This window comes from Marinobacter daepoensis DSM 16072 (assembly GCF_000421165.1).
Lineage (GTDB): Bacteria > Pseudomonadota > Gammaproteobacteria > Pseudomonadales > Oleiphilaceae > Marinobacter > Marinobacter daepoensis.
This window is the reverse complement of record NZ_ATWI01000011.1, coordinates 115,343-230,685: the sequence shown is the minus strand read 5'-3', so window position 1 is coordinate 230,685 and position 115,343 is coordinate 115,343. Positions and strand designations below refer to the sequence as shown.

Here is a 115,343-nt window from a genome sequence, read left to right as displayed (position 1 = left end):
CCCGTCTCACGCTTCATCAGATAATACAGGTTGCGCTCGCTCACGCCCGAGTGGCTGGCAAGCTCCTGCAGGTTAAACTCCCAGGCAGGCTCGCTGTGAATTTTGTCAATCACCCGTGCCAGCCGCCGGTCGAGTTCTTCGGAGAACTCCTCTGCTTCACCGCGCCCGGTACAGGCCAGGCTATCCAGGGCGTCAAATAACGCATTGGCCGAACGGCAAGCGTCATCATGCCCCCGAAAGAAACTCGCGCGCCGCAGAAACTGAGTTACCCGGCTCGCCATGTTTGTCAGCGCCCCCTCCCCCGGCCGGACCTTGCAAGACCAGACATGAGGACGAAGCAGCATCAGCTGGGCGTTGCCTTCAGCGCGAACGGATACCGATCTGTGAGCACTTACCACGGCCATCGGAAGCACCGGTTGGCCACGCTCTCCTTCCAGAAGGAGTTCACAGTGACCAGCCAGAGGAACCATCAACAAGGCTCCGGGCATACCACAAAGATGAACTTCCGCGTCCTGCGCCAGTGTCAGGAGACATAACGCCCCCCGCTCGACCCTCAAAGAGGAGAGCGATCCAGCCACGGCTTGGGGGCTCTGAAGCGTGATATCGGCCTCATCACAGTGCAGTAACTCCCGGAGAGCCGCCTGCCATTCATCCGCAGCGGCCCGAATAAGTCGAAGGTAAGCATCCAGGTCCGGTTTCGCAGTCAGAGTGTGCATACAACGTATACGGGCAATGAGTGAGACTGCTGTTTTATGTCAGCTCCGCGCAATCCCCTAGCCAAATCTTGCAAAATGCGCGGAAAATGAGCGAAGTTTGCGGGTTAATTGATGTTCATCAATCCAGATGCATCTGCTCGAGGGGGGAAGGCCGAGCCATCAGGTACCCCTGCCCTCGGTGGCACTTCAGTTCCTGAAGCATACGCATCTGGGCTTCCGTTTCTATCCCTTCAGCAACCACTTCCAAATCCAGTGCCTCGGCAATGGCCAGAATAGCGGAGACGATTCGTGTATCCCGCCCGCTGGAGCCAATACGCTGGACAAACTGCCGGTCGATTTTAAGAACGTTAACAGGCAAAGCATGGAGATACGCCAGCGATGAATAGCCAGTGCCGAAGTCATCAATCGCCAGAGTCACGCCTTTACAACCATAATCCCGGAGCTTGTCCAGACAGCGTCGGGACAAGTTCATCAGATGGGTTTCCGTAATCTCGATTTCAGGGTTCCAGCCAATCTGCCTCACCTTCTCAAAAAATGGTTCTAGCAATTTTTCAAGCCGGCCATCCACGATCTGACGGGCCGAAATGTTGATCGACAACCTACGCCCCTGCCCTTTACCTGCAGCCAACAAGTGCATGTCCTGGATGATACAATCCACCAGGCATTCTGTTAGCTCGTGAATCTGCCCCCTCTGCTCTGCCAGCGGCACAAACTCCTCAGGTGACACCGATCCATACAATGGATGCTGCCAACGAAGCAGCGCTTCCATTCCAACCATGCTGCCATCAGAAAGGTCATACTGGGACTGGTAAACCACCGAGAACTCATCCCTTGCAACCTTGAGAGAAGCAAGCAGCGCCTCCGACAGCCGTTGCTGATGCTGGCTCCGGAGACTTTCAGCAGGGCTATAGATCCGATAACAGGCCCGCCCCGCCAATTTGGCGGCGCACATCGCCCTATCGGCATTCTGAAACAACTCAGCGGCAGTACCTCCATGATCAGGGTAGATCGCTGCACCAACCGATGCCGACAGAAAATGCTCCCGGTGCCCCACCATCATTGGGGCGTAGAAGATGCTCGCCATCCGTTCACATACAGCGTTTAGTTCCTCTTCGGAGTCCAGCTCAATGATCGCCGCAAACTCATCGCCCGCCAACCGGGAAACCACATCCCTTTTACTAACCACGGCCTGAATACAGGAGGCAGCCTGTTTCAGCATCTGGTCGCCACATTCGTGTCCATGAAGGTCATTTACAGATTTGAAAAAGTCCAGATCGATGCACAACACCGCAAATCGATCGGTCCCCTCTCTTCGCCGCTTCACTCTGGCCTGAAGAAACTCCTGAAACAGTGATCGGTTAGGTAGCTCCGTGAGTGGATCATAGTAGGCCAAGGTCGCCAACCGCTCGTTGCTGGCTGTCAGATCACCAACGTCCATGAACACACCCGCATAAAGACGCCTGTCTTCGTTCCCCACCGGGTAGATCGTCAGCCATTGAGGATAGTTTTCTCCGCTCTTTCTACGGTTCCAGATCAACCCCTCCCAACGCCCGCTCTCGTTCAGGCTCTCCCACATGGATTGATAGAACTCCGGGGAATGAAACCCGGAACTGAGCACCGACGGCGCCCTTCCCACCACTTCCTCCGGGCAATATCCGGTCACCACACGGAACATTTTGTTTACGTAGGTGATCACTGAGTCTTGCGTTGAGAGCATGATGGCCCTTGGATGACTATCCACCAGAGCCCTGAAGTCCTGTTCGGTCAACCCATTCATACGCGGCGTCCTTTCAACGTCCTGTATGCCCTCTGCAGACGCTCAACTCCCCAAGAGAATCAGAAATGCGGCAGCCTTGTCCTTATCGTGTATAAAAAATACCGACTCAAAATATAGGTATAAGAAACAGTTGGTGAATTTTCAACTTACCGCCCCTTAGATCAGGACCAGCCCGTCAATTTCCCGAACCGGTACAAAATAGGGTAGTCTTGCGGTTTAATCGGGCGAGCCCTCTTTGCGCCCGGGCAATTGCCACCAACAGGGTTACCCGTCCATTGACTCTTGGAACACTCTTCTGGCTGTTTGTCGCTGGCTTCGCTGTCTGGTATTGGTGGCGGGCCAAAGCCATCAAGGATTTTGTCCTGCAGGCCGCCCGCCAGTACTGCAAAACCTGCGACGTGCTGCTTCTGGACGACGCGGTTTACCTCAGGGGCCTCTGGTTCAAGCGTGACCCGCACGGCAAACTGCGGGTATGGCGCCGTTTTCTGTTTGATTTCACCACCACTGGTGAGGAACGCTACACCGGCCGCATCATCATGCTCGGGCAGAGCATCGTCCACAGCGAACTAGACCCCCACCGTTTCTGAATACTCCGTCACCTGAATTTCGTCATCAATTAGCACTCAGGACCCGTTCGGGAAGAACCAAGCCTCAAGCCAGAGCGAACCATGCTCTATCATCCTCCGGGAGCAATGCTCAACGGCTCCGACAGACCGACTTGTAACACTCCGTTACAAAAACAAAGCCCGCGCCAGCCCCTGCGAAACAAAACTGTCACATTTCTGTAGCATCCTTTCTTTACCACAACTGCATGATCTGAAAAGGCTTTCATCAAGATGCCGCACGCCAGAAAGAAGGCCGCCGGACACTGGTTCGGGCTGCTGACTGCCGCCGTTCTCTGTACCTCGGCCAATGCCCACGAGCTGGAGATCCACGGTTCCAACACCGTCGGGGCTACACTTGCCCCGATGCTGGTCTCCGGCTATCTCGAACAGCACGGGACAGGGCCGGTCAGCCGACGGCCCACCGGCACGGAGAATGAGCAGATTCTGATGACGGGGTCTGACAAGGGGCGGATCAGTGTTCTGGTCGCAGCCCATGGGTCCAGCACGGGGTTCCGCACACTCGCCAGTGGGAAGGCCCAGGTCTGGGCTTCATCCCGACCGGTCAAGTCCACTGAGGCCAGCCAGGTTCGGGAGAAAGCAGACCTTACCTCACTGGAAAGTGAACATGTCATCGCCATTGATGGTCTGGCCGTGCTGGTGCATCCGGGCAACCCCATCAACGCCATGAGTATCGAGACGCTCGCCAAGGTATTCTCGGGCCAGATCCGTAACTGGGAAGAACTCGGCGGCCCGGATCAGAGTATTCAGCTTTATGCCAGAGATGATCGTTCGGGTACCTGGGATACGTTCAAATCCCTGGTACTTGGCAAAACTTACACACTTGACGGTGCCGCAAAACGGTACGAGTCTAACGACCAGCTTTCTGACGATGTCTCGCGTGACCCGGGGGGAATTGGCTTCTCAGGCCTGGCTTCGGTCAGGAACAGCAAGTTGCTCGCCATTTCCGAAGGTGACGCGCCAGCCCTAAAGCCTGATCAGTTGACCGTTGCCAGCGAAGACTACCCGCTGTCCCGGCGCCTGTTTATGTACACCATGGGGAATCAGACCCCACGATTCGCCAAAGGCCTGATTGAGTTCGCCCTGGCAGAGGAAGGGCAGAACCTGGTCGCAGAATCCGGTTTTGTGTCCCAGAACCCCATTGCGGTCAAACCCGAGTTTGACGACTCTGTGCCCAAGAGTTTTCGCAGACTGACCGGAAACTATCAACGGCTGACGGTCAACTTCCGGTTTGCAGAGGGACGCACCCGTCTCGACAACAAAGCGCAGCGGGATCTGTTGCGGGTCAAACATTATCTCGAACAACAAAATCTCAGCGGCGACGACCTGCTGCTGATCGGTTTCGCAGATGCCCAGAGCCATGAGCTTCGTGCCCAGATGATCTCGGAACTGCGAGCCCTCTCCGTTCGCAAGGCGCTGAGCGAGGCCAATGTTGCCAATGCTGCATACACCGGCTATGGGCACTACATGCCCGTGGGCGGCAAAGGAAACCAGCGTAACGGACGGGTTGAAGTCTGGATCAAGAGCCACTAGCGCCCAGGGGATTGACCAAAGTCTACACAAAAACTTCGGCAATCCCTTATCCGCACCCACCTCACAGATATGTTTGGGTTTCCTATACTGCCGTTGTCACCACTCAACAAACAGACCGGGACAATGGACATCAAAAACGACCACCGTTACGCGATCAACCTGAATGTGCGGGGCATTCAGCCCTCAGCGACCCTCCGTATCAACGAACTCAGTAATCAGCTTCGTTCAGAGGGCAAAGACATCATCAAACTCGGGCTGGGGCAATCTCCGTTCCCGGTCCCTGATCGTGTCGTGGAGGCTCTCCAAGCACACGCTCACGAAAAAGACTATCTTCCGGTCAGAGGCCTGAAAGGCCTTCGTGAAGCCATTGCCGGTTACATAAACCGTAACGAGCGCATGCGCTGCAGCTGGGAAGACGTGCTCATCGGCCCAGGCTCCAAAGAGCTGTTGTTCATGCTGCAGCTGGCCTATTACGGAGACCTGCTGATTCCTCGCCCAAGCTGGGTCTCCTATGCCCCCCAGGCCCGGATCATTGGTCGCTCGGTTCACTGGCTGCCAACCCATGCCGAGAACAATTGGCAACTGACTGCTGAAGAGCTCGACATCATCTGCCGGGACGATCCTTCGCGGCCACGGATTCTGATTCTCAACTACCCGTCCAACCCGACCGGATGCACCTACACAGAAGATCAATTGCTGGCCATCGCCAACGTGGCCCGGAAATACAAACTGATTCTGCTGTCGGATGAGATCTACGGTGAAGTCCACTTTGAGGGCAAGCACAAGTCCATCGCCCGCTATTATCCCGAAGGTACGATCATCAGCACGGGGTTGTCCAAGTGGGCCGGCGCTGGCGGTTGGCGCCTGGGCACCTTTATCTTCCCGCCGGAGTTGCGACCACTCCAGGATGCCATGGCGATCATCGCCAGCGAAACCTACACCGCAACCAGTGCGCCTATTCAGCACGCCGCCATTGCAGCGTTTAACGGCGGAGATGACATTAATGAGTACCTCAGACAGTCACGCCGTGTTCTGAAGGTGGTGGGCGAATACCTGCATCGTCGCCTAAGCGACATGGGCGCCGTGGTTCAGAAACCCGAAGGCGCGTTCTACCTGTTTCCGGACTTCTCCGGTTTCCGCGAACCGCTGGCCCGCAAAGATATTAAAACGTCACAGGCGTTCTGCACCGCACTGCTGGAGAATACCGGCGTGGCAATACTGCCCTCCAGCGATTTCGGTTTTGTGCCAGATCACCTGGGCGCCCGCCTGGCATTTGTTGACTTCGACGGCGCACTGGCTTTGAGTCTCGCCGGAGGCGACTATGCCGAACAGGCCTTGGATGACGCTTTCGTCAAACAGGCCTGCCCTCGTCTGGTCCAGGCCATGGATAAAATGGAGGCATGGCTGGCCAGCCTCTGAGCACGTCGTGATAGACTGGCACCCTCATTCTCTATCGGGAAAACAAACGAGGGTGCCATGTCTGACTCCGTCTTTCTTCAGGAAATCACCGATTTTACCGAGGCTCTTGCCCGTGAAGCCGGGGAGCTGATTCGTCACGAGCGGGAAGAAAACACCCTTCGGACCGACTACAAACACCAGACCGAACTGGTTACCCACGCAGACGTCATGGCCGACGAATTCATCACCGGCACCATCCGCGAGCGCTTTCCCCACCACCGCATCCTCTCAGAGGAAACCATGCCGGATCTGTCTCAGGCAGAAGAACTGGAAACCCCGTTATGGATTGTTGACCCCATTGATGGCACCGTGAACTACGCCTACGGTCACCCTCAGGTGGCCGTTTCCATTGCCTACGCCGAAAAAGGCAATGTCCGCGCGGGGGTAGTGCACGCCCCGTTTGCAGGGGAAACCTTCCGGGCCACGGAGGGCTGCGGCGCCACCCTGAATGGTTTACCGGTTCGCCACAGCGGGGCCACCAACCCCAGACAATCCCTGTTTGCAACCGGGTTTCCGTATACCAAAGACAACCTGGAGCCATTGGTGCAAAGGCTCAACGCCATGATTCACCAATGCCGGGACCTTCGTCGGATTGGCTCAGCCGCCCTCGACATCTGCTGGGTGGCCTGTGGCCGGCTGGATATCTACTACGAAAACGTCAGCCCGTGGGACTTCGCAGCCGCCCGCCTGATTGCCAAAGAAGCCGGCGCCACCGTCGGCCACTTCGGCGAGGTTCCTGAGGGCTATCCCGCCGATCTGTATGGGCGGGATATCCTGATTTCTGCGCCGGCGATCTGGGAGGCGGTGCGGGCCATTCTACGGACGGCTTCGAATTACGACTGAGGGTTATCCCCAGACCGCTTCAGACACCAGACCCCAGGCTTCATCAAAATCGCTTGTCGGGAGACGAGCAAACGATGTCCGAACAAAGCGCTGAATCCGCCCTTCCATAAACACCATCACGAAATCCGAGCCGCGGGCGGCCGTTGTTCGCGGGCGAAGCCCCTCTCGGATTTCCCCTTCCTTCAGCGCCTGACGTATCTGCGTTTCCAGCCGTTCAAAAAACTGGGAAGCACGCTTTCTCAAGGCCGCATCCTCCCCCATGAGGGCATCACCTGTCAGCACACAGCACAGCCCCGGATTTCTCTCCGCAAACACCAGCACCAGGTGCGATAGCTGCTGCAAGCGGACCTTCACTTCCTCCTGCTCCTGCAGGATCACCTGACAACGACTGAAAACCGCGTCCTCGGCAAACTCGATCAATGCCTCAAACATCTTTCGCTTACTGGGAAAATGCCGGTACAGCGCAGCCTCAGTCACCCCGACGTTCTTGGCAAGGCCTGCCGTGGTAATACGGGCTCCGGGGTCATTTTGCAGTAACTCAACAAGCGCCCGCAGGATGGTTTCCCGCCGGCTGGGTTTCTGATTGGTCATGACAGGACTACAGCGCTCTGAAATTCTGGTTTTGGTTTTTTTAGAATGCCTTCCCCGGCGGGGAAGGACTTTTTAGAAAAAAGTACCGTCGATCGGCGATGATGCACTGGCATACAGCTTCTTTGGCATACGACCAGCCAGGTAGGCCTCCCGGCCGGACTCAATCGCCAGACGCATGGCATTGGCCATTCGGATCGGATCTTTGGCCTGGGCAATGGCGGTATTCATCAAGACGCCATCGCAGCCCAGCTCCATCGCAATGGTCGCATCAGACGCGGTGCCGACACCGGCATCCACCAGGACCGGAACCCGGGCGTTTTCAACGATCAGACGGATGTTGTAGCGATTCTGAATGCCCAGCCCGGAACCAATCGGCGCCCCCAGTGGCATGATGGCGACACAGCCCATTTCTTCCAGTCGCATGGCCAGCAACGGATCATCGGAGCAGTACACCATCACCTGAAAGCCATCCTTAATCAGCGCTTCGGCCGCAGCCAGCGTCTCGGGCATATTGGGATACAGAGTTTTGTGTTCCCCGAGCACTTCCAGTTTTACCAGGTCGTGCCCATCCAACAGCTCCCGGGCCAGTTTACAGGTGCGCACCGCATCTTTTGCGGTGTAGCAACCCGCCGTGTTGGGCAGGATGGTGTAGGTTTCCGGGGAAATGACATCCAGCAGGTTCGGTTCATCCGGGTTCTGCCCCAGGTTGGTGCGGCGCACCGCCACCGTCACGATTTCAGCACCGCTGGCCTCGATAGCGTGGCCGGTTTCCATCAGATCATGGTATTTGCCCGTCCCGACCAGCAAGCGCGACTGGTACACCTTGCCGGCGATTTCCAGGGGTTTGTCTTCGGGGAGCTGAATTTCCGCTGTCTCTGTCATAGCCTGCCTGAGTTAGTGAGAAAATTAGGAACTGATATCACCCGCCTGAAGGGTGGTCTTAACCGCCGCCGATGGCGTGGACAACCTCGACCCGATCACCCTCGCTCAGGGTGAATTGCTCGTGCTGGCTCCGAGGCACGATGTCTTCATTGACCTCGACGGCCAGGCGCTTCCCGGTCAGTGTGAGCCGATCAATCAGGACGGCTATGGTTGCTCCGCCAGGGAGTTCCATAGCTTCACCATTCACCTGCACAAACATGGATACGAATGCCTCCGTTATTTTTTCAGAGCTGAGGCCATCAGGAGCGCCCAGCCCACCATGAAACAAACGCCGCCAACGGGAGTCACCGGCCCAAGCCAATGGTTACCCGTCAGCACCAGCAAATACAGACTGCCGCTGAAAAGCAACACCCCGGTCAGCCAGAAGCCACTGGCAACCCCCAGCAAACGCCGAGACAACCCCAGCGCTGGCATAAGGCTGGCCGCAACCAGCGCCAGAGCGTGATACATCTGATAGCTGACGGCGGTCTGGAACACCTCAAGACCCCGCTCACTCACTACATGACGCAACCCATGAGCCCCGAAGGCCCCTGCCATTACGGCCAACAGGCCCAACGCGGCACCAGCAATGAGTGCCCAGCGAACAACCTGCGTTCTGGAATCAGCCACAGTCACAATGAATTTTCTCTCCGGTGTCCAGATTCATCATCGTCAAAGCGCCTCCCCAGACACACCCTGTGTCCAGCCCGATAAACCGGTCGCTGCCGGTGTTACCTTCCAGGGCGGCCCAATGACCAAATACCACACGAACGTCATCCTGACGGGGATAAGAGAACCAGGGGGCAAAGCCCGCCGGCGAATGATCGGCAGCTTCCTTGGTGGCCAGCTCCAGTCGTCCGTCACCGGCAATAAACCGCATGCGGGTAAAGTAATTGGTGATCACCCGCCATCGATCCATTCCTCTGAGCGTATCACACCAACGCTCCGGCTGGTTGCCATACATTTGGCTGAAGTAGTCGCCCGCCTCCTCGCTGCGAATGACCCGCTCCACCTCCCGGGCGCACGTCACCGCCTGCTCAACACTCCAGATATGCGGCAACCCGGCATGCGCCATAAGCAGGTTACGCTCGGCGTCAAAGACACACAGGCGTTGCTGGCGCAGCCAGTGGATCAGCCGGTCGTGGTCTGGCGCCTCAAGAATGTCATGCAGGGTGTCTTTACGTTTCGGGCGGTGACCGCCGAGCGCGACCGCCAGTAAGTGCAGGTCATGATTGCCCAGCACAACCACGGCGGAGTCCCCCAGACGCTCAATGTAGCGCAGAGTTTCCAGTGACGCCGGTCCCCGATTGATCAGATCACCGGCAACCCAGAGCCGGTCACGGGAGGGCGAAAAATCCACTTTCGCCAGAACATCCCGTAACCGGTCGTAACATCCCTGAATATCGCCAATGGCGTAGTCAGTCATGACTTACCTCATCGTTACCGGCAGATGAGGCTCCGCTCTCCACCAACAAATCCGCAATCCGGACGTAATCTGCCAGGGAAAGGTTCTCCGGCCGAAGACCATCGTTAATGCCCAGAGATTGCAACTGCGCGACACTGACCAGTGCCCCGAGAGCTTTGCGCAGGGTTTTCCGTCTGGCATTGAACGCCGTCCGCACCACGGCCTGCAGGGTTTTCAAATCTCTTGCCGGGTGCGGCAATGTCTGGTGAGGCACCAGTCGCACAATCGCCGAATCCACTTTTGGCGCAGGCCTGAAAGCCCCCGGCCCCACCTCAAACAGTGGCTGCACCCGGCAGAAATACTGAGCCATGATTCCCAGGCGGCCATAGTTGTTGTCCCCTGGCACGGCCGCCAACCTCTGCACGACCTCTTTCTGCAGCATGAAATGCATGTCTTGCACCACACCGCTCTGCTCCAGCAAGTGAAAGATCAGCGGGGTCGAGATGTTGTACGGCAGGTTGCCGACAATCCGCAGTGGCCGGTCATCCATCAACTGGCTGAAATCGAAACTGAGCGCGTCGGCTTCGTGAATACGGAATTCCGGATAGTTGAAGAACTTGGTCCTCAAGACTGGAATCAGATCCCGATCCAGTTCCACGACCTGCAATCGCGGGTTAACCGCCAGAATCTCTTCCGTCAGTGCCCCAAGGCCAGGCCCGATTTCGACGATGGCGTCGTCCGGTTTGGGGTTGATGGAACGCACAATGCGCTCAATCACACCCGGGTCGTGCAGAAAGTTCTGTCCGAAACGCTTCCGGGCCTGGTGACCGTGTTTGTTGCTCATAATGACTCTCCGGCCTGTGCCGCTTTACGGGAACGGGCCATCCGTTCGCCTACCCGAATGGCTGTGAGCAGGCTCCCGGCGTCCGCCCGCCCAGTGCCGGCCAGATCCAGAGCGGTCCCATGGTCTACTGAGGTGCGGACAATGGGAAGCCCGAGGGTAACATTGACGGCCCGGCCGAACCCCTGGAACTTCAGTACCGGCAGACCCTGATCGTGATACATGGCGAGCACGGCATCAGCTTCCTCCAGCCAGTGCGGCGTAAACAGGGTATCCGCCGGCAATGGCCCTGTCAGTTGCAAGCCTTCTGCCCGCAACGTTTCCAGCGTAGGTTCGATCACCTCAATTTCTTCCCGCCCCAGGTGCCCACCCTCGCCGGCATGAGGATTCAGGCCTGCAACCAGAATGCGCGGATGCTCAATCCCAAAGAATGTTTTCAGGTCCGCATTCAGAATCCGGCTCACCTGAGTCAGCCGCTGAGGAGTGATGGCTGCCGGCACCTCCTGCAGTGGCAGGTGGGTGGTGACCAGCGCCACCCGAAGTTCATCGGTGGCCAACATCATGACCACACGATCAACACCACAGAGCGCTTGCAGAAACTCTGTATGACCACTGAAACCGATGCCTGCGTCGTTAATCACCCCCTTGTGTACCGGGGCGGTCACCATGCCGTCAAAATCCCCCCTCAGGCATCCATTGGCCGCAAGGGTGAGGGTATCGAGCACGTACTGGCTGTTAGCCGTGTCCAACTGCCCGGCTATTGTTGAATCACAGCCAGCCACGTGTCGCACAGACAGGTGCCCTGCCCGGGTTTCCGGCACGGTGCCGGGAACCCACTCATGCAACTGAACCTGAATACCAAGCTCGTCTGCCCGGGCCTGTAACAACTCTCGGCTGGCGACCAGCACCACCCCGACCCCTCGGTCTTTCGCCGCCAACTGCAGGCAGAGCTCAGGGCCAATGCCGGCGGGTTCACCCGCCGTCAGCGCCAGAATCACCGGTGTGCTCATGACGGATCCGCATCCTCCGCTTCCGGATTCAGCTCCGCATACTGGCCCTTGAACTCCACAAAGGCCTCATCGCGAATCTCCCGGACCCAGTTCTGCAACTCCTGCTCAAACTTGCGCATATAGATGGCCTGGCGAGCCTGAGCTTCACGGTTTTCTTCAGTGACATCCTGCTGACGACGCTCCTCAACCTCAAGAATGTGCCAGCCGAACTGGGACCGGAACGGTCCAACGTATTCTCCGACCTGGGCCTGAAGCATCGCCTCTTCGAAGGCTGGAACCATCTGCCCCGGGCTTACCCAGCCCAGATTACCGCCATCGGAACCGGATACCGGATCATCGGAGCGCTCCCGGGCCAGATCCGCAAAGTCCGCTCCGTCTTGCAGCTCGCTATAGATGTCGCGGATACGCTGCTCTGCCTGAGCATCGGTGACGGCCTCAGAGGGGCGCACCAGAATGTGTCTTACCCGATGTTGCTGAACAAACAGCTGCTGGTCACCACCGCGCTTGTCCATCACCATAACGAGATGGAAGCCACTGTTGTTCTCAAGCACCTCGGAGGGCTGCCCTACCTCCAGGCTGGTCACCACCGGCGCCACCAGAGACGGCAACTGACTCTCGGTCCGCCAGCCCATGTCACCACCTTCCAGCGCGTTGCTGGCATCCGACTCGGCAACAGCAACCTCCCGGAAATCCCGGCCATCCACAATCTGCTGCCTGAGAGCGTGTGCGTCTTCTCTGGCCTGATCCACCGAGGCCTCACTGCCCGGGTCATCAACTTCAATAAAAATGTAAGCCAGACGGAATTCAGCATCGGTGCTGCCGTTTGCGGCCTGGGCTTGCAGGTAATTCTGCACTTCCCGGTCGGTAATCCGAACCCGGTTACCCACCCGGCGTTGCTGCACCCGGCTGGTCAGCATTTCATTACGTATCTGCTCTCTGGCCTGCTGATAGGTTACGCCCTCTTCCGCCAGCTGGCCCTCAAACTCCGCCAGCGTCATCCCGTTATTACGGGCGATGCTTGCCAGTGTTTCGTTGAGCTCATTGTCGCTGATCCGCATCCCCATCTGGTCTGCCAGCTGCAACTGCAGGGATTCCTGAATCAACTGTTCCAGGACCCGCTGCTCCAGCAACTGCCGTGGCGGCAGGCCGGTGCCCTGAGCACTCAGCCGGCCAATGATGGTGTTGATCCGGGCATCCAGCTCACTTTGCAGGATCACCTCGTCATCAACGATGGCTACCACGCGGTCCAGCAATTTACGTTCGGCCTGAACAGATACTGACATTGCCAGCATAGCCAGCGTCAGCAGGAGTGTCAGTCCTTGGCGGACAGTCGCCTTCATAGTCACCTCTTGGTTTTTAAATCGTGACCGCAGCCAGTCAGGCCTGCAGATTTGGGTTCAGTCAACGACGCGATGTTCCGAATCTCCGGCGCTCGCGTTCGTCGTAGCCGTAGATGGCGTCCGCGATGTTGTCAGATGCACCGCCACTGCCGCCAAGACCTTTCAGTTCAATCCGGAACAGCAAACGGGTATCCAGTTCTTCGTCATCGGTCAGGTAGTTCTGGTGCACCACCTGAAAACTCCAGCAGCAGTTGTTATATTCAAGGCCCGCAAGGGTACCAACGGTCCGGTCCAGCTCAGAATCCCAGACCCAGCGACCAATCGCACTGATTTTATCCGTCACCGGAAACACCGTACCAATATCCGTCTGCTCCAGGTCGTCAGGCCGGCTGTAGGTGTGCCCCAGTGTCGCGAGATAGCGATAGTCTTCCGAGTGGAAAATCAGTTGGCTCCGGCCTTCTTCCGTTTTCCGGGTATCGTGGTCCCAGAGCCCGGACGACCGGATCTCCAGATTATCAATCGGGTTCAGCACCAGCTCACCAGCGAACGGAGAACGGCTTCGGTCCGAACCACCTTCCCCAAACAGATTGACCTTCCGGTCGTCAAAGTACCGAACCTGTCCAACACTCAGCCGGGCACGTTCCGCCCCTGTCAGGAGGTCATTGAACCGGCTGGTCAGTGCCACCGTCAACTGGTTGGTATCGCCTATCCGGTCTCCCCCGGAAAACCGGTTCCGTTCAAACAACTGATCGAACCGGAAACTGCGGATCCCCGAATCGAAATCAGGAATGTGATTCTGGTCTTCGTCGGCATCAGCCCAAGCGTAGTAAAGCCGGGGCTCCAGTGTCTGATTGTAGGGAATGTCAAAAAGACTGGAACGACGATCGAAGTACAGACCGTTGTCCCACTCAAATACCGGCACCGTGCGATCAAAGCTGCCATTGCCCAACGTGTAGTCGTCCAGCTCGTAACGAGTGTAATCCACACTGACCGACGGCCGGCTGAAGCCCCACAGGCTGCGCATGGGCACCGCCAGCTCCGGAACGGCCCGTATCCGCTGACCATTGGCCTGATCCAGGCCGGTCAGGTCGTCATTGTCCCGATAAAACCAGGTGTACTGACTCTCCAGGTTGGCCTCCAGCAAACCCGCTTCAACGGTGCCGCCATAGATGACCTCTGGCAGCTGGGCGTAGGGCTTGTTAACGTCGGCAATGCGATCCCGGATGGTCTGGTACCCACTAAGGTACGCTTCAAAATACTGGTTTGGACTGTAATAACGCACACCGCCACGTCGCTGCAGGTGCGTGGCCTGATCAATTTCAAGACTGCGGTTCAGATCGCTCAGGTAATCCTCATCCGAAATGACGGAATAATCCCCGTAACCGGTCCAGCCATTCCCCAAACGTGCCCGGGTAGTGAAATCCAGAGCCCAACGCTGCCCATCCTCACCCGGGTTTTCGTCCCGATACGTCGAATCGTTGTCGATGTATCCCAACTGGAGCACCGATTCACCGTACTGGCTGAGGTAACGCCCTTCCACTTCGGTGAACAGGCCGCGCCCATGGATGTACTGAGGGGTCAGGGTAGCATCATAATGCGGCGCCAGATTCAGATAGTAAGGCAGCGCGAGGTAAGCACCGCTGCCGGCGCTGGATGACCCGAACTGCGGATAGAGGAAGCCGGTCTTTCGCCGATCATCTATCGGGAAGGTAATGTAGGGCCAATAAAAGACCGGCGCATCCAGAACCTCAAGACGGACATGCCGGGCCGAACCAAAGCCTTCGGCCTGATCCAGTTCAATATCGGAAGCAACAATCGCCCAGTCGTTCTGCCCCGGCCCGCAGGTGGTAATCATACCGTCGGAAATCACCACCTGGTTCTCGCCGACCCGGGCCAGTGACGATGCTTCTCCGCGCAGCTCCGGCCCATGCAGCAGAAACGTTGCCGTATTGAGATCGAGCTGGCCGGACGTCGTGGAATAAAGCGCATCCCGCCCGGTCAGCAGGAACCCTTCACCGCGGCTCACCAGCGGCCCCTGCAACCGCAACTGGCCGGACTGCTGATCATAGCGGGCCTCCGTGCCTGAGGCCTCGAACGGCCCCTGGCGCAACCGGACATCCCCTTTCAGGAAGAGCTCTGTGTCGAGTTCGTATCGGGCGCTCAGCGCGCTGGCCTCCAACGGCACGGAACCGTCACTCCCGACGCGGGGCACCCCGGCCTCGCTGCTCTGGACTGTCCCGGACAGATACCCTCCTTCGCAGAACACCGGAAGTTGTTCAGCCACCTCAGGTGGCAGCTCGCTGCGCGGCCGCCAGTCAATCTCAGCGGCCGTGGGCGCCGCCCCGACGGCCTGAGCCCTGACGCCACCCGCTGCGACCATCGTCGCCAAGGCAAGACTGGCAAGCCGGAACCTAGAACACGACAGGTAGGAGCATTGGCTGGGCACGTTAGTGAAATTCCTGTTCCATGTGATTGATGGCTGGGCGTCAGGTGGCCTAGTTTACACGCGCCCCTGAAGCTTGTTAACGGAAAGCCCGCTGCAATTCCGTTTTAGCCTCTTTATACTCCGTGACAGAGAGTCACCGGTTAGCCTACCGGCCACCATCAACCGATTCAGGAACGCTGACCTGACCATGGATAACCGACTGCAATTGCTGACCAACTGGGTCCGACAGATTCCCGGCTTTTCCGCTGCCACGCCTGAGCCGGTTTCCGGCGATGCCAGTTTTCGCCGGTACTTCCGGGTCTGGCAAAATGGCCCGGAGCAACAAGCCACGCCCTATATCGTAATGGACGCGCCGCCGGAACATGAAAACTGCGTGCCGTTTGTCACGCTGGCACGCCACTGGCGCCAGCACGGTATCTCCGTGCCTGAAATTGCCGCTGAAGACCTGACCCTGGGGTTCCTGTTACTGGAAGATCTGGGCGATCAGCTCATGCTTAAGGCTCTGGAACACGGGGAGCCAGACTCCCTTTACCGGGAAGCCCTGAATGAACTGGCACGCATCGCCGGCCTGAGCGCCCCCGACGAGCACCCCCTGCCACACTATGACCGGGCCCTACTGGACCGGGAAATGGCCCTGTTTCCAGACTGGCTTCTGGAGCAATACCTTGGGCTGACCCTCGACATTCAGGAACGGGCTCTGCTGGAAACCGCCTTCGGCTTGCTTCGGGAAAGCGCCCTGGCACAACCAGAAGTCACGGTGCACCGGGATTATCACTCGCGCAACCTCCTGTTCCGCGATGGACAGCCCGCCCCCGGAGTGATTGATTTTCAGGACGCCGTGTGCGGCCCCATCACTTACGACGCCGTCTCGCTGCTGAAAGATTGCTACATCCGCTGGCCGGAAGCCCGGATCGCGCACTGGCTGGAGTATTATCGATCCATCAGCCTGACAGCAGGCCTGCACCGTGCCGACCCCGACAGTTTCAGACAGTGGTTTGATCTTATGGGCATGCAACGCCACCTGAAGGCCGCAGGCATCTTTGCGCGGCTGGCCATCCGGGATGGTAAAACCGGCTATCTTGCGGATATTCCAAGAACGGTCAGCTACATCCGGGATGCCAGCGCCAAACAGCCCGCCTTCCGGCACTTTCACGAGTGGCTCTGCGGCAAGGTTATCCCCGCCATTGAAGAGCGCATTGGCCCACTGCCTGCACCTGAGGCCCGGGAATTGTGAGAGCGATAATTCTGGCTGCCGGCAAGGGCGAGCGCATGCGACCCCTGACCCTGACAACCCCCAAACCTCTCTTGCCTGCCGGCGGGCGGCCCCTGATCGCCTATCACCTGGAAACACTGCGCAAAGCAGGCCTTACCGATATTGTCATCAACCACGCCTGGCTAGGGGAGCAGATCGAAACCCAGTTGGGTAACGGCACAAGGTTCGGAGTCCGCATCCGTTACTCCCCGGAAGGCGAGCCCCTGGAAACCGCCGGTGGCATCGCCCGGGCACTCCCGTTACTGACCGAAGGCGGCAATGACTGGTTTCTGGTGATCAACGGGGATATCTGGACCGATTTCGACATCACCCGGCTGTCGCCCCCTGACGATGCCGATGCCCTTCTGGTTCTGGTCGACAATCCTGCCCACCACCCCGATGGTGATTTTTATCTGAACGACCACGGCCAACTGAGCCCGGACGGCCCCGATAAACTGACGTTTTCAGGTATAAGCCTGCTGCATCGAAGGCTTTTTGACGATCTCGATGACGCCGCCGGAAAACTTGGCCCGGTGTTGCGCCGAGCCATGGCCAGAGAACGGGTTCACGGCCTGCACCATACAGGACAGTGGATTGACGTCGGGACACCGGAGAGACTGCAGATGCTGGATCACTGGCTCCGCCAAAGGCCTGGGACACCATGACCCATTCGCCCTCTCTGCCAGCACGGCTGGAATCAACTTTTCAGGAACTTCTTAAGGAGCTATCCTGCTGCGGGCACCAGGCCAACACTCTGCTGGAGCGCGCACGCCTGCCACGCTGGTGCCGAAAACCGTTGTTCTTTTTCCTGGGTTACATTGCAAAAGCCGACGGGCAAGTGAAGGAGCCGGACATTCACTATGCCGAGGCTTTGATGAAGGCTCTGGCACTATCCACCCGACAACGACGAAACGCCATTGCACAGTTTCGCAAGGGTAAAGCCAGCGAACACCTGCCCATTGGGCTGGGGCTGATGATCCGGCTGACCTCTCTGCTGTGGCCAGCGCCAGCCCTCAAAACCGCCATCTGCCTCTGCCACGGGGCACAGGTGTTGGGTAGCCCAGGAAAAGCACGGCGTTACCGCTGCGAGGATGCCATCAGCCATATAGGGCTCCCCGTGCTGATCAGCGATGACATATTCGAGAGCTACGCCAGCAAAGTCTGGATTCGTAAAGCAACGCACCAGCAAAAACCAACTACCTACGAGCAGGCCTGCCAGATTCTGGGCGTGACCCGCCGAGAATCCCTGGAAGCCATTAAACGCGCCTATCGCAAACAGGTTTCAGCCTGCCACCCCGACAAGCTGTCACAACAGAATCTGACGGCCACCGAACTGACTGACGCAAAAGACAGGCTGTTGCGATATCAGCAAGCCTGGGAACTGATCCGACAACGCCACAGGCAGCTATAACCCCGGGGAGGACGAGACTGGTCACTGATTCCGGAACCAGGCGCTGATTCTGCTGGCAATCCGGGCCGCATCCTGAGCCTGGGGCGGCTGTCCAAGCACAATGCCCTGACGCTGGTATCCTGTTACCCCCGCCCTGCCGAGCGCCGACGCCCTGGCCCGGCCGGCCTCGCCTGCGCGCCCCTCCGAACCGTGCAGGTCAAGCACTGCCCAGCCTTCACCGCCCGCCACCCCTGAGGTCCGAAACGACGATAACGGGGCGCGATACTGCGCAGGAAACCGGGGTGCCAGCCAGATGACTGCCGCGACCGGAGATGCCGTCCCGGCCCACTCCGTTACATAATCGGCAGACCAGCCCAGCCCAATGACACCCGGGCGTTCATATCCCTCGTTCAAAAGTGCCTCGAACCCGGCATTCAGCCGGGCCCGGACGGAGTCACGAAAATCGGATACCGCGTTTTCCTGCGGTGAACCGGCCTCGACATCGATCATGACAGCATCCGCAGCCGGCACATCATCACGGCCCGCAACACCCGACGCCTTCCGCTCTTCCGCTCCATCGTGCACCAGACGAGAACGCTGGACCGACTCCGGAGGAAGCCGAAGACCAACCGTCATAACGGCAATGCCCCGTTCCGCAAGAGCCAGCCGGAGCGGCCCCAGCACCCCCGCATCAGCGGTTTGACCTTCATCGGCCAGCACCAGCAAGGCCCCCGCACCCGGGAAACGCTGCTCTGGCATCAACAATCCCAGAGCCCTGCCTTCGTCCCCAAGATCCAGCCATACCGCCTGCTCCGGGTAACGCTGTGCCAACGCCTGCTCGCCCAACCCGCTTAACACCGCCGCTCGCGGCATCCTCGCCGCCGACGTGACCGAAGACTCGCCAAGCGCCGGATCTGAGGGTTGAGCCTGAACAACCATCATCCAGCCGCTCAGGCCCCACAGACAAAATCGCCGCCCTATCTGAAACACTGTCACACTACATTCCCATCCCGCTGCGAAAATCCTCGGCAAACTGATAGACTAGCAGCAATGCAAGACAGCTGATAACTGACCCAACCGAGAGAGTTCCGATGAACCCATATCTGATTGCCCCATCCATCCTCTCCGCTGATTTTGCCCGTCTGGGTGAGGAAGTCGATACTGTCCTGGCGGCAGGCGCCGATGTTGTTCACTTCGACGTTATGGACAATCACTATGTGCCTAACCTGACCATCGGCCCCATGGTGTGCGAAGCATTGCGCAAACACGGTGTTACCGCGCCTATCGATGTGCACCTGATGGTTTCTCCGGTCGACGACCTGATTCGTATGTTCATCGACGCCGGGGCCAGCTACATCACCTTTCACCCGGAAGCAAGCAGCCACATCGACCGATCCCTCCAGTTGATCCGGGACGGAGGCTGCAAGGCAGGACTGGTATTCAACCCAGCCACGCCTCTGTCCTACATGGATTACGTCATGGACAAGCTCGATATGGTCCTGTTGATGTCCGTTAACCCCGGCTTCGGCGGCCAGAAGTTCATCCCCGGAACGCTGGACAAGCTCAAAGAAGCCCGCCGTAAAATTGATGCCAGCAATTTCAACATCCGGCTTGAAATCGACGGTGGCGTGAAAACCGACAACATCCGGGAAATCGCGGAAGCAGGTGCGGATACCTTCGTCGCCGGCTCGGCCATCTTCAACACCCCGGATTACAAAGCCACCATCGACACCATGCGCGAGGAACTTGATCGGGCCCGCAAGGTGATCGGCGGATGAGCCTGAAAGGGCTGTTCAACGCCCGCTGGCCGGGTGTTGCTCTGTTCGATCTGGACGGCACGCTGGTGGACAGCGCGCCAGACCTGGCCGCCGCTGTGGATCAGATGCTGGAACATCTGGGCCGGAGCCCGGCAGGGCTGGACAAGGTCCGTCACTGGGTAGGCAATGGCGCCGGGATTCTGGTTCGCAGAGCCCTGGCCGGAAAGACAGACTGGGAACCCGCCCGAGCAAAGGACGATGCGCTTTTCCACGATGCGCTGACCATTTTCTATCACGCCTACGGCCAGCTCAACGGCAGGCATTCCGTCGTTTTCGAGGGCGTAACCGAATGCCTCGGGCACCTGAAAGCACTCGGCTGTCGACTGGCTGTGGTGACCAACAAGCCCGACCAGTTCGTCCAGCCACTACTGAAACAGACCGGGCTCGACCACTGGTTTGAACTCGCAGTTGGCGGCGACACCCTGGCCGTTAAAAAACCGGACCCCGCTCCCCTCCTGCACGCCATGGAACAGCTGGGAGGGACTCGTGGCACAACAGTCATGATTGGCGACTCCGCAGCCGATGTGAACGCCTCTCTGGCAGCGGGTATTCCCTGTGTGGCGGTCCGCTACGGATACAACTTTGGTGGCTCGGTGGACAGCCTCGGCGCGGATGCCGTTGTTGATTCGCTGGCCGAGCTTTTGTAATCTCACAGGGACGTATTCAAGTGAACACATCTTTTCGGGAGATTCCTGCCGTGCAGGGACTGAATCTGATTGCAGCGCGAGGCATCCTCACAACCCGCGCAACTCGATGGTGGCGATGGCGCACTGGCTGAGCAGGCCAAGGGCCCATAGTGCATACCTGTGCGCCCACACCATTCGTCACAACGGTGAGATTCCGTTCTGACACAACGAACATCAGATTTCAGGAAACCGAACCATGACCCCCGAGCAATTCCGCGAGCTCGCTGCAGCTGGCTATAACCGTATCCCTGTCTACCGCGAAGTCCTTGCCGATCTGGACACGCCTCTCAGCACCTATCTGAAACTGGCCAGCGGGCCTTACTCCTATCTCTTTGAGTCGGTGCAAGGCGGCGAAAAATGGGGCCGCTACTCCATTATTGGCCTGCCCAGCCACGAAGTGCTGAAAGTCTTCGGTCACCAGATTGAGGTCAGCCGCAACGGCGAGGTTGTGGAACAGGCCCATGCCGAAGACCCTCTGGACTTTGTCGACGATTACCAAAAGCGCTTCAAGGCTCCGGACTTACCAGAACTGCCCCGTTTTAACGGTGGCCTGGTGGGTTACTTCGGTTACGACACCGTACGCTACATTGAGAAACGCCTGGGTGACAGCTGCCCACCAGACAAAATAGGCACGCCTGACATCCTGCTGATGGTCTCCAACGAAATTGTGGTGTTCGACAACCTGCGCGGAAAGCTCCATCTGATTGTCCACGTCGATCCGTCAGGTTGTGGTTCGTATGAGCAGGCGCAGACCCGCCTTGATGAGCTGGAACGCCAACTGCACCGCCAGACCGCCAACGCTCCCAGGACGCCAGCGCACCTGAGCGGAAAGGTCGTGGACGAGGGCGATTTTATTTCCGGATTCTCCCAGGAGAAGTTCGAAGCCGCTGTCGATAAGATCAAAGGCTACGTTCTGGATGGCGACGTCATGCAGACGGTAATATCCCAACGCATGTCGATCCCGTTTGAAGCCCCGCCCCTGAACCTGTACCGCTCACTGAGGGTGCTGAACCCCTCGCCCTACATGTACTTTCTGAATCTCGACGACTTTCACATTGTCGGCTCTTCTCCCGAAATTCTGGCCCGGGTGGAAGACAAAGAGGTCACCGTGCGCCCCATCGCCGGCACACGCAAACGCGGTGCCACCGACGCCGAAGACAGGGCGCTGGAAAAAGAACTGCTGGCAGACCCAAAGGAAATTGCAGAGCACCTCATGCTCATTGATCTGGGGCGCAATGATGCCGGCCGCGTTTCAGAAACCGGTACCGTGAAGCTGACCGATAAAATGATCGTGGAGCGTTACTCCCACGTCATGCACATCGTCTCCAACGTCACTGGTCGACTGAAAGACGGCACCAGTTGCCTGGACGTCCTGCGCGCCACGTTGCCCGCCGGGACTCTGAGCGGCGCCCCGAAAATCCGTGCCATGGAAATCATCGACGAACTGGAACCGGTCAAACGTGGCATCTATGGTGGCGCGGTCGGCTACCTGTCCTTTAACGGCAACATGGACACCGCCATTGCCATACGCACAGCGGTCATCAAAGACAAAACCCTTCACATTCAGGCAGGTGCCGGCGTAGTTGCAGACTCCATCCCCCGCCTTGAATGGAAAGAAACCATGAACAAAGGCCGGGCCATCTTCAAGGCCGTAGCCATGACCCACAACGACTACGACCACTGAGGCGGAGGAACGTTTATGTTGCTGATGATCGATAACTACGACTCCTTCACATACAACGTGGTGCAGTATCTGGCCGAACTGGGCGCCGAGGTTCAGGTTCACCGGAACGATGAGATCACCCTTGAACAGATTGAAGCGCTGAACCCGGAGCGCCTGGTAATCTCTCCCGGCCCATGCACACCCAACGAGGCCGGCGTTTCGATGGACGCGATCCGTCATTTTGCGGGCAAGCTGCCAATTCTGGGCATTTGCCTGGGCCACCAGTCGATCGGGCAAGTATTCGGGGGGAGCATTATCCGCGCCGGCAACGTCATGCACGGCAAAGTATCTGCGGTCTACCATAACGATGTCGGCGTCTTTCGGGGCCTGAACAATCCGTTACAGGCCACCCGTTATCACAGCTTGGTCATTGATAAAAACTCCCTGCCCGAATGCCTTGAAATCACCGCGTGGACCCGCAACGACGACGGTTCCATTGAGGAAATCATGGGAGTGCGTCATAAAACCCTTCCCATCGAAGGCGTGCAGTTTCACCCCGAGTCAATCATGACCGAACAAGGCCATGAACTGCTGCGTAACTTCCTGAGAACATAACAAGAGGCCGCCTCCATGGACATGAAACAAGCACTGAACCGCATCGCCTCCAATCTGGACCTGTCCCGAGACGAGATGAAAGACGTCATGCGCATCGTGATGAACGGTGAGGCCACCGATGCCCAGATTGGCGCCTTTCTGATGGGCCTGCGCCTGAAAAGCGAAACCATTGATGAGATCACCGGAGCCACCGAAGTCATGCGGGAGCTGGCCACCAACGTGACCATCCACGCCAGCCCCCTGGTGGACATTGTCGGCACCGGCGGAGACGGCGCCAACCTGTTCAACGTTTCCTCCGCAGCCTCCTTTGTGGTAGCTGCAGCCGGAGGGTTTGTCGCCAAACATGGCAACCGGGGAGTCTCGTCCAAAAGCGGAAGCGCAGATCTGATCGAAAAGGCCGGGATCAATCTGAACATGAAACCCGAAGAAGTCGCACGCTGCGTTGAGCAGATCGGCGTCGGCTTCATGTTTGCCCCAGGCCACCATGGTGCCATGAAGCATGCCATCGGCCCTCGCCGCGAGCTCGGATGTCGCACCATCTTCAACATCCTGGGGCCGATGACCAACCCTGCAGGCGTTACTCGGCAGCTGATCGGGGTATTTACCCCGGAACTGTGTCGCCCCATGGCCGAGGTGTTGCAACGACTGGGCGCCGAACACATTCTCGTGGTGCACTCGAAAGACGGCCTGGACGAAATCAGTCTCGCCTCGAATACGCTCGTCGCTGAACTGAAGGATGGCAATATTACCGAATACGAGCTGACACCCGAGGCACTGGGCATCAAGAGTCAGTCTCTGGTTGGCCTGACCGTTGCCTCCTCTGAGGAATCCCTGGCATTGATCAGGGCGGCCTTCGGCCGTGATCACGATGAAGTCACAGAGAAAGCCCGGGACATGATCGCCCTGAACGCGGGCGCAGCCATTTATGTGGCCGGATTGGCCAAGACTGCCAAAGAAGGCGTGGATATGGCGCTGGACGCCATGGGCTCCGGGCTGGCTGCGGGCAAGATGTCCGAGCTGGCTGATTTTTCTCAGTGTTTCTGACCACTGGGAATGCCGGAAGACACAAACCAGGATTGACGAGCCTGATATGACTGAACGACATCTGGACAAGACTCCCACTATCCTGCGAAAAATCGTTGATCGGAAATGGGAAGAAATTGACGAACGGAAACCCAGAGTTTCTATTGCGGACCTGAAAGCCATCGCGGGGGATCAAGCTCCTGCCCGAGGATTTGCCCAGGCCCTGCGCACTCGCATCGAAACGAAACAACCAGCGGTGATCGCCGAGATCAAAAAGGCCTCACCCAGCAAAGGCATCCTGCGAGATCCCTTCGAACCGGAGCGCATTGCCGAGAGCTACGAGAAAGGCGGCGCTGCCTGCTTGTCCGTACTGACCGACAGAGACTTTTTCCAGGGCCATGAAGACTACCTGAAAGCCGCCCGGGCCGCCTGCAGCCTGCCGGTGATCCGTAAGGACTTCATGGTGGCACCCTATCAGGTTTATGAAAGCCGGGCCCTGGGAGCCGATTGCATTCTGTTGATTGCCGCATGCCTGACCAAAGATCAGATGCAGGAGCTGGAAGGTATTGCCCATGAAATCGGGCTGGATGTTCTGGTGGAGGTGCATGACGGTGAAGAGCTGAACGACGCTCTGACGCTGAGCACGCCTCTGGTTGGCATCAACAACCGGAACTTGCACAACTTCGACGTGTCGCTCGACACCACCTTTGACCTGCATCAGCGCATCAGTGCAGACCGCCTGACCATCACCGAGAGCGGCATCATGACCCGCACCGATGTAGCGGCCATGACCGGTCGCGGCATCTACGGCTTTCTGGTCGGCGAATCCTTCATGCGGGCACCTGAGCCCGGTGAGAAACTACAGGAGTTGTTTGGCTGAGTTCCTCACCGGCCTGATCAGGCAGCCACAGGCTGCCATGCGACCTCCTCCACCTCATCACCCGAAAAACGAATGAGGTGAGAGGACACAATCTGCCCGACAGTCTCAAGCTCAGTCTCGTTCGAGGCCCGACACTCCAGCCGTAAGAGCCCACTTCCGGCGGCCAGGTAGCACTCCCCCGCCGGAAACTTCAACGTCGCCTCCACCTCGTTCCACTCCGCGTCAATCTTGTGACGAAAGTGCTTACAGAGCCGGTTAATCAGGCGGGCGGGGTTGGTTGTGGCGACTTGCGCATTCATGGATGGCACATCAAGCTCCCTGAGTTCGGATCAAATGGAAGAGACCGGTATCGGTATTCCGCTAAGACCATCAATGATAACGCATATCATCCTCAACAAGCAGCCCTTCGCCACAAGGGCTACGACTCGCCAGCCAACGCCTCCTGCAACAAGGCCTGCAGGTGAGCTGGCATGCCTCCCGCCAGTTTCAGAGCCGCACTGTGTCCCCGGGGCGTCATCTTTCCCCAGGTCCGACGTACGATGCGCAGCCATTTTTCTTTATCGTACTCCGGGTTATCGTCAAAAAACTGAGCGAAATAGCGCTCCAGAAATACCATGCAGGCAACGTCCTCCAGCAACTGGGTCTCTTCGTCGTCCCGCAGGTTACGCTTGGTCAGGATAGTCTCAACCCGTTCACACTCCTCCGGTGAATAGCCACACTCAGACATGATCCCGGCCGCCCGGCGGCCATGCATGAGGCCGCAGGCCTGACGCCACAGATAGTAGTTCTTGCGTCCCTCACCATAGTCACTCCTCGGCATGGTCCAGCGCTCAAGGTGCTGAGCGCGGCAAGCTATCTGCATCCGCGCTGAAGGTTTCGGCTCCAGCTCAAACAACCACCGGGTCATATGAAGGCTGTATGCGTACTCTCGAGGCAGGTATTCATGGTCAACCTGTTCCCGGTTCGGGTCGGCCTGATTCGCCCGGTCGATGGCGGCAATCGCGCATTCCAGATTGGCGCGGGAATTCATTCTAAGGTCCTTTATAACAAATGGCTGGCGCGACACGCCCCAGAGTAGTCTCCGGAGGCGTGTCAGTTACCTCATACTAACAGCCTGCCGGATTCAAGATCCCGGCAAATACTACGCCTGCGCCGAAGTCCGAGCCTTGACCCTATCGTACCAGGCCTGGAGATGCTCCTGTTCTGGCTTGATGCGGATATTGACCACCCGCGCGAACGCCACGGTAGTAAACGCATTGATATCCGCCGCCGTGAACTTGCCACAACACAGGTATTCCCGGTCTTCAAGCTGCTTATTGAGAAAATGCATGAACTTCTCGACCCCCAGACCACACTCCTCCCCCCATTCCCTGATGGGGTTCATCCTGTCCTTGAAGTAGCCTGTGGTGTGCTGAAAGCACATGCCCGTAGGCATCATGAAATAGAACTCGATCCAGCGCAGCCATTGTTCCACCAGCGCCTTTTCCAAAGGCGTTTCTCCGAGCAGCTTCGGCGTATCCGGGTAGCTTTCCTCAAAATACCGGCAAATCGCCATGGTTTCGGCGATGCAGGTCCCGTCGTCGAGTTCCAGCACAGGGACTTTCTTCATCGGATTTCGAGCAACATAGTCCGGGGACAGGTTCTCACCTTTCTGGATATCCACCTGAACCAGTTCAACCCGTTCCAGCAGCCCCTTTTCGGCCAGGAACATGCGCACTCGGCGGGGATTGGGGGCAGTCTGGGTTTCGAAGAGTTTCATCTTGTTATTGGCTCCGTTTGCAGAATGAATTCACGCTTTGGAGAGTGACGGCAAAAAACAGTTGCGTCAAGAAACCATTGGTCACTGAGGTAGCCAGGCCGCTATTTGCCGTACCACCCAGTCAGGCTCATCCAGCGGTAAATCGTGCCCGGCATCCGGATGTAAGCGTAGCGTCCAGCACCAACGTTGTTCCAGCTCGGCACTGCACCCCCAGTGCACAATCCGGTCCCCTTTGCTGGCAAGCAATAAAGCATCGGGCATCGGGCGACGCTCCTGCGGCCGGTACCTGGCCGCCGCCCGCAGCTGGCTCGCAGCAGTGCGATAGCTGACAGGCCGTTGACGCTGAATGCTGTACCAGGACTTGCTGAGCGCCAACGGCACTTCCCGGTTAGAGGTCAGGCGTAAAATGTCCCGCTCACGATGGAACAACTCCCGGCGAGCCAACAGGCGAACGAGGTTTGGCCAGGCCATGGGGCGCATGCGTTTCCAGAACGGACTGAATCCGGAGCTGGAATTGATCAGGACCAGATGCTGCAGCTCGCCCGGTGCAGCGTGCTGAGCCCAGTCCAGCGCGACCATGCCGCCCATGGATAAGGCCAGCAGGCTGAAGGGGCGGGGAATGTGTTTTACCTGATCACATACACGCCGACGAATCTCCGGGATTGAACCCGGCGAATCATCCCGAAACAGCGTGCCGGTTCCCGGAAGGTCTACGGTGTGGAACTGATGTTCAGGAAAAGCCGAACGAAGCAACTCCGGAAAATCACCCCAATGGGCCTGCTCCCGCGTCAGACCTCTTAGAAGAATCCAGTGCATGTTATCAGCGGTCCCGGTACCAATGCATGATGGCGGCCTCTTTCAGCATGGACTCTTCTTCTGGCCCCGGCAACCAGTTCTCGTGGCTGGCCGCCGCGTCGACCAGAAAGTCGATCCAGGGCAGATGACTGCGTAAAACCCGCTGGTGGCGATGAGGCACCAGCGGATTAAAAAAACCCTCCAGCCGCAACAATTGACGGGGACGCTTCCGAATCCAGCGCCAGGACCCCATCTCCAGGGTCAAAGGCAGAAACACACCCTCACTCGCCCGGTTTACCTGTTTGTAAAAGTAATCCCAAAGGTCGCCGTGGGTCAGATAGTGCGTCGACTGGGGCTCAAAACGGTAGGTGTGATTGGGGTACGCCTGTTCCCAAATGAGTTTCAGGGCCATGACAGATCCGATCCGGCGCATCGGTCGGCGCCGGTATGCATAGGGGAACCAAATCTGGTCCTGCCACCCGAATCCGGAATGGCAATCCAGCGCCAGACTGAACGGCCGGCCAGGCAACACATCGCGGATGACCGATTCTAGGGCCAGGTTTTCCGCTTCCATTCCCTGCTCAGGATCACCGGTATACCAAGGCAAACGGGATGACAATCTCTGGCCACCCAGTAAAAAAGCACTGCGATCCTGTGCGGTGATCGGAGCGTTCCGCATCAGGTCCACTCCATTGGGATTACTGCGTTGATTAAGGTACATACCTCCAGGGTTGAGAATAGGCAGGAGCGTGATACGTACCCGGGACAGCAGCGCTCTTACCCCATCGTCCCAGGCCAGCCGTGCCAGAAAGGAAGCCAGCCAGGCCATGACAACCTGGCTTCCTATCCGCTCCAGCCCATGCACGCCCCCGGTCAGTAAGATAACCGGCACATCTTTGCGCTCCGACCCCAGGTCCACACGATAGATCGGCAATTCCATATCCCGGACGGAGACCCTGGACACCACAGAACTGGTGACCGTCGCCGGCGCTTCCGCCAGGATTCTTTCCAGTTGTATCAACTCTGGCAGAAAGGTACGCAACAGCCGCTTTTGCCGACGATCCCGACTGGCCTGCTCAACCGGGATCACCGTGTGGGGGGTCAATGCTTTCAGTTCCGTCATGTCGGGCTCTCTGCTATAGGCTGCCCCCCAGTCTGCCCACAGAATGCTGCATTCCCTTGACAACAAAACCTGCCTTTGCAAAAGGTTTGCATAGGTATATTATGAATAATGCACTTATATGATAATAAGGGTGTGACCCCGCCCATGCTCAAGTACATGCTATTTGTCGCGGCTCTGTGCCTGACCGCCTGCTCCCCGGATGACTCGGCCAAACCGGAACACCCAGAAGCCAACGATCCCCCCCAGAGCCTCCTGCCGACACCAGGCGAACACAGGGTTATCCTCGCAGCTGACCCTTGGTGCCCTCACAACTGCGAGGCCGGTTCGGAAACAGAGGGTTACATGGTCGATATTGCCCGGGAGATTTTTGCGGAGGCAGGCTATCAGCTGGAGTACCGGAATTATGGCTGGGCCAGAACGCTGAACCTCGCCCGGGACAACCTGATTGACGGCATTATCGGGACTCTGAAAGGCGACGCGCTCGACTTCGTCTACCCCGAGCACGCCGTGGGGACCGCTCGTATCGCGTTGTACACTCACCCGGACAGCAAGTGGCACTATGAAGGCCTTGAGTCCCTGAGCGGCAAAACGTTACTGGTCATCAACGGCTATTCCTATTCGCCGGAATTGGACCGCTATATTGAGGACCACGCCGGGAACCCGGAACTGGTCTGGGTTATCTCTGGTGTGGCGCCATTGGGGAGAGCACTGAAACTGCTGGACCGGGAACGCACCGACGTGTTTGTCGAAGACCGCTCAGTCATGGACTGGTACCTCCGACACCATGCTGACGACAGCGCCCCCAGGTTAGCCGGAATGGCCTATACCGCACCGCTGTACATAGCATTTCCTGCAGTGAGCCCAAAATCAGAAGAGCTGACAGAACTCCTGGATGCCGGCCTGGCCAGATTAACAGACAATGGCCGGCTTGAAGCCATCATGGCGCCCTATGGGCTTTCTTTGTCGGATTGAATGGCTCTGATCACGTCCCCTGCGCTGGTTTCCAGCAACAATTCACCGCTACGCCCGATCCGGGCATCACGCACCTGTTCCAGCAACTCCAGAAAACGCCGTTCCTGGTTCATCAGTGGCGGTGCACAGGCCATCAGCGTCGTGGCCTGCTGGCTGAATGTCAGCCCCTCCCCCGTCAGGGTGTATCGCCCCGAATAATGATTACAGGATGCGCGACCAGCAACGCGGTTGTCGGCCAGGAATCTCAACGTCATTCTCGAACGATCAATAATCCCGAGACCAGCCAGGTCTTCAACAACCCACTCAGGCCCCCGGAACAACCGGTGACGGTCTCCCCCACAACCTTCAAAGGTCTCATTCCCCAGCGTCAGCCGCACCTGCGCCGGATATTGCGCGCCCACCATCAGGTCTTCACACAACTGATGGGCAACCCGCACCTCAATCGTCTCATCGCCCAGGGCCGCTTCGTAGACCCGGCCATGTCGATTAGCCACGGCTTGGCTCAGGCGTACGCCTTCAGACACCCGCTGGTCATAGGGACGGGTCAACGCCATCTCCCCGTTCTCAAGGAGAATTGACCAGAATGGCTCGGTTCCCATCGCTCGGAATGAGGATTCTATGGCTCCGGGTTCCAGGCACTCCGGCAGAGTTTCGCCTCTGAGCGTGAGCGTCGCTCGCTCACCCTTACTCCAGAACTGTGTTTCCGGATCGCCAGGTGCCACAAACAAAGCACCTGACGCACTTTTGGCTTCTTTGAGCAGAACCCGGCGGTTCAGGTATTCCAACCCGATCAGCCCATCGTCTTCTGAGCTTTTGACGGCCACATCTAACTGGCCACACTGGTAGCGACCAAAATCCGACAATCCGGTGTTCGCTGGGTCTGATGCACAAGCACTTACCAGGGCACCAGCCAGAGCCACGGCGGACACCGACAAAACACGTCGCAAAAACATGAACACATCCCCTGCTGTTCCACTCTACAGGCCGTCATTGTAGAGCTTCCAACCCGGATTCACCAAGGGCGTGACGGCGGCCAGACCATGAACAGGCCAGAGCACGCCGTCCACATACGACTACTGAGCCGGGTCCGAAGAGGGCGTTGCCAGAATGGTGATGCCGTCATCGGTTTCAAGCACCAGCTGGCCATCGGAAGTCACCTGATACCGGTGCACATCTCCCAACAGTTTCAGGAATCGGTCTTCCTGCTGCATCAGGGTACCCGGGCAGGCCATCCGTGTTGTGGCCATCTGGGAAAACGTCAGTTCCTCACCCTGCACATGCCAGCCGCCGTTATACCGGTTGCAGGAAGAAGACCCGAAAACTCGGCCTTCGTCTGTAAACCCGATCGTAACCTGACTTTCTGCCACCAGGGGTTCACCTGCAATCTCTTCTACCAGCCACTGGCTGCCGGCAAGGGACATTTGCCCATCCCCGCCCTGCTCCTGGCTGATAGAGCAGCCCCAGAGCGAGCCGGTAACCAGCAACATGGCAATAATATTCTTCGCGAGACTCATACAACCTCCTGAAAATTCGTGAGATGACCGTGATATTCTACGCTTACGGACCAATAATTTCGCTGACAGAAAAGTTATCTTGAGACACCAGGAGCGTCCCCCATGGCGATCACACTCTATCAGTTCTGCATCTCACACTACTGCGAAAAGGTCCGCTGGGCCCTGGACTACAAAGGCATTCAGTATCAAACGGTTAACCTGCTGCCCGGACAACACGTACAGCGAATCCGAAAACTGACAAGCGCGGAATCTTCCGTCCCGGTGCTGACGCACGATGGTGAGATTATCCAAGGTTCGTCGCTCATCCTTGATTACCTGGACAAAACGTTCCCAGAACGCCCCCTGATGCCAAAGGACCCAACCTTACAGTCAGAAATCGGGAACTGGGAGCAGAAACTCGATGAACAGGCCGGGCCTGCCCTACGTACCTGGATGTACCATTATTTTCTGCAGAGACCTAAAGTGGTCATACCTTTGCTTGCGGCAGGTACACCCTTCTACAACCGGATTCTGTTAAGCCTGGCCTTCAGCCGCGTCGATGAAATCATGCGCAAGTGGATGCAGATCAACCAGAAAACGGCGGATGCTTCGCAAACCACCCTCGAAGATTTGATATCAGAACTGTCAGCGCTCTATCAACAACGGCCGTTCCTTGTCGGCAACCAGTTTACCCGGGCCGACATCACTGCCTGCTCATTGCTTGCCCCACTCTTCCAGCCCTCGCAGTATCCGGTGCCATGGCCCAAACCGGCCAAAATTCCAAAACCGGTCCAATCCTGGCTCTCCCAACAACAGCCAACTCTTGAACCTTTAGCCACTGTGTACCAGCAAAACCGGTGACCCGCCCCGGTGTCGGAATAGGTCAGCACTGATGGCGCAATAGGACATCGTACCTGCGTTATTTCGTGCCATGATGCCCGGAACAATAAGAAAATCTGAGGGCGCCGATGATTCCTGCCGAAATGATACAGGCAATGCTGGAGGACAGTGGGCTCATCAGCCTGTGGCAAGCATTGCCACCCTGGCTGGCGCTTGATGAACGTCAGCTGATTTTTGTGATCGCCACGCCGATCTTTATTGCTGTAGCGCTCTGGGAGTACCTGAGAATACGGCATGATAACCGGCTGATGAATGTGCCTGAGGCTATGCGTAATTTTGCCCTTGGGGCAGGCTATCAGACAACGGAACTGCTGCTCGCAGGCCTGATCGCGTTCCCTGCCTACGCGCTCTGCTACCACTACCGGCTGCTGGATCTGGAGCTCAACTGGGCAACCGGATTTCTGACCTTTCTGGGGGTGGATTTCTGCTTTTACTGGATGCATCGGGTCAGCCATCGCATACGCTGGTTCTGGGCTGCACACGTCGTCCACCACTCGTCGGAACGCATGAATTTCTCAACCGCCATGCGCCAGAACGCCACGAACATTTTTAACGGCATGTGGATCTTTTACCTGCCCTTGGCCCTTATTGGCCTCAACCCGGTCTGGATTGGCGTCGCCTATGCGTTGTCACTGGTGTACCAGTTTTTCGTGCACACCACGCTGGTGGGTCGTCTCCCGGTGTTGGTGGAACTTGTTTTCAACACCCCAAGCCATCATCGCGTGCACCATGGGCGCAACCCGGAATATATTGATCGGAATTACGGGGGCACGCTGATTCTATGGGATCGCCTGTTCGGCACCTTCGCACCAGAGCTGGACAGTACCCCGGCCGAGTATGGAATTACCCGTCAGGTTCACTCCCGAAATCTGATCGTCCTCTGGACCCACGAATATGTGGATATGTTCCGCGACATGGCACACCCTGGCAGCTTATTGTCCCGCCTTCAGCACTTATGGAAGCCGCCGGAGTGGCAACGCCCGGCCCCCAAGACAAACCCAAAGGACACCGGCCAACATCATGACCGTACGCCCACTGACGCTGAACACACCTGACGGCCATACCATTAGCGGGCACGAGTTCCTGCCCGTTCAACCGAACGGCGCCCTGGTGATCAGCCATGGAATGGCCGAACATGAAGGCCGCTATCACCCTCTGGCCCGATGGCTGGCACAGGAACACCAGCTTCTGGTCATCACCTACAACCATCGGGGACATGGCTGTGCCGCCAGCCGCAAAGGCTGCTACGCCGACAAGGACGGCTGGAAGAAGGTTGTTTCCGACCTGTCCCAGGTCATTGAGCATGCCCGTGAACAAGCATCGGGGTTGCCCATCAACCTTCTCGGCCATAGCATGGGCTCTTTCATTGCACAGGGCTACGCTCAGCACCATGGTGATCGCCTTGACACGCTTATCCTGAGCGCCACCAACCGGATCAACCGCCTCCAACTCTGCTCCCTGAACCTTGTCAGTCGCATGCTCGCCCTGATTCAGGGCAAACACCGGCCCAGCCCCTTGCTCAACCAACTGACGTTTGCTCAGTTTAACCGGGCGTTTCGCCCCAATCGGACCCCTTGCGACTGGCTGAGCCGGGATCCGGAGCAGGTCGATCTCTATCTGTCCGATCCACTCTGCGGCTTCCCCTGTAGCGCAGGCTTATGGCAGGATTTCAGCGCAGGAATGCTTTCTCTGGCTCCCGAACTCTGGCGGCGCGACTTGCCGGTACATCTGTTTTCCGGCACTGAGGATGCTGTCGGGGAAATGGGCAAGGGGGTCCGGCAACATTTCCAGTCCATCCGAGAGGCTGGCGTGGAACAGGTGACCTTGAGATTGTTTCAGGGTGGACGACATGAGATGCTGAACGAAACCAATCGCAGCGATGTCTGGTCCTACCTTTCGGGATTATGCCGCATCCGATCCACTTCAGATTCAACCTGCAACGACATCCGCCATGACACACAATCCGCTTCCAGCTCCCCGGCTCAGGCTGAAGGCCGGTGATGACATCGCTTTCGGCCCGGGAAAAGCCCAACTGCTTGAACTGATTGATCAGCATCACTCAATTTCCGCCGCAGCCCGCGCCATGGGGCTCAGCTACCGCAGGGCCTGGCTTCTGGTAGAAACCATGAACCGGTGCGCCAGATCACCGCTGGTCGTCACCGCCACAGGCGGACGCAAGGGCGGGGGCGCCGAGCTATCGCCTTTGGGCCTGGAAGTTCTGACACAGTTCCGTCAACTGGAGCAGGAGATTCTTAACTCCCCCAGATTCCGTTCCCTGGCAGAACTGTTCCACCCAGCGTCTCCGGGAAACCAGTAACCACCTCAACAAACGAGGAAAAGGTTGCGTACCCTGCGGCGCAGCTCTAGTATTCGCCTATCGCTATATACCAATGGATATAAGGAAATACAGCATGACCTCAGGATTCACAACGTCAAAAGGCTGGCTGCTGGCAATACTGATCTCGCTGAGCCCAGCCCTGAGGGCCGGAGAGGTATCCGTGGCGGTTGCCGCAAACTTCACGGACACAACTCGCACGCTGGCCTCACACTTCGAACAGGAAACCGGCCACACGGTCTCCGCCAGCTTTGGCTCTACAGGAAAGCTCTACGCCCAGATCAAGAACGGGGCACCTTTTGACGTTTTCATGGCCGCCGACATTCGCCGGCCGGAACGCATCGAACAAGAAGGGGATGGGGTGGCTTCGTCCCGATTCACCTACGCCCGGGGGAAACTAGCGCTCTGGAGCCCCAAACCGGAAGCGTTCGATTCAGCACCTCACTATCTGACGGAACAAACGTTTGCACGACTGGCCATTGCCAACCCAAAAACTGCTCCGTACGGACTCGCCGCGCAACAAGCCCTTGAGCAGATGAATCTGTGGTCCTCACTTCAACCAAAGCTGGTGCGCGGAGACTCGATTGCACAGACCTTCCAGTTTGTTGCCAGCGGAAACGCTCAGGCCGGATTTGTTGCTCTGTCACAAGTCAAAGCCTGGCCGGAAGAGAAAGGTACCCTTTGGCCGGTCCCTCAAAATTACTATCAACCTATTGATCAGCAGGCCATTCTGCTTGACCGGGCAAGTAACAATGACGCAGCCAAAGCCTGGCTGGCGTTCCTGAAATCTCCGGCAGCCCTCAGTATTATTCAGGACTACGGGTACGATACGGTGGAGTGATGCTGGAAACATACTGGGACCCGGTCTGGCTGACCCTGAAACTGGCACTGCTGACGACCACCGTATTGCTGATGGTAGGGACGCCAATCGCGTGGTGGCTGGCGCGCTCCCGGCACTGGTCGCGTCAGCCCATTGCGGCGATGGTTGCATTGCCGCTGGTGCTGCCACCCACCGTACTAGGCTTCTATCTTTTGCTGGTACTCGGCCCGAACGGCTGGGTCGGTCAGTTGACCCAGTCGATGGGGCTGGGATTGCTGCCATTCACCTTCGAGGGACTCGTCGTGGCCTCGGTCCTCTACTCTTTGCCCTTCACCGTTCAGCCTCTGCAGAATGCCTTTGAGGCCATTAGCGAAGGGTTTCTGGAGGCCGCAGCAACCCTGAGGGCGGGTCCCGTGGACCGCTTTTTCTTCGTAGTGATCCCGCTGGCCCGTAACGGATTCATTACCGCCAGCGTGCTGACATTCGCTCACACCATTGGGGAGTTTGGCGTCATTCTGATGATCGGAGGCAATATTCCGGGCGAAACCAAGGTGCTGTCTGTCGCCATTTATGACCACGTGGAATCACTGGAATACACCCAGGCACACTGGCTATCCGCCGGAATGGTCGCGTTTTCCTTTATCGTCCTTGTGACCTTGTACGCTCTGAATGGACGAACCCGAATGGGGGCTTTCCGATGACCACTCCCAACATCCACGCCCGCTTTTCCTGCACATACCCCGACTTTAACCTGAATGTCGACGTGAGCATGCCAGGGTCAGGGATCACCGCGCTGTTTGGCGCGTCAGGATGCGGCAAAACCACGTTGCTGCGCTGCATGGCCGGGCTGCAGAAAACAGACGGACACCTGTCGGTTCTTGGTGACATCTGGCAGTCCGATACCCACTTCACGCCGGTCCACCAAAGACCCCTGGCCTACGTCTTTCAGGAAACCCACCTGTTCCCGCACTTATCCGTCCACAAAAACCTCACATTCGGGCAACGGCGGGTAGCCGACAGAGACCGTAAGATCACTATTGAGGAGGCGGTTTCCTGGCTGGGGTTAGAGTCTCTGATGGCTCGCATGCCTTCAGGGCTGTCCGGAGGAGAACGTCAACGGGTTGCCATCGCCAGAGCTCTCCTGACCAGCCCACGCCTGCTGCTGATGGATGAACCCCTGTCAGCGCTGGATCAGCCTTCAAAGCAGGACATTCTCCCCTATCTCGAGCGGCTTCGGGACCACCTTGCCATCCCCATCCTGTACGTCTCCCACTCTGTCAACGAAGTCGCCCGGCTGGCAAATCACATCGTAATGATGAAGCACGGCCGAATTGTTGCCCAGGGCCCACTTCAGGAGACTCTGGCACGGGTGGATCAACCGTTTCAGCTGGAAGATGAAGCCGGCATCATCGTTCAGGCAACTCTGGACGAAATTGACACCCGCTGGCACCTCGCACGCTTCAGGTTTGACGGAGGTGAGCTGTGGCTGCGGCAGGACGAGCGATTGAACGTCGGAGAAAAAGCACGCATTCAGGTTCTGGCACGAGATGTCAGCATTGCCCTGAGCCCGCACCGGGACCAGAGCATCCAGAACCTGCTTCAGGCTCAGGTGGATCAGGTTGAAACCGACGTGTCCCCTGGCACCACGCTGGTCCGCTTAATGGCTGGAAACACCCCGTTCCTGGCACGGCTTACCAGCCGGTCCGCGGCGCAGCTTGGCCTGGCTCCGGGGCAGTCTGTCTGGCTCCAGATCAAGTCAGTAGCTCTGGTCGACTGACCCTTTGGCCTGACTTCTGGCCCCTTTGGCCGCTGAGCCGGCCCAACGATATCGCTACTCTGACAACTTCCGCTAGCGACATGAAGGAAGTCATACTGTGAACACCAAGCGTGAGCACTGGGTAACCAGTGGAGACGTTACCCTCTATGCCGTGGCCGAGGGGCATCCAACGGCTACTCCCCTCGTCCTTGTGCATGGCTACCCAGACAATCATCACGTCTGGGATAAAGTCGCCGACAAGCTACGCAGGCAGTTCCTGGTGATTCGCTACGATGTCCGCGGCGCAGGCCAATCCGACAAACCACCCCGCACGAAAGACTACCTGCTCAACCTGCTGGCCAAGGATCTTGAGTCCGTGGTCAATGCCATCATCCCAGAGCAGGCTTTTCACCTGGCAGCCCATGACTGGGGCGCAGTCCAGAGCTGGGAGTCTGTGACCGACCCGCAATTACAAACGCGTATTCTGTCCTACACGTCGATTTCCGGCCCTTGCCTCGATCACGTCGGTTTCTGGATCCGCAATCAAATTCTCTCGCCAAACACGGGGGGAACCAACAAAGTTCTGCGTCAGCTGATCAGCTCCTGGTACATCGCCCTGTTCCAGGTTCCGGTACTGCCAGAACTCGCCTGGAAAGCGGGACTGGACAGGCTGTGGCCCAACTATCTGAAAACGAAAGAGCAGGTACGCGATGCCCGGTTCAGCACTTTTCAGAAGTCTGATGGCCTGCATGGCATCAAACTCTACCGCGCAAATTTTCTGCCTAGGTTGCTGCGCCCTCGAGCCCGGCGCACTCACTGCCCCGTTCAGGTCATCATCCCAACCCGGGATGCCTACGTTGGAGCTCAACTCACTGACGAGGCTGTGCGCTGGACAGGCAAGCTGACTTTACAGAAACTGGATGCTCCCCACTGGGCCGTACTCACCATGCCCGACGCCATCTGTCAGTTGGTGTCAACGTTCATTGCTGCAAACGACCGGCGTTCCTGACTCACAGAAAACACAAACAACAAGGGCGCCTCTCGGCGCCCTTGTTGTATCAAGCAGGATGCAAGTATCAGGCTTTCTTGCGACGGAAGGCCAGGCCGGTCAGACCCAGACCCAGCAATGCCAGTGTGCCAGGCTCCGGTACAGAAACCGGTGGCTGACCGGTGATTTCCTCAACCTTGGTATCGACAAACGATGCAGTAAAGGAATCCGCGTTGCTGCCTCCAGCCCGCAGGATATTCAGGTTCCAGGCAGCACCGCCCGAATCCAGAGCCAGATCCACGTAGTCGCTGGATGTGGTGCCATAGCCACTGCCAATGTTCCCCGCACCCTCACACTTGGTAAAGCTACCAGAGCCATCGGCCAAAAAGCCATTATCTTCACTGTCAACACCAATAGCATTGGTTGAAGAAGCACCACAGCCAAAGTTGTTGTTAACCACCACGTTCAGCAGCGCATTCACACTGCCCAAACCAGCCAACAGTCGGGATTTGCTCAAATCACCGTTAGTATTATCGCGATCCTCATCGGTAACCAGCACGAAGTTGACAGCCGCATCAGAACGGTAGCTCAGATTGTTCAGCGCCCAATCCAGCGCACTCCAGCCGTCTTCCGTGCCCCCATTCAGAACGAGCGAGGACGTTGCCGCTGCAAAATCCGTTGAACTGCCCCATTCCTGAGTACCCGCCGTCGCGCTGTCCATATCGTGGGCGTGGGGGTCCAGATGCCCTGAATAGGAAGCACCACCAAACCCGACCAGCGAATAACGGTTACTAACAGAGGCACCAACACCTTCTCCGACCAGACCATTTTCGAGACTGGCAATCATATTGCTCAGCCAGGAGTGCTCGCCTCCCATGGAGCCGGACTCATCCACCAGAAACACAACGTCTGCAGTAATTGGTGCCGCAACAGCAGCGGAACTCATCAAAGCGGCAGCAGCGAATCCTGCAGTACCGGCCATCCATTTTTTGTTCATGGCTAAAACTCCTTTTAGGGTCAATGTGTGTGACACCAACCTCCAAGCGCAATCCCTGCCAAGACCATGAAAAATATTAATTTTCAATAAATTACAAAAAACCCATCATGAGAAAAAAACGGAACCGTAAAACATCTCGACATACCGAAATGGAAGGCACAACCGAATGGAAGGTGATAACGACAAGCCTGTCGCACTTGGAAGGGCGAATGCCTGCGACAACTGAGGCAGGCACCAGAAGGGATTCGGGAACTTAAGGGAAAGGAATGTCAGCGTGTACCGTAAACCACCATGGTTTTTCCTTTAACCCTGACAAGACCTTGATCTTCAAGAGTTTTAAGGACTCTCCCCACCATTTCACGGGAGCAGCCCACAATCCGACCAATTTCCTGACGGGTGATCTTGATCTGCATACCATCCGGGTGCGTCATCGCATCCGGCTCTTTACACAGATCCAGCAAGGTACGGGCAACACGACCGGTAACGTCCAGAAAAGCCAGGTCACCCACCTTTCGGGTAGTCTGACGGAGGCGAGAGGCCATCTGCTCGCCGATAAAATACAGCACCCTCGGATCCTGCTGGGCAATTTCCCGGAACTTGGTGTAGCTGATCTCAGCCACCTCGCACTCGGTTTTGGCTTTGACCCAGGCACTCCGGGAATCCATGTTATCAAACAGGCCCATCTCACCGAAAAAATCACCGGCATTCAGGTAAGCCATGATCATCTCGCGACCGTCATCGTCTTCAATAATGACAGTGACCGACCCCTTGACGATGTAGAACAGCGAATCGCTTTTATCACCGGCATAGATGATAGTACTTTTGGCTGGGTAACGCCGACGATGGCATTGGGAAAGAAAATAATCCAGGTGTTTGGTCTTCTGCTCAACCGGCTTGACAATGGTAGCCATAATGCGAGACGTGCCTCCTCAAAGTCTGGCGTTTCCTAATCGTTTTTATATCCCCGCCTGTCCCTGCGGGTTAAGGGATTTGCTGATATGCCACGCAACTTATAACAAGAAGGTTACTTTTCAGCAACTCGAAACGGGATACAGGATGTATCCGAAGGGCAATACCGCTTTGGTCGCAGTTGCATCATGCCGCCCCTGAGCAACTGTGTTAGCATCCGCCAGACTTACGGTAAACACCATCACAAGAACGCACCACGAACCAGCCACAGGAAAACGCCCATGAAAGCAACCATTAACTGGACCGGCAACGCCAGCTTCAAAGCAACCAGCGGCAGCGGCCACAGCGTGCAGTTAGATGGTCCTCCGGATCGCGGCGGTGAAAATCTCGGCCCCCGCCCCATGGAAATGCTACTGATGGGCATTGGCGGCTGTTCCTCTTTTGATGTGGTGAGCATCCTCGAGAAAAGCCGACAAGAGGTGACCGACTGCCGTTGCCATCTTGAAGCAGAACGAGCCGACGAAGTGCCATCGGTGTTCACTCGCATTCACCTGCACTTCGTGGTGACAGGACACAACCTCAAAGAAAAGCAGGTGGCACGGGCGGTCAGCCTGTCGGCAGAGAAATATTGTTCGGCCTCAATCATGCTCGGCAAAGCCGGGGTCGAGATCACTCACAGCTTCGAAATTCAGGCCGCTGAATAGACGCTCTGGACTCTCCGACGGGGCGACCAGACCGACGATTATCTCAACGTTGAAAAATGTCATTGCAGATACTATTCAACGACACCTGCGGTATGCATAATACGCAACTTTCTCCGCCGGTCTGCGCAAAAGGTGAACAGTCAAGATCACCCGGTCAATTATCGGTGGCGGCCTCGGCAGGGAGAGTCCATCTCCCTGTGATCATTCATCTCCATTTCCCGGAGGGGCTGAGCATGGAAACCAAACTCCAGCTGCACGGTTTCAACAACCTGACCAAATCCCTGAGCTTCAATATCTACGACATCTGTTACGCGCAGACGGAAGAGCAACGCGAGGCCTACATCGATTACATCGATGAGATGTACAACGCCGAACGCCTGACCCAGATACTGACCGACGTTGTCAAAATCATCGGCGCCAACGTCCTGAACATCGCACGTCAGGATTATGAGCCCCATGGCGCCTCGGTGACCATGCTGATTGCTGAACATGAACTGACCAACAGCGATACTGACAACGAGGAATCTCCCGGCCCATTGCCAGACACCATCGTTGCTCACCTGGACAAAAGCCATGTGACCGTCCACACCTACCCGGAAAGTCACCCTCACGATGGCGTCAGCACCTTTCGGGCGGATATCGATGTCTCAACCTGCGGCCTGATTTCACCTCTGAAGGTACTGAACTACCTGATTCACAGCTTCGACTCCGATGTCGTGACCGTTGATTACCGTGTGCGGGGCTTTACCCGTGATGTTGATGGCACCAAACATTACATCGACCACGACATCAACTCGATCCAGAACTATCTGACTGAAGACACTCAGAACGCTTATCAGATGATCGACGTGAATGTGTATCAGGAAAACCTGTTCCACACCAAAATGATGCTGAAAGAATTCAACCTCGACAACTATGTGTTCGGGGTCAATGCCAGCGAACTCGATCCTGCGGAAGCACAGTCCATTGAGGATCGTCTGCGGCGCGAAATGCTGGAAATCTTCTATTCCCGCAACGTCGAGTAAAATACTCCGGATGGCGGCAAGGTGCTCTTTGCCGCCTCTGACGAGCTGATCAGGCGAAGGCCTTGCCAGACATGAGTTTCTGAACCATGGGCCGGATAACCAGATCCATGGCCAGAGCCATTTTCGGCCCGGGTATCACCAGGGTATCGTGACGAGACAGGGTGCTCTGCGGGATCGCTTGAAGCAGCCAGGGGAAATTCACCTCCGCCGATTCCCGGAAATGGATCACCACCATGCTCTCATCTTCACTGGGCACATCCCTGGCCACAAACGGATTCGAGGTGTCGACCAGGGGAATCCGCTGAAAGTTGATATGGGTGTGGGAAAACTGGGGCACGATGTCACGCACATAGTCGTCCATACGGTTAATAATGGTCTGAACCACCGCATCCTGGCTGTAACCCCGCTGATTGGTATCCCGGTGAATTTTCTGAATCCATTCCAGATTCACAATGGGCACCACGCCAATCAGCAAGTCCACATATTGGGCTATGTTGTAACGGTCACTGACAACGCCTCCGTGCAACCCCTCATAGAACAGCACATCCGTGTCCGCAGGCAGTGATCCCCACGGAGTAAAGGTCCCCGGCTTGTGGCCGGCGGCTACCAATGCCCGGTCTTCATCATGCACGTACTGTCGATACCGGCCGTTTCCAGTGTGGCTGTAGTCGTAAAACAAGGCTTCCAGCCGGTCAATGTGGTTCGCAGCCAAGGCAAAGTGGTTACGCTCACCGAACAGCCCCTTGGCAGCCAGCCGGGCCATCTGTTCCCGGGTATAGCGGTGAAAACTGTCACCACTTACCATGGCCGCCTGCATCCTCTCACTGGCGAAGACACGGCTGAAAATCTGACTGGTGGTCGTGGTGCCGGCCCCGGAAGAGCCGGTCACCGCGATGATAGGATGGCGTCTGGACATAACGAACCGGATTCCTGAATGGGGTGTCAGACGAGACTGGTCAAAAGGCGGGGCTTTTCGACCACAAAGCCCTGAGCGTAATCCACTCCCAGCTGCCTGAGCCTGTCCAGCACTTCCCGGGATTCAACTTGCGAGGCGATCACTTCCCGGCCCATATAGTGCGCCATCTCGACCATTGACCTCACCATGGCCTGGTCGGTCTGATCGGCCGCGAGTTGCCCGGTGAACGCGTTATCAATCTTGATGAGGTCAACCGGCAGCGAACGCATGAACTGGTACGAACTGGGGCCACTACCGAAGTTACCCAGACAAAAGCGACATCCAAGCTCCTTCATTTCCATCATGAATTCCGATACGGCCTGAAGGTCATTGATGGCGGAAGCTTCGGTCAGCTCAAACCACAGGCGCTCAATAGGAGCGTCTTTTTCGCTGAGCTTCTCGTAAATAAACTCCAGCAACGACTGGTCATTCAGAGAGTAACCCGACAGATTAATGCAGACGCCTCCCAGGTGGCGAGGGTCAGGCGCTTTATCCCGGAGCCAGTCCAACATGTGTCCGACGACCCAGCGATCAACGGCTTGCATGCAGTCATAGCGTTCGGCCATACGCACAAGATCCTGCCCGGTAATCAGCTGACCGCCCTCATCGTACATACTGATCAGGATCTCATACTGAGCAGCCATGCGAGTCGCACTGTGCAACGGAATCATTTTCTGGCAACGCAGCAGCATCCTCTCTTCATCCGGACTGCTCAGGCCTGCAACACGGGCCGCAATCAGCTCCTGCCTGGCCTGATCATCAGCATCCAGGGAATAGAGTACTATCTGGCCCGGGCCTTTGTCCCTGGCGGCTCCAAGCGCCTGCTCAGCCGCTTTCAGCCATTTTTCGGCACTGATCAGGGCAGGCAATTCCTGAGCCATGCCAACATTCGCACTAAGCTGATAACGACGCCCCTGATACTCAAAGGCACACTCCGTAATCGCCGCCACCAGTTTATCCGCGGTATCCGCCCCCTGTTCCTCCGGTACCAGCATCGCAAATTCGTTACCGCTCAGGCGAGCCACCGGCATACCATCACCAACGTACTGGCATATAAGATCAGCCACCTGCTTCAACGCCTCGTCACCAGCCTGATAGCCGGCCGTATCGTTCAGCAGGCGGAAGCCCCGCAGATCCAGATGCAGCAAGGCGCGGCTATCCTCCCGGCGAGCCAGCTGCTGCTCCAGCATGCGCTCAAACTCCCGGCGATTCAGAAGACGCGTCAATTCATCGTGGGTCGAGGTCCAGGACAGCTGGTCATAAACATTGCGCACCATTCGGTCAATGCTTTCATCCACCAGCGGGCGGTCATACTGACTATCCGCGACAATGACGCCTTTGCGCATCTGGCGGGCCAGGTTTTCCAGCTCAAGCTCAACGACCCGCATACCCTGATGATTAACAAACACGAACCGGCTGAAGCCTCTCGCAATCCAGACCAGCCGGATATACTGAGGGTCATCCGCTTTGGTCTGATCCCGAAGCCAGTCACCAGTGCGCAGTTGCTGGGCCTGATTTATCCAGCGCTGAAGACTGCGCTGTTCACGCTCGCTGAGCACACGTTTGTCAGGCCTGACCGGGCTGGACGCTGGCATGTCGACCATCTCTGGTGCCGTGTCAGGACGACGCACAAGAAACTGTTTCAATTCGTCGCGAATCTGGGAAGACGGCATGTGATTACTGGAAATGGAGGCCAGGCCATCCTGTATCAACCTGAGAAGCTCCGGCAAATTGATGCTGCGGTCCGGATCTTCGGAAAACGCCATCAAAGAATCGATCACCGCCAGGTAATCTTGCCAAAGCTGACTATCCGCCCCCTGTCGGATCCAGGTCAGCGACAGCAGATCACGCCACCCACCGTCCAGAAGGCTCACCAGGGCCTTAGGCACTTTTTGCCCGGCGAGCTTCCCATCCAGAGCGCTCGCCACCGCTTTTTTGGACTCGGCCACTTTCTGCGCGCCTTCGGCCGCAGCAGTCACCCGCTCAACATTGCGGCGGTAGACCAGATTCTGACGGTCGATCAGGGTATCGAGCTCTCCCACTGTCTGTTCAAACACCCCGGTGTCCTGCTCAAACTCTGTTGCAATACGATGAACCAACTCATCCACCCGACGCTGGACAACCGGATTCAGACGCCCTCCTTTCTGCCCCAATTGCGCCAACCGGTCCATAACACCTCGGACCGGGCTGCCCTGATCTTCAAAGAAGGAAGAATCTCGCATCACCACCTTTAGGACCGGCACTTCCAGTTGCCGCATCCGGCTCTGGGCATAATCACTCAGCTTGGGGCTCTCCACCACGCTTCGGAAAAACCGGTCAACCACATCCAGCGTCTGCTGTTGCTCACTGTTCAGACGGGTGCCCCCGGTTTCCCGGATTTTATCGACAACCCGCTCCCGTAAGGGAGCATCCGCGTCATCCGAAGCAGCAGCCCGCAACTGCAGCTCCTGCAGCTCCCGATGCAACTCACCCTGTGACAAAGGTCGGGCGTTGGCCTGGAACGGCTCAGCCTCCACGTCTCCCGGCCCCAGACGGCTGGTCTGCAACGTGTTCAACAGATTTCTGACGGTCGCAAACGCCGTTTGCGCAGCACGCGCATAGCCTCGAAACTCCCCAGCCGCCCGGTGTTTCGTGGCGCGGACCGGGGGCGTAGCACTCGCCGCCGCTGGCGCTGTCGCCTGACGTTCAGGGCCAGGCGTTCTGATGGTGGGCTTCGCTGGTGAGGCCTTTTTTGGAGGGGCCTGCTCGCTCAGGTAACGGGACAAATCCAGATCCGGCAGAACACCATGCCGTATCAGAATGTTATTCAGTTCCCGGTACAACGGTTCCAACTGTTTGATAACGGTCTCTTCAAAGGTTTTCAGGCAAACCTTTTCGACGTCCCGACTGACTTTAAACTGAGCCATAGCCGTATGGAACGCTTCACAGACCAAGGCGGGACCAAGAGGATTGTGGTGCCCTGTACGGTTCGCAATCCCCAGCTTGTCCAGCCGGAGCTTGAGCTGAAGAAGATCCCCCCGATACAGAGTATCCGCCCGGGTCACCATCACCCGAATGGCCAGCCAATCCTCAAACTCATTCTTGTCGACCACCGACAGCACCGATCCGGGAGCGCCTTTAGGCTCAGGCTTCAGCGGCGATTCCAGGCTCCGGCTCATGTAATGCCAAAGAACCCTCTGCCGCCCCTGTATCTGGCCTGACGCGTCCATGAACTCGTTGGCAAGCTGATCGTTAGACGCCCGCTGCGCCGCTGACCGCAAAGCCTCTACGGTACGAACAAAGCAGGCATCCATGAGCGGTTCAATAAAACGGGTTACGGTGCGGGCACACTGATGCAGCACAAACTGGACACGCTCACTGGGCGCGCTGAGGGAAGACCTGGACAACTCCCCCGCACTGCCGCAAAGCTGGAGCATCGCGTTGAAAGCGTCGGATTCCGGGCGAGTAAAGTGCACGCCCATGGCCCCGTCAATCCGCCGGACCGGGCTGACATGAAGTTCATAGCGGCGATGGCTCTCGAGGCCCCGGAACCGAACGGTCAGTTCAGACAAGCTGCCTTGGGCGAACGCCCGGTCAATTTTCCCGGAGGTCTCTCCGGAATAGCGGATAAACATACCCTCAGCACAGAAATCTGCGATCTGGCAGGGCCAGGCCTCCCCAGTACCGGCATCAATCTGCGCGGCAAGTTTGATCGGCTGTCGGGGGCTGCTACGACGCTCTCTCGGATCCATGAACTACCTGACCAGTTGCAAAGCCGGCATGTTGCCGGATGAGCATATCCGGCCAACGTCCCTGGGTGGGTGTGAGTACGAGCTGCTATGATAAAGCTTACCGCGACTGGTTAGAAACCCATGACAGGCTGTGCCGGCCAGGGAAACGCCAAACCTCGTACCACTGCCATCATAACATGATGATTCATGAGACAGCTTAGTCAGATCTATCTTCTTTTACTACTGATAGCTCCGATCACGGGATGCTCAACCGTCAGCTATTACAGCCAGGCCATCAGCGGCCATCTGTCGATCATGCTGAGAAAGCAACCCAACACCGAGCTGATCGCCAATGCCAACACTCCACCAGAACTCCGGCGCCAACTCCTGTTCGCAGAACAGGCCCGCACGTTTGCCAGACATGAGCTGGCACTACCGGTAGGCGGGGCGTTCAGCGAGTACGTCTCACTCGGTCGCCCCTGGGTTGTCGTCAACCTCGTGGCCGTGCCCGAGTTTTCACTGTCTCCCCACCAGTGGTGCTATCCGGTCATTGGCTGTCAGGCCTACCGGGGTTACTTCAGCCTGAACGAGGCCCGGAAAGAACAAGCAGGCTTCCAGGAACAGGGCTTCGACACCATGATTGGAACCGTTACCGCCTATTCCACCCTGGGGTGGTTTGATGACCCGCTGCATACCGGATTTACGGCACTGCCGGATGACCGCATGGTCGCCCTGATGTTTCATGAACTGGCTCACCGCGTCATCTATATCAAGGGCGATACCGCTTTCAACGAAAGTTTTGCCACCGCCGTCGAACTGGAGGGGCTACGGCTCTGGCTTCAGCGAACCGGGTCAGAGGAAGGCTTCACTCAGGCTCTGAAGCGTTTGCAGTATCGGGAACAGACACTCACGCTGGTCATACACACCAGCCAGAAACTTCATCACCTGTACGATCAGCAGGAATCCCTTGGCACACCAACCCTCAGGGCCCGAAAAAAGCAGCTCTTTGATGAACTGGCCGATGCTTATGCCGGTCTGGCGGAGCAGTACTCGGCCCCCGGGCCACTGGGCAGCCCACCGGTACGGCTGAACAATGCGCATCTGGCCCTGTTTCGTCAGTACAATCAACACGTTCCGGCATTCCGGCAGCTGCTGAAGGAGTCAGGCTACGACTTTGGTGAGTTTTACCGGGTCACCAAGGCGCTGGCCGGACAGTCAACCACCTCCCGCGACGCACAACTGCAGACTCTGTCAGAGCGGTTTGTAGAATACCTTTGAGTTCCTTTGCGTATTGTACGAAGCCAGTTTCGGGCCCGGTAACTCCTGCACCACCGTTGGCAGAAACCCCCGTTCCCGGAACCAGTGTTCGGTCTGAGTCGTCAGAACAAACAGCCTCAGAACGCCCTGCGCTCTGGCAAGCTTCTCAACCATAGCGAGAATCTCATCCCCCCGGCCAGCGCGCCGGTAGGATGGATCGACTGCAAAGCAGGACAGCTCACCTGCGTTTTCGTCCGGATAGTGATAGAGAGCCGCACAACCGACAATGGTCCCGTCCCGTTCCGCCACAACGAACCGGTCAATTTCGGTTTCCAGCATTTCCCGGGAGCGGCGAACCAGCACACCCTGCTCCTCCAAGGGCTGAATGAGTTCAAGAATGCCGCCGATATCCTCAACTCTGGCCTGACGAATCTGCTCATAGTTGTCACCACTGACCAACGTGCCGGAGCCATCCCGGGTAAACAATTCTTCCAGCAAAGCCCCGTCTTCCGCATAGCTGATGATATGAGCGCGCCGGACACCTTTCACGCAGGCATCACAGGCGGCTTTAAGTAAAGCGGCGTCGTGCCCGGTTACCGCGTTACCATTCAACCGTTCCGAGGCCTGACGGGCCGAGAGTTCGCGAATCAGGCCTCCGTCTTCCTCCAGCAACCCCTCGTCATCAATAAAAACAATCAGTTTTTCCGCCTGCAGGGCGGCCGCAACCTGACTGCCCACGTCTTCGTATGAGAGGTTAAACGTGTCTCCGGTGGGCGAATACCCCATGGGAGGCAGTAAAACAATATGTCCCAGTTCCAGAAGCTGCTCAATGCCACGGGTATCAACCCGCCGCACCCGGCCAGTGTAGCCAAAGTCGATGCCATCAAGGACGCCAACGGGCTTGGCGGTCACATAGTTGCCACTGCTGACCCGGATACGGGCGTTATGCATGGGTGAATTCACCAGCCCCATGGAAAGCTGACTTTCGAGGTACGAACGGAGCCCGCCAATGGCTTCCATGACCAGCGGCAGATGGTCATCCGGGGTAATACGCAACCCCCGGGCAAACGAGGATTCCAGCCCGGCGTCGTCGAGACGTGACTGGATCTGGGGACGCCCACCGAAGGCAACCACAAGCCTCACTCCCAGGCTACTGAGCAAGGCGATATCGTGGATTATGTTAATAAAGTTACGGTGCTCAATAGCGTCCCCAGGCATGGTCAGCACAACCGTTCGGCCTCGATGGGCATTGATATACGGAGAAGAATGGCGGAACCCATGCAGCCAGTCGTTTGATTTCAAACCTTTATTCCTTTTGCCCTGATTGTGCTTTTCGTAATGGAGATTACTGAATCGGCAGGCAATCTGCCGTCAGCGTGCTCAGACACAGAACGTTCTGATCAGTCCCTTCAAAATATCCACGGTCGGCTGTAGCTGAGACAGCTCAAGATATTCATCCGGCTGGTGCGCCTGATCAATCGAGCCGGGCCCCATTACCAGCGTTTCCAAACCCAGTTTCTGCAGCCAGGGCGCTTCCGTGGCAAAGGCAACCGCCTGGGCCTGATGGCCGGTGAGTTTTTCACAGGCCTTAACCAACGCGGCATCCGCTGGTGTTTCAAAAGGCGGCACGCCATCAAACAGCGGCTCAAAGGTGAGTTTGAGGTCCCTCCGTTCCGCCAGCGGGCGCACCCGCTCCAGGATTCCCTGGCGCAGAGCCTCCATGCTCATACCAGGTAAAGGACGCAGGTCGAAATGAAGCTCGCACTGGGCGCAAATCCGGTTCGGGTTATCGCCCCCGTGAATGCACCCCAGATTCATCGTTGGCACCTGCACCTTGAAGTTGGGGTTGCGGTAAGTGTCCTGCCACTCTTGCCGCAAGGTCAGCAACTCACCTAACGCCTCATGCATGCCTTCAAGGGCGTTACGGCCCAGGGCCGGATTGGATGAGTGACCAGACTGACCCTCAAACCGCAGCCTCTCCATCATGATGCCTTTATGCATCCGCACGGGCCTGAGGTCTGTCGGCTCACCGATCACCGCATAACGGGCTTTGGGTTTGCCGGCTTCCGCCAGTGCCCGGGCACCGTTCATGGAGCTTTCTTCGTCGGCCGTGGCAAGGATAATCAGCGGCTGTTTCAAAGGCTGATTTACGAACGCTTTAGCGGCTTCGATCGCCAAAGGAAAAAAACCTTTCATGTCGCACGTACCCAGACCGTACCAGCGATTGTCTTTTTCCGTGAGACTGAACGGGTCACTCTGCCAGCGTTTGTCGTCGAATGGCACAGTATCCGTGTGCCCGGAAAGTACCAACCCACCGGGCCCGCTGCCCAGCGTGGCGATCAGGTTGAACTTGCCAGGCATGCCCGGTACGTCCAGGATTTCCACGGCAAACCCAAGCGGTTCCAGCCATTCGGCGAGTGTACGAACCACCGCTTCGTTGCTGTGATCCCATTCCGGTGAGGCACTGCTGATGGACGGCAGTGCAATCAATCGCGAGAGCATCTCCCGGATGCCCGGCACGCCGCCTGCTGCACTTGTGGTCACTGTCACCTTCGCCTCCCGCCCCGGCGTCACTCCGGGCGACCCCGGCGCCAGACTTCAAACTGTGTAATCGCACGCATCAGGATCGGGTAAGCCACTTCGCCACCCGCCACCGTTCTGGCGATCTCCAGATCCCTCTCTCCCACACTGACCAGCCGCCCCTCCACGTCGTTATCGTTAGAGAGCGTTACCCTTACCCGGTGCCCGAGCCAGTCTCCTGCACGTTCAACGGTATCAGGGTACCACTGCTCCACCTCAGGGTCTTCCGGTGGCACCACCGGTTCCAGCGCTTTGGCCGGTGGTTCAGGCGCCACTTGCTGAATGGGCGTCAGAAAAACATCTGGCACACCAGCCCCATTGTAGGTGACCTCCCAGTCTGCGCCTTCTTCCTGATTAGGGCGCACGGGCAACCCGAGCATCTCCGACGCGGGAGACAATGACAGGCTCAGTTCCCCACCCTCCATCAGCCACTGCCGATAAAGCGCCAGCAATTGCGGGCTGGCCTCCAAAGCACGTGCCCGAAGCCCGGCCTCCAGGGCCACTACACCCCTACCTGCCCAGGCGCTGACCTCAAGGCCGGTTTCCCGGGCACAGTAGGCAGACATCCGGCGCATCAACCCAGCATCACGAAGGGTCAGCCGCACCGGGCCGGGCCCCAGGGCCGCTGGGGTATTCAGGTTGCCCAGCGTTAACCGGGCGTCCGGCCAGGTCAGCTCCAGGCTTCCCGTTTCCCGGGTATTCAGTTCCAGACGCAGGGCGCCCGGGGTTTGTTCCAGCACCAGATCACCCCGGATATCGGGAACCCCCATCCGCATCAGATCACCGCTGCTGATTTGCTGCCGCGGATCCGGAGCACAGGAAAGCGTGGTCAGTGGCACCTGAGCAGCCTCATCCGGTGCCGCCGTCACCCAGTTCCGGAACATCGTCGGTTCAAGATTAATACTGGCCTGCTCAACAGACAACCGCCACTGCGCAGGCAAGGACTCCGGATTCAGCAACGTGGTCAGCAACGTCACCGGGGACCCTGTCTCCAGCTCTACCAGCCCTAGCTGCAACGGTTGGGTGAGCCGAAAATCCTCCCAACGTGCTTTTCTGACAATAACACGACCATCCAGAGAAGAACTGATCCCTCCCCTCTCCTCCAGCACACCCGTTTCAGACAGGGCTGCACGCGCCTCTGACAGGCGCTGATCCATCAACCACCAAACGCCGGCCTTAAAGCCGGCGAAGACCACTATTCCTGTGAGTATGAGAAATGACAGCAGGCGTTTCATCCGGCAACCCCCGGCCAGTAGTATCAGTTACGGGAAATCAGGGTGCCAACACCCTCGTCGGTAAAGATTTCCAGCAAGCAGGCGTGAGCAACACGACCATCAATAATATGTGACGTACGCACTCCGTTCTCTACCGCACTGAGGGCGCAACGGATCTTGGGCAGCATGCCACCATGAATGGTTCCATCTTCGATCAGCTCATTCACCTGCTGGGCCGTCAGCCCCGTGAGAACTTTGTCGTCCTTACTTTTCAAACCAGACACATTGGTCAGCAGGATCAGTTTCTCCGCTTTCATGGCCTCTGCCACCTTGCCGGCCACCAGGTCCGCATTGATATTGTAGGACGCGCCATCCGGCCCCACACCGATTGGTGCAATCACCGGGATGACATTGCTGCGGGTTAGCATGTCAATGACATCAACATTCACACTGGCCACCTCGCCAACGTGCCCAATGTCGATGATCTCTGGCCGTTCAAGCTCTGGCGAGCGATTCACCACTTCCAGTTTCCGGGCACGGATCAGGTTGGCGTCCTTACCCGTCAACCCCACCGCCGTGCCACCGTGGGCATTGATCAGGGACACGATTTCCTTATTCACCTGCCCACCGAGCACCATTTCAACAACATCCATGGTTTCGGCATCGGTCACCCGCATCCCATTAACAAAACGGGACTGAATGTTCAGCCGCTCCAACAGTTCCCCGATCTGCGGACCACCACCGTGAACGACGATCGGGTTGATGCCAACCAGCTTCATCAGCACCACATCCCGGGCAAAACTGCTCTTGAGGTCTTCATTTTCCATGGCGTTACCGCCGTACTTGATGACCACCGTCTTGCCGGTAAACCGTTGGATATAAGGCAGTCCGCGACTCAGTACCGAGGCCACCTGCATTGCAGTTTCACGATCCAGCGCCATGATGTTGTGTTTTTCCTTACGATAAAAATGAGTTTCAGAAATCCGCCACCAGGTCCGGCGCGGCTTTCTGTAATTGTTCACGGAACACGGATTTGATCCGTTCCAGTGCCTGTTCGGTTTCCGCCTCAAACCGGAGAACCAGAACCGGCGTGGTATTGGAGGCACGGCACAGCCCCCAGCCATCGGCATAATCTACCCGAATACCATCAATGGTACTGATATTGCCTTCGCCGAAATCAGCCTGCTGGCCAAGCCGCTCAATGATCGCGAACTTGTCCTTCTCCGTCACCTCGACATTCAGTTCGGGAGTACTGACATCCTCAGGGAAATCCTCGAAGACTTCGTCAGCGTGGCGGTCCTCAATGCCCAGAATTTCCAGCAGCCTGGCCGCCGAGTAAAGCCCATCATCGAAACCATACCAACGCTCACCAAAGAAGACGTGGCCGCTCATCTCACCCGCCAGCAACGCGCCGGTTTCCTTCATCTTCGCTTTCATCAGAGAGTGCCCGGTCTTCCACATGATCGGGCGCCCCCCGGCTTCGGAAATGACACCGGCCAGTCGGCGACTGCATTTCACGTCATAGAGCACATCGGCACCAGGATTTCGGGAAACCACATCCCGCGCAAAAAGCATCAGCAGGCGGTCAGGCCAGATGATCTTGCCACTGTTGGTGACAACCCCCAGACGATCACCGTCTCCGTCAAAGGCCAGACCGATGTCTGATCCTGTCTCCTGAACCCGACGGATCAGGTCCTGCAGGTTTTCCGGCTTGCCGGGATCCGGATGGTGATTGGGAAACTCGCCGTCCACCTCACAGTATAACGGCGTCACCTCACAGCCCAGCTCTTCGACCAGCATGGGGCCAAGTTCCCCGGCGATGCCGTTACCGGCGTCGACCACCACCTTGAGGGGTGCCGCCACGGCAATGTCTCCCACAATGCGGTCAAGGTATGCCCGGCGGACGTCGCCCCGGGACTGACTCCCCTGTCCACTGGTAAAATCCGCCGTCTGGATACGTTGGTACAACCCCTGAATTGCCTCTCCGGACAGGGTTTCTCCCCCCAGCATGATTTTCAGTCCGTTGTAACTGGCCGGGTTGTGACTCCCGGTTACCATAACCCCGGAGCCGGTTTGAAGGTGATGGGTAGCAAAATACAAGACGGGTGTCGGGATGGCACCGAGATGCACCACATTGCAGCCAGTTGACAGGATGCCGCGCCCCAGCGCCTCGGCCAGCTCCGGGCTGGAATGGCGCCCATCGTAGCCAATACAGAGGTCCGTCACACCCCGGTCTGCCGCTTCCGAGCCGATCGCCCGGCCAATAACCTCAACCACCTCGGCAGACAGGTTCTGGCCAACAATACCCCGGATGTCGTAGGCCCGGAATATCTCAGGGTCAACCTGGACAGCCGGAAGCTCAGCCTCCGCCACCTCGGGAATATCCTCATCAAACAGCGAGTCACCGGAACTGCCAAACCCCAGCACATCCTCGTCACCATCAAGCATGTCGATGTCCAGCATGTCCTTGTCCTGAAACAAGGGTTCTTCTTGCTCAGCCTCCGCGGGCTTTCTGCGAACCGGCGCCGATTTGGACGCCGCGGTTTCTGCAGCCTTCGCTACGCGCTTGTCCACCATTTGAGATAAACGGAACAGCACCTCACCGGCGGACGACACCATATCCCAGCGCAACGCCGGAATCTTCATCCGCTCACCACCAAAGGCCTTATGCGCCCACTGGATCAGTGCAGTCATATCTTGCCGGATTCCTCGCTGAGCATTCCCCAGCAGGAGCCACACCACAATCGCCGCGGCCAGTGCCTGCAAACCAATCATCATCGCAAGGGCAACCGAGCTCACCTGTGTGGTGGGAGCCGATGCCGGCTGATAGCTGACCTTCCAGTCAGGATTAACCAGCGTTCGGGACACCTCCGGGCCAGCCCCGCTGCCAGTGCTCACCACCGTCCGGGAGGCACCGGAAACCGTTTGCACCAGAGACAGCTGCCCGCCGAGGTCCTGGTTACTGACCACCAGCCAGGGCCGGATGTAAGAGGCCTCAAATACAACCAGCACACTGCCAACCACAGCATTACTGACAGGGTGACGGATCGCCGCGGCAAACTGCAGATACCACTGATTGTCCCTGGGATAGGCATCGGGCACCAGGGTCTGGCCATTTTCAGCTCTGCGAGCCAGCTCCAGCCCCGCAAACCCCAACAGAGAGTCATCATTGCCAGTGCGAGGAACTTCCCGGTACGGGAAGACGAACACCTCAGACGCCCCGGGCAAAGCGCTGTTCAGCTGCTCTGCAAGATCGCCCGCACTGGATTTGTCAGCCAGCATCTGTGCAACATACCGCTGATTCGCCAGCGCTTGCACCTGGGCCTGCAAGGCAGTCAACGACTGATTCAAACGCTGCCGGGCACCGTCAACCACGATCGCGCTGTCCTTCGCGTAGCGCGTTCCGGCCGCTGGCTCGACCACCAGAAAGTGCGACAACACCGCTGCAACAACGCCGGCCACCAGCACCACCAGTGCCTGGACCAGCCCCACTGAGCTCAGCCTCTTCAGACGTGGTCCAGCTGAGTCTTTAGACGGCTTATCCTGTTTCTGTTTTTTTCCGGGGTTCTTCTCCGGCTGCTCATCTCCGGAAGACGCATTGGTTTTTTTCTTGGCGAATTTCATAGTGCATCCCGCAGTTATTTTTTCCCGGACAATTCATTATCCGCTGAGTATAGACGCCGGCCAACCGGCTCGCTGTCGGTCCTGACAGCCCCTATTCAGTGACTCCCGGTGGAGCCAAACCCACCCGCGCCCCGATCACTGGCATCGAATTCATTCACTACGTCAAATTCCGCCTGCACAACCGGCACCAAGACCATCTGGGCGATCCGCTCCCCCACTTCAATGGTGAAGGGGGTCTGCCCCCGGTTCCAACAAGACACCATCAGCTCACCCTGATAATCCGAGTCAATCAATCCCACCAGATTACCCAGCACAATTCCGTGTTTGTGCCCCAATCCGCTCCGGGGCAGAATCATCGCCGCCAGCCCCGGGTCCGAAATATGCACCGACAGGCCCGTCGGAATCAGATGCGTTTCCCCGGGCAGGACCGTCTTCGGTTCGCTCAGTGCAGCCCGCAGGTCCAGGCCGGCAGAGCCTTCCGTGGCGTACTCGGGAAAGGGAATCGCGGTGCCGATGCGGTCATCCAGAATCCGCACCTGAAGTTTTCGTTTACTCATACCTGATCAATCCTGCTGCTGTGATCTGCAATCAACGCCACCAGACGGGCGGCAATCGCCTGTTTACTGTCAGGGCCAATTGATTCGGTGCCCTCGGGCCAGAATACCGTGACCGCGTTCCTGTCGCTGCTAAAACCGAGTCCGGGAACGGACACATCATTGGCAACAATCATCTTGAGTTTCTTACGCATCATCTTGTCTGTTGCATACCGCGCCACATCTCGTGTTTCTGCGGCAAAGCCAACCGTAAACGGCGCATCAGTCCGCGCGGCAATGGTTGCCAGCGTGTCCGGATTCCGCACCAGTGAAAGATTCATACTGTCACTGGATTTTTTGATCTTCTGACTGACAAAGGCTTCTGGTCGGTAATCTGCAACGGCGGCGGTGGCCACAAAAATATCACACCCTTCATCCACGGCCCGGCTCGATGCCTCCAGCATTTCCTGCGCCGTGCAGACTGGCCTGACATCAACGCCGGGGGGAACCGCCAGGCTGACAGGGCCGCTGACCAGAACCACCGAGGCTCCCGCTGCCGCGGCGGCCGCCGCAATCGCGTATCCCATCTTGCCGGAGCTGTGGTTCGTAATGTAGCGCACAGGGTCTATCGGTTCCCGGGTAGGCCCGGCAGTCACAACCACGCGACGTCCCGCCAGCAGTCCTGAAGGGCTTTCCTGCCTGGCCTCCAGTCGCCCGACCAGTTGTTCCGGCTCCAGCATGCGACCCGGGCCGGTATCACCGCATGCCTGCTCACCCTGATCCGGCCCCCAGATCGTAATCTGCGGGTCTTCTGAAAGCAGCGCCAGGTTCCGCTGAGTCCGGAAATTCCTCCACATGGCCTGATTCATGGCCGGTGCAACCGCAATTGGCGCGTCTGTCGCACAACAAACCGTCGTCAACAGATCATCCGCCAAACCATGGGCCAACCGGGCCATGAAGTCAGCCGTCGCCGGCGCGATCACCACCTGATCCGCCCACTTCGCCAGTTCAATGTGCCCCATCCCGGCCTCTGCTTCCGGGTCCAGCAGAGAGGTACGCACCGGCTCCCCACTAAGAGCCTGAAACGTCAGTGGCGTAATAAAGGCTTCAGCCCCGGCCGTCATCACAACCCGCACTTCATGGCCGGCCTTCTTCAACAACCTGACCAGCTCCGCACTCTTATAGGCGGCAATACCACCGGTTATTCCCAACAATACTCGCTTGGCGGTCATGCGGGCTCCGTAATCCCGTGAAATGAAAGAGTTATAAGATAGCACGCTGAGCGATGGCGGGCAGCCTGCAGGGCGACCTGTTCGTTTACCAAATGTTACCTTTTGGAGTAACCTTTGTAATTTCGAGAACCCGATGCAGGAAGCATCCAAACCCACGACTGCAAGGAAGCCCAAATGACCTCCAGCCACTGGCCAACCGACGAGCGCCCGCGTGAGCGACTGCTCACTCACGGCCCCGAATCCCTGTCTGATTCAGAACTTCTGGCCATTTTTCTGCGCACCGGCACCACCGGCATGCCCGTCATGGCGCTGGCCCGACATCTGCTAACCGAGTTTTCCGGCCTTCGCGGCCTGATGACCGCCTCGCGGCGGCAGTTCTGCCAGGTCAAAGGCCTGGGAACCGCCAAGTATGCTCAGGTGCAGGCCGCCATGGAAATGGCCCGACGGGTCACGGAGGAACCGCTCCGGCAGGGAGACCCCCTGCGCTCCCCTGAAGACACCCGCCGCTACCTGACCAGCCGGCTCGGCACTTACCCTCACGAAGTCTTCGCCGGCCTGTTTCTGGACAATCGCCATCGAATCATTCAATACCGTGAACTGTTCCGAGGCACCATTGACGGGGCAGCCGTCTACCCAAGGGAAGTCGTTCGCCAGGCACTGGAAGACAACGCCGCGGCCGTTATTTTCGCACACAATCACCCTTCCGGGGTCGCCGAGCCCAGCGCTGCAGACGTCACACTCACCCGACGGCTGAAAGAAGCGCTCGGCCTGGTCGACATCAGGGTTCTTGACCATATGGTTATTGGCCACGGTGAGGTAATATCCCTGGCTGAACGTGGATTGATGTAGTCTGGTGAAGAACGTCGCCCCGAAACTGGCCAAATTCCCAACAATTTTTTGCGTTGGGCCATCAGTTCTGGTATAAAAGCGTCCCTTTCTGGCGGCGTCTGGCGAGCAGCGTTCTGTTTCAGAAGCGCAAACCGGCAGCAGGTATGGCTCCGGAGCAACCAGAGACGCATTTAAAACGAATTCGTATTACAGAGACCATTGCTCAGGTCGGAGGCAAGTATGTCCAGAGTTTGTCAGGTTACCGGTAAGCGTCCGGTTACCGGTAACAATGTTTCCCACGCGATGAACCACACTCGTCGTCGTTTTCTGCCGAATCTGCAGAACCACCGTTTCTGGGTTGAGTCCGAGAAACGCTTCGTGAAGCTGCGCGTTTCCACCAAGGGCATGCGCATCATCGACAAAAAAGGCATTGACGCTGTGCTGGCCGATCTTCGTGCCCGCGGCGAGAAAGTTTAAGGAGCCGCATCATGCGCGAGAAAATCAAGCTGGTATCTTCAGCAGGCACTGGTCACTTCTACACGACCAACAAGAACAAGCGTAACACCCCGGAAAAAATCGAGATCAAGAAGTACGATCCGGTTGTCCGTAAGCACGTTGCGTACAAGGAAGCCAAGATCAAGTAATTGATCCCGCCTCCACAAAAAAACCCGGCTTTCAGGCCGGGTTTTTTTGTGCCTGTTCAAACACCCCTCAGAAGGTCTCCAGATAGCCTCTCGGCAGAGCGACGTCCATCGCAATAGGCAAGTGGTCTGAAACCGGGTAACTCACCACTTCCGAACGCCGGATTTCAAGGGACGGACTGACCAGAATGTGATCAAGAGCACGCTCTGGCCGCCAGCTAGGGAAGCTGTGAGCCGTTGCAGGCAATGGAATAAGATCGGTTTCTCGCAATGGCGTCTGTGTCAGCAACTGTTCCGCATGGGCGTTCATGTCCCCCATCAAGACAACATGGCGGTAATCGGCGATCAACTCCCGAACAAACCCAAGCTGCTTCTGCTGGGCCGACTTGCTCAGTGACAGGTGCATCAGCACCAGCACCAAGGGATCTTCTTTCATTCCATAACGGGCAATGATGGCTCCGCGCCCCGGGATTAGCCCAGGCAGCTTGTGCTCAGTCACATCCAGCGGGCGAAAACGGCTCAGCAACCCATTACTGTGCTGAGCTATCTGGCCAAGATTGCGATTTAACTGCTGATACCAATAGGGGATACCGGCGGCTTCGGCAAGGTACTGCACCTGATTGATATAGCCACTGCGCAAGCTTCCACCATCACACTCCTGCAGGGCGACTACATCGTACTGGCTCAGCAGAGAGGCAATCCGGTCAAGATTGTCGTATCGACGGCGGTTGGGCAGAAAGTGCTGCCAACTTCGGGTCAGGTAGTGGTGGTAGGAAGAGGTGTTGATACCCACCTGAATATTGAACGTTAGCAGACGAATGTGCCGGTGGGCCTGAAAATCCGGCACATGTTCACTGCCGGAACAGGCCCCCCGGGGGCCTTGCTGATTCCCGAGAATACCACCGATCTGGTTACGGAGTCGCTTATACATTGTCAGCCACTATCCTGGTATCCCTCTTAAAGCACCGGCTCCGGCACCCATGACTTACTCGGAACCATCACGCTCCTTCTCAGCCAGGTACTCAACGAGCTTCAGAACGTTTTCATGACTACCCGCCGTTGAGGCGCTCACCACATACTTTCCATCAACCAGCATAGCCGGTGTCCCGGTAATGCGCGCACCGCGGATTTTGGACTGGGCCTGCTGGACCCGTGCGCGAACACCAAAGCTGTTGTAATTCTTGAGGAACTGCTCGGCATCCACTCCATACCCGGACACAAAGTCAGCCAGAGCTTCCGGGCTGTTCAGCGGGCGGCGCTCACCAGCCAGGGCATCGAACAGAGCATCGTGCACCTTGTCCAGCTCTCCCATTGCCTCCAGGGCATAAAAAGCATAGGCATGAGGCTCCCAGCTCCGCCCCAGCGCCGCCGGTAACCGGACATAGTTAATGTACTCAGGAGCATTCTCTTCCCACGCCTCAGCCAACGGCTTAAACGTGTAACAGTGGGGACAGCCATACCAGAACACCTCTGCCACTTCGACGCCCTCGTCAGCGGCAGTTCTCACCGGATTATCCAGCACCCGGTAATGCTCACCCGCAACCCAGGGCTGAGCCTGCGCCACAGAAGCTGCAGATAACATTGAAATCGCCAGAACGGCGGAAGAGGTAAAGGTTCTGATCATCGGGAATCTCCGAGCCATCAATGAATTTTAAAGGGATTATGACCCAGCACAACGAAAAAGTTCCACCAGAGCCAGTCAGGAAAGCGTTACCGAACGGTTAGGTCTTCACCTTCCAGAGACTAAAAACCCCGCCAGGGCGGGGTTTTTAATTCAGGATGTACTGGCTGACCGCTGATCAGTTCAGGCCAGATACATAACTGGCAACCGCTTCAATTTCTGCGTCTGTCAGCTTGGAAGCAACATCCATCATGATACTGGCATTTGATCCGGTCGCGCGCTCACCGGCACGGTATGCCTTCAGCTGCTTGACCAGATAATCGGCGGTCTGGCCACCCAGAGCCGGGTAACCTGCCGGCTCGTTACCGATGCCTTTCGGGTTATGACAGCCCGCACACGCCGGAACGCCGGACGCCATGTTGCCACCACGGTAAAGCGCCTGCCCCTGCTCAACCAGATCCGGGTTAGCCTGACTAACCACCATGTTCTGGCTGTTAAAATAGGCTGCCAGGTTCTGGAGATCCTGGTCGGACATTGCGCTCAGCATGCCCGTCATCTCAGGAACCGGACGATCCCCGGACTTGATATCCACCAGCTGGTTATACAGATACTTCTCACCCAGGCCAGACAGCTTCGGATACACTGCCATAATAGGCTTGCCACCACCCTGGCCATGACAGCCCGCACATACTACCGCGTTCTGTTCACCCGCTGCCGGATCCCCTGCCCCGTGAGCCAGTGCTGTAAGGCCAACTCCGAGAACAACTCCTGCGATCAGTCTTTTCATGCTCGCTCCGCTTCTCTCATCTTTGCATCTTGAAAGTATTTTCGTTATGCAGCCGGCAGGCACTGAGTCGTCAGGTGCATAACCGGGGCTGACAGCGGCAACGCGAGGCGTCCCGCCGGAAATTGGTGTAGCATTATACATTAATCGCCGATAACTGAAATCCAAAGGAACGCCAACTGTCGTGGACCCTGATCTGACTCAAAAAAGCCTCTCTTTCAACAGCGCCCGGTTTATGATCAGCGCCTCGAAACTGAACGAGTGCCCGCCCGATCATGGCGCCGAAGTCGCCTTTGCCGGCCGCTCCAACGCCGGCAAGTCCAGCGCCCTCAATGCCATTACCGCAAACGGCAAGCTGGCCAGAACCAGCAAAACTCCGGGCCGGACCCGGCTGATCAACTTCTTCAGCCTCAACCGGGAACATGCCCGTCTGGTGGACCTGCCTGGTTACGGTTACGCCAAAGTATCCAGAGACATGAAAGATGACTGGCAACAACACCTCGGGCATTACCTGAACGACCGCCGCTGCCTCCGAGGCCTGGTTCTGGTCATGGACATCCGGCACCCACTCACCGACTTCGACCAAATGATGGTGGAATGGTGCGAGCATAACCACCTGCCCCTGATGATCCTCGCCACCAAGGCCGACAAACTGAAATTCGGCCAGGCCAAAACAGCCATGCTCGGCATCGCAAAGGAACTGAAGGAATACCAGTGCGTGGAGCACCTGATTATGTTCTCCGCCACGTCCAAGCGCGGAGTGGACGAGTGCAGGGACGCCTTGACGCAATGGCTGGAAGCCCCGGAACCGGAGCTGACATAGACGCAAAAAAAACCGGCCTGAAAGAACAGGCCGGTAAAAACGTCAGGGTTTGCGACGTACAAGAGGTCTCTGCGTAAACAGAGAACGAAAACCTGAGAATTCACTCAGGAGACGCGAAGGGCATCCCGTTCCCGGCGTCAGAAAATAGGACCAACGGTGCGGAAAAAAGTTCACACCCCGGCCACTTTCTGACCATCTTGTATATCAACCGTCAACGACACCCGTCTCGGGTAATGTTGGCCGGTACTTTTCCCTCAGGGCCAGCACACGATCCCGATACTCCGGCGTAACATACGGCACTTCCAGAGTGAGCACCTGATAGATCCCCTGCTTCAACTCCCCGAGTGACAGCCCTGACGGTTCCTCCGAGGCATGCGCGGTTTTCAGGAAGGCCATCCAGTTGGTAATCACCAGCCAGACATTCAGGGACATGGCCGAGCGGAGATCATCCGGCTGAGCCTGGACAATTCCGGCCTCGGCCAATTTCCCGAATATCCGGTCAATGGCCGCCAGACACCGATTAGTAAACTCCCGATAATCCCGACGCAACCGGAGATCACTGTCGAGCAGGTACTCCAGGTCCCGGTGGAAAAACCGATAACTCCAGAGGCCATCGAACACCGACTCAAGATAAAACGCCAGATCATCAAGCGTCATCGGCCGGTTTTCAGGAATTTCCAGGTAGTAATCCACCAGTTTTTCGTATGCCTGGAAGATCTCATAGATGATGTCGGACTTGTTACGGAAGTGGTAGTAAAGGTTACCCGGCGATATGGCCAGATGTGCGGCAATGTGATTGGTTGTGATGTTACGCTCGCCCCTCTCGTTAAAGAGCTCCAGGCTGGATAACAGGATTTTGTCTCTGGTTTTCATCGTCATGCCGGTCTTTGTTTTTGTCACTGTCACAGATGGCCCAAAGAGCCATCCCGCCTTCTTGACTGCCTAGAGTATATACTCTAATAATACCCTCAAGCGCAAATCGCACAGATTCTGGCCAACGACAATAACCGACTGCCCGCGCGAGCCAACCCGGCAGTCACGGGGGAGACAAACATGGCAGCCACCGTCGTCCAGCTCACCGAGAGCAAGAAGCAGATCCAACACACACACCGGGTATTTGAGGGGCAAAAGAAGGCCTTCCGAAATAATCCGATGCCGTCTCTGACCGAGCGGAAAGAAAACCTGAAACGGTTAAAACGCGCGCTCCTGGCTCATCAGGACAAACTGGTTGAGGCCATTGACCGGGACTTCAGCTGTCGCTCGCGGGACGAATCCCTGATTGCCGAGGTCATGCCCTCTATTCAGGGCATCAATTACACTCTCAAGCATCTCGGTGACTGGATGAAGCCCTCGCGGCGCCACGTCTCCATCCTGTTTCAGCCCGCCAGCAACAAAGTCTGCTACCAACCCAAGGGCGTCGTGGGCGTCATCGTGCCCTGGAACTACCCGCTCTACCTGGCCGTCGGCCCGCTTGTTGCCGCCCTCGCGGCAGGCAACCGGACCATGATCAAGATGTCAGAATACACCCCCCACACTGCCGCCCTGTTCAAGGAAATCATCGAGTCCATGTTCCCGGAGGATCTCGTGTCTGTCATCCTGGGTGAAGCAGATGTGGCCGCTGACTTTTCTCAACGACCGTTTGATCACCTGCTTTTTACCGGCTCAACCTCTGTGGGCAAGCTGGTGATGCGCGCTGCAGCAGAAAACCTGACACCCGTTACCCTCGAGCTTGGCGGCAAATCACCTGCGATTGTGTCACCCGATGTCCCCATGGAAGACGCGGCGCAGCGGATTGCGTTTGGCAAGGCATTCAACGCCGGGCAAACCTGCGTTGCGCCTGACTACATACTCTGCCCCACCAACCGGGTACAGGCGTTCGTGGATGAATTCCGGGCTCAGTTTGCCGAAATGTACCCCAACCTTCGGGACAACGACGACTACACCGCCATCATCAATGATCGGCAGTACGAGCGACTGCAGAGCTACCTTGAGGATGCCCGTGCCAAGGGCGCTGAACTGGTGGAGATCAATCCCGCCAACGAAAACATGAAAGATGGCACGAGAAAAATCCCCCTGACTCTGGTCCTGAATACCACTCCGGACATGAAAGTGATGCAGGACGAGATTTTTGGCCCGATCCTTCCTGTGATCAGCTATGACGACCTTGAGGGGGCCATCCACTACATCAACGACCGCCCCCGTCCGCTGGCCCTTTACTTTTTCGGCTACGACCGTTCGCACCAGCAACAGGTCGTAGACAACACTCTGTCTGGCGGCATGTGCATCAACGATGCTCTGATGCATGTGGCTCAGGATGATCTTCCTTTTGGCGGCATCGGTGACTCGGGGATGGGTCATTACCACGGCAAAGAGGGTTTCCTGACGTTTTCCCATCACCGGGCGATCTTCACCAAGCAGAAGTTCAACAGCGGCAAGTATGTGTACGCCCCTCATGGAACCACTGCACACCAACTGGTGTACAAACTCTTCATTCGCTAACACCGGCATTCCAGGCCGAGCCATATCAGGGCACCGGGTGATTCCAAAGCACCCGGCCAGCCGCCCGCTGATGCCGTGCCGAGCCTGGGCAACATAATAAAACCGAAAGACGCCTTTACAATGACAGACCAACACCCACTTCCCGGCCAGCCCGATACCAGCCGTCGAAGCTTTCTGAAAACCGGCCTGGGCGGAACCCTGCTCCTGAGCACCATCAGCGTGTCTGCAGGCCTGAGTGGCTGTGCCACCGCGCCAGCCGGCCGGATAGGCGCAATCGACAGCCGCATGGATGCCAGCTACCAGTTCCAGTTTCTGAGCCGGGATGACATCGCCCTGTTCGAAGCATTGCTACCAGCCATCCTTGCCGGCTCACTCCCGGACGCTCAGAACCAGCGACGACAGACCGTGGCCAGCACCATCGAGCGCATTGACCAGGGCATCGTAAAATTCGGCCCACCGAACCAACGGGAACTGCGCAAGCTGTTTGACCTCCTGAACTTCCCACCTACCCGCATGGCTCTGGCCCGGACCTGGTCGGACTGGCCCTCGGTGACCGCCACTGATGCCGATGCCTTCCTGCAGCGCTGGCGCAATAGTCGGATCGGACTGCTGAACAACGGGTACGTCGCCCTGACCAAAATCAGCAATGCGGCTTTTTACGGCTATGCCGACCACTGGCACCTGACCGGTTACCCCGGCCCGCCAGCCTGGATGACGGAATCCTTGCCACAATTCACCTCCGCCTGAGCACAACCCGGACTTATCTGGATATTGAGGAGAGCAGTATGTCCATGAACGATCCTATTGCCCGGGGGCTCGCTGCCGGCTGGAACATCACCGACGCCAGCAAGCTGACAGAAGACCGTACCGTTGAAGCCGATGTGGTAGTGGTCGGCACGGGTGCCGGCGGCGGAACGACAGCAGAGATCCTGGCCCGCCAGGGCCTGTCCGTCATCTTGCTGGAAGAAGGCCGGCTCTACTATCAGAAAGATTTCCAGATGGATGAGCTGACGTCTTACGCTAACCTTTATCAGGAAGGCATGAGCCGGGCAACCGCCGATGGCGCCATCGCCATCCTGCAGGGACGGTGCGTTGGCGGGTCCACGACCGTGAACTGGACCAGCAGCTTCCGCACCCCCGCAGAAACTCTGAATTACTGGAGCCAGAATCTTGGCCTGAGCGAACTCACCCCAGACGCCATGGCACCCTGGTTTGAAGGCAGGGAACAGCGCCACAACATGTCACCCTGGCAAACACCCCCCAACCTGAACAACGACCTTTTGCGACAAGGGTGTGAGAAACTCGGCTATTCTTGGCAGGTTATTCCCCGAAACGTCAAAGGTTGCTGGAACAGTGGCTACTGTGGCGTCGGCTGCCCAACCAATGCCAAACAGGGCGCTCTGCTGACAACCATTCCCGGCGCTCTGGACCACAACGCCCAGCTTTTCCACGGGTTACGGGCAGACCGGCTGGTCCGGAACCAGGACCGGATCGACCACCTTCTCGCATCAGCAATGGGCGCCGATGGCATCACACCGTCAGGCATCACCGTCACGCTGAAGGCGAAACACTTTGTGGTTGCCGCCAGCGCCATCGGCACCCCCGGGCTGCTGCTTCGATCCCAGCTCCCAGACCCATTCCAGCGCGTAGGCAAACGGTCCTTCATTCATCCGGTCAATGCCACTGTTGCCAGGATGCCAGCGAAAACAGACCCGTTCTACGGCGCCCCCCAATCCATCTACTCCGACGAATTCAACTTCAAAGAGGGTACCGATGGGCCCGTCGGCTACAAACTGGAAGTCCCGCCCTTGCACCCGGCCATGGCGGCAGGCGTTGTGGCCGGCCACGGCCAGCAACAACGGGACAATCTGGGCCAGTTGCCCTGGATGCAGTCCGTCATCGCCCTGCTAAGGGACGGCTTTCACCCTGACAGCCCCGGCGGCACCGTTTCTCTGAGAGACGACGGCAGCCCGATGCTTGATTACCCGATCACGGACTATCTCTGGCAAGGACTAAAGAAAGCCTACCTGACCATGGCAGAAATTCAGTTTGCTGCAGGGGCCGAAGCTGTACAGGCCGTGCATCTGGATTCCGGCTGGTACACTCGTTGGAGCGAAGCCAAAACCGCCATCAGCAACCTGCCCATGAAGCCCCACCGTGTGCGCCTGTTTACCGCTCACCAGATGGGTGGCTGCAGCATGGGCCATGATCCGGCAACGTCTGTGGTCAACGGTTTCGGCGAACACCACCACATTAGCAACCTGAACGTTCACGATGCCTCGGTCTTCCCCACCAGCATCGGTGCCAACCCACAGCTATCGGTTTATGCCCTGGCGGCGCGGAACAGCACCAGGCTGGCGCAAAAGCTGGCACCCTCAGGCTAAGGCTATGCTTAAACACCGATGCTTCGGGGCGAAAGGCAGCCAAACATGAATCAGCACCGGGAAGGCAGGAGCCTTCCCGTGAAAGCACAGACTCCCGAGCCCCGGACTACAGCACGCTCCCTGATCCTGATATCCTACGGCTCACCAACAAAAGGAGCTGCGCATGCCCAAAGTCATCTACCCCGGCACCTTCGACCCCATCACCAACGGCCACACCGACCTCATCGAACGGGCCGGCCGCATGTTCGATGAAATCGTCGTCGCTGTCGCCTACAACCCGAAAAAGCAACCGTTGCTCAATCTGGAGGAACGCTGCGAGCTGGTCAGGAATGCTACGGCACACCTTCCTAACGTCAGCGTCACCGGGTTCAGCAACCTACTGGCCGACTTTGTGCGCGAGCAAAATGCGACCGTCATCCTCCGGGGCCTTCGCGCAGTCTCAGATTTCGAATACGAATTCCAGCTCGCCGACATGAATCGCCGGCTGGCACCGGAAGTGGAAAGCGTGTTTCTGACACCCGCCAACCACCTGTCCTACATCTCATCGACGCTGATTCGTGAAATCGCCTCACTGGGCGGAGACATTTCCGAATTCGTGGACCCGGCCGTCGCCGACGCCCTCAAGAACAAGTTCCGTCCATCCTGAGGGCCGCCGGAATGGCGTTGATGATCACCGAAGAATGCATTAACTGCGATGTCTGCGAACCGGAGTGCCCCAACGAGGCCATCTCTGCAGGTGAGGACATCTATGTGATTGATCCGAACCGCTGCACGGAGTGCGTCGGCCACTACGACGAACCCCAGTGTCAGCAGGTCTGCCCGGTGGACTGCATTCCTCTGGACCCCGCACATACTGAAACCGAAGCCCGGCTAATGGCCAGGTACCAGCAACTTACCGGGCAATAACCCTTACAGCAGAGGCGGGAGGGGAATCTGGACCTCATTCACGGTTAACACGAGGTCCTCCATCCGGCCTTCCATCACCAGACGTTCGCCCTCCTGAACCAGCAGGCCTTGCTTGAGTAATGGCGCCACCTGCATACGCACCGCTGGATAGTTCTCGGCGAGCGTCATGGGCATGCTGAAATCTACGGAGCCTTTCAGGGCCTGCATCACCATCAGCATGGTATCCCGCTGATCACCGGACAGCTCTGGATGCGAGACCATCAACGAGCCCGATACCTCGCCTTCCGGCGTCTCCAGACTGAGTTCACGGACCCCGGCAGAGAATCCCTGTGCCGCCAGCCCATGAACGGCACCGTTGAAACGCTGAACCACGGCCATCTGCTGCTCAAACGCAGCAGCAGGATCATCATACTCGTTGATAGCCAGAGACTGCAGATCGGTCAAAGCACGGCTGAAGGTATTCCAACTGGCCACATCGAGCCCCTCCAGCGCCACTTCCAGCCGGTGGGGCCCAAACATCTCATCGGGCAAAGCGGCGGACTCCAGCGACAGAGTGACCCTGGAATCCAGACGCTGCCCCCCGTCATCCGTTTCACTGAGGCTTTCTAACGACAGCCCCTTCAATGTCACCGGCGACGATTCTGGCGCCTGCAGCGTCATGGTATCCACCGTCATAACACCAGAGCCCGTCCAGATATCACCCACCAGCCACTCCATGCTCTGTTCCACATGGAAGTCGTCAACGGTCACATCAAGTGCCGGACCATGGACCCGGACCGCAGGCCAAACGACCAGCAGCTCGGCTTCTTCACCCAGACGCCCGACATCTACCCGGACCAGGCCGCCACTGCTCTGGATAAAGCTGGATTCATCGGGGCCTTCGATGCGCATCACCGGAGCATCCAGCTCCAGCGTGGCACTGCCCCACAGCCGGGTCTCCAGGGTGAGGACCGGCTCGGACTCAGGGAACCAGTCCGCACCCTGCGGCTGCCAACCGTCGCGCGGGCGAAAGTCCATCAGGCTCCCGGTAATACCATGGGAAATCTGAATATCGACAGCCACAGAGCGCGAATCTCCGGTTTCCGGATCGATAAGGGTTACCGTTGCGGACACCTCAGACCCCAACACCCCCCGACGATACTCATCGGTCTGAAAACTCAGAAAGGGCTGGGCCCTGTTAACTTCCAGCGTTGCTTCACGCCAGTGCTGTTCGGTGACATAACCAACACCCCATGGGGCGCCACCCGCCGCCACCAGCACGGCCAGGCCGGCCAGCGTCCAATGTTTCGGTTTCAAGGTATCCTTCCTGTTCGTTTTCGCTGCCGGCCCGCCGGCTTCAGCTTGGTTTGCCTGTCAGACGCTCCAGCAGAACCAGTTGTGACGCCAGCCGCTCTTCGCCTTCCCCGGGCTGATTCTGCAGGTAACTGCCATCAGGCTGCAACACCCAGGCCTGACAGTTATCGGCCAGATAGGTATCCAGATCTTCCCGCAAACGAGCAACAAGGGCCGGGTCCTCCACCGGGAAGGCCGTTTCCACCCGGTGGAGCAGGTTACGCTCCATGCCATCGGCACTGGAACAGTACACCTCCGGTCGACCGTTGTTGCCGAAGTAATAAACTCGCGTGTGCTCCAGAAAACGTCCGATCACGGAACGAACCCGAATGTTATCAGAGAGCCCCGGCACCTCGGGCCGCAGACAACAGATTCCCCGGACAACCAGATCAATTTTGACACCAGCCTGAGACGCCCGATACAGGGCTTTGATCATCTGGGGCTCCGTCAATCCGTTGAACTTGAAGATAATACGGCCTTTGTTTCCGTGAGCCGCCTCCCGCTCTATCAGACTGATCAGACGACTGTGGAGGGTAAAGGGCGCATGAAATAATTTTTTGATCTTCAGCGCCTTCCCCATACCCGTCAACTGCTGGAACAGCTTATTAACGTCATCACCGATCGACTCGTCACAGGTCATGAAGCTGTAGTCGGTGTACAGGCGTGCGTTACCAGCGTGATAGTTACCGGTTCCCAGGTGCACGTATCGGCGCAGACGCCCCTCTTCCCGGCGCACAATAAGGATCATCTTGGCGTGAGTCTTGTACCCCACCACGCCATACACCACGATGACTCCCGCCTCCTGCAAGCGGCTCGCCAATTCAAGGTTCTCCGCCTCACTGAAGCGCGCCCGCAACTCGATGACCGCCGTCACTTCCTTGCCCCGACGCGCGGCATCCGCCAGCGCCTCAACAATTTCAGAATCTGCCCCGGTCCGGTAAAGGGTCTGGCGAATCGCCAGCACCTGAGGATCTTTTGCAGCCTGACGCAGCAAATCGATCACCGGGCTGAAGTTCTCATACGGGTGTAGCAGCAGAAGTGGTCGCTTGCGCATGGCATCGAACATCGATTCTTTGCTGCGAATCTGGCGAGGAATCGACGGCGAGAAACTGGTATACGTAAGATCCGGCCGGTCGACCAGGCTACCCACGGCCATCAAACGGGTCAGGTTCACCGGCCCGTGGACCTGATAAAGATCCCGTTCGGTCAGCCCAAACTCCCGCAACAGGAAGTGCACCAGCTCCTCGGGACAATTGTCAGCAACTTCCAGGCGAACACCATCCCCAAAGCGGCGGCTGAGCAACTCCCCGCGGAGCGCAGAGGCCAGGTCTTCCAGATCGTCTTCCAGCTCCAGGTCGGCATTCCGGGTCAACCGGAACTGGTAACAGCCTTTCACCTCCATACCCGGGAACAGCTCGTCCGCATGGGCATGAATCATGGAGGAAAGAAACACCAGATTATCGCCCCCGTCACAGACTTCATCAGGCAGGCGTACCAGCCGGGGCAAAGAGCGTGGTGCGGGTACAATAGCCATCCCGGTTTCACGACCAAAGGCGTCTTTCCCATCCAGCTCAACGATGAAGTTCAGACTCTTGTTCACCAGCCGGGGGAACGGGTGAGATGGATCCAGTCCGATCGGGCTGACCACCGGCAGAATCTCTTCTTCAAAGTAGTTTCGCACCCACTCCGCCTGAGCCGGCGTCCATTCGCGACGACGAACAAAGTGAATGTTTTCCTTTTCCAGCTCTGGGATCAGGACATTATTGAGGATGTCGTACTGTTCGTGAATGTACTCGTGAGCAACCCGGCTGATTTCTGTCAGAACCTGCTCCGGCAACATGCCGTCCACACCCACGGTTTCACGACCATACTTCATCTGCTGACGCAGGCCTGCAACCCGGATCTCAAAGAACTCATCCATGTTACTGCTGAAGATGCAGCAGAAAATCAAGCGATTGATCAACGGATGGGTGGTGTCCAGGGCCTGCTTCAGTACCCGGTAATTGAACTGAAGCTGGCTCAGTTCACGGTTGAAGTAGTTTTCATAGGCGTCCAGATTGACTTCCTCGCCCACGGGAGGAAGATCAATCGGTGCCGGTACGCTCTGTTCAGTGCCTGCGTCTGTCACGGTTTCGCTTGTCATAGCTCTCTGTATCCATCGTTGATGCGAGCCCCGGCTACCGTCCGAAGCCCGACTATGATCGGCCGCGTTCCTGCATCAGTCTTGCTGCACGCACCGCATAATAAGTCAGAATGCCGTCAGCGCCAGCCCGACGCATCGCCATCAGGCTTTCCATCATCACGGCATCACCATCCAGCCAGCCATTCTGCTCCGCCGCCATGTGCATGGCGTATTCACCGCTGACCTGGTAAACAAACGTTGGGACCTGCAGCTCGGTTTTCACCCGATGCACAATATCCAGATACGGCATTCCCGGCTTGATCATGACCATGTCGGCACCTTCCGCCAGGTCCATAACCACCTCGTGAAGGGCTTCGTCGCTGTTCGCCGGATCCATCTGATACGTTGCCTTGTTGCTCTTGCCAAGGTTTGCCGCAGACCCTACTGCATCCCGGAACGGACCGTAATAACTCGACGCATACTTCGCAGAGTAGGCCAGAATCTGCGTATTCACGTACCCGGCCCCTTCCAACGCCTCACGGATAGCCGCGATCCGACCGTCCATCATGTCGGAGGGCGCCACCACATCTGCACCAGCATCCGCGTGGGACAACGCCTGATTGACCAGAGCCTCTACCGTCACATCGTTGAGGACATAACCCTCATTATCGATAATGCCGTCCTGGCCATGCGTGGTAAAAGGATCCAGTGCCACATCCGTAATGACCCCCAGGTCAGGATGTGCTGCCTTCAAAGCCCGCACGGCACGCTGGGCCAATCCATCGGAGTCCCAGGCCCCGGAGCCTGACAGGTTCTTTCTCTCTGCCGGCACAACCGGAAACAGAGCGATGGCTGGAATACCCAATGCCACCAATTCAGACGCCTGTTCCAGCAGAAGATCGATGCTCAGCCGCTCAACCCCCGGCATGGAAGGCACAGCTTCTCGCTGATTCTCACCCTCCAGCACAAACACCGGGAAAATCAGATTGTCCGGCGTCAGCTGGTTTTCCCGAACCAGACGCCGTGAAAAATCACTGGCTCGATTGCGGCGTAAACGGGTAAACGGATAGGCTCGGCTGGAATGCGCAAGACGCGGCTTTGACACGGAATACCTCCTGAACATGGATGGCCTTGGAAAGTGATGACATCATACACCCCAGAAGCCGCCCGGTGCAGGCCTGAAACTGAGTGTGCCGTTGACGGATGACAAAGAGATGACAAAAACCGGAGGGCCCGGGCAACGACAACCGCTGCCCGGCAGAGGTGCGCAATCAGAGCGAACGGTTATTAAACCCGACGTCCACCTTGCGCGGGGTATCAGACCGGAAGGTGGTGTCCACCTCCTGTATTTTCCCGCCTCCCTGGAGGAAGGCCTCAATGTCAGCCTGCAGCTGGGCGCGCACCCGCGCACGGCCGGCAATGGAATGGTTATCGTCGTTGTCGCTCGCCCAGTTAGAGGACGGCTCCAGGTTGCTTTCGCCGAATTCACCCATGCGATTTCTCCATCAACGAAAACAGAGTTACGGGTGGCCAGAACACTCTGGGGAACGCACCCCGTCTCGACGGCCGGCCATCTGACGGCCCGTCTTGGCGTCTTTATAATCTGCTTTCATGAACGGCGCTATTTCCGGACAACAATTTTTTTGTAATTTTTTGTAAACCAAAATAAGCGATTGATTTTAATAGATGTTAAAGCTTCACAAAGCCGACACAAAAAATTGACACAAAGAATGAATATTGATTCAATGCTTTCAAGGAGCCGACATGGCCTATCGCGAAACTGAGAAAATGCGCCAACGGAAAGCCGAGGCGCGCCAAAGGATCATTGAATGCACCTGGGCGTGCGTCTCTGAGGGCGGCTTCCGCAGCGCCCGGATAACACGGATCGCAGCCCTCGCAGGCGTTGCCACCGGCACCATCTATCGGCACTTCGAGTCGCGGGAAGACCTGTTTGCCGAGATCTTCCGTCTGGCGACCCAAAGGGAAGTCGATAAAGTGGCCGAAGCCCTGACGGTCGGGGAAAGCACGGTACAACGACTGGAAAATGCCCTGCGCCAGTTCGCCACACGGGCCCTGAAAGGCCCCATGAAGGCCTGGGCACTGATAGCCGAACCCGTAGACCCGAAAGTGGAAGAAGAGCGGCTGGTCTATCGGAAGGCTTACGCCAGCCTCTTTGAGCAAGCAATACAAGATGGCATTGCCGAAGGCTGCCTGCCAGACCAGGATGCCCGGCTCACCAGCACCTGCCTGGTCGGCGCCATCTCAGAATCCCTGGTGGGCCCCCTGTCGCCAACACAGACAAAGACACCACCAGGCCACGAAAACAATGACAATGATCTGGTCGAGACCATCGTCTGCTTCTGCATACGGGGGCTGACCGGCACCAGGAGCTAACCATGAACAGCCCGACACGCAAGACCGAGTTCACGACCGGAGACCATCCCCTGTCGGTGACCCACGAGGTGATGAACCAGCCACGGCCGCTGGAAAACTACAACCTCTACGAGCAGGACACTGCGCTGAGAGAAGCGGTATTGCGTGAGGGCGCCGGCCATGCCTGCGAAGACCTGAGCAGGTTCGGCACCTGGGCAGGCAAGGCCGAAACCATTGAGCTGGGCCAGCAGGCCAATGCCAACAAACCCACCTTCCGGACCCACGACCGGTATGGCCACCGGATTGATGAAGTTACGTTCCACCCGTCTTACCACGAACTCATGCGCGTGGCTCTGGAAAACGGGCTGCATAGCACTCCCTGGACCGCACCGGGCCAGGGAGCGCACGTGGCGAGAGCGGCCAAGTACTATATGCACTCTCAGGTTGAGGCGGCTCATTGCTGCCCGGTTACCATGACCTTTGCCGCCATCCCGTCGCTCCGCAACCAACCAGATCTTGCCAAGGTCTGGTCTCCCAAGGTCCTGACTAACGCGTACGATAGCCGAAACGTGCCAGACAGCGAAAAAACGGCTGTCACCATCGGCATGGCGATGACAGAAAAACAAGGGGGCAGCGATGTCCGCGCTAACACCACTCGCGCCCATGCCCTGGGCCCCGAAGGCCCCGGCCAGGCTTACGAACTGGTCGGCCACAAATGGTTTGTCTCCGCCCCCATGTGTGACGCTTTCCTGGTCCTGGCACAGACCCAACGTGGGCTGTCCTGTTTCCTGATGCCCCGATGGCGCCCGGACGGCAGCAAAAATCCCTGGCAGGTCCAGCAACTCAAAAACAAAATGGGCAACGTCGCCAACGCCTCCAGTGAGGTTGAAATCCGGGGCGCCCTCGCCTGGATGGTTGGCGAAGAGGGCCGAGGCGTTCGCACCATCATCGACATGGTGGCCATGACTCGCTTCGACTGCATGATCGGCAGCGCCGCCGGCATGCGCCAGGCCGTGGCCCAGGCGACCCATCACTGCCACCACCGGAGCGCCTTTGGCGCCCGCCTGAGCGAGCAGCCGCTGATGCAGAACGTACTGGCCGATCTCATCATCGAAAACGAGGCCGCCCTCGCTTACACCATGCGTGTCGCCCGGGCCATGGACAACCAGAATAACGAACACGAGCGACTACTGGCGCGACTGGCCACTCCGGTGGGTAAATACTGGATCTGCAAACGCACCCCCAACCATGCGTATGAGGCCATGGAATGCATCGGCGGCAGCGGTGTCATGGAAGACTGCATCATGCCACGACTGCTCAGAGAATCACCGGTCAACGCGATCTGGGAAGGCAGCGGTAACGTGCAGTGCCTCGATACCCTGCGAGCCCTGCAGAAAGAACCCGAAACTCTGGACGCCTTCTTCAAAGAAGCCGGCGAAGCCAAAGGCGCCGACCGCCGATTCGACCAGCACCTGGCGCAACTGCAACACGACTTCGCGGACATCAGCGACTTCCAGTACCGTGCCCGCAACCTGGTCGACCGCATGGCGCTGGCCCTGCAGGGTTCGCTCCTGCTGCGCTATGGGGATAAAGACGTCGCCGACGCCTTCTGCGCCTCCCGCCTGCAAAATAATGGTGGCATGAACTACGGCAACCTGCCCTCCGGCACCAACCCGACGGCCATTATCAAACGGGGGACGCCTGTAGTAGGCTGAAGACACTCACCGAGACGAGACCGTTACGCAAACCGGACTCCCCGTATAAGGTTCGTGAACAAATGCGGGAGGCCTTTCCGAAATCTTGTGGCGCCATGGATGGCGCAACAGAGCGTGCAGGGAAGTATTCACAGCGTGTTTTGGAAAGGCCTCCCGAGCATGTTCCAACTCCGAGGTTAAACCCGCGATGTCAGAAGCCCTGAGAAAACTGCTTAAAGAAGGCAAAACCCCACCACAGCACCAGGATATTACCCCCCACGTAGGTATCCTCACGCTGCACTTCCAACTCTATGGCTGCGAAGACCTGAAAGCCAAGCGCAGGGCCTTCACTGCCATGAAAGCCATCTGGGGCAGGGAATCCGACCTGGCGGTCTCTGAAACCGCCGATCAGGAAGCTCTCGACTGCGCGACCTGGACCATCGCCGCCCTCGGAGCCAGCGCCCAACAGATCACTCAACGGCTCGACCAGGTTGAAAAGGACATTCAGGACCGTATTGATGCCGCCATCCTCGACGTCCACCGTGAAATACTCTGAGCCCGAAAGCATGGCATCCCCCCCGTGACACGACTTATACTACGCAACCTCAGGGAACTTCTGCCCGATTACCGGGCAGGCCAACAATTTTGAAACCGGGCTCCGCCCGGCCTCGTCCGAAGGGTTTCCGGACCCGACCCCTCGGACACCACTGAACGTGTGTGGTGTTATGACCGGAAAGAAAAAAGCTGCCAAGGCCTCGCTGGAAGCCATGTATCGCGTATTCACTGTGCCAGAGGCGCCGGAATCCACGCTGAGCCGTATCGACAAGGACATTTCCAGCAATCTTGCAGGCTTCCTGCAAGACCACATTGTCGCCATTGAACGCGACCTGTCCGATGTGGAGAAAGACTTCGCCGAGTCGGCCATTCCCGAGAAACCGATTTTCGTCTCGGAACAAACCCAGTTCCTGCTCGACAAGCTGGTCGCCAACTCCGTCCACACAGCAGCCCCGTCGTTCATCGGCCACATGACCTCCGCCTTGCCGTACTTCATGCTGCCGCTGTCGAAAATCATGATTGCCCTGAACCAGAATCTGGTCAAAACAGAAACGTCCAAGGCATTCACCCCCATGGAGCGCCAGGTTCTGGGCCAGATCCATCGACTGGTTTACCAGCAGGACAGCGCGTTTTATCGCAAATGGATGCACGACCCCAGGCACTCTCTCGGCGCCATGTGCTCTGGCGGCACGGTTGCCAACCTGACCGCCCTCTGGGTCGCCAGAAACCGTGCGTTTCCCGCCGAAGGCAGCTTTCGCGGCCTGCACGAGGAAGGGCTGTTCCGTGCGCTGAAGTATTACGGCCACGAAGGGGCCGCCATCGTTGTTTCCAAACGAGGGCATTATTCCCTACGCAAAGCTGCTGATGTTCTGGGGTTGGGCCGGGACGCTCTGGTCTCGGTGGAAACCGATGAGTCCAACCGCATTCAGACCGATGCCCTGCGCGATAAGTGCCTGGAATTGCAGAAGCAAAAAATCAAGATCATCGCCATTTGCGGAGTGGCGGGCACCACCGAGACCGGCAACGTGGACCCACTGGAGGCCATGGCCGATATCGCCAGGGAGTTCGGAGCTCATTTTCATGTCGATGCAGCCTGGGGCGGACCAACTCTGTTCTCACGTACCTATAAGCATCTCCTCCGAGGCATCGAAGAAGCCGACTCAGTCACGTTCGATGCGCACAAGCAACTCTACGTGCCCATGGGGGCCGGCCTGGTGGTCTTCAAAGAACCAGGACTTGCCAGTGCGGTGGAGCATCACGCCCAGTACATCATCCGAAAAGGCTCTCGGGATCTGGGTAGCACTACGCTGGAAGGGTCTCGCCCCGGGATGTCGATGCTGATTCACTCCGGCCTGAAAATCCTGGCCCGCGAAGGCTACGAAATCCTGATTGATCAAGGCATTGAGAAAGCCAGAACCTTCGCCCGAATGATTGATGACCAGGCAGACTTTGAACTGATCACCCGGCCGGAACTTAACATCCTGACCTATCGGTACTGCCCGGAAGGTGTCAGACAGGCCCTCGCGGTGGCAGACGAACTGCAGGCCGAGAAGATGAACGCCTGCCTGAACCGGATCACCAAGTTCATCCAGAAAACCCAGCGGGAGCGGGGCAAGGCGTTTGTTTCCCGAACCCGGCTGGAGCCTGCCTGGTATTACCATTTCCCCTGCATCGTGTTCCGCGTCGTTCTTGCCAACCCGCTGACCACGCCAGAGATTCTCGAAGACATCCTCAAGGAACAAAGGGAGCTGTCAAAGGACGAAGGGATTGCCGACGAAATCGACATTTTGCAGCAGATGGCGGCGGCGGTCTTGAAGCAGAGTCAGAAAGCGGCCAGACAGGCCTGAGTCAGCAGAAGGGATGCAAGGGGAAGACAACGGCCTTCCCCTTGCTCAGATTCATGGCTCAAAGCCAGGCAGGCTCAGTACAGCGCCTCCTCGTCATCCAGCACCTCGTGCAGGATCTCCAGAAACATCTTGTCGGCCTCACTCCAGCTCTCCGGAATCCGGATGGTGGTATTGGCACTGATCTCACGGGCCATCAGCTCGTCGGCGTTAGTCTCTCCCTTGTACTTACGGGCGATGTCCATGGACTTGACGGCAATGGTCGGGTCGCTCATCACTTTCTTGATGAAAACCCGCAGCTCTTCAATCATCCGGGCCTGACGGCTTTCTACCGATGAACTCATGTTTTACTCCCAAAAAGAAATAGCGGCAGGCCAAACCTGCCCGATACACGGCCTATAGTATGGACAAAGCGCGAGCCCATCACCAGTCCCGCGCCCGGAACATCAGACCATCAGGCCACGCAAGGTAAAGAACAGGAAGGCGGCCATGATGGCCGAAGCAGGCACCGTAATGATCCAGGCAGCCGCAATCCGGACCAGATGGGAACGCTTCACCATTTCCTCGCGGTAGATCTTTTTGAGACGCTTGCGCTCTGTCTTGGACAAGGGCACCTGCTGCTTCTTCTTTTTGGCCTGCTTCAACAGCTTTTCCATTTCCTCAACCGAGGCGTTACGGAAATCATCCAGAAAGGGCTTCAGGCGCTCCTGATCGACCGGGTCGTGCTGCTCAATAATCTTGTGCAACTGCGTGGCGTAGTTTGATTTCAGGTACTCCCGAAGGAAACCAACCCCGAAGACGCCACCAATGGCAATATGGGTGGAACTGACGGGCAGACCCAGCTGAGACGCCAGGATCACGGTAAGAGCCGCAGAGAGCGCAATACAGAAGGCACGGGTTTTATCCAGCTCAGTGATTTCAGAACCAACGGTCTTGATCAGGCGAGGACCGAACAGCATCAACCCGACCGCCAGCCCAAGAGCGCCCACGAGCATCACCCACAACGGAATGCTGGCCGAGGTCACCACGCCGCCACCCGCCTGGATGGCATCGTTGATCGCCGCCAGCGGCCCGATCGCATTGGCCACGTCGTTGGCTCCATGGGCAAAGCTCAGGAGCGCGGCGGCAAAAATCAGAGGCCAGGTAAACAGGGTATTCACGCCCTGGGAACTGTTTTCCATAGTCGACGCTTTCCGGCCCACCAGAGTGCGCATGACAACGAAAACGACACCGGCGACCACCAGCCCGATGAGCGACGCTTCGACAATATCAACCTTAACGATCTTCTTGACGCCTTTGATCATCAAATAAGTCGAGAAGGCCCAGGCCATGATGGCCACCAGCCAGGGGACGAACGTACGGGCCGACGACACCAGATTCTGCTGATACAACACTGTTTTCTTGATGGCCAGAAGGAACAACGCCGCCAGCGCACCGCCCAGGACCGGTGAAATTACCCAACTGGCAGCAATCTTGGCCATGACCGACCAATCCGCAATTGCCCAGCCGCCAGCGGCAATGCCAGCCCCCAGAACACCGCCAACAATGGAGTGGGTGGTTGAGACCGGCGCGCCCATCCAGGTTGCCAGGTTCAGCCAAAGAGCGCCGGCCAGCAGAGCGGCAGTCATCAGCCAGACAAACGCACGCGGATCATCCAGAGTGGTCGGATCAATAATGCCCCCTTTGATGGTAGACACCACATCCCCTCCTGCAATCAGCGCGCCCGCGGCCTCAAAAATGGCCGCCAGCAGCACAGCAGCGCCAAGAGACAGAGCACCAGAGCCCACTGCGGGCCCGACATTGTTGGCAACGTCATTGGCGCCTATATTGATTGCCATGTAGCCACCAATCACAGCCGCAGCCATCAGCAGCATGCTGTTGGGAAGCCCCTGGCTGAAAGAGCCGACAACGAGCCAGACACAGAGCAGAAACAGTACACTCAGACCGACCCTGTATCGTTCCGTGGTGGGGCTGGTGAGAAGGTTATCCAGGAAGTTGCTGGAACGGGCCATACCGATAGGTTCTCTTGTCTTGTGGACAGAAGGGGTTCGGGCAGTGTGTGCCGGGTGCAGACTATAATTATTTTGCCATTAAATTGAAACAAAACCCGGTAACCGGACACCATCACAGTCTGGGTAGGTAACACTGCAATTTTAGCCGGCTTTAACGCATAATCGTGAAAAATATGTCAAAAAGAACAACAGTTAATGACTGACACCCGGACCTCCAGCCACACTTTGTCGACCAAGCACGAAGAGCGGCAGATTTCCCGCCTGCTGAACGGCCTGTCCGCAATGGCGATCCTGTTTCTGACCGGCATTGGCACCAAGGCCTGGTACGCGGACCACGTCCTTCATGCCTGGGTGCTCTGGCTATTCACCATCCCGATCATCATCAATATCGGCTGGTACGCGTGGAGCGGAAACCAGACCGTACAGAAAACCGGCCTGCTGATCATTGTCGGCCTGCTGTTCACTTACCTGATTGCCTCCGGCGGCGAGGGCAATACGGGGCCGCTCTGGTTCTATGTTTTTCCGCCACTTCTGTTTTACGTGACCAGCCTGAAGGGCGGCACGGCAATTCTGCTGTTTTGCTACCTTCTGGCCATTCTGGTCTTCCAGTTTCCCGACCTGCCCGGAGTCACGGCGGAGTACAGCTCAGATTTCAAGATTCGTTTTTTTGCCACCCTGACGTTCGAATCCATTTTCTGCTTCGTACTGGAAGCCGGCCGACTGCAGGCCCGAAACAAACTGGTAGCACTGGCCCAGGCCCATGAACACGCAGCCCGCACTGACGAGCTCACCGGGCTGGCCAACCGGCGAGACATGCAGAGCAGACTGAACACCGAGTTCTCGCGTTATGAGCGGTCCGGACATCACTTTTCCGTTGTCCTGATTGACCTGGACCTGTTCAAGCGCATTAACGACGAGTTTGGTCACGATGCCGGTGACGAAGTCCTCAGGCAGTTTGCCAGACTGACCCAGCAGCTCATCCGGCAGTCGGACGTAGCCGCCCGCTGGGGCGGCGAGGAGTTCCTGCTCCTGCTGCCAGACACCACGCTTCTCCAGGCACTGACGCTGGCTGAACGCTTACGAGCTGAAGTCGCCGCTTACCCCTTCCTGCACCGGCATCAGTCCCTGCCTGTGACGATCAGCGCCGGCGTCTGTTCTATTTCAACATCCGGTTCCGTCAACGAACTGCTCAGACAGGCCGATGTCCAGCTGTACAACGCCAAGGAAAACGGACGAAATCGAATTGCCCCCAGGGTCCGGAGCCAGACAATCGCTCCAGGCCCGGGTTCCCCGGCTTGAGCCGGAGCCTGCTCGCCTTTACTATCACTGCCGGAATCCGCACCCCAACCACACAGGCAGAATCCATGGCAGCAATCCGCATTCTTACCGGCAGTGTTTACGGAGGCGCTCTTCTGACCGCGCGCCACATCAAGCAGGAAATGGAGCCAGAAGGTCACACCGTCACGGTTCTGGAAAATCCCGTTCTGGACGACATTCTCGGGAATGACGACGCCTTGCTGGTGTGCACATCAACAACCGGCCAAGGCGAAATCCCTCCCAACCTCCTGCCCTTTTACCTGGCGTTGCGGGAACAACTGCCACAACAGCCAGGGCGTCCCTTTGGTGTTATTGTGTTAGGCGACAGCTCCTACGGTGATACGTTCTGCGGGTCGGGAGACCTGATGGAGGAAGCGCTCTACGAAACCAGCGCACGCAAAGTCGGCGAGACGCTGCGGATAGACGCTCTGGAAACCATGGAGCCGGAAACCGAAGCCCTGCCCTGGGTCAGGAACTGGATTAACGGGATTTGACCAATTCTTACACAAGTTACCAAAAGTCTGACGCGTTCGGCTTGAGCCACCCCGGACGACAGGCCATACTCGGGCTATAACGACAAAAACGGCAACCTGTGATCCTGATGCATCTAGCCCGACTCCTGGCAGTCCTGGTGACCCTTCTGGCGCTCTCATTCCCCGGGCTGGCAGCCAGCGACAGCTATGTTCCTGCCATTGACTACCTGCGACTGGCTCCCGACGATCAGCGCACTCCGGAACAGGCACTGAACGCGGACGGCTGGCAAACCCTGAACGAGAAGACACCCAACTTCGGTTATTCACGGGATCAGGTCTGGCTGCAGTTCCCGATCACCCGGCCAGAAAACACCAGCCTGCTGGAAATTGCCTACCCGCATCTGGACCACATCCGTTTTTACCTGCTAAGGGATGGTGAAGTCCACCTGCGCTACCAAACCGGCGACCGCCGGGTCTTTGCCGATCGCCCGGTGGGGCATCCGCATTTTCTGTTCCCGTTCCAGCTTGAACCCGGCCATGACTATCGCATTCTTCTGAATGTCGCGACGGAAGGCGCCATGCAGATCCCTCTCAAGCTCTGGAACAACCGCAGCTTTTTCGAGCAGACGTCGGTGGAGAGTCAGGGGCATGCGCTTTACTACGGCATCCTGATCACCGCGATCTGCTTCAACCTGTTTGTGTTCCTGGCCCTTAGGGAATCCATTTACCTGTATTACGTGCTCTCGACACTCGGCTATCTGATCCTGATCGGCACCCTGAACGGCATCACCTACCAGTTCCTGTGGCCAAACCTGCCGGCGGTCCAAAGCAATGCCATGGTGCTGTCGATCCCGCTCGCCCTGCTGTTTACACTCCTGTTTTCCCGTGCTTTCCTGAAGCTTCAGGATTGTAGTCCCAGACTGAATCACCTGATGCTGATCACCATTGCCCTGAACGGTGCCCTAGCACTGGCAACGGTGGTTATTGACTACGGTGTGGCCATTCGCCTGACGGTCGCGCTGGCTATTCCCAGCTGCCTGTTACTGGCCATTGTCGGCCCCCTGCAGTGGGCCCGGGGAAATCCTCAGGCCGTTTACTACACTCTGGCCTGGGGAGCGGTCACCATCGGCAGCGCCATTACCGCCGCCAACAAATACGGCCTGATTCCGACCGGTTTTATCTCAGTCTATGGCATGCAGCTCGGCTCGGCGCTTCAGGCCATCCTGTTGAGCCTGGCGCTGGCCATCCGCATCTACCATGAACGCCAGGAGAAAGTGCTCGCCCAGGAAGCCGAACTCAAGGCTCTGGAAGCCAGGCGAAACGCTGAGCTTCGGTTAATGGACCAGGCCCTGCACCACCCGCTTACCGGCCTGCCCAATCGAAGCCATTACGAACTGCGCCTGAACGAACTGATTCGCGGCCAGCCAGGCAAAGAGTTCGGTGTAGTGATCATCCACCTGAACAACCTGTACTCTGTGACCAAAACCCTAGGGCACCGGAATACTGACCGCATTCTGGAACTGGCGTCAAAGCACTACAACGCCGTCGCCAAGGATGTTCCTGGTGCGATTGCACTGGAACACACCAATAACCGAACCTTCTTCATGGCCAGCCTCGACCCTCAGACCTTTGCGTTCGTTGTCGATGCCGATCAGTCCCTGTCGGTTCCGCGGATTGTCTTGCGCAGTATCGAAGACATCCGGTATCCGGTCGATTTTCTCGGCATGCAAGTGCCGCTGAACCCTCAACTGGGAGTTGCCTTCTATCCTACCCACGGCACTGACGCCAACACACTCATTCGCCGGGCGGTGATTGCGGAAGGCTCAGACCGGGCCAGAGATCGGGGCATTGCCTATTACAAACCCTCCCGGGATTCCTACAGTGCCGATCGGCTGACTCTGGTTTCCGACCTGCGTCATGCGATTAACAACCATGAACTCATCTTATACCTGCAACCCAAGCTGTGTTTACGCAGCCGCATGATCGTTGGCTTTGAGGCACTGATACGCTGGCCAGGCCGGGAGCAGCCGATCCGGCCGGATGAAATCATCGCCGTGGCCGAGCAGACCGGCCTGATCAAACCACTCACGCGCTGGGTCCTGCAAGAAGCTCTTGAAATGCGGGGACGGTTACTGGAAATTGGCTGGGATGCCGGGATTGCGGTCAATATTTCGCCGAACAATCTCAGAGAACCGGATTTCGCCGTGTTCGTACAGCGACTGATGCAAAGCTACCAGGCACACGCCGGAGCCATCACCTTTGAGGTAACGGAAACCTCAATGATGCAGGACCCGACCAACTCCCTGAAGGCGCTGAACGCCCTCCATTCCGCCGGCATACCCTTATCTATTGATGACTTTGGTTCCGGCTACTCATCACTGTCTTACATCAAACAGCTGCCGGCCGGGGAGATCAAGATTGACCGATCATTGGTGACCGACCTGTCAGAGCGGGAGCAGGACAGGGTCATCGTCCGCACCACCATCGACATGTGCCACAGTCTGGGATACACCGTCGTCGCCGAAGGCGTGGAGGATGAGCAGACACTGGCCCTTCTCGACGAAATGGGGTGCGATTTGGTGCAGGGCTATTTCTTGAGCCGGCCACTTCCATTCGAGGAACTGACCGGTTGGCTGGAACGCTTTAACCGTCAGCCCTTGCGTTCGCGAATCAGCGCTTCCTGAGTGGTGGAGGCCACCAGTACGCCGTCGCGGGTAAAGAAGTTGCCTCGATTGAAACCCCGGCCACCCGAGGCACTTGGGCTATCCTTGTCATAGAGCAGCCAGTCGTCCATCCGGAAATCACGGTGGAACCAGATGGCATGATCCAGGCTGGCAACCTGCATGTTCGTGTTCATGAACGTACGGCCATGGGGCGTCAGAGACGTTCCCAGGAATGAAAAGTCGGAGGCGTAAGTTAACAGGCACCGGTGCAGCACCGGGTCATCCGGCAAAGGCCCCTGCGCACGAAACCAGTTCTGGCGATGGGGCGGACGCTTTTCCGGCTTGAACGGATTGATCGGGTCCACCGGCCGGATCTCAATCGGCCGGTCACGGGTCAGCATGTCCCGCATTTTCTCCGGTACCTTGTCAGCGATCAGTTTGCCCCAGTCCTGCTCGGATTTCAGTGTTTCCGGAGCCGGCGCATCCGGCATAGCCACCTGATGGTCCAACCCCTCTTCCTCGACCTGAAACGACATGGAGCCGGTCAGAATCTCCTTGCCATCCTGACGCGCAATCACCCGGCGAACCGAGAAGGTTCCTCCGTCTCGCACACGCTGGACTTCATAGTCAATGGGCATGCTGTGATTGCCCGGGCGCAGAAAATAGGCATGAAGGGAATGACAGAGCCGCTGCTCCACCGTCCGGCTGGCGGCCATCAAAGCCTGCCCGAGAACCTGCCCGCCAAAAACGTTCGGGAAGCCAAGATCCTCACTGTCGCCCTGAAAGTGATCATCTCCTATGGGAGAAAGATCCAGCAACTCCACCAGTTTTCGGGTTACGTCCAGCATGCCAGCTCCTGTTATGTTATTTGTTAGCTCACGAACGGGTTTTCTACCCCAGACTGGAAAATTTCGCAACGACTGAGAGACTCAAGAGGACGGCCAACGGGGCAGACCCGCAGGCCGTGGTCTGTCAGAACCCTAACTCTGATGGAGTGGAGGCACATCACGGGCAAGCATCTGCTTTTCTACGGCAAAACGACCTGTAACGGCAAACCCCAGGGTGGCACCGGCCGGACTGACGAACAGTGCCTTCACACTTGAGCCATCTTGCTCTGTGCGCCACTCGCCTTCAGCCTCCGGGGGCGGAGGGCAAACAGCCGTCGGACAGCAGGGGGTTTTGACCATAACCGGCATCGTGCCGTAAGCCACTTCCGTGCGTACCCCGGACAACGTCTTGGCCAACGCACGGGCGCACGCCATCAACGGCAATACGTAAAGCAACACGCGTCCATCCACCTCGGCACAATCGCCCAGGGCATAGACATCTGGGGCAGAGGTTTCCAGCGCACGATTCACCTGAATACCCCGGTTTGCAGCAATACCCGCCGAGCGTGCCAACTCTGTACGCGGGCGCAGGCCTACCGCTGAAACAACCAGATCCGCCTGCAACGTTTCGCCATTGCCAAGCGCCAGCTCCACGCCGCCGCCCTGACGCGTGACCTGCTCAACCACCGTCCCCAGATGAAAACGCACACCCAGATTCTCAAGCTCTGACCGAACCGCTCCCGCCGCCGCTTCCGGCAGCAGGCTGGGCATCAGGTCGGCATCCGGTGCAATCACATCCACCTCGTAACCACCATTGCGCAGATCGTTGGCAAACTCACAACCAATCAGTCCGGCCCCCATGATGGCGACCCGCTGGCCCCCGGCAAGGGCTTTTCGAAAAACCCGGTAATCCACCAGATCGTTGATGGAAAACACCCGGTCCTGAGCGTCGCCTTTCAGGCTCAGGCGAATCACATCAGCTCCCCAGGCGAGTACCAGCTTGCCATAGCGCAGCCGGCGATCACCGAGAACCAGTTCGTGCGCGTCGGTATCGATGCCGGTTACGGTTGACCAGGGGCGGATTTCCACCCCCAATTGCTCCGCCATCGATTCCGGGCTTGCCTGAGCCAGGCCGTCAGCGTCTTTGTCCTTGGTAAATCCGGTTGACAACATGGGCTTGGAATAGCTGATGCCATCATCCGCAGTCACCATGATGACCGGCGTCTCTTTGTCCAGCTTGCGAAATTCCCGCACCAGCGAGTAACCCGACAAGCCCGTGCCAACGATCACAACAGGTGTCTGCTCGGTCATGATTCCACTCCGTCCTCAGCCAATCTCAATCATCTCAAAGTCTTCCTTACCGACACCACAGTCCGGACAGAGCCAATCCTCTGGCACATCTTCCCACCGGGTGCCGGGCTCAATGCCGTCTTCCGGCCAACCTTCGGCTTCGTCATAGATCAGCCCGCACACCACGCACTGCCACTTTTTCATAACACGTCCCCGCTGATTTGGTTTTCAGAATAATATTGTCAGACAATACGGCAATCAAGAAAAATCAAGCCACCCGATTTTCCGCCATGATACCCGCCACACAGGCTTCGACCAATGCCAGCACAGACACCAGCCACAAGGGTTTTCTGCCAATAGCAGTAATTACAGACCTGCCCTTCCCAATGGCCCCTCCCTTCGACCGCCTCACTTCGGTATAATCCGCGCTTTTAGACAGGACCCGATCGTTATGACCGATATCGTCGCCGAAATGAACCAGGTCATGGCAGAAGCAGACTGCCTTGTCTCCGAAGAGCAGGTGCATTGCGCCATCGACACCATGGCCAGCGCCATCACCGATCGCCTCAAAGACAGCAACCCCCTGGTGTTCTGTGTCATGAATGGCGGCCTGATCCTGACCGGCCAGTTGCTGCCTCGCCTGAAGTTTCCCGTACAGGCCGAGTACCTGCATGCGACACGCTATCGTCAGGAAACCACCGGCGGTATCCTGGAGTGGAAACTTCAGCCGGAAGCCGATATGAAGGATCGCACGATTCTGATCGTCGACGATATTCTGGACGAAGGCACCACACTGTGCGCCATCGCTGACTACTGCCTGGCTCATGGCGCCAAAGAGGTCCTGACCGCCGCTCTGGTCGACAAGCAACACGACCGTAAGGCACACCCCGACCTTAAGGCGGACTTTACCGGCCTGCTGGTAGAAGACCGTTTCCTGTTTGGATATGGCATGGACTACAAAGGCTATTGGCGCAATGCTCCGGGCATCTATGCCGTCAAAGGTTTGTGAGCCCCGGGCTGAGCCGAGCCTCCCCCCAACGCTCTGGTACCGGTCGCTGGCCGCCGCCGGCCTGTATTGTCCCGACGTTCATGGGCCAGCCCGTTACTGGTTAACGGTGGAAAGCTCCTTTACCCAGGCGCTCCGTCAGAAGTGCCGCGAGCGGTTCCACGTCGAGATCGTGCGTGAAGGCTTCACCCCTCCCAACCCGGAGGAGGCTCATCGCCTGGGGCTGGCGCCGAGGCAACTGGCCTGGGTTCGAGAGGTCCGTTTATGTGGTGACGGTCAGCCCTGGGTGCTGGCCCGAACGGTCATTCCGCAGGATTGCCTGAGGGGGCATGGCCGCATTTTGCGCAACCTGGGCAACAAGCCGTTGGGCGCCTACCTGTTCAGCAGTCCGGAATGGCAAAGGGGGCCGCTCGAAACCGGCCTGTGCAAACCAGCAGGGTCCAGAGCCCCCCGGCTGGCCCGGCGTTCTCTGTTCCATCGCCAGTCCTGTGCCCTGCTGGTCGGCGAATATCTCCTGCCAACCCTCTATCAGGCGGCAGGCCGGGTTTAATTCGACGGCGGCCGATCGCTATAATCGGCAGCGGTTTCATGCATCGACAAGCGGACACCAGACCCTATGCTGCAGAACGCTCTTCCAACCCATGTGCAGACCCGGCTGGCCGATTACGCCAGATTGCTACGCATCGACCGCCCGATCGGAACACTGCTCTTGTTGTGGCCCACCTACTGGGCTCTCTGGCTCGCCGCAGAAGGTATGCCATCGATCACCAACATCCTGATTTTCACCCTGGGTGTCTTTTTCATGCGGGCAGCCGGCTGCGCCATCAATGATTTTGCCGACCGCGACTGGGATCGCCACGTTGAACGCACCAAAGACCGCCCACTGACCACCGGCAGGGTCCACGCCTGGGAAGCCGTGGCACTGTTTGCCGGCCTGGGCCTGGTTTCGTTCCTGATGGTGGTCTTGTTCACCAACCCTCTGACCCTGTATTTGTCATTCGGGGGTGCCTTTCTGGCCTTTATTTACCCGTTCATGAAGCGGTACACCCATCTGCCGCAGCTGTTTCTGGGGGCTGCCTTTTCCTGGGCCATTCCCATGGCCTGGGGAGCAGAGTCCGGCCAGCTCAACCAGCTCACCTGGCTGCTGTTCACCGCCAACGTGCTCTGGACCGTCGCTTACGACACCTTTTATGCCATGGTTGATCGCGATGATGATCTGGCCGTGGGCATCAAATCCACGGCGATTCTGTTCGGCGATGCGGACCGGGCCATTATTGGCGTTCTCCAGGTTCTGGTCCTCCTGATCCTGGTCATGGTGGGTCTGCAGGCAGACCTGGGCGCCCTCTACTATATGGGTATCACTACCATGGCCGCCCTGTTCGCCTACCATCAGTTTCTGGCCCGGGAGCGTTCGCGGGAGGGCTGCTTTAAAGCCTTTTTGGGTAATAACTGGGCCGGCTTTGCCGTGTTTCTCGGGCTGGCACTGGATCTTGCCGTCTGACCCCGGCTCCTGTCATATACTTGTAACAAAGACACGCTGTAATGACCCGGCAACATTATAAGGGAGTGTGTACAAAACTCTGATCAGAGAACTCCCAAAGTCTGATACAGGTTGATGCATATGAGTGGAAAAACTGTCCTGATTGTCGATGACGAGGCGCCCATCCGCGAGATGATTGCCGTGGCGCTTGAAATGGCAGACTACAACTACCTTGAGGCGGCTGACGCCCGGGAAGCCCATGCCCTGATCGTCGACAAGCAACCGGACCTGATCCTGCTGGACTGGATGCTACCGGGCACCAGCGGAGTGGAACTGGCGAGGCGCCTCAAAAAAGAGGAAGCCACCTCAGACATCCCGATCATCATGCTGACCGCAAAAGTTGAAGAGGACAACAAGATTCAGGGTCTGGAAGTCGGTGCGGATGACTACATCACCAAACCCTTCAGCCCAAGGGAGCTTGTAGCCCGGCTGAAAGCGGTACTTCGCCGCGCCACACCGCCGGGTGTCGACAGTCCGATCGAAGTTGATGGCCTGACTCTCGATCCGGTCGGACACCGGGTTACCACCTCCGACGGTGCCATCAGCATGGGCCCTACGGAGTACCGTCTACTTCAGTTCTTTATGACCCATCAGGAGAGGGTCTATACTCGCTCCCAACTGCTGGATCAGGTCTGGGGTGGCAATGTGTATGTTGAAGAACGCACCGTGGACGTTCACATCCGCCGGCTGCGCAAGGCACTCGGCGACGACTATGATCACCTGATCCAGACGGTGCGCGGAACGGGCTATCGTTTTTCCACCCGGGCCGCCTGATCCCGGCCTGAAACGGCAAGCCCGGCGATCCCAGCATCAGCGCCGGAAACACAATAAGGCAGTAGTGGATGCAACATAACTGGTCCCGTTATCTGAGACTGATCATCGCCGGGCTTGCCGGAACCACATTAGTGGGCCTGTATTTTGGCCAGCCGACCTATGGTCTGCTGGTCGGCCTCATCGCTTACCTCTGGTGGACGCTGATCCAGTCGCGACGCCTCTACCAATGGCTGGGCAACCCCAGCGCCACCGATGAGGCACCACAGAGCATCGGAATGTGGGGCGACATCTTCGACAACCTTCACAAGCTGCACCAGAATCACCTGCTGACACAGGACCGGCTACGGGCACGCATCAATCGGGTCCAGGAATCCACCAACGCCATGCGAGACGGCGTCATCATGACCGACGCCCGCGGGGCGATGGAGTGGTGGAATGGCTCTGCCGAACATCTGCTGGGTTTCCGTCGCAGCACCGACCAGGGCCAGTACATCCATAACCTGATCCGTCATCCGGCCTTCAAAGCCTACTTTGATGCCAGAGACTACCGGGAACCACTGGAACTCAATTCGCCCGCCAAGCCCCATATTCACCTGCAAATCCAGATCAGCCTCTTTGGTGATGAGGACCGCCTGATTGTCGCCAAAGACGTGACCCGCCTGTATCAACTGGAGCAGATGCGCCGGGATTTCGTGGGCAACGTCTCCCATGAAATGCGAACGCCCCTGACCGTCATCAGCGGCTACCTTGAAACGCTCGTTGACCATGGTGAAGAGCTGCCACCTAAGTGGCGTCGGGCCGTCACAACCATGGCGGTCCAGGCATCGAGAATGGAAGCCCTGATTACCGATCTGATTCTGCTCTCCAGAATCGAAACCGGTGAACACACCGTCGATGACACTCTGACGGATGTCGAGGCCTTGCTGAACCAGATCAGCCATGATGCCCAGGCACTCAGCGGAGACAAGAACCACCAGATTACGCTCAGTATCAGCGATCACCGCTTGCTGCGGGGAGATGAAAGTCAGTTGAGAAGCGCGTTCTCAAACCTGATCTTCAATGCCGTGAAATACACGCCGGCCGGTGGTGACATCACCGTGGTCTGGAGCACCAATCGCGACGGCGCCCACCTGCTGGTTAAAGACACCGGTATCGGATTGGACCCCATCCACATACCAAGACTGACCGAGCGCTTCTATCGCGCCGACCCCAGCCGTCATAAGGACACCGGCGGCACCGGGCTGGGACTGGCCATCGTCAAGCACGTTCTGATCAATCACGACGGTAACCTGGAAATCCGGAGCAAAGTCGGCGAGGGCAGTGAGTTCATCTGCCACTTTCCCCGGGAGCGCCTGGTTGAACGGGCACCCGACAACAATCAGAACGTTCCGGATCACTCACACTAACGGTGAGCGGCCCGGAACGTCGCCACAAACCGGGACAGATCTTCCAGCTTCTTCGGATCCTCATCCACAAAGCGGATGGTGACACTGACAAAATCGGTATCCTGGCGTTTATCAACGGCCTGCAACTGATGGACGTAACCATTCAGGCGCGCCACCTGACCGTCGCCAACCTCAATATCCACCACGGCCTGATCCAGAATACCCGGAAATTGCTGATCCCGTCTGGCAATCACCCGAACTTCGGTCAGATTGATATCCTTCACCACCGACTTCAGGGTACTGTCAGAAAATCGAACCGAGGCAAGACTCATCGTGCCACGCGACCCGGCCCGCTCCGCACCAGCCGGAGGGGCCGCCCGTTTCTGAGTGAGCAGAGCGGCGGATTCCCTGAAGGCATCCGCCGGGCTGTCCAGCGATGCCCCGCTGCGATCCATCGACTCCTTCAGACGACGCCCCATCACCTTTATGATTTTCTTGCTTAATCCTTCGGGGCTGAAAGGCTTGCCCAGGTACTCTGAAACCCCTTCCTTAACGGCTTCAATCACATGATCCTTGTCGCCCCGGCTGGTGATCATGATGAACGGCACTTTCTGATACTGCGGCTGTTGTCGCATCCACTGCAACAACTCCAGCCCCGACATCTCCGGCATTTCCCAGTCGCACAGCACCAGATCAAAGTTACTCCTGGACATCAGCGCCTGGGCTCTCCGCCCATTCGGTGCGTCTGTTGTCTCAATCACAGGAAAGCGCTGGCGCACCGTCCGCTTCACCAGATCACGCACAAAGCTGGCATCATCAACAACCAGCGCCTTCAGTATTGCCATACCACCTTTGCTCCCGATGTCGCTTACCCACCCACTATAGAACATCCGGATTATCCCGGGTGCAGCCCACTACAAAAAGACGACAAACTCATTGCCCGGCACCAACTGACAAAAAACCCTGACAATCGGCCCGCACTGTAGGCTCTGACGGTATTTTCCGTCACGCAAAACGCGCTAACATGGCAGACTGTGTCCTAACGAATGTCTTACGAGGATTCCCGTGCCTAATCTGATCACCCGGACCACCCTTCGGTGCGTCCTTGCCGCTATGTCACTGTCAACTCTGTCGCTGGCGGCTAAAGCCGAGTCCACGCCGGTTCCGACTGCCGCTGAGTTCGAGCAGTGCAAACTGAACCTCGGAGAGAAGGCCGTCGCCGCCGGCGTCAGCCAAGCCACCGTGGCGTCCGTCATGGCCGATGTGGAGCACCTGGACCGCGTGATTGAGCTGGACCGCCGACAGCCAGAATTCACAACCACCTTTGCCGATTACCTCAATCGTCGAGTTAACGACGCCCGGGTCAGCAAGGGCCGGGAAATGCTGGAGCAGCACCACGACCTGCTAAACCGCGTGACCGCTGAAACCGGCGTGCCAGCGCCCTACCTGGCGGCTTTCTGGGGGCTGGAAACCAATTACGGCAGTTATTTCGGAAAAATGCAGGTGCCCAGCGCCCTGACCACCCTGGCCTGCGATGCCCGGCGAAGCCGTTTCTTTACCGAACAACTGATTGCCGCTCTTCGGATTATTGACGAAGGGGCTATCCCCGCTGAACAGATGGAGGGCTCCTGGGCCGGAGCCATGGGTCATGTGCAGTTCATGCCCACGGTGTTCCTCAAGCACGCAGTCGACGGTGACGGGGACGGCCGCCGGGACCTGTGGAACAGCCTGCCGGACGCCATGATGTCCGCTGGCCGTTTTTTGCAATCTATGGGTTGGGACGGCGACTATCGCTGGGGCCGCGAAGTCCTGCTTCCGGATAACTTCGATTTCAGCCTGGCCGATGGCCGGCGTCTCCCCCTCTCCGAATGGCGCGCTCTGGGGATTACCGACGCGTTCGGTCATCAGCTGGCAAACGAACCGGTGAACGCGGCTTTGATTGTGCCCAGTGGCCATGAAGGCCCCGCGTTCCTGGCGTACAGTAACTTCCGGGTAATTATGGGGTGGAACCGCTCCGAGTTCTATGCCATCGCGGTCGGCCACCTGGCAGACCGCATCGCGGGTGCCGGGACGCTGCAGAGCCCGCCTCCCGAAACCCAGCCCGCCCTGTCCAGAAAGCAGGTGCTTGAGCTCCAGCAGACCCTGAACGACAAAGGCTACCCGAGTGGCAAACCCGATGGCATCCTCGGCTCCAATACCCGAAAAGCCATCCGGGCGTACCAGAAAGCGGAAGGACTGGTCGCGGATGGCTTCCCCTCAGAACAGGTGCTGGGCGCACTCGGTGTTTATACCGGCACCTGAAAGCGTCCACTTTCTTTACACTTAGCCAGAGGACTCTTTCTAACTTACTGTATTTAAAGAAACAAAAATACTGGCACGCATTTAGCTACATATGCGCTCAACGTTCGAGCATACGAACAATCCATGAACCGCGAGTAGTAAGGTGTAGACAATGCGTAAGTTAATGAAGGGAATCGTTGCAACCGTTGCGTTGGGGCTTGCATCAACCGCAATGGCATTTCCAGTAAACCTGGAGTCCGTTTCTGGTGCCTGGGGTACACCCAGCAATGGCAGTAATGTACAGGGTGTCGGCACCGACACCGTGCGCTGGGGAACTGGCGAGGAAACCTGTTCAGGCGGCCTGTGGTGGCAGACCTGTAACGAAGGTCCTCAGAGCGGCTATGGCTTCCAGGGGCCAGGCAGTCTGCCCCAGACCATTACCTCTGACGACTCGTTTGTGTTGGGAACTTTTACACATTTCAACAACAAGGTTACTGGCGATAGCATCACCGGCGTAAGCCTGGACGTGTTCGCAACGTTCTCGACAAATGCCAGCAATGGCCAGGTAACCGGCCCCTACACGTTCGACTTCCTGCACAATGAAACGCCGAACGTTGGCCAGGAATGCTGGCTGATGTTCTGCTGGGACGTCGAGAAGGACGTGAACGACGTGGTCATTCTGGACAACATGATCGAGAGCTCAGAGTTCCGGTTTGGCTCCAACATCTATTCCCTGTCACTGCTCGGCTTTGCCAATGGCCTGAATGAGCTGGAGACCGAGGAAGGCACAGCGACTTCGGTCGATCTGCTGGCCAGACTGAACGTTCGCTCTGTTCCTGAGCCGGGCACCCTTGCCCTGCTTGGTCTTGGACTTGCTGGTCTGGGCGTAACCCGTCGCCGCAAGGCCTGAGTACCGGCCCCGTTGCCGGCAGCGTCACCGCTGCCGGCAATCCCGTGATCTGAGCCCCGAATCCGCGCATAATACTGGCATCGATCAGTCACAGGATAATTCGGGACTCTATGGACTCCATCACCCAGGCAGCCCTCGGCGCCTCCATCGCCGGAGCCATTGCCGGCAAAACACTAGGCCGTTCGGCACTGCTGACAGGCGCCCTGCTAGGCACCCTGCCAGACCTTGACGTGGTCATCGACTATGGCAGTGCGGTCGCTAATTTCACTCAGCACCGCGGGTTCAGTCATTCCCTCTTTATCCTGGCACCGCTATCCCTGCTGATCGCCTGGTGTCTCTGGCGCTGGAAGCCACAGCTTTCCTACCAGAGATGGTTAGCGCTGGTTGCACTGATATTGATCACTCACCCCCTTCTGGACAGTTTCACCACGTACGGCACTCAGCTGTTCTGGCCGCTCGGCGAACCGGTAGCCATTCATAGCATTTTCATCATCGACCCACTCTACACCTTACCGCTACTCGCCGGCTGCCTCGCGTTTCTGTTTCGGCCACCCGCGTCTAAGGCGCTCCTGGGCGGGCTGCTGCTTTCAACGCTTTATCTGGGATGGTCTGTCGCGGCACAACAGGCTATTACCGCACGGGTAAAACCAGTGCTGGCTGAGGCGGGCCTGGCAGAAGCCCCGGTGATGGTCCAGCCCATGCCGTTCAATACCATTTTGTGGCGTGTAACCGCTCTGAGCCCGGATCGCCGGGTAGAAATCGTAACGGGTTTTCTGGATAAGCAGGACGAACTGGTGCTTGAGGCGTTCCCCCGCAACCCACAACTGGCAAGCCTCGTCGCCGGCCTGCCTGACGTTCAGAGACTGGAGTGGTTTACCAGGGGCTTTCTCCACTATGAAAGGCATGGCCATCAGATCACGGCGACGGATATCCGCCTCGGGATCCCCGGTGTTCACCCATTCACGTTTGCACTGGCAGAAAACACCGGAAACGACTTACTACCACTGGCCAGCAACCGCCTGCCCCGCCCCTCACTGGACCAGGCTATCTTACCCGTTCTGTGGAGCCGGATGACCGGCGAGATGCCCGTTCTTTGCCTCGCAACACTGGCGGCCCCCACCCAAGGGAGCAGGTGCTGATGCGGCTGGATCAATACCTTGCCAGCAGCACCGGGCTTTCCCGCAAGGATGCCAAGAAGGCCATATTGGCAGGGCGGGTAACGGTGGACGGCGAAATCTGCCGGCAGTCCAACCGACATCTGGAGGAAACCCCGTCTGTCGGACTGGACGGCCAGCCGGTACTGATGCCCGGCGAACTCTATCTGATGATGCACAAACCCGCCGGCGTTCTGAGCGCAACCACCGACAGCAGTCAGCCGACGGCCATCGACCTGCTGCCCGGCCACCTGGCCAGCCGGGTCCATATTGCCGGGCGGCTGGACAAAGACACCACGGGCCTGCTCCTGCTGACCAGCGATGGCCAGTGGTCTCACAGGGTCACGTCTCCTCGCCGTCACTGCCCCAAAACCTACCGGGTCACGTTGGCAGAGACTCTGCCTGAATCTGCCCGCCAGGCCCTGGAACAGGGGGTGCTGCTCAAAGGAGAGAATTCTCCGACCCGACCGGCGACGGCGAGCCTGTGCGATGCTGACACTCTTGAACTGACCATCAGTGAAGGCCGCTATCATCAGGTTAAACGCATGCTGGCCGCCGTTGGCAATCACGTTGACGCCCTGCACCGCGTCCGCATTGGCGAGATCGCTCTGGACCCCCACCTGTCACCCGGTGAATTCCGGGCACTCACACAGGAAGAAATCCGCTCCGTGACAAACGGGGGCTGACCCGAAGGCCGCTACGTGCGCTCAAACCTCTGAGCCTGGAGATTTTTTCGGACCGAACCGGCCTCGAACACCTCACCATTCATGGCAATGTAGACGCCCGCCGGCAACAATGAAACCGCAGCCCAGGCAAATCCGACGTTGAAAATCGCATCGGTGCGCCTCATTCGTGCCGGCTGCATTGCACCGGTGAGAACAACCGTGCGGCCCGTCACGGGCTTCAAGGCCTGAGCGGTCAGAGCCATAGTGTCCGTTCCATGCGTAATCAGGATGCGCGGGCAATCCGAGTCCTTCACAGCTGCCACGATAGACTGCCGGTCCGGGTCCGTCAGCTCCAGACTGTCCTTCCGCATCAGAGGGCGGATTTTGTATCCCTCGTGAATGTTCGACTCGCTCAGCAACTCCGGTAACAGGCTGTCGCCGATTTCAAATGCGCTGTTGGCATCGAAGTAGACCTTATCAATGGTCCCTCCCGTGGTGAGAATCTCAATCATGTTCTTGCCAGCTCCTTTACTGGGTATGGGCCTGACGGGCCTGCGCCGGATCTGCAGCCATCAGGGAGGCATTTTTTTCCTGTTCATAGCGCTTCGCCGCCGGGGCGATGGACTCCGCCTTACCGGTTACCAGCCACCGCTTGATTCGACCAGCATCGCCCATCGGAGAACGCGTGCCCAAAGAGTCCAGCAACACCGTAATCACCGGCTTGCCGTGCATTTCCGACACCATTACCAGACACCGGCCCGCTTCTGTCAGATATCCGGTTTTGCTCAGGCTTACGCCCCAGCTGTTCCGATGAACCAGCGTATTGGTATTGCCAAAAGACAGACTGTATCGGGGTTTCCGGAACTCCGCCCGATAGTAACCGGTGGTGGAGGCCTCCCCGATGCCCGGGTGTTTGAGGGCAGCGCGAACCAGTCGCACCAGATCCGCCGCAGAAGAGGTGTTCCGGACCGACAATCCGGTAGGGTCTACGAAATGTGTTTGCGCCATGCCCAACGCTTTCGCTTTGGCATTCATGGCTTCAACAAAGGCCTCAAAACCTCCGGGGTGCGCCCGCGCCAGCGTGTAAGCCGCAAAATTCTCCGACGACATCAGCGCAATCCGCAGAACATCCCGGCGACGCAACTGCGACCCTACCCGAATCCGGCTCCAGGCATTGGCGGCCGCTTCCACATGCCGCTCTTCAAAGGTCAGCCATTCATTCATATCCTGCCCGGACTCGGTCACCACTAAGGCCGTCATCAGCTTGGTGATCGACGCAATCGGAACCGCCCGGTCAGCATTCTTGCCGAATAGCAACGCCTTCTCCCCAACCTCTGCCGCCGCAGCCTGAACCGACGCGAGAGCAGGACGTTGATCTTTACTGGCAAAAACCTGACCTGAAAACCCCAGAGTCATACACAAAAGGGTCACAAAGAGGGAATAACGCATGCACTGAACCCGCCTGTCGGCTTTATCGGAGTGGAACAAAATACCGTGAAACTATACCAGCGCACCCTCTACGGGCGCAGGTCTCATTTTCAATCATGCGTTTTAAACATTAAATGCAAAAAATTTTAAATTCTTATAAAATATCACTCAAATCAATTCGTTACATATTGTAATGCGCTGTAATCAGATTGTAACGACGCCGTTCTCCAGTTTCAGGATGCGATCAGGATGGACTCTCCGTCGCTCGGCCAAACCCCAGACAGGGCCCCAAGTCCGGGCAGAATACCCGCCAGGTTCCACCATTTGCTCCCTTTCCTGGTCCTGTTCGCAGCCATCGGCTACGGCCTGGCCAACTCCTTCTGGCAAACGCCTCCAAAACCTACCGGCACACCGGTTGTCGACACGAATCTCTCTCTGCCGCCTACTCGCCTTTCCGAGCAGATCGATTACCTGACCCACCCCCTGGACAAAGTACTTGAAGAAAAGCTCTGGCGATCAGACGGCTGGACCGAAACCGACAGAGACTATTCCGGAATCGGCTACCCCTATCAGCCAGCGACGTTCCGGTTGACGGTGGAGAACGACTCCCCGAAGGCCGTTCATCGCCATATAATTGTCCCGGCCCCCTACCTCGACCACGTTGAACCCGCCCTGATCCATCCAAACGGCGAGATTGTTCGCCTGCCCATAATGGGAGACCGATACCCGTTCGATCACCGCTACCTGGCACTACCCCAATGGGTGTGGCCGGTCACCTTGCCACCGGGCACTAGTACGCTGCTGATAGAGATCCGGAACCACGGGCCCGTGGTACTTCCAATCACCCTGTCGGACAGTGAAAAAACGCTCAGTCATGGTGCTGCCAGCACTGCCTGGAGAGCGTTTGTCGCCGGATCGCTGGCGTTTGCCCTGCTGCTGAACCTCAGCATCGTGGTGAAACTGCGCCGGCCAGGACTGGCCTGGTTAAGCGTGCTGATGATCAGCGTGATCTACAGCCAGCTGGTGATGGATGGGCTTGGGCTATGGCTGATCTGGCCCCGAGTTCCGGAACTCAACACGCTGCTGAACATCAGCCTTCCTCTGTGCCTGATTGCCCTGTCCGAATTTACACCTCATTTCTTGCAGGTCGGTCGCACCGAGGCGCGGATTCTCAGGGCGTTCAGTCTGCTGGCCGGTTTGCACCTGCTGGCCGCGCCAATGGGCTCCATCCTGCTCGGCCAGCACGGATTTCTGGTTACCAGCTCGTTCGGTGGCCTGTACATCTTCGCCCTGAGCCTGTGCCAACTGAAAAGCCACATCTACGCCCGGTACTACGCTCTGTCAGTCCTTTCGATCCTGGTTGGTGCGATGATCACATCGCTTCGTACCATCGGGTGGCTGCCTGTAAATACCCTGACCGACTCGGCATTTTTTCTTGGGGCGGCCACCGGCTCCCTGATCCTGACCAGTGGCGTCGGCAAGCTGCTTCTCGAAGAGCGCAAGAAACGACTCAGTTCGGATATCCGGGCCCAGGAAGAACAGAAACTACGTACCCGTATTGAACGTGACTACGACCGCCTGCTGAGAACACACCGGGTAACCGGAAAACCCAACCGCCCGATGCTTGAGGAAGCCCTTGGCGCGCTGGACTGCGAACGGACACCTTATACCCTGTGCATGATCCGTCTGGCCCGATTCAATGAACTGGAGCAGGCCCTGGGTTATCGGATCGCCGAGGACCTCCTTAAACACTACCTCACACAACTCAACCGCTACCTCATCCAGGCTTTCGGCGACCAACTGGTCACCATCAATGGTAACGGTGTGGCAACGCTGGATACGGTGAACCACGCCTTTGCCCTGCTGAGGCATCCGGATGACACCTTTGAACAGAACAGGCTTAAGACCATTAGCCAGTGGTTGTCTGAGAACTTCCGTGAAGGACGACTTTCGTTCTCCTGGGCGGCGTCTATCGGCGTTGCCCATGCACCAGAGCATGGCACAGATCCGGCCAGCGTACTGGCCAGCGCCGGATTCGCCTCACGCGATGACTCCACGCCTCTGGTGGTTTACGATCCGGCCATTGCCGAGTGGCAATACCGACAGCAACTGCTGATGCTGGACGTGGAGGAGGCACTGAAATCCGGAGATATGTGGCTGGAGTATCAGCCCAAGGTCAATATCCGTGACGGCCGGACGGTCTCATTCGAGGCCCTGATCCGCTGGCGCCATCCAGAATTTGGGCGGGTCGCGCCCGATCAGTGGATCCCGCTGGCCGAGGAATTCGGCATCATCCATACGGTAACGCTCTGGGTTTTGGATCGTGCCTGCCGGGACAGCCATCCATTGCGGGCGAAACACGGTCAGGACCTGAGTATTGCGGTGAATGTTTCCGCCAAAGATCTGGCCCACAGCCTGTTTCATGAAGAAGCCGGCGCAATTGTCCGTCGTCACAAGCTGGAGCCGGCGAACATCACGCTCGAGATCACCGAAACGGCGATGATGAGCGATCCGGAAACAGCCCGCGCCACCCTTCATACCCTGAGTACCATGGGGTTCCGGATTGCCCTTGACGACTTTGGCTCCGGGCACTCCTCACTCGGCGCCTTGGCTCAGTTTGAACTGGATGAACTGAAAATCGACCGGAGTTTCCTGGAGGGCGTACTAGATTACCCGGCACGTCAGAAAATTATGATTGCGGCCATGGAGTTGGGAACCTCCCTCGATCTCGACGTGGTGGTGGAGGGAGTGGAAGATGAAGCCATTGCTCTATGGCTTCATCAGTTTCCCGGGCTACACGGCCAGGGCTATTACTGGGGGCGCCCCTTCAACCTCAGGCTGCGCAACCATTAACGGCCAATAACGACCGAGCCACTGCCAATCGTAACACCACCACACGTCACGGCGCTGCCAGTCACCGCAGCCGGCTTACCATTGATCATTACTGTACCAGATCCTGCAGCCACGGCCCGGGGATGCGGAGGATGCTTGGGTTTTGAATGGGGATTCAGAGGATCACCCACCCGGGCAACCGGTTTGCCATCCACCAGCACATCGGGAGAGCCGGCAATCACCGGTGTCGGCGGAAAGCCCTCGTGATCCGTACCCAGGTCTCCCAACAATACAATCGCTTTACTCATGATTTGAATCCTTTCAACTCAGTTCCAGGCCCCCATCCTATACCGAAAACAGGAACGACCCAAGCCCGGGACCAGACCGCCTTCGGAAAAAGATGCAGAGACGACTGACCTGCATCAAGCGCCCCTGGCCCGGTCCGTTTTACACTTCTTTCGCACTTACTCAGCCATGGAGGCCGTTATGTCATCGCCCATCGAACAAGCCCCGGCCCCCCATAGGGCCACCCCCAGCTCCGCCTTTGAGTGCTGGCAGCAGGGCTATGGCATCATCAGGCATTCAGAAACGACCGCCAACGACGTCCGCACGCTGGCCCGAAAGCTGGTGGAAGCCGGCCTGCAACCAGATGAAGACACGGTGTATCGCAAGCTGATCGCGCTGGACCGGCTCACCAGCGCAGGCCTCTGGCTGGTGGTCCATATGACTTACTGTAACCGGGTGGACATTGCCGGAGCCCCCCTGACAGCTCAGGACTTCAAAGCCTCGCCCGAAGGTCATACCGGTGGCGCCCTGAATATGGTCCCTGCCTATGCCGCCTACCTTGCTCTGAACAACCTCACCGGGCAGACCCGAAGCTGGCTGATGGGACAGGGCCACTGCGTGGCAGCCGTCGACGCTCTGAACGTGCTCACCGGCAACCTCCATCCGGAACAGCGCTCACGTTACCTTGCGCCGGAGGGACTATCCCGCCTGGCCACGGATTTCTACAGCTACCGACAGAAACCGGACGGAACCATGGCCGCTCCGCTGGGCAGCCATGTAAACCCCCATACCGCCGGCGGCATTCTGGAAGGGGGCTATCTGGGGTTTGCCGAGCTCCAGTACGCGCACATGCCTCTGCCCGGGGAATCTCTGGTGGCTTTCCTCTCGGACGGTGCCGCCGAAGAGCAACGGGGCAGCGACTGGATTCCCCGATGGTGGCGAGCCGAAGACTGCGGACTGGTCCTGCCGGTCATGATTGCCAATGGCCGGCGCATTGAACAGCGAACCGAACTGGGAACCCGTGAGGGTCTTGAGCGGTTTGAGGAGCACCTGCATCACCGGGGCTTTGACCCCGTCCGTTTCGACGGCCGGGATCCAGCAGCGTTTGTCTGCGCACTGTTTGATATGGAACAGGCCCTCGCTGCCCGAGGTGACGCGGCAAAGGCCCGGGAAACAGGCTATCCCGTCAGGGTTCCCTATGGCATTGCCGAAACCACGAAAGGCTTCGGATTCTATGGCGCCGGAGAAAATGCGGCCCACAACCTGCCGCTGCCGGGCAACCCCAGACTGGACGCCCGTTCCCGCGACCTTTTCAACGAACACGCAGCGCCTCTCTGGGTCAAACCTCAGGAGCTGCAACTGGCCGTTTCGGAGCTGAACGAACACGCCTTGCAGGATCGCCCGTTGGAGCGTGATCACCCTCTGGCCCTGCGCTGCCCGCCTGCGCCCGCCATTCCCGTGCTCCCCTGGAACCAGAACCGGACGTCTCCAATGACGGCGGTTGATGAGTTTTTCAAGACACTGGTGGCTGACAACCCGGAACTCAGACCACGGGTCGGCAATCCGGACGAACTTGCGAGTAACCGCCTCAAGGGGGTGCTCAACGCCCTTAAACACCGCGCCAACGACCCGGAAAATGAGACCGAATCGGTACATGGCAAGATTATCACGGCCCTCAACGAGGAAGCCGTGGTGTCAGCTTGTCTGGCCAACAAGGCTGGCCTGAATCTGGTCGCAAGCTACGAAGCTTTCTGCGTAAAAATGCTTGGCGCCGTTCGTCAGGAACTGATCTTCGCCCGACATCAGAAAGAAGTGGGGCGCCCACCTCAGTGGCTCGGATTTCCGGTGATCGCCACATCGCATACCTGGGAAAATGGCAAAAATGAGCAGTCCCATCAGGACACTACCTTCTGCGAGGCCCTGCTCGGCGAAATGAGTGATGTCTCCAGAGTCCTGTTTCCAGCGGACTACAACAGCACGCTCGCGGTTCTGCCATCGGTCTATCAGGAACGTGGCCGGCTCAGTTGCCTGGTCGTGCCAAAGAGAGAACGCCCCTGCGTGTTCAATGGAAACGAAGCTGAGGCGCTGGCTCGCCACGGCGCCATCGTGGTGGATGAAGACACGTCGGCCGGCGAAGAGCCCCTGCTGCTGATTGCAAATGGCGCTTACCAGCTCTCCGAGGCCATCCGGGCCTGTGAGCGCCTTCGGGACACCGGTACCCCATTCCGTCTGGTCTATCTGCAAGAGCCCGGACGCTTCCGGCAACCCCGGGACCCGATGGAGGCCGCGGCCTGTCTGACCGAGTTTGAATGCGAACGCCTGTTCCCGCACCGGATGCACCACCGGGTAGCACTCACGCACATGCGTCCGGAGGTGTTCCGGGGGCACCTGCATACCTTGTTCCCCCAGGCCGCTCACTCCCGGGTGCTGGGTTACATCAACCGGGGCGGCACGCTGAACGAAGCCGGCATGCTGTTCGCTAACCGATGCTCCTGGGGCCATGCCCTGGCGGCCTGCGCCGAAGTTCTCGACAAACCCCCCGGGGAGTGGCTGTCGAGCGCCGAACTGGCGGCCGTGGAGGGCCGGGGAGACCCCGCAGTGATTACCCGCGGGCTGCCCTGACCCATTTTCGAATGGCCGTTTCCACTTCCAGCACAACCAGTACGAGGACCCCGGCCATCACCGGGAACGCCAATTGTTCCAGGCTGAGGCCGGCGGTCGAAAAGGTCCGCTGGAACCAGGGAAGGTAGGTGAACAGCAACTGCACCCCCACGACCACCGCAACGGCAATCAAAACAACCGGCGTGCCCAGCACGCCGCGCAACGTGATCGACGTGCTGTCGAGATAACGAACCGCAAACAGATAAAACATTTCCATAGCCACCAGCGTGTTCACCGCCAGTGTGCTGGCCAGAACAGGGTCCTGATGCCCGGCCATCACCCAAAACCAGGCCGCAAAAATGCCCGCCAGGAACAGCAACGAAACAAAAACCACTCGCCAGATGACAAATCCCTGCAACAAGGGCTCATCCTTCGGTCTCGGAGGCTGACACATCACGCCCGGTTCTGGCGGCTCAAACGCCAGCGTCATGGCCAGCACCACAGAACTGACCATATTGACCCAGAGAATCTGTAGCGCAGAGATCGGTAGCGTCAGTCCCAGCAGCAAGGCGGTTATAAGACTGACCGATTCGCCGCCGTTAATCGGCAACATGAAGGCAATGCCCTTTCTCAGATTGGCGTAAACGATGCGCCCTTCCCTCACGGCAGCGGCAATGCTGGCAAAGTTGTCATCCAGCAGAACCACCGACGAGGCCTGTCTGGCCGCCTCAGAGCCCTTCACGCCCATGGCAATACCGACATCGGCCCGCTTCAGGGCAGGCGCGTCGTTAACACCATCTCCGGTCATGGCCACAACCCCGTGCAAAGCCTGAAGCGCCTTGACCAGCCGGAGCTTGTGTTCCGGGCTGGTTCGGGCGAACACATCCACCTCACCGGCCAGCGCCCGGAGCTGGTCTTCGCTCAGCGCATCCAGCTCCTTGCCCGTCAGTACCCGGTCGGTGTTACGCAGCCCCAGCTTGCGGGCAATAGCACCCGCCGTCAGCGCATGGTCGCCCGTAATCATCTTGACCCGGATACCGGCTCCATGGCATTCCGCAATAGCCTCAATCGCTTCCTGCCGGGGAGGATCGAGCAATCCAACCACCCCCAGCAATTCCAGACCACCTTCCAGCGTCTCAACCACCAGTTCCCTCGGGCCTCCGACCCCCGTCCGACGGGCAAGGGCAAGCACCCGAAGCCCTTCTGAGGCCATGTCACTCACCGTTTTTTCCCATCGCCCCCTTTGCAACGGAGTAGGCACCCCATCCGAGGCTAATTCCCGGGTGCACATGTCCAGAACACGTTCAGGCGCACCTTTAAGATAAACAACCTCATGACCGTGATGGTCGTGGTGCAAGGTCGCCATGAACCGAAGATTGGTATCAAAGGGTATTTCATCCAGACGCGGCCAGGCCGACAAGCCTCTCACCACGTCGAATGACACCTTCCCGGCAAAGACCTTGAGCGCTGCTTCCATGGGGTCACCATGGATCACCGGCGCCCCCTCTCCGCTCCCAACACTGGCGTCGTTACACAGAACTGCAGCCCTGGCGAGTTCAATCAGAGCACCCTCGCCAACAACCGGGTGGCCCTGCTGACAAACTCGGCCGTCCGGCTGATAACCTTCACCGGTCACCTCATAGCGCTCGCTACCTGACATCACCGCAGTCACCATCATCTCGTTCCGGGTGAGCGTGCCAGTCTTGTCAGAGCAGATCACCGAGACTGCACCCAGCGTCTCAATCACCGGCATTCGACGAACCACCGCCTTACGCCGCGCCATTTGCCGCACACCAATGGCCAGCGTGATGGTGAGGATCGCCGGCAACCCTTCAGGGATCGCTGCCACCGTCAGGCCCACCACGGCCATGAACAAAGCCCTGAATTCCAGGCCACTGAAAGCGAGGCCGCCAAAGAAGATCACCACCCCGGTGGCGATGACAATCAACGAAAGGATTCGGGCAAATCGATCCATTTGCACCAACAAGGGGGTTTGCAGGGTGGTGGTATCCGCCAGCAGCCCGGAGATCCGACCAATCTCAGTGTGGCTCCCCGTTCGTACCACAACCCCTGTCGCCGTGCCGGTCGCCACCATTGTTCCAGAAAAGGCCATGCTGCTCTGATCGCCCAGAACCGAGTCTTCCTCCACGGGGCCTGACGATTTGTCCACCGCCTCAGATTCTCCCGTGAGAATGGCTTCATCCACTTTCAGATTATTGGCTTTTTCCAGACGAATATCCGCAGGCACCCGGTCACCTGCTTCCAGAAGCACGGTGTCACCTGGCACCAGCTCTCTGGCATCCACCTGGTGCTGCCCATCCGCCCGGACAATTCTGGCCCGGGGCGCGAGCATGTGGCGAATGGCCGACAATGCCTGCTCCGCCCGACCTTCCTGAATGAACCCCACCAGCGTCTGGACAACCACCACGGCAAGGATGACACCCGCGTCCACCCAGTGGCCCAGAGCACCGGTAATGACGGCCGCAGCCATTAGCACATAAATCAGGAAATTTCGGAGCTGGCGCCCCAGGCGCGCCATTGCTCCGGAGGTTCGGCCTTCCGGCAACTGGTTCGCACCCGAATGCTCGAGCCGGATACAGGCCTCTTGGGCGGTCAGCGGTTCTGGTGCCCGCAACCGCGCCCTTGCCCCCTCTGCCGTTATGGCATGCCAGGCCTCCGATGGCCCAGGTTCAACTCCTGCCTGACTGGAATCCGGCTCCGACATATCCCTGCTCCCTGCCTGAAATCTTTGCAAACTACACAGAAGTCCGGAGAGATTGCCAATGCGCCAGATCAAGCCGTCAGCGGTTGTAACCCAACGGCCAGACAACGTCCCTGTCGCAGCATCGGGACAACAACAATGGAAATCCGGCATCAGCCCTCAGCACTGACAAAAAACGGGAGCCTGAGCTCCCGTTTCATTTTGTGCCATCAAAGGCTCACGTCATCCACTGACAAATACTGGCCCAAGCCCCAGGTTCCAGAGAATGACGGACCCCACTCGTGTCGAAACCAGAATCACCAACGCCACCGTCAAAAGAGCGCCGCCGTACATGACCGCACGCTCCTTCTCAATGCCCATGACGATAGGCAAGCCATCGTACATCAACCAGGCGCCGTAACAGGCCGCCACCAGAAACACCACAGCATTGAACCAGGGCACAGGATAGAGCAACGCAAAACCGGCCAGGAACAATGGAGTGCAGGAGTACGCCGCCAGAGCAATGCCGTTTGAGGGAACATGTTCTTCTTTGGCTCCATAGGTCCGTGCCATCCAGTTAATGGCATAACCGAGGGCAAAGACCCCAACAAGCATGGCGATGTAGGTCAGGACACTCATCTGAAGAGCGCTGATCTCCGTGAGTTTAATCAGCCGTTCACTACCGACCGTCCAACCGAGGTGAGCCGTTGAGATGTAGGCACAGATTGGCGCGATCGCCGCCAGAATCACCACATAGGCCACATACAAACGGGTAGGATGTTCGTGTTCTTTCCTTATGGATACCCACTCATCTTCCGGGTGGGTGAAGAGGCCAAACGCATGGGACAGAAGCATAGACCACCCCCTTTATTGCTGTTGTTGGTATGGGTGGATACGGCGCCCGAATTACTTCGGACTTAAAACCGTTCCTGTTCTTAACTATAGTCAAGAATCAGATCCGGAAAAGGCGGCTTTGATTCTCTTTATTTATCAACGTCGCCCTATAAGACCGTTTTGTTCTGAACCCGGCCAGCCATACCTCAGGCGTTATCGAGCAGGCTGCCGCCTAACCAACAATGGATGGAACACAGTTTTCAAAAGGAGACGGAACGATGATCAGATTCAGAACAGCAGCCCCCATAGCGCTCATGGCTTTTATCTTTTCAGGCACACAGGCTCTCGCAGAGATGCAGACTGAAACCGTTAAATACACTGTTAATGGTGAACGCTTTACCGGTTACCTCGCCTGGGACGACGAATCCGACACCCAGCGCCCCGGCATTCTCGTCGTTCATGAATGGTGGGGCCACAATGAATTTGCCCGGGAGCAGGCCGAAAAGCTGGCGGCATCCGGCTACACAGCCTTTGCCCTGGACATGTATGGTTCCGGAAAACAGGCCAACCACCCGGACTCCGCTCAGGCCTTCATGCAGGAGGCGACCCGAGATATGGAACAGGTGAAAGCCCGCTTCATGAAAGCCCGGGAACTCCTGCAAAACCATGACAGCGTGGACCCCGGGCGCATTGCTGCTCAAGGCTACTGTTTTGGTGGAGCGGTGGTCCTGAATATGGCAAGAATGGGTGTGGAGCTGAATGGAGTGGTCAGCTACCACGGCCCGCTGGGCAGCCCTCTTCAGGCCGAAGCCGGTAAAGTGAAGCCAAGGGTTCAGGTCTATACTGGAGGGGACGATGCCATGGTGCCCTCCGAGCAGGTTGCCGGCCTGGTTCGGGAAATGCAGAACGCGGGCGTAGACCTGACACTGGTCAGCTTCCCGGAGGCTAAACACTCCTTTACCAACCCTGGCGCTGATGCGGTCGCAGAGAAATTCGGTATGCCGATTGCCTACAATGAGGACGCTGCACGGCGCTCCTGGCAAGGCACCCTGCGCTTCTATGAGGAGATATTCGGGGAATAAACGGCAACAAAAAAGGCAGCCTTGGCTGCCTTTTTTCGGTTATTGCTGAATCCGGAAAGGATTACAGAGCAACAACGTTCTCCGCCTGAGGACCTTTCTGGCCCTGAGTTACGGTGAACTCAACCTGCTGACCTTCGGCCAGGGTTTTGAATCCAGAGCCCTGAATGGCGCTGTAGTGAACGAATACGTCCGGGCCGCCTTCACGAGTGATAAAGCCAAAGCCTTTTGCTTCGTTGAAGAACTTAACAGTACCGGTAGTAGTAGACATACTTAAACTTCCTGAAATCAATCATATTATCTGCTGCCGCACTCTTTTTGAGCGCTGGTCAGCGGGTTACGGAAAAACAGAACTCGCGGGATCAAAAACAGGACGGTCACTGCTAACTTCTGAGGTACGTCTTATTCATGAACTGCTTTGCTGATTCTTTCCTACGCGTCCACTCTACTCTGGAACACCGGCCTTGCCAAGCGTAATTTCAATAATTTGTATAGGTACTGATACCCACGGATTCCGATGCCAGGGAACCCCCTAGCCACGAACCATCGAAAACGTCACGAAACCCAGCGCCGTCATCAGGATCGAGCCCACCACGTGAGCCAGAATACCCAGCACGGCTACGCTCCATTTGCCCTCCTGCAGGGCGGCAAACATTTCCAGGGAAAAAGTCGAAAAGGTGGTCAGGGCGCCACACAGCCCGGTAATGGCAAACAGCCGCCATTCCGGCGACAGCGCACTGCTGTGAGTGAAGAAGCCCATCAACAGACCAACCAGCCAGCCACCACTGAGATTCGCCAGAAGCGTTCCCCAGGGGATTGCGTGATAGCTGGCGTTCAGCCAGAGCCCCAACGCCCAGCGAAGGTTGGCGCCGATCACGGCGCCAACACTGACGGCAAGAACCGATAACCACATACTACCCGGCACCTCAGGCCGGGTTGTGATCAATCAACGTTTCCCGGTTACGGGCAAATGCATCGAACGGGAAGTCATCCACCGTGAGCATTTCCAGTACCACCGCTTCGTACTGGCGCATGAAGTCAGCCTCTTCCTTGCTGAACACCCCCGCCTCCAGAGCAGCGTCAAAACGCTCTTCGGGATGCAGCGCCGTTATCGGCAGCTCGCCCTTCGCATACGCTTTGGTTGCTTTTCGATACAGCTGCTCAGCCTTATCGTAGTCCTTCAGCAACTCATTGTATCGGGCCACCGGATTCTCTGCGCCACCGTCTTCCTCCGTGGTCCAGGCCCCGGCCATCAGTTTGTGACGAACCGGTGTATCGGTGGTGATCGAACGCGCCAGCGTACGAGCAAGATCATCGTGAGGAGCATCCCAGCGGCATCCCAGCGGCAGAGTAATCACCCGCAATGCCGCCGCGACCGGGCGATTCGGCAAGTTCTGGAGGAACTCGTCAAGTGCACGCTCTGTCCGGTTCAGCAAGAAAGCCAGACTGTATTGCATCAACTCTTTTTCGCCGTCCACCGGTTGGGTCTCATGCCAGTTCTTGAGCACCATGGACGCCAGATACAGATTCGCCAGCATGTCACCCAAACGCGCCGAGATCAGCTCGCGCATTTTCAGCTCACCACCCAGCGTTGTCATGGCCGCATCAGCGCACAGGCCGAACGCTGAACTGAATCGGGCCAGCGCCTGGGCATACCGGCGGGATGCACTGTCGAACGGCACGTCTGCTTTCCCCAGCCCCAAAGCCTGCGTAAAGGCTCTGGCCGCATTCCCGAAGATAAGGCCGGCATGGCCGAAAAAGGCTTCATCAAACGCGTTGAGGTCGTCGTTATCTTTGGCTGCCAGCTCTTTCAGCACATAGGGATGACAACGAATCGCCCCCTGGCCAAAGATCATCAGGCTGCGGGTCATGATGTTAGCCCCTTCCACCGTGATAGACACAGCGGCACCGCTGTAGCCGATACCAAGGTAATTGCGGGGGCCAAGTGTGACAGTCTTGCCACCGTGTACATCCATGGCGTCGGTCAGAATCTCCCGCTGGAACTCGGTCAGGTGGTACTTCAGAATGGCCGACGGTACCGCAGGTTTCTCACCCCGGTCGATCATGTTGGCCGTGTGATTAACCGCCGCCTGAGCAATATAGGTTTTGGCCGCAATCCTGGCCAGCGGAGCCTGAACCCCTTCCATTTCCGCCACCGGGGTATTGAACTGCCGGCGAATACGGGTAAAGCCTCCTGCCGTGCCAACGGCATAAGCCGCAGCACCAGCGGCACCAGAGGGCAACGTGATGCAGCGACCCACCGACAGACACTCAACGAGCATCCGCCAGCCCTGCCCCGCCATTTCCTGACCACCGATGATGTAATCCAGAGGGATAAAAACATCCTTGCCCTTGATCGGCCCGTTCATAAAGGGAGAGCCGATGGGACAGTGCCGGCGACCAATCTCCATGCCGTCGGTGTCCCGGGGAATCAGCGCACAGGTTATCCCGTAATCTTTGGTGTCGCCCAGCAAGCCATCCGGATCAAACATCCGGAAGGCCAGCCCCACCACCGTGGCCACAGGTGCAAGGGTAATCCAGCGTTTTTCGAAGTTCAGCCGGATACCCAGCACTTCTTTACCATCCACGTCCTGTTTACAGACGATGCCGGTATCCGGCAATGAGGTCGCATCGGACCCCGCTCGCGGGCCGGTCAGACCAAAGCAGGGAATTTCCCGGCCATCGGCCAGCCTCGGCAAATAGTGCTTTTTCTGCTCTTCCGTACCGTATTTCACCAACAACTCACCCGGGCCAAGGGAGTTGGGTACGCCAACAGTGACCATCAGCATTTCGTTGCCGGCGAGCTTCTGCAGTACCGCGGTCTGGGCCTTGGCGGAGAACCCCAGCCCGCCATACTCTTTCGGGATAATCATGCCGAAGAATTTTTCCTTCTTCAGGAAATCCCAGAGTTCGCTGGGCAAATCGGCACGTTCGACGGCCAGATCCCAGGCGTTGCACATGGAAATGGCCTGGGTGCACTGATTGTCTACAAACGCCTGCTCTTCCTCACTCAGCCCGGTGTGGCGATTGATCAGCAGGTTGTGCCAATCCGGACGACCTGTAAACAGTTCGCCGTCCCAGCCAACGGTACCCGCTTCCAGCGCCACCTTCTCTGTGTCTGACACCCGGGGCGCCACTTTCTTGAACATGGCGAAAACACGGGGAGTCAGCCAGCTCTGGCGGAACTGCGGAAGCCCCGCCATGGCTGTAACCGCAGCGCCGGCCAGCAAAACAAACGCCAGCCAGCCCGATGCCAGGAACAGGGAGAGCACGCCCACCACCACCATTACACCGATCGCAGATTTGGCACCGGACTCACGGCGCATCACATACAGCAAGCCTGCGAGGGCAACCAGAAACAGAATCAAAGTCATCTCAGGATCTCTCTGTCTTCCATGGATTGGAGTCTCCGGTTCTCACCGGAGGCCTTTGACTACACTTCGTTACGTTCAACTTACCCTAACAGATGCCTGTCTGCCAGATAACAGCCTGTGTTCAGGCGGTTAGCGTCACTAAGATGTGACGATGACACGGATTCCCTCCAGCGCGAGGGAGGCATGCTCCAACGAGCTCCGGGCCGACGCCAGCTGATCACGAAGGAAATCGACTTCCTGATCCCGGATCGCCGGGTTCACCTTTCGCAACGCTTCCAGCCGGCGAATCTCCGGCCCAAACCCTTCCTCGACCCGGTCCAGAGCACGCTCCCGCAGCGATGCCAGGTGCGGATCAGCCAGTCGCTCAGCATGATCCACCATGGTTTCCACTTCCGCGCGAATCTTCGGCACAATGGCCTGGGCCGTCCGCCGCCGTATGTTCGAGCAGAGCTCGTTCAAGCGCTCATGGGGAAGGGCTTTGGACAGATCCCGGCCATTTACATCCACCACCAGTCGCAGCGGAGACACCGGCAGGTAACGGGTCAGTTGCAGGGTCTCCGGTGCCGGACAATGAACGGCAAAGACCGCTTCCAGCAACAGCGTGCCAGGTGGCAGGGCTTTCACCGAAAGGTTCGCCAGTGCAGCCTTACCCAACCCGGCACTGGTCACTGAATCCATCACGCCGGTCACCACCGGATGTTCCCAGCTCATAAAGGCCATGTCTTCACGTTGCAGCGCTTGCTGCCGATCCCAGGTCACCGTCAAACCATCTTCAGGCAACTCTGCAACCATACCGGCCTGAAACTGCTCGCCGGGTTTGAGAATATCCGCATGCTCACTGTGGTCTTCGAGGTCTACTCCCAGAATATCGAAGGCCTGGAGCATATAATCCCGCACCCCGGCAGCGTTCTCCTCCGCCTCGATGTCTGCAATCAGAGCGCTGGCTTCCTCAGTACGACAGGAATTCAACTCAATCAGGGCATCGCGCCCGTTATGCAGCATTTCCTTGAGCCGGGCGGTCTCAGCGGCAGTGGCCGCCACCAGAGGCTCCATCCGGCTGCCATCACCGTCCAGAGCAAGCTGCCACTCCCCGTGCACATGCTCCTGCACAGCAACCCCAACGGCACAACTCTCGGCAAAGGCATTCAGACCCTCCTGGAACCAGCGGTACTGCACTTCCTGGCTGGTGCCCTGCAGATACGGAATGTGGATTCGGATAGCGTCTGTCTGGCCAATCCGATCCAGCCGGCCAATACGCTGTTCCAGCAAATCCGGGTTCGCCGGCAGGTCAAACAACACCAGATGATGAGCAAACTGGAAGTTACGCCCTTCACTACCGATTTCCGAACAGATCAGCGCCTGAGCCCCCTGTTCGCTGTCTGCGAAATACGCCGCGGCCCGATCCCGTTCAATCAGGCTAAGATGCTCATGAAACGCTGCGCTGCGGATTCCGGCCCTCAGCTGCAGATAATGTTCCAGAGCCATGGCGGTGCTGGCGTGAGCGCAGATCACGACAACCTTGGCGGGGCGCAGGCCGGCCAGTTTTTTCTCCAGCCAGGCCACCCGGGGGTCTTCCGCCAGCCAACGCTCTTCCGGCACCGACTGCTCCGGCGCCAGCCCCGCCAGACCATGGCGCTCCGTATCGTACAGGGCCGGACAGGGCAGCGGCTCCGGCAATGGCTGTCGTGCCGGAAAGCCCTGAATGGCCGCCCGGGTATTGCGAAACAGAACCCGCCCCGTGCCATGGCGGTCCAGCAACGCATCGATCACAGCCTGATGAGCGTCGTCCCGGCCCAGCAACTCGGGCAGTTCATCACCGAGCCAGCCAGCCAGAGCCTCCTGGTCTTCCGGCGAAAGTGTCTCTGGCGACTGCTGCAAACGCCGAACGACCTGATTGATCACTTCGTACTGTTGCTCTTCCTGCCGGAAGGCTTCCAGATCATGGAACCGCGCCGGGTCCAGCAGACGCAGCCTGGCGAAATGGCTGGCCAACCCGATCTGTTCCGGGGTGGCCGTCAGCAACAGCAAACCCTGACTTGCTTCTGATAACCGCTCAACCACCTCGTATTCCGGGCTGGCCTGCTCCGGTGACCACGCCAGATGATGCGCTTCGTCCACCACCATAAGATCCCAGCCTGCAGCAAAGGCGTCTTTACGGGCTTTCTCACTGCGCACCAGAAAGTCCAGGCTGCACAGCACCAGCTGGTCCGCCTCAAAAGGATTGACCGCGTCGTCGTCTCCGAAGATGTGATTCACCAGCGCATCAACGTCGTCTTCTTCGGCCTTGAGGTCGTCGTAACGGGCCTGATCAACAATGGAGAAACGCAGATTGAAGCGCCGCAGCATCTCAACCAGCCACTGATGAATCAGCGAATCAGGCACCACAATCAGCGCTCGCCGTGCCCGGCCCGTCTGTAGCTGATAATGCAGAATCAGGCCCGCTTCGATGGTTTTCCCCAGCCCCACTTCATCCGCCAGCAGTACCCTCGGCGCGTGGCGACGAGCCACCTCGTGGGCGATGTACAGCTGGTGCGGCAAATGCTGGGTGCGAGCCCCAATCAGGCCCTGAGCCGGGGATGCCCGCAAACGGTCCATGTGCTGAAGGGTCGCAACCCGCAACCGGAATGCGCCATTTCGATCAAACTGCCCGGCGAACAGGCGCTGATGCGGTGCAGAGAAGTTGACGGAACCTGCGAGTTTTACTTCGGAAATCGGTTGGATATTTTCGCCGTCATCGGCGTGGTACATCAGAACGCCATCAATCGTCTCTACCGCACGCACGGTGTAGCGTTCGCCCTCAAAGGTTTCTATTTCCTCACCCTGCTGATAGACAATTCGAGACAGAGGCGCATTATCAATGGCGTAGGTGCGCTCCTCATCGGCTGCCGGAAACCCGAGGGTGACCCTGCGCCCCGAGATATCCGTCACGATCCCTAGCCCCAGGGCAGTATCGCTGTGGCTGACCCAACGCTGGCCGATGACAAATTCCGATGTTTCCAAGAAACCTCCAGAGACTGATTACTGAGTGTTTGAATTGCTTTCCCGAACCCAATAAGCCGTCGCGCCGCAGACCGCCGCGGGTACGACAAACAGGTTAAGCACAGGCACCATGGCGGCCAGGGCAACCGGCAAACCGAAGCCCAGCGCCGACAAACGGGTGTCGGCCAGCCGCTGACGCAACGCGGGGAAACTGACTTTATGATTATCCGCCGGATAGTCCACATACTGCAGGGCCATCATCCAGCTGTTGAACAGGAACCACAGAACAGCGGCAACCAGATTGACCACAGGAATCAGGCCAATAATGAACAATCCAAGGGCTCTGGGCAGGTAATAGGCGATTTTCTGAACTTCACGCCAGAGTGAACGGGGAATATCCCTGACAATGGCCGACCAGCTGTCCTCGGTCGACACTTCCTGACCGGTGAGCTGTTTCTCGGTCAGTTCCGCAAGGTATCCGTAAAAAGGAGAGCCTATCAGGTTGGCAATAATCACGAAGCCGTACGCAAGCATCAGCAGAATCACAACGCCGTAAAGCAGCCAGAACAACCAGTCCAGCGCTTGCAGCCAGGCCCAGTCAGGCAACCAGGCCATCGCAGCGGCGATCAGGCCCGTGAACAGTTCCGCCAGGAAATAGAACAGCAACCCGAACAGCAGAACGTTGATAATCAGTGGAATGACAACAAACAAACGGAGACCCGGCTGGCGAATCAGCCCGAAGCCTTCCCCCAGATAGCCCAGTCCACGAAAAAAGTTACCCTTGAGCATTACTGGAGATCCTCCGCTGCCATGACAATAACGGGGCGCAAAGCATATCATGTCGGGATCGATCCCACAGCCCGCGAGGAGTCTCGGATATCACTATGTTACGCATCCGGTCCATTATCATCACGCTTCTGACCATGCACCGGCTCTGGCAAGCGGTTCTGTTTTCCTCCATCGCAGCCATTCTGTATCTGGCCACGACCAGCAGCAGCTACCCGATACCGGCATCGCCCAACGACAAGATCAATCACCTGATCGCCTTCCTTGAGCTCACTCTGGTCACCCGGCTGGCCTGGCCAAGGCTCTCCGTATTCTGGTACGCCCCGGCCTTGCTGGGCTTCGGGCTGGCTCTGGAAGCGGTGCAGGCGAACCTGCCTTACCGGGATTTCTCAATCGCCGACCTCGCCGCCGACGCTGCCGGCATCGGCCTTGGACTGCTGCCCTGGCCTGGCCTCCGCCTGGCTCAGCAGCCAGGCTTGAGAAAATCCCCCTAACCTGCGTGAGATATTTCCTACAAACTTGTAAGAACTGGCTGTGAAAAGCCGTGCGCAGTCAGTGATCTCACCTCGGAAAATTAACTCAACGCAATGATTATTATAGATTTTCCAACCTCTTCATCTGTCAATGCCAATCCCAAAGGGCACAGGTCACATGTTTGTAAAGCCGGTCTTGGTACTATGATTATCGTCAAGGATGACAGGGAAAAGGACGACGCATCGGACGCACCCCTGCAGGGATTGCGGGGAGAGGCAGGGATACAGGGACGCCTCGCTTAAGGGATAACGAATCGGATAGCCGGCTAGGACGCCGGCACCAGGGAATGGAAGCAAGGACAGGCAACATGGCGGTTGCCCATCGCGCATGGACGCGCCAACCTGTTCCGAATCTGAATTGCCAGGACGGTGATTCAGTACCTGTTAAGGGTAGCCTTTTGGCTACCCTTTGTTTTTTCCAGCCCCGGGATGGCTCGCCAGATACAACCTCACTTGGTTGAACTCCTCGAATTCGTTCAGATCGGGCCAGGTCCTCGCTTCCACGACCGCCTGCCGGATGTAACCGGGCGCTCCCAGATCCTTTACTCTGGAATCTGCCAGCAACACCTGAGGTGCCGCGCTTTCAAAAGCGCTCAGTAGTGGCCGGTTCTCCGGATCATAAAGGACATCCGCCGCCGTAATCAGGTCCAGTTCCTCCGGGCGGTTTCCCCAGTCATCACAGAGGTCAACATCAACCC

General features: G+C 57.9%; 109 protein-coding genes (2 of these 109 running past the window's edge). 54 read left to right on the top strand and 55 right to left on the bottom strand.

What is annotated here, in order from left to right:
* On the bottom strand, positions 1 to 716 hold the 5' portion of the coding sequence (locus K325_RS0113000) for an AraC family transcriptional regulator (protein ID WP_029654706.1). It extends 250 nt beyond the left edge of the window; the window shows 716 of its 966 coding nt (coding positions 1-716); it begins with the start codon at positions 714 to 716; its stop codon lies off the left edge, out of view.
* A 118-nt stretch (positions 717 to 834) separates the two neighbouring features.
* Positions 835 to 2,493 carry a putative bifunctional diguanylate cyclase/phosphodiesterase gene (locus K325_RS0112995; RefSeq protein ID WP_036193536.1) on the bottom strand — a complete coding sequence of 553 codons (1,659 nt, stop codon included), beginning with the start codon at positions 2,491 to 2,493 and terminating at the stop codon, positions 835 to 837.
* Positions 2,494 to 2,768: 275 nt separating this feature from the next.
* On the opposite strand from K325_RS0112995, the gene K325_RS0112990 reads away from it, so the two are divergent.
* From K325_RS0112990 to K325_RS0112975, 4 genes are all read left to right on the top strand, one after another.
* A complete protein-coding gene (locus K325_RS0112990; RefSeq protein WP_029654704.1) occupies positions 2,769 to 3,080 on the top strand; it encodes a DUF3301 domain-containing protein in 312 nt (103 codons plus the stop codon).
* Positions 3,081 to 3,329: 249 nt separating this feature from the next.
* Entirely contained in the window at positions 3,330 to 4,649 is a 1,320-nt protein-coding gene (locus K325_RS0112985) for a substrate-binding domain-containing protein (protein ID WP_084694230.1), read from the top strand.
* 123 nt (positions 4,650 to 4,772) lie between these two features.
* Positions 4,773 to 6,068 (top strand): pyridoxal phosphate-dependent aminotransferase, encoded by a 1,296-nt coding sequence (locus K325_RS0112980; RefSeq protein ID WP_029654702.1) that lies wholly within the window; start codon positions 4,773 to 4,775, stop codon positions 6,066 to 6,068.
* A 57-nt stretch (positions 6,069 to 6,125) separates the two neighbouring features.
* A complete protein-coding gene (locus tag K325_RS0112975; protein WP_029654701.1) occupies positions 6,126 to 6,950 on the top strand; it encodes an inositol monophosphatase family protein in 825 nt (274 codons plus the stop codon).
* Positions 6,951 to 6,953: 3 nt separating this feature from the next.
* Here the strand turns inward: K325_RS0112975 and slmA are convergent, their stop codons facing one another.
* The 9 genes from slmA to K325_RS0112930 all read right to left on the bottom strand — a co-directional run bounded on the left by slmA (position 6,954) and on the right by K325_RS0112930 (position 15,438).
* The gene (gene slmA, locus K325_RS0112970) at positions 6,954 to 7,541 is read right to left on the bottom strand and encodes a nucleoid occlusion factor SlmA (RefSeq protein WP_029654700.1); all 588 of its coding nucleotides are present in this window, start codon (positions 7,539 to 7,541) and stop codon (positions 6,954 to 6,956) included.
* A gap of 72 nt (positions 7,542 to 7,613) precedes the next feature.
* Complete coding sequence (locus K325_RS0112965) at positions 7,614 to 8,423, bottom strand: thiazole synthase (RefSeq protein ID WP_029654699.1); 810 nt, start codon at positions 8,421 to 8,423, stop codon at positions 7,614 to 7,616.
* 58 nt (positions 8,424 to 8,481) lie between these two features.
* On the bottom strand, positions 8,482 to 8,682 hold the full coding sequence (thiS, locus tag K325_RS0112960) for a sulfur carrier protein ThiS (protein WP_029654698.1): 201 nt from the start codon (positions 8,680 to 8,682) through the stop codon (positions 8,482 to 8,484).
* A 17-nt stretch (positions 8,683 to 8,699) separates the two neighbouring features.
* Entirely contained in the window at positions 8,700 to 9,098 is a 399-nt protein-coding gene (locus K325_RS0112955; RefSeq protein WP_029654697.1) for a DUF423 domain-containing protein, read from the bottom strand.
* A complete protein-coding gene (locus K325_RS0112950; protein ID WP_029654696.1) occupies positions 9,085 to 9,888 on the bottom strand; it encodes a symmetrical bis(5'-nucleosyl)-tetraphosphatase in 804 nt (267 codons plus the stop codon). Before K325_RS0112950 ends, K325_RS0112955 begins: the two co-directional genes overlap by 14 nt.
* Entirely contained in the window at positions 9,881 to 10,711 is an 831-nt protein-coding gene (gene rsmA, locus K325_RS0112945; RefSeq protein WP_029654695.1) for a 16S rRNA (adenine(1518)-N(6)/adenine(1519)-N(6))-dimethyltransferase RsmA, read from the bottom strand. The genes K325_RS0112950 and rsmA overlap by 8 nt, the downstream gene beginning before the upstream one ends.
* Positions 10,708 to 11,718 carry a 4-hydroxythreonine-4-phosphate dehydrogenase PdxA gene (pdxA, locus tag K325_RS0112940; protein WP_029654694.1) on the bottom strand — a complete coding sequence of 337 codons (1,011 nt, stop codon included), beginning with the start codon at positions 11,716 to 11,718 and terminating at the stop codon, positions 10,708 to 10,710. Before pdxA ends, rsmA begins: the two co-directional genes overlap by 4 nt.
* Positions 11,715 to 13,058, bottom strand: a complete 1,344-nt coding sequence (locus K325_RS0112935; protein ID WP_029654693.1) for a peptidylprolyl isomerase — start codon at positions 13,056 to 13,058, stop codon at positions 11,715 to 11,717. The genes pdxA and K325_RS0112935 overlap by 4 nt, the downstream gene beginning before the upstream one ends.
* A gap of 61 nt (positions 13,059 to 13,119) precedes the next feature.
* Complete coding sequence (locus K325_RS0112930; protein WP_084694229.1) at positions 13,120 to 15,438, bottom strand: LPS-assembly protein LptD; 2,319 nt, start codon at positions 15,436 to 15,438, stop codon at positions 13,120 to 13,122.
* A 253-nt stretch (positions 15,439 to 15,691) separates the two neighbouring features.
* Here K325_RS0112930 and K325_RS0112925 point away from each other — a divergent pair, with 253 nt between their 5' ends.
* From K325_RS0112925 to K325_RS0112915, 3 genes are read left to right on the top strand one after another with little or no spacing between them, the layout of a single operon-like run.
* Complete coding sequence (locus tag K325_RS0112925) at positions 15,692 to 16,738, top strand: aminoglycoside phosphotransferase family protein (RefSeq protein ID WP_029654691.1); 1,047 nt, start codon at positions 15,692 to 15,694, stop codon at positions 16,736 to 16,738.
* Positions 16,735 to 17,421 carry an N-acetylmuramate alpha-1-phosphate uridylyltransferase MurU gene (gene murU / locus K325_RS0112920; protein WP_029654690.1) on the top strand — a complete coding sequence of 229 codons (687 nt, stop codon included), beginning with the start codon at positions 16,735 to 16,737 and terminating at the stop codon, positions 17,419 to 17,421. Before K325_RS0112925 ends, murU begins: the two co-directional genes overlap by 4 nt.
* The gene (locus tag K325_RS0112915) at positions 17,418 to 18,167 is read left to right on the top strand and encodes a molecular chaperone DjiA (RefSeq protein WP_029654689.1); all 750 of its coding nucleotides are present in this window, start codon (positions 17,418 to 17,420) and stop codon (positions 18,165 to 18,167) included. The genes murU and K325_RS0112915 overlap by 4 nt, the downstream gene beginning before the upstream one ends.
* A gap of 21 nt (positions 18,168 to 18,188) precedes the next feature.
* Here the strand turns inward: K325_RS0112915 and K325_RS0112910 are convergent, their stop codons facing one another.
* Positions 18,189 to 19,142, bottom strand: a complete 954-nt coding sequence (locus tag K325_RS0112910) for a DUF3530 family protein (RefSeq protein ID WP_156836596.1) — start codon at positions 19,140 to 19,142, stop codon at positions 18,189 to 18,191.
* Positions 19,143 to 19,237: 95 nt separating this feature from the next.
* On the opposite strand from K325_RS0112910, the gene rpe reads away from it, so the two are divergent.
* The 6 genes from rpe to trpC all read left to right on the top strand — a co-directional run bounded on the left by rpe (position 19,238) and on the right by trpC (position 24,830).
* Positions 19,238 to 19,924, top strand: coding sequence for a ribulose-phosphate 3-epimerase (gene rpe / locus K325_RS0112905; RefSeq protein WP_029654687.1), 687 nt, complete (start codon positions 19,238 to 19,240; stop codon positions 19,922 to 19,924).
* The gene (locus K325_RS0112900) at positions 19,921 to 20,610 is read left to right on the top strand and encodes a phosphoglycolate phosphatase (protein ID WP_029654686.1); all 690 of its coding nucleotides are present in this window, start codon (positions 19,921 to 19,923) and stop codon (positions 20,608 to 20,610) included. Before rpe ends, K325_RS0112900 begins: the two co-directional genes overlap by 4 nt.
* 235 nt (positions 20,611 to 20,845) lie before the next feature.
* Positions 20,846 to 22,333 (top strand): anthranilate synthase component I, encoded by a 1,488-nt coding sequence (gene trpE, locus K325_RS0112895; protein ID WP_029654685.1) that lies wholly within the window; start codon positions 20,846 to 20,848, stop codon positions 22,331 to 22,333.
* A gap of 15 nt (positions 22,334 to 22,348) precedes the next feature.
* Positions 22,349 to 22,927: an aminodeoxychorismate/anthranilate synthase component II gene (locus tag K325_RS0112890; protein WP_029654684.1), complete on the top strand. Its 579-nt coding sequence runs from the start codon at positions 22,349 to 22,351 to the stop codon at positions 22,925 to 22,927.
* A gap of 15 nt (positions 22,928 to 22,942) precedes the next feature.
* Positions 22,943 to 23,971 carry an anthranilate phosphoribosyltransferase gene (gene trpD, locus K325_RS0112885; protein ID WP_029654683.1) on the top strand — a complete coding sequence of 343 codons (1,029 nt, stop codon included), beginning with the start codon at positions 22,943 to 22,945 and terminating at the stop codon, positions 23,969 to 23,971.
* Positions 23,972 to 24,017: 46 nt separating this feature from the next.
* Entirely contained in the window at positions 24,018 to 24,830 is an 813-nt protein-coding gene (trpC, locus tag K325_RS0112880; RefSeq protein WP_029654682.1) for an indole-3-glycerol phosphate synthase TrpC, read from the top strand.
* Positions 24,831 to 24,847: 17 nt separating this feature from the next.
* On the opposite strand, the gene K325_RS0112875 is transcribed toward trpC, so the two are convergent.
* The 5 genes from K325_RS0112875 to K325_RS0112855 all read right to left on the bottom strand — a co-directional run bounded on the left by K325_RS0112875 (position 24,848) and on the right by K325_RS0112855 (position 28,507).
* A complete protein-coding gene (locus K325_RS0112875; RefSeq protein ID WP_228128457.1) occupies positions 24,848 to 25,129 on the bottom strand; it encodes a DUF2218 domain-containing protein in 282 nt (93 codons plus the stop codon).
* 119 nt (positions 25,130 to 25,248) lie between these two features.
* The gene (locus K325_RS0112870; RefSeq protein WP_029654680.1) at positions 25,249 to 25,860 is read right to left on the bottom strand and encodes a DUF4202 domain-containing protein; all 612 of its coding nucleotides are present in this window, start codon (positions 25,858 to 25,860) and stop codon (positions 25,249 to 25,251) included.
* A 111-nt stretch (positions 25,861 to 25,971) separates the two neighbouring features.
* Positions 25,972 to 26,589, bottom strand: a complete 618-nt coding sequence (locus K325_RS0112865; RefSeq protein WP_029654679.1) for a glutathione S-transferase family protein — start codon at positions 26,587 to 26,589, stop codon at positions 25,972 to 25,974.
* 81 nt (positions 26,590 to 26,670) lie between these two features.
* Positions 26,671 to 27,405: an alpha/beta fold hydrolase gene (locus K325_RS0112860; protein WP_029654678.1), complete on the bottom strand. Its 735-nt coding sequence runs from the start codon at positions 27,403 to 27,405 to the stop codon at positions 26,671 to 26,673.
* A 4-nt stretch (positions 27,406 to 27,409) separates the two neighbouring features.
* Positions 27,410 to 28,507 carry a M14 family zinc carboxypeptidase gene (locus K325_RS0112855; RefSeq protein WP_029654677.1) on the bottom strand — a complete coding sequence of 366 codons (1,098 nt, stop codon included), beginning with the start codon at positions 28,505 to 28,507 and terminating at the stop codon, positions 27,410 to 27,412.
* A 108-nt stretch (positions 28,508 to 28,615) separates the two neighbouring features.
* On the opposite strand from K325_RS0112855, the gene K325_RS0112850 reads away from it, so the two are divergent.
* Complete coding sequence (locus tag K325_RS0112850; protein WP_228128451.1) at positions 28,616 to 29,479, top strand: substrate-binding periplasmic protein; 864 nt, start codon at positions 28,616 to 28,618, stop codon at positions 29,477 to 29,479.
* On the opposite strand, the gene K325_RS0112845 is transcribed toward K325_RS0112850, so the two are convergent.
* Both K325_RS0112845 and K325_RS0112840 read right to left on the bottom strand, forming a co-directional pair.
* Positions 29,455 to 30,432 (bottom strand): META domain-containing protein, encoded by a 978-nt coding sequence (locus tag K325_RS0112845; RefSeq protein WP_029654675.1) that lies wholly within the window; start codon positions 30,430 to 30,432, stop codon positions 29,455 to 29,457. The genes K325_RS0112850 and K325_RS0112845 overlap by 25 nt on opposite strands.
* 120 nt (positions 30,433 to 30,552) lie before the next feature.
* Positions 30,553 to 30,993 carry an META domain-containing protein gene (locus K325_RS0112840; protein ID WP_029654674.1) on the bottom strand — a complete coding sequence of 147 codons (441 nt, stop codon included), beginning with the start codon at positions 30,991 to 30,993 and terminating at the stop codon, positions 30,553 to 30,555.
* 102 nt (positions 30,994 to 31,095) lie between these two features.
* Between K325_RS0112840 and K325_RS0112835 the strand changes: the two genes are divergently transcribed.
* The 8 genes from K325_RS0112835 (at position 31,096) to K325_RS0112800 (ending at position 37,792) form a co-directional block, all read left to right on the top strand.
* Positions 31,096 to 31,833: a glutathione S-transferase family protein gene (locus K325_RS0112835; RefSeq protein ID WP_029654673.1), complete on the top strand. Its 738-nt coding sequence runs from the start codon at positions 31,096 to 31,098 to the stop codon at positions 31,831 to 31,833.
* 107 nt (positions 31,834 to 31,940) lie between these two features.
* A complete protein-coding gene (locus tag K325_RS0112830; RefSeq protein WP_029654672.1) occupies positions 31,941 to 32,927 on the top strand; it encodes a sterol desaturase family protein in 987 nt (328 codons plus the stop codon).
* Positions 32,893 to 33,873 (top strand): alpha/beta fold hydrolase, encoded by a 981-nt coding sequence (locus K325_RS0112825; protein WP_051146645.1) that lies wholly within the window; start codon positions 32,893 to 32,895, stop codon positions 33,871 to 33,873. Before K325_RS0112830 ends, K325_RS0112825 begins: the two co-directional genes overlap by 35 nt.
* Positions 33,824 to 34,189: a winged helix-turn-helix domain-containing protein gene (locus K325_RS0112820; RefSeq protein ID WP_051146644.1), complete on the top strand. Its 366-nt coding sequence runs from the start codon at positions 33,824 to 33,826 to the stop codon at positions 34,187 to 34,189. Before K325_RS0112825 ends, K325_RS0112820 begins: the two co-directional genes overlap by 50 nt.
* Positions 34,190 to 34,283: 94 nt before the next feature.
* Positions 34,284 to 35,048, top strand: a complete 765-nt coding sequence (gene modA / locus K325_RS0112815) for a molybdate ABC transporter substrate-binding protein (RefSeq protein ID WP_029654669.1) — start codon at positions 34,284 to 34,286, stop codon at positions 35,046 to 35,048.
* Entirely contained in the window at positions 35,048 to 35,728 is a 681-nt protein-coding gene (gene modB / locus K325_RS0112810; RefSeq protein ID WP_029654668.1) for a molybdate ABC transporter permease subunit, read from the top strand. Before modA ends, modB begins: the two co-directional genes overlap by 1 nt.
* A complete protein-coding gene (gene modC / locus K325_RS0112805; protein ID WP_029654667.1) occupies positions 35,725 to 36,804 on the top strand; it encodes a molybdenum ABC transporter ATP-binding protein in 1,080 nt (359 codons plus the stop codon). The genes modB and modC overlap by 4 nt, the downstream gene beginning before the upstream one ends.
* 97 nt (positions 36,805 to 36,901) lie before the next feature.
* Positions 36,902 to 37,792 (top strand): alpha/beta fold hydrolase, encoded by an 891-nt coding sequence (locus K325_RS0112800; RefSeq protein WP_029654666.1) that lies wholly within the window; start codon positions 36,902 to 36,904, stop codon positions 37,790 to 37,792.
* 67 nt (positions 37,793 to 37,859) lie between these two features.
* Here K325_RS0112800 and K325_RS0112795 read toward each other — a convergent pair whose 3' ends face one another.
* Positions 37,860 to 38,768: a PEP-CTERM sorting domain-containing protein gene (locus tag K325_RS0112795; RefSeq protein WP_029654665.1), complete on the bottom strand. Its 909-nt coding sequence runs from the start codon at positions 38,766 to 38,768 to the stop codon at positions 37,860 to 37,862.
* A gap of 269 nt (positions 38,769 to 39,037) precedes the next feature.
* Positions 39,038 to 39,679, bottom strand: coding sequence for a cAMP-activated global transcriptional regulator CRP (gene crp / locus K325_RS0112790; protein WP_007153756.1), 642 nt, complete (start codon positions 39,677 to 39,679; stop codon positions 39,038 to 39,040).
* A gap of 279 nt (positions 39,680 to 39,958) precedes the next feature.
* Between crp and K325_RS0112785 the strand changes: the two genes are divergently transcribed.
* Entirely contained in the window at positions 39,959 to 40,381 is a 423-nt protein-coding gene (locus tag K325_RS0112785; protein ID WP_029654664.1) for an OsmC family protein, read from the top strand.
* A 233-nt stretch (positions 40,382 to 40,614) separates the two neighbouring features.
* On the top strand, positions 40,615 to 41,406 hold the full coding sequence (speD, locus tag K325_RS0112780) for an adenosylmethionine decarboxylase (protein ID WP_029654663.1): 792 nt from the start codon (positions 40,615 to 40,617) through the stop codon (positions 41,404 to 41,406).
* A gap of 49 nt (positions 41,407 to 41,455) precedes the next feature.
* Here the strand turns inward: speD and K325_RS0112775 are convergent, their stop codons facing one another.
* Together K325_RS0112775 and K325_RS0112770 are read right to left on the bottom strand one after the other, a co-directional pair.
* Positions 41,456 to 42,322 (bottom strand): phosphoribulokinase, encoded by an 867-nt coding sequence (locus K325_RS0112775; RefSeq protein WP_029654662.1) that lies wholly within the window; start codon positions 42,320 to 42,322, stop codon positions 41,456 to 41,458.
* A 26-nt stretch (positions 42,323 to 42,348) separates the two neighbouring features.
* A complete protein-coding gene (locus tag K325_RS0112770; protein ID WP_029654661.1) occupies positions 42,349 to 46,092 on the bottom strand; it encodes a DUF1631 family protein in 3,744 nt (1,247 codons plus the stop codon).
* A gap of 186 nt (positions 46,093 to 46,278) precedes the next feature.
* Here K325_RS0112770 and K325_RS0112765 point away from each other — a divergent pair, with 186 nt between their 5' ends.
* Positions 46,279 to 47,349: an aminopeptidase gene (locus tag K325_RS0112765; protein WP_029654660.1), complete on the top strand. Its 1,071-nt coding sequence runs from the start codon at positions 46,279 to 46,281 to the stop codon at positions 47,347 to 47,349.
* On the opposite strand, the gene argA is transcribed toward K325_RS0112765, so the two are convergent.
* From argA to coaBC, 7 genes are all read right to left on the bottom strand, one after another.
* On the bottom strand, positions 47,323 to 48,630 hold the full coding sequence (gene argA, locus K325_RS0112760) for an amino-acid N-acetyltransferase (RefSeq protein ID WP_029654659.1): 1,308 nt from the start codon (positions 48,628 to 48,630) through the stop codon (positions 47,323 to 47,325). The genes K325_RS0112765 and argA overlap by 27 nt on opposite strands.
* A gap of 78 nt (positions 48,631 to 48,708) precedes the next feature.
* Positions 48,709 to 49,872, bottom strand: coding sequence for an acetylornithine deacetylase (gene argE / locus K325_RS0112755; RefSeq protein ID WP_211218156.1), 1,164 nt, complete (start codon positions 49,870 to 49,872; stop codon positions 48,709 to 48,711).
* Positions 49,873 to 49,898: 26 nt separating this feature from the next.
* Positions 49,899 to 51,143 (bottom strand): hypothetical protein, encoded by a 1,245-nt coding sequence (locus tag K325_RS0112750; protein WP_029654657.1) that lies wholly within the window; start codon positions 51,141 to 51,143, stop codon positions 49,899 to 49,901.
* A gap of 23 nt (positions 51,144 to 51,166) precedes the next feature.
* Positions 51,167 to 52,063, bottom strand: a complete 897-nt coding sequence (gene argB, locus K325_RS0112745; protein WP_029654656.1) for an acetylglutamate kinase — start codon at positions 52,061 to 52,063, stop codon at positions 51,167 to 51,169.
* Between the two features lie 34 nt (positions 52,064 to 52,097).
* Positions 52,098 to 54,746 (bottom strand): phosphomannomutase/phosphoglucomutase, encoded by a 2,649-nt coding sequence (locus K325_RS18880; protein ID WP_029654655.1) that lies wholly within the window; start codon positions 54,744 to 54,746, stop codon positions 52,098 to 52,100.
* A 95-nt stretch (positions 54,747 to 54,841) separates the two neighbouring features.
* A complete protein-coding gene (gene dut / locus K325_RS0112735) occupies positions 54,842 to 55,303 on the bottom strand; it encodes a dUTP diphosphatase (protein ID WP_029654654.1) in 462 nt (153 codons plus the stop codon).
* The gene (coaBC, locus tag K325_RS0112730) at positions 55,300 to 56,511 is read right to left on the bottom strand and encodes a bifunctional phosphopantothenoylcysteine decarboxylase/phosphopantothenate--cysteine ligase CoaBC (RefSeq protein WP_029654653.1); all 1,212 of its coding nucleotides are present in this window, start codon (positions 56,509 to 56,511) and stop codon (positions 55,300 to 55,302) included. Before coaBC ends, dut begins: the two co-directional genes overlap by 4 nt.
* 174 nt (positions 56,512 to 56,685) lie before the next feature.
* Here coaBC and radC point away from each other — a divergent pair, with 174 nt between their 5' ends.
* The 3 genes from radC to rpmG all read left to right on the top strand — a co-directional run bounded on the left by radC (position 56,686) and on the right by rpmG (position 57,983).
* Positions 56,686 to 57,360 (top strand): RadC family protein, encoded by a 675-nt coding sequence (radC, locus tag K325_RS0112725; RefSeq protein ID WP_029654652.1) that lies wholly within the window; start codon positions 56,686 to 56,688, stop codon positions 57,358 to 57,360.
* Positions 57,361 to 57,579: 219 nt separating this feature from the next.
* Positions 57,580 to 57,816, top strand: a complete 237-nt coding sequence (gene rpmB / locus K325_RS0112720; protein ID WP_011786975.1) for a 50S ribosomal protein L28 — start codon at positions 57,580 to 57,582, stop codon at positions 57,814 to 57,816.
* 11 nt (positions 57,817 to 57,827) lie between these two features.
* The gene (rpmG, locus tag K325_RS0112715; protein ID WP_007153739.1) at positions 57,828 to 57,983 is read left to right on the top strand and encodes a 50S ribosomal protein L33; all 156 of its coding nucleotides are present in this window, start codon (positions 57,828 to 57,830) and stop codon (positions 57,981 to 57,983) included.
* A gap of 67 nt (positions 57,984 to 58,050) precedes the next feature.
* On the opposite strand, the gene K325_RS0112710 is transcribed toward rpmG, so the two are convergent.
* The 3 genes from K325_RS0112710 to K325_RS0112700 all read right to left on the bottom strand — a co-directional run bounded on the left by K325_RS0112710 (position 58,051) and on the right by K325_RS0112700 (position 60,388).
* Positions 58,051 to 58,911: an endonuclease/exonuclease/phosphatase family protein gene (locus K325_RS0112710; protein WP_029654651.1), complete on the bottom strand. Its 861-nt coding sequence runs from the start codon at positions 58,909 to 58,911 to the stop codon at positions 58,051 to 58,053.
* A 54-nt stretch (positions 58,912 to 58,965) separates the two neighbouring features.
* A complete protein-coding gene (locus K325_RS0112705) occupies positions 58,966 to 59,604 on the bottom strand; it encodes a thiol:disulfide interchange protein DsbA/DsbL (RefSeq protein ID WP_029654650.1) in 639 nt (212 codons plus the stop codon).
* A 175-nt stretch (positions 59,605 to 59,779) separates the two neighbouring features.
* Positions 59,780 to 60,388 carry a c-type cytochrome gene (locus tag K325_RS0112700; protein WP_029654649.1) on the bottom strand — a complete coding sequence of 203 codons (609 nt, stop codon included), beginning with the start codon at positions 60,386 to 60,388 and terminating at the stop codon, positions 59,780 to 59,782.
* 181 nt (positions 60,389 to 60,569) lie between these two features.
* Between K325_RS0112700 and yihA the strand changes: the two genes are divergently transcribed.
* Positions 60,570 to 61,208 (top strand): ribosome biogenesis GTP-binding protein YihA/YsxC, encoded by a 639-nt coding sequence (yihA, locus tag K325_RS0112695; protein WP_029654648.1) that lies wholly within the window; start codon positions 60,570 to 60,572, stop codon positions 61,206 to 61,208.
* A 204-nt stretch (positions 61,209 to 61,412) separates the two neighbouring features.
* On the opposite strand, the gene K325_RS0112690 is transcribed toward yihA, so the two are convergent.
* Positions 61,413 to 62,081, bottom strand: coding sequence for a TetR/AcrR family transcriptional regulator (locus K325_RS0112690; RefSeq protein WP_036193530.1), 669 nt, complete (start codon positions 62,079 to 62,081; stop codon positions 61,413 to 61,415).
* 180 nt (positions 62,082 to 62,261) lie between these two features.
* On the opposite strand from K325_RS0112690, the gene K325_RS0112685 reads away from it, so the two are divergent.
* The 5 genes from K325_RS0112685 (at position 62,262) to K325_RS0112665 (ending at position 66,997) form a co-directional block, all read left to right on the top strand.
* A complete protein-coding gene (locus K325_RS0112685; RefSeq protein WP_029654646.1) occupies positions 62,262 to 63,707 on the top strand; it encodes a coniferyl aldehyde dehydrogenase in 1,446 nt (481 codons plus the stop codon).
* Positions 63,708 to 63,827: 120 nt separating this feature from the next.
* Positions 63,828 to 64,454 carry a hypothetical protein gene (locus K325_RS0112680; protein WP_029654645.1) on the top strand — a complete coding sequence of 209 codons (627 nt, stop codon included), beginning with the start codon at positions 63,828 to 63,830 and terminating at the stop codon, positions 64,452 to 64,454.
* A gap of 38 nt (positions 64,455 to 64,492) precedes the next feature.
* A complete protein-coding gene (locus K325_RS0112675; RefSeq protein WP_029654644.1) occupies positions 64,493 to 66,091 on the top strand; it encodes a GMC family oxidoreductase in 1,599 nt (532 codons plus the stop codon).
* Positions 66,092 to 66,254: 163 nt separating this feature from the next.
* Positions 66,255 to 66,737 (top strand): pantetheine-phosphate adenylyltransferase, encoded by a 483-nt coding sequence (gene coaD / locus K325_RS0112670; RefSeq protein ID WP_029654643.1) that lies wholly within the window; start codon positions 66,255 to 66,257, stop codon positions 66,735 to 66,737.
* A gap of 11 nt (positions 66,738 to 66,748) precedes the next feature.
* Positions 66,749 to 66,997 carry a YfhL family 4Fe-4S dicluster ferredoxin gene (locus tag K325_RS0112665; RefSeq protein ID WP_029654642.1) on the top strand — a complete coding sequence of 83 codons (249 nt, stop codon included), beginning with the start codon at positions 66,749 to 66,751 and terminating at the stop codon, positions 66,995 to 66,997.
* A gap of 3 nt (positions 66,998 to 67,000) precedes the next feature.
* On the opposite strand, the gene K325_RS0112660 is transcribed toward K325_RS0112665, so the two are convergent.
* The 4 genes from K325_RS0112660 to K325_RS0112645 all read right to left on the bottom strand — a co-directional run bounded on the left by K325_RS0112660 (position 67,001) and on the right by K325_RS0112645 (position 71,944).
* Entirely contained in the window at positions 67,001 to 68,293 is a 1,293-nt protein-coding gene (locus K325_RS0112660; protein WP_029654641.1) for a DUF945 family protein, read from the bottom strand.
* Positions 68,294 to 68,333: 40 nt separating this feature from the next.
* A complete protein-coding gene (gene ppk1, locus K325_RS0112655; protein ID WP_029654640.1) occupies positions 68,334 to 70,472 on the bottom strand; it encodes a polyphosphate kinase 1 in 2,139 nt (712 codons plus the stop codon).
* A gap of 52 nt (positions 70,473 to 70,524) precedes the next feature.
* Positions 70,525 to 71,574, bottom strand: coding sequence for a porphobilinogen synthase (hemB, locus tag K325_RS0112650; protein ID WP_051146642.1), 1,050 nt, complete (start codon positions 71,572 to 71,574; stop codon positions 70,525 to 70,527).
* A 148-nt stretch (positions 71,575 to 71,722) separates the two neighbouring features.
* The gene (locus tag K325_RS0112645) at positions 71,723 to 71,944 is read right to left on the bottom strand and encodes a hypothetical protein (RefSeq protein ID WP_029654638.1); all 222 of its coding nucleotides are present in this window, start codon (positions 71,942 to 71,944) and stop codon (positions 71,723 to 71,725) included.
* Positions 71,945 to 72,215: 271 nt separating this feature from the next.
* Between K325_RS0112645 and K325_RS0112640 the strand changes: the two genes are divergently transcribed.
* From K325_RS0112640 to panP, 4 genes are all read left to right on the top strand, one after another.
* Complete coding sequence (locus K325_RS0112640; protein ID WP_029654637.1) at positions 72,216 to 72,845, top strand: TetR/AcrR family transcriptional regulator; 630 nt, start codon at positions 72,216 to 72,218, stop codon at positions 72,843 to 72,845.
* A 2-nt stretch (positions 72,846 to 72,847) separates the two neighbouring features.
* Entirely contained in the window at positions 72,848 to 74,539 is a 1,692-nt protein-coding gene (locus K325_RS0112635; protein ID WP_029654636.1) for an isovaleryl-CoA dehydrogenase, read from the top strand.
* Between the two features lie 187 nt (positions 74,540 to 74,726).
* Positions 74,727 to 75,074, top strand: coding sequence for a DUF503 domain-containing protein (locus tag K325_RS18395; protein WP_084694228.1), 348 nt, complete (start codon positions 74,727 to 74,729; stop codon positions 75,072 to 75,074).
* Between the two features lie 169 nt (positions 75,075 to 75,243).
* Positions 75,244 to 76,920 (top strand): pyridoxal-dependent aspartate 1-decarboxylase PanP, encoded by a 1,677-nt coding sequence (gene panP, locus K325_RS0112625; RefSeq protein WP_029654634.1) that lies wholly within the window; start codon positions 75,244 to 75,246, stop codon positions 76,918 to 76,920.
* 74 nt (positions 76,921 to 76,994) lie between these two features.
* Here the strand turns inward: panP and K325_RS0112620 are convergent, their stop codons facing one another.
* The gene (locus tag K325_RS0112620) at positions 76,995 to 77,261 is read right to left on the bottom strand and encodes a hypothetical protein (protein WP_029654633.1); all 267 of its coding nucleotides are present in this window, start codon (positions 77,259 to 77,261) and stop codon (positions 76,995 to 76,997) included.
* Between the two features lie 102 nt (positions 77,262 to 77,363).
* The gene (locus tag K325_RS0112615; protein ID WP_029654632.1) at positions 77,364 to 78,929 is read right to left on the bottom strand and encodes an inorganic phosphate transporter; all 1,566 of its coding nucleotides are present in this window, start codon (positions 78,927 to 78,929) and stop codon (positions 77,364 to 77,366) included.
* Positions 78,930 to 79,124: 195 nt separating this feature from the next.
* Here K325_RS0112615 and K325_RS0112610 point away from each other — a divergent pair, with 195 nt between their 5' ends.
* From K325_RS0112610 to K325_RS0112600, 3 genes are all read left to right on the top strand, one after another.
* Positions 79,125 to 80,228: a GGDEF domain-containing protein gene (locus tag K325_RS0112610; protein ID WP_029654631.1), complete on the top strand. Its 1,104-nt coding sequence runs from the start codon at positions 79,125 to 79,127 to the stop codon at positions 80,226 to 80,228.
* 65 nt (positions 80,229 to 80,293) lie between these two features.
* On the top strand, positions 80,294 to 80,740 hold the full coding sequence (locus K325_RS0112605) for a flavodoxin (protein WP_029654630.1): 447 nt from the start codon (positions 80,294 to 80,296) through the stop codon (positions 80,738 to 80,740).
* A 107-nt stretch (positions 80,741 to 80,847) separates the two neighbouring features.
* The gene (locus K325_RS0112600) at positions 80,848 to 83,403 is read left to right on the top strand and encodes an EAL domain-containing protein (protein ID WP_029654629.1); all 2,556 of its coding nucleotides are present in this window, start codon (positions 80,848 to 80,850) and stop codon (positions 83,401 to 83,403) included.
* On the opposite strand, the gene tesB is transcribed toward K325_RS0112600, so the two are convergent.
* From tesB to K325_RS0112585, 3 genes are all read right to left on the bottom strand, one after another.
* On the bottom strand, positions 83,370 to 84,230 hold the full coding sequence (tesB, locus tag K325_RS0112595; RefSeq protein ID WP_029654628.1) for an acyl-CoA thioesterase II: 861 nt from the start codon (positions 84,228 to 84,230) through the stop codon (positions 83,370 to 83,372). The genes K325_RS0112600 and tesB overlap by 34 nt on opposite strands.
* A 132-nt stretch (positions 84,231 to 84,362) precedes the next feature.
* The gene (locus K325_RS0112590) at positions 84,363 to 85,520 is read right to left on the bottom strand and encodes an NAD(P)/FAD-dependent oxidoreductase (protein ID WP_029654627.1); all 1,158 of its coding nucleotides are present in this window, start codon (positions 85,518 to 85,520) and stop codon (positions 84,363 to 84,365) included.
* 15 nt (positions 85,521 to 85,535) lie between these two features.
* Positions 85,536 to 85,703: a rubredoxin gene (locus K325_RS0112585; RefSeq protein ID WP_029654626.1), complete on the bottom strand. Its 168-nt coding sequence runs from the start codon at positions 85,701 to 85,703 to the stop codon at positions 85,536 to 85,538.
* A gap of 247 nt (positions 85,704 to 85,950) precedes the next feature.
* Between K325_RS0112585 and K325_RS0112580 the strand changes: the two genes are divergently transcribed.
* The 5 genes from K325_RS0112580 (at position 85,951) to phoR (ending at position 90,225) form a co-directional block, all read left to right on the top strand.
* Entirely contained in the window at positions 85,951 to 86,508 is a 558-nt protein-coding gene (locus K325_RS0112580; RefSeq protein ID WP_029654625.1) for a hypoxanthine-guanine phosphoribosyltransferase, read from the top strand.
* A complete protein-coding gene (locus K325_RS0112575) occupies positions 86,489 to 87,055 on the top strand; it encodes a chorismate--pyruvate lyase family protein (protein WP_029654624.1) in 567 nt (188 codons plus the stop codon). The genes K325_RS0112580 and K325_RS0112575 overlap by 20 nt, the downstream gene beginning before the upstream one ends.
* 66 nt (positions 87,056 to 87,121) lie before the next feature.
* Positions 87,122 to 88,006 (top strand): 4-hydroxybenzoate octaprenyltransferase, encoded by an 885-nt coding sequence (gene ubiA / locus K325_RS0112570; protein ID WP_029654623.1) that lies wholly within the window; start codon positions 87,122 to 87,124, stop codon positions 88,004 to 88,006.
* A 120-nt stretch (positions 88,007 to 88,126) separates the two neighbouring features.
* Entirely contained in the window at positions 88,127 to 88,819 is a 693-nt protein-coding gene (phoB, locus tag K325_RS0112565; RefSeq protein ID WP_029654622.1) for a phosphate regulon transcriptional regulator PhoB, read from the top strand.
* A 68-nt stretch (positions 88,820 to 88,887) separates the two neighbouring features.
* The gene (phoR, locus tag K325_RS0112560; RefSeq protein WP_029654621.1) at positions 88,888 to 90,225 is read left to right on the top strand and encodes a phosphate regulon sensor histidine kinase PhoR; all 1,338 of its coding nucleotides are present in this window, start codon (positions 88,888 to 88,890) and stop codon (positions 90,223 to 90,225) included.
* Here the strand turns inward: phoR and K325_RS0112555 are convergent.
* A complete protein-coding gene (locus tag K325_RS0112555) occupies positions 90,222 to 91,049 on the bottom strand; it encodes a response regulator (protein WP_029654620.1) in 828 nt (275 codons plus the stop codon). The genes phoR and K325_RS0112555 overlap by 4 nt on opposite strands.
* A 220-nt stretch (positions 91,050 to 91,269) precedes the next feature.
* Between K325_RS0112555 and K325_RS0112550 the strand changes: the two genes are divergently transcribed.
* From K325_RS0112550 to K325_RS0112535, 4 genes are all read left to right on the top strand, one after another.
* Entirely contained in the window at positions 91,270 to 92,505 is a 1,236-nt protein-coding gene (locus tag K325_RS0112550; protein ID WP_029654619.1) for a lytic murein transglycosylase, read from the top strand.
* Between the two features lie 151 nt (positions 92,506 to 92,656).
* Entirely contained in the window at positions 92,657 to 93,394 is a 738-nt protein-coding gene (locus K325_RS0112545; RefSeq protein WP_029654618.1) for a THxN family PEP-CTERM protein, read from the top strand.
* Positions 93,395 to 93,504: 110 nt separating this feature from the next.
* Positions 93,505 to 94,533: a metal-dependent hydrolase gene (locus K325_RS0112540; protein WP_029654617.1), complete on the top strand. Its 1,029-nt coding sequence runs from the start codon at positions 93,505 to 93,507 to the stop codon at positions 94,531 to 94,533.
* Entirely contained in the window at positions 94,533 to 95,234 is a 702-nt protein-coding gene (locus K325_RS0112535; protein WP_029654616.1) for a pseudouridine synthase, read from the top strand. The genes K325_RS0112540 and K325_RS0112535 overlap by 1 nt, the downstream gene beginning before the upstream one ends.
* Positions 95,235 to 95,245: 11 nt before the next feature.
* On the opposite strand, the gene K325_RS0112530 is transcribed toward K325_RS0112535, so the two are convergent.
* Both K325_RS0112530 and pbpG read right to left on the bottom strand, forming a co-directional pair.
* Positions 95,246 to 95,725, bottom strand: coding sequence for an asparaginase domain-containing protein (locus tag K325_RS0112530; protein ID WP_029654615.1), 480 nt, complete (start codon positions 95,723 to 95,725; stop codon positions 95,246 to 95,248).
* 16 nt (positions 95,726 to 95,741) lie between these two features.
* On the bottom strand, positions 95,742 to 96,662 hold the full coding sequence (pbpG, locus tag K325_RS0112525; RefSeq protein WP_029654614.1) for a D-alanyl-D-alanine endopeptidase: 921 nt from the start codon (positions 96,660 to 96,662) through the stop codon (positions 95,742 to 95,744).
* Positions 96,663 to 96,965: 303 nt separating this feature from the next.
* Here pbpG and K325_RS0112520 point away from each other — a divergent pair, with 303 nt between their 5' ends.
* The gene (locus K325_RS0112520) at positions 96,966 to 99,494 is read left to right on the top strand and encodes an EAL domain-containing protein (protein ID WP_228128450.1); all 2,529 of its coding nucleotides are present in this window, start codon (positions 96,966 to 96,968) and stop codon (positions 99,492 to 99,494) included.
* Here the strand turns inward: K325_RS0112520 and K325_RS0112515 are convergent.
* On the bottom strand, positions 99,491 to 99,781 hold the full coding sequence (locus tag K325_RS0112515) for a type VI secretion system PAAR protein (RefSeq protein ID WP_029654612.1): 291 nt from the start codon (positions 99,779 to 99,781) through the stop codon (positions 99,491 to 99,493). The genes K325_RS0112520 and K325_RS0112515 overlap by 4 nt on opposite strands.
* 178 nt (positions 99,782 to 99,959) lie before the next feature.
* Between K325_RS0112515 and K325_RS0112510 the strand changes: the two genes are divergently transcribed.
* Entirely contained in the window at positions 99,960 to 102,380 is a 2,421-nt protein-coding gene (locus K325_RS0112510) for a phosphoketolase family protein (RefSeq protein WP_029654611.1), read from the top strand.
* Here K325_RS0112510 and K325_RS0112505 read toward each other — a convergent pair.
* Both K325_RS0112505 and K325_RS0112500 read right to left on the bottom strand, forming a co-directional pair.
* Entirely contained in the window at positions 102,361 to 105,084 is a 2,724-nt protein-coding gene (locus K325_RS0112505; protein ID WP_036193525.1) for a cation-translocating P-type ATPase, read from the bottom strand. The genes K325_RS0112510 and K325_RS0112505 overlap by 20 nt on opposite strands.
* Positions 105,085 to 105,303: 219 nt before the next feature.
* Entirely contained in the window at positions 105,304 to 105,915 is a 612-nt protein-coding gene (locus tag K325_RS0112500; RefSeq protein WP_029654609.1) for a Yip1 family protein, read from the bottom strand.
* 257 nt (positions 105,916 to 106,172) lie between these two features.
* Between K325_RS0112500 and K325_RS0112495 the strand changes: the two genes are divergently transcribed.
* A complete protein-coding gene (locus K325_RS0112495) occupies positions 106,173 to 106,976 on the top strand; it encodes a dienelactone hydrolase family protein (RefSeq protein WP_029654608.1) in 804 nt (267 codons plus the stop codon).
* A gap of 61 nt (positions 106,977 to 107,037) precedes the next feature.
* Here the strand turns inward: K325_RS0112495 and K325_RS0112490 are convergent, their stop codons facing one another.
* The 5 genes from K325_RS0112490 to cysZ all read right to left on the bottom strand — a co-directional run bounded on the left by K325_RS0112490 (position 107,038) and on the right by cysZ (position 114,115).
* Complete coding sequence (locus tag K325_RS0112490) at positions 107,038 to 107,244, bottom strand: cold-shock protein (RefSeq protein ID WP_008172950.1); 207 nt, start codon at positions 107,242 to 107,244, stop codon at positions 107,038 to 107,040.
* A 261-nt stretch (positions 107,245 to 107,505) separates the two neighbouring features.
* Positions 107,506 to 107,886 carry a fluoride efflux transporter CrcB gene (gene crcB / locus K325_RS0112485; protein ID WP_029654607.1) on the bottom strand — a complete coding sequence of 127 codons (381 nt, stop codon included), beginning with the start codon at positions 107,884 to 107,886 and terminating at the stop codon, positions 107,506 to 107,508.
* 13 nt (positions 107,887 to 107,899) lie between these two features.
* The gene (locus K325_RS0112480) at positions 107,900 to 110,347 is read right to left on the bottom strand and encodes an acyl-CoA dehydrogenase (RefSeq protein ID WP_029654606.1); all 2,448 of its coding nucleotides are present in this window, start codon (positions 110,345 to 110,347) and stop codon (positions 107,900 to 107,902) included.
* Positions 110,348 to 110,485: 138 nt separating this feature from the next.
* Positions 110,486 to 113,347: an RNA polymerase-associated protein RapA gene (rapA, locus tag K325_RS0112475; RefSeq protein ID WP_029654605.1), complete on the bottom strand. Its 2,862-nt coding sequence runs from the start codon at positions 113,345 to 113,347 to the stop codon at positions 110,486 to 110,488.
* 18 nt (positions 113,348 to 113,365) lie between these two features.
* Complete coding sequence (gene cysZ, locus K325_RS0112470) at positions 113,366 to 114,115, bottom strand: sulfate transporter CysZ (protein ID WP_029654604.1); 750 nt, start codon at positions 114,113 to 114,115, stop codon at positions 113,366 to 113,368.
* A gap of 95 nt (positions 114,116 to 114,210) precedes the next feature.
* On the opposite strand from cysZ, the gene K325_RS0112465 reads away from it, so the two are divergent.
* Entirely contained in the window at positions 114,211 to 114,606 is a 396-nt protein-coding gene (locus tag K325_RS0112465) for a VanZ family protein (RefSeq protein ID WP_029654603.1), read from the top strand.
* 441 nt (positions 114,607 to 115,047) lie between these two features.
* Here the strand turns inward: K325_RS0112465 and K325_RS0112455 are convergent, their stop codons facing one another.
* Positions 115,048 to 115,343: the 3' portion of a class I SAM-dependent methyltransferase gene (locus K325_RS0112455; protein ID WP_029654602.1), read on the bottom strand. The gene runs 382 nt beyond the window's last position; 296 of the gene's 678 nt are visible here — the last part of the coding sequence; the start codon falls outside the window, past its right edge; it ends in the stop codon at positions 115,048 to 115,050.

Coding starts and splice junctions, on each gene's coding strand:
- K325_RS0112995 (WP_036193536.1), bottom strand. CDS start 2,493: ATGAATGGGTTGACCGAACAGGACTTCAGGGCTCTGGTGGATAGTCAT.
- K325_RS0112985 (WP_084694230.1), top strand. CDS start 3,330: ATGCCGCACGCCAGAAAGAAGGCCGCCGGACACTGGTTCGGGCTGCTG.
- K325_RS0112980 (WP_029654702.1), top strand. CDS start 4,773: ATGGACATCAAAAACGACCACCGTTACGCGATCAACCTGAATGTGCGG.
- K325_RS0112975 (WP_029654701.1), top strand. CDS start 6,126: ATGTCTGACTCCGTCTTTCTTCAGGAAATCACCGATTTTACCGAGGCT.
- slmA (WP_029654700.1), bottom strand. CDS start 7,541: ATGACCAATCAGAAACCCAGCCGGCGGGAAACCATCCTGCGGGCGCTT.
- K325_RS0112965 (WP_029654699.1), bottom strand. CDS start 8,423: ATGACAGAGACAGCGGAAATTCAGCTCCCCGAAGACAAACCCCTGGAA.
- thiS (WP_029654698.1), bottom strand. CDS start 8,682: ATGTTTGTGCAGGTGAATGGTGAAGCTATGGAACTCCCTGGCGGAGCA.
- K325_RS0112950 (WP_029654696.1), bottom strand. CDS start 9,888: ATGACTGACTACGCCATTGGCGATATTCAGGGATGTTACGACCGGTTA.
- rsmA (WP_029654695.1), bottom strand. CDS start 10,711: ATGAGCAACAAACACGGTCACCAGGCCCGGAAGCGTTTCGGACAGAAC.
- pdxA (WP_029654694.1), bottom strand. CDS start 11,718: ATGAGCACACCGGTGATTCTGGCGCTGACGGCGGGTGAACCCGCCGGC.
- K325_RS0112935 (WP_029654693.1), bottom strand. CDS start 13,058: ATGAAGGCGACTGTCCGCCAAGGACTGACACTCCTGCTGACGCTGGCT.
- K325_RS0112930 (WP_084694229.1), bottom strand. CDS start 15,438: ATGGTCGCAGCGGGTGGCGTCAGGGCTCAGGCCGTCGGGGCGGCGCCC.
- K325_RS0112925 (WP_029654691.1), top strand. CDS start 15,692: ATGGATAACCGACTGCAATTGCTGACCAACTGGGTCCGACAGATTCCC.
- K325_RS0112915 (WP_029654689.1), top strand. CDS start 17,418: ATGACCCATTCGCCCTCTCTGCCAGCACGGCTGGAATCAACTTTTCAG.
- rpe (WP_029654687.1), top strand. CDS start 19,238: ATGAACCCATATCTGATTGCCCCATCCATCCTCTCCGCTGATTTTGCC.
- K325_RS0112900 (WP_029654686.1), top strand. CDS start 19,921: ATGAGCCTGAAAGGGCTGTTCAACGCCCGCTGGCCGGGTGTTGCTCTG.
- trpE (WP_029654685.1), top strand. CDS start 20,846: ATGACCCCCGAGCAATTCCGCGAGCTCGCTGCAGCTGGCTATAACCGT.
- K325_RS0112890 (WP_029654684.1), top strand. CDS start 22,349: ATGTTGCTGATGATCGATAACTACGACTCCTTCACATACAACGTGGTG.
- trpD (WP_029654683.1), top strand. CDS start 22,943: ATGGACATGAAACAAGCACTGAACCGCATCGCCTCCAATCTGGACCTG.
- trpC (WP_029654682.1), top strand. CDS start 24,018: ATGACTGAACGACATCTGGACAAGACTCCCACTATCCTGCGAAAAATC.
- K325_RS0112875 (WP_228128457.1), bottom strand. CDS start 25,129: ATGAATGCGCAAGTCGCCACAACCAACCCCGCCCGCCTGATTAACCGG.
- K325_RS0112870 (WP_029654680.1), bottom strand. CDS start 25,860: ATGAATTCCCGCGCCAATCTGGAATGCGCGATTGCCGCCATCGACCGG.
- K325_RS0112865 (WP_029654679.1), bottom strand. CDS start 26,589: ATGAAACTCTTCGAAACCCAGACTGCCCCCAATCCCCGCCGAGTGCGC.
- K325_RS0112860 (WP_029654678.1), bottom strand. CDS start 27,405: ATGCACTGGATTCTTCTAAGAGGTCTGACGCGGGAGCAGGCCCATTGG.
- K325_RS0112855 (WP_029654677.1), bottom strand. CDS start 28,507: ATGACGGAACTGAAAGCATTGACCCCCCACACGGTGATCCCGGTTGAG.
- K325_RS0112850 (WP_228128451.1), top strand. CDS start 28,616: ATGCACTTATATGATAATAAGGGTGTGACCCCGCCCATGCTCAAGTAC.
- K325_RS0112845 (WP_029654675.1), bottom strand. CDS start 30,432: ATGTTTTTGCGACGTGTTTTGTCGGTGTCCGCCGTGGCTCTGGCTGGT.
- K325_RS0112840 (WP_029654674.1), bottom strand. CDS start 30,993: ATGAGTCTCGCGAAGAATATTATTGCCATGTTGCTGGTTACCGGCTCG.
- K325_RS0112835 (WP_029654673.1), top strand. CDS start 31,096: ATGGCGATCACACTCTATCAGTTCTGCATCTCACACTACTGCGAAAAG.
- K325_RS0112830 (WP_029654672.1), top strand. CDS start 31,941: ATGATTCCTGCCGAAATGATACAGGCAATGCTGGAGGACAGTGGGCTC.
- K325_RS0112825 (WP_051146645.1), top strand. CDS start 32,893: ATGACCGTACGCCCACTGACGCTGAACACACCTGACGGCCATACCATT.
- K325_RS0112820 (WP_051146644.1), top strand. CDS start 33,824: ATGACACACAATCCGCTTCCAGCTCCCCGGCTCAGGCTGAAGGCCGGT.
- modA (WP_029654669.1), top strand. CDS start 34,284: ATGACCTCAGGATTCACAACGTCAAAAGGCTGGCTGCTGGCAATACTG.
- modB (WP_029654668.1), top strand. CDS start 35,048: ATGCTGGAAACATACTGGGACCCGGTCTGGCTGACCCTGAAACTGGCA.
- modC (WP_029654667.1), top strand. CDS start 35,725: ATGACCACTCCCAACATCCACGCCCGCTTTTCCTGCACATACCCCGAC.
- K325_RS0112795 (WP_029654665.1), bottom strand. CDS start 38,768: ATGAACAAAAAATGGATGGCCGGTACTGCAGGATTCGCTGCTGCCGCT.
- crp (WP_007153756.1), bottom strand. CDS start 39,679: ATGGCTACCATTGTCAAGCCGGTTGAGCAGAAGACCAAACACCTGGAT.
- K325_RS0112785 (WP_029654664.1), top strand. CDS start 39,959: ATGAAAGCAACCATTAACTGGACCGGCAACGCCAGCTTCAAAGCAACC.
- speD (WP_029654663.1), top strand. CDS start 40,615: ATGGAAACCAAACTCCAGCTGCACGGTTTCAACAACCTGACCAAATCC.
- K325_RS0112775 (WP_029654662.1), bottom strand. CDS start 42,322: ATGTCCAGACGCCATCCTATCATCGCGGTGACCGGCTCTTCCGGGGCC.
- K325_RS0112770 (WP_029654661.1), bottom strand. CDS start 46,092: ATGGATCCGAGAGAGCGTCGTAGCAGCCCCCGACAGCCGATCAAACTT.
- K325_RS0112765 (WP_029654660.1), top strand. CDS start 46,279: ATGAGACAGCTTAGTCAGATCTATCTTCTTTTACTACTGATAGCTCCG.
- K325_RS0112750 (WP_029654657.1), bottom strand. CDS start 51,143: ATGAAACGCCTGCTGTCATTTCTCATACTCACAGGAATAGTGGTCTTC.
- argB (WP_029654656.1), bottom strand. CDS start 52,063: ATGGCGCTGGATCGTGAAACTGCAATGCAGGTGGCCTCGGTACTGAGT.
- K325_RS18880 (WP_029654655.1), bottom strand. CDS start 54,746: ATGAAATTCGCCAAGAAAAAAACCAATGCGTCTTCCGGAGATGAGCAG.
- dut (WP_029654654.1), bottom strand. CDS start 55,303: ATGAGTAAACGAAAACTTCAGGTGCGGATTCTGGATGACCGCATCGGC.
- coaBC (WP_029654653.1), bottom strand. CDS start 56,511: ATGACCGCCAAGCGAGTATTGTTGGGAATAACCGGTGGTATTGCCGCC.
- radC (WP_029654652.1), top strand. CDS start 56,686: ATGACCTCCAGCCACTGGCCAACCGACGAGCGCCCGCGTGAGCGACTG.
- rpmB (WP_011786975.1), top strand. CDS start 57,580: ATGTCCAGAGTTTGTCAGGTTACCGGTAAGCGTCCGGTTACCGGTAAC.
- rpmG (WP_007153739.1), top strand. CDS start 57,828: ATGCGCGAGAAAATCAAGCTGGTATCTTCAGCAGGCACTGGTCACTTC.
- K325_RS0112710 (WP_029654651.1), bottom strand. CDS start 58,911: ATGTATAAGCGACTCCGTAACCAGATCGGTGGTATTCTCGGGAATCAG.
- K325_RS0112705 (WP_029654650.1), bottom strand. CDS start 59,604: ATGATCAGAACCTTTACCTCTTCCGCCGTTCTGGCGATTTCAATGTTA.
- K325_RS0112700 (WP_029654649.1), bottom strand. CDS start 60,388: ATGAAAAGACTGATCGCAGGAGTTGTTCTCGGAGTTGGCCTTACAGCA.
- K325_RS0112690 (WP_036193530.1), bottom strand. CDS start 62,081: ATGAAAACCAGAGACAAAATCCTGTTATCCAGCCTGGAGCTCTTTAAC.
- K325_RS0112685 (WP_029654646.1), top strand. CDS start 62,262: ATGGCAGCCACCGTCGTCCAGCTCACCGAGAGCAAGAAGCAGATCCAA.
- K325_RS0112680 (WP_029654645.1), top strand. CDS start 63,828: ATGACAGACCAACACCCACTTCCCGGCCAGCCCGATACCAGCCGTCGA.
- K325_RS0112675 (WP_029654644.1), top strand. CDS start 64,493: ATGTCCATGAACGATCCTATTGCCCGGGGGCTCGCTGCCGGCTGGAAC.
- coaD (WP_029654643.1), top strand. CDS start 66,255: ATGCCCAAAGTCATCTACCCCGGCACCTTCGACCCCATCACCAACGGC.
- K325_RS0112665 (WP_029654642.1), top strand. CDS start 66,749: ATGGCGTTGATGATCACCGAAGAATGCATTAACTGCGATGTCTGCGAA.
- ppk1 (WP_029654640.1), bottom strand. CDS start 70,472: ATGACAAGCGAAACCGTGACAGACGCAGGCACTGAACAGAGCGTACCG.
- hemB (WP_051146642.1), bottom strand. CDS start 71,574: ATGTTCAGGAGGTATTCCGTGTCAAAGCCGCGTCTTGCGCATTCCAGC.
- K325_RS0112645 (WP_029654638.1), bottom strand. CDS start 71,944: ATGGGTGAATTCGGCGAAAGCAACCTGGAGCCGTCCTCTAACTGGGCG.
- K325_RS0112640 (WP_029654637.1), top strand. CDS start 72,216: ATGGCCTATCGCGAAACTGAGAAAATGCGCCAACGGAAAGCCGAGGCG.
- K325_RS0112635 (WP_029654636.1), top strand. CDS start 72,848: ATGAACAGCCCGACACGCAAGACCGAGTTCACGACCGGAGACCATCCC.
- K325_RS18395 (WP_084694228.1), top strand. CDS start 74,727: ATGTCAGAAGCCCTGAGAAAACTGCTTAAAGAAGGCAAAACCCCACCA.
- panP (WP_029654634.1), top strand. CDS start 75,244: ATGACCGGAAAGAAAAAAGCTGCCAAGGCCTCGCTGGAAGCCATGTAT.
- K325_RS0112620 (WP_029654633.1), bottom strand. CDS start 77,261: ATGAGTTCATCGGTAGAAAGCCGTCAGGCCCGGATGATTGAAGAGCTG.
- K325_RS0112615 (WP_029654632.1), bottom strand. CDS start 78,929: ATGGCCCGTTCCAGCAACTTCCTGGATAACCTTCTCACCAGCCCCACC.
- K325_RS0112610 (WP_029654631.1), top strand. CDS start 79,125: ATGACTGACACCCGGACCTCCAGCCACACTTTGTCGACCAAGCACGAA.
- K325_RS0112605 (WP_029654630.1), top strand. CDS start 80,294: ATGGCAGCAATCCGCATTCTTACCGGCAGTGTTTACGGAGGCGCTCTT.
- K325_RS0112600 (WP_029654629.1), top strand. CDS start 80,848: ATGCATCTAGCCCGACTCCTGGCAGTCCTGGTGACCCTTCTGGCGCTC.
- tesB (WP_029654628.1), bottom strand. CDS start 84,230: ATGCTGGACGTAACCCGAAAACTGGTGGAGTTGCTGGATCTTTCTCCC.
- K325_RS0112590 (WP_029654627.1), bottom strand. CDS start 85,520: ATGACCGAGCAGACACCTGTTGTGATCGTTGGCACGGGCTTGTCGGGT.
- K325_RS0112585 (WP_029654626.1), bottom strand. CDS start 85,703: ATGAAAAAGTGGCAGTGCGTGGTGTGCGGGCTGATCTATGACGAAGCC.
- K325_RS0112580 (WP_029654625.1), top strand. CDS start 85,951: ATGACCGATATCGTCGCCGAAATGAACCAGGTCATGGCAGAAGCAGAC.
- K325_RS0112575 (WP_029654624.1), top strand. CDS start 86,489: ATGCCGTCAAAGGTTTGTGAGCCCCGGGCTGAGCCGAGCCTCCCCCCA.
- ubiA (WP_029654623.1), top strand. CDS start 87,122: ATGCTGCAGAACGCTCTTCCAACCCATGTGCAGACCCGGCTGGCCGAT.
- phoB (WP_029654622.1), top strand. CDS start 88,127: ATGAGTGGAAAAACTGTCCTGATTGTCGATGACGAGGCGCCCATCCGC.
- phoR (WP_029654621.1), top strand. CDS start 88,888: ATGCAACATAACTGGTCCCGTTATCTGAGACTGATCATCGCCGGGCTT.
- K325_RS0112555 (WP_029654620.1), bottom strand. CDS start 91,049: ATGGCAATACTGAAGGCGCTGGTTGTTGATGATGCCAGCTTTGTGCGT.
- K325_RS0112545 (WP_029654618.1), top strand. CDS start 92,657: ATGCGTAAGTTAATGAAGGGAATCGTTGCAACCGTTGCGTTGGGGCTT.
- K325_RS0112540 (WP_029654617.1), top strand. CDS start 93,505: ATGGACTCCATCACCCAGGCAGCCCTCGGCGCCTCCATCGCCGGAGCC.
- K325_RS0112535 (WP_029654616.1), top strand. CDS start 94,533: ATGCGGCTGGATCAATACCTTGCCAGCAGCACCGGGCTTTCCCGCAAG.
- K325_RS0112530 (WP_029654615.1), bottom strand. CDS start 95,725: ATGATTGAGATTCTCACCACGGGAGGGACCATTGATAAGGTCTACTTC.
- pbpG (WP_029654614.1), bottom strand. CDS start 96,662: ATGCGTTATTCCCTCTTTGTGACCCTTTTGTGTATGACTCTGGGGTTT.
- K325_RS0112515 (WP_029654612.1), bottom strand. CDS start 99,781: ATGAGTAAAGCGATTGTATTGTTGGGAGACCTGGGTACGGATCACGAG.
- K325_RS0112510 (WP_029654611.1), top strand. CDS start 99,960: ATGTCATCGCCCATCGAACAAGCCCCGGCCCCCCATAGGGCCACCCCC.
- K325_RS0112505 (WP_036193525.1), bottom strand. CDS start 105,084: ATGTCGGAGCCGGATTCCAGTCAGGCAGGAGTTGAACCTGGGCCATCG.
- K325_RS0112500 (WP_029654609.1), bottom strand. CDS start 105,915: ATGCTTCTGTCCCATGCGTTTGGCCTCTTCACCCACCCGGAAGATGAG.
- K325_RS0112495 (WP_029654608.1), top strand. CDS start 106,173: ATGATCAGATTCAGAACAGCAGCCCCCATAGCGCTCATGGCTTTTATC.
- K325_RS0112490 (WP_008172950.1), bottom strand. CDS start 107,244: ATGTCTACTACTACCGGTACTGTTAAGTTCTTCAACGAAGCAAAAGGC.
- crcB (WP_029654607.1), bottom strand. CDS start 107,886: ATGTGGTTATCGGTTCTTGCCGTCAGTGTTGGCGCCGTGATCGGCGCC.
- K325_RS0112480 (WP_029654606.1), bottom strand. CDS start 110,347: ATGACTTTGATTCTGTTTCTGGTTGCCCTCGCAGGCTTGCTGTATGTG.
- cysZ (WP_029654604.1), bottom strand. CDS start 114,115: ATGCTCAAGGGTAACTTTTTTCGTGGACTGGGCTATCTGGGGGAAGGC.
- K325_RS0112465 (WP_029654603.1), top strand. CDS start 114,211: ATGTTACGCATCCGGTCCATTATCATCACGCTTCTGACCATGCACCGG.